This window comes from Mesorhizobium sp. M8A.F.Ca.ET.208.01.1.1 (assembly GCF_004791315.1).
Taxonomy (GTDB): domain Bacteria; phylum Pseudomonadota; class Alphaproteobacteria; order Rhizobiales; family Rhizobiaceae; genus Mesorhizobium.
Genome location: NZ_SRUT01000002.1, coordinates 1,087,187 through 1,202,529, shown reverse-complemented (window position 1 = coordinate 1,202,529; position 115,343 = coordinate 1,087,187). Strand labels below are relative to the sequence as shown.

The following is a 115,343-nucleotide window of genomic DNA, read 5'->3' as shown; positions in this document are numbered from 1 at the left end:
GACAAGCCCTGCCGTTCGCACCGATAGCGGCACCTCGTTGATCCGGCTTTGAAACGGCGTGCGCGGCGCTGCTGTATCATTGAGCCACGAGACAACCGTGTGGGACAGTTTCAGAACTGGTTCGAACATGGCGGGTGTGACCGCAGCGCCTATCAAAGACTGCACGGTCGTGTCATTCGGACGACCTCTTGCGACCGTCGGATCCGGTTGCGCGGCATTTAGGCAAGCGACCCCCTCGCATATTTCAGCAGTATCTCATCGTCGGCCTCGATCTCGGCTGCGGCCTCCGAATGAGTCTCGACGGCGCGCCGCACGTCGTCCTCGATTTGTTGCCATTTGTCCCTTGCCGCCGAACATATGACCCATAGCTCCCTCGTCCTGGACGCCGCCATCTCAGCCTCCTCTTGAGCGATTTGGGTATCATCAAGCATCTGCCGTCTGGAATTGATCTCAGCGGCAAGTTGTTCAGTGTGAAGGCGGTGACGGTCGAGCGCTGCGCTAGACAAGTTGTCGAGTGACATCAGATGCTGATAGAGCGCTGCTTCTTTTCTTGAACAATGTTGCTGTATCATTGCAAGCTCCCTAGAGGCATTTTGTACGGCTGAGGCGGCCACATCGCGCTGGGCTTCCTTCTTGGACAGCTCGCCAAGGGCACGACGCTCTTGCATTTCCTTCAGAAGCCGTAACCTCGAAGACTGAATCCAGTTTACGCGGTCAGACGCGACATCCATGCGACCGTCTCCTCGAAATCTGACGCGTCATCTTCGCTCTGGCGCAGAAACTCCCTCAGTTCGTCGATTGACGCGACAGCCCGGTCAGTCAGGGGATCTCCACCTGGCTTGTATTCGCCAACATTGATCAAGAACTCGGTCTCGGCATAGCGCGACAGGAGCTCGCGGAAAATGGATGCTGCCTTGCGATGTGTCCCCGAAACGACTGCATCCATGACGCGGCTGCGACTCTGCAGCACATCAATAGCGGGGAAATGCGATCGCGCCGCAATAGCGCGTGAGAGGATGACATGGCCATCGAGAATACCACGCGATTCCTCGGCGATTGGATCACCCGTGCCATCACCCTCTACAAGCACCGTATAGAAGGCCGTGATTGAGCCCCGCTCACCCATGCCGGCGCGCTCGAGCAGGCCTGGCAGCATGCCAAAAACGGAAGGAGGAAAGCCCCGTCGCGTCGGCGGCTCACCCGCAGCAAGGCCTATTTCGCGCATAGCGCGGCAGAAGCGCGTCAGCGAATCCAGCATGAGAGCAACGCGTAGGCCTTGATCGCGGAAATATTCCGCGAGCGCAGTCGCCATTGGAGCGCATTGCGCACGCTCTACCGCCGAGCGGTCGGATGTTTCAACCACGACGACCGTACGGAGAAGGCCCTCTTCACCAAGATTCCTTTCGATGAATTCACGAACTTCCCGTCCACGTTCGCCTATGAGCGCCACTATGACGACGTCAGCGGCGGCACCCTTTACGATCTGTGACAACAGCGTCGACTTGCCACCACCTGGCTCGCCATAAATCCCGATCCGCTGGCCCTCGCCGCACGTCAGCAGACCATCGAGGACACGGACCCCAAGCGGGAATGGCCGCTCAATCATGCGCCTCGTCATCGGATTGGGGGCTCTGCCATGCAGGGGCCGAGTTTCGACGGTCTTGATTTCGCCTTTGCCGTCCAATGGGCGGCAACGACTGTCGATCACGCGACCGAGCAAATCGCCGCCGACGGGCACCTCACGCATTCGGCCAGTGGCCACGACCTCTGCGCGGCTGGATAGGCCCACCAAGTCCCCGATCGGTGTCAGCAATACACCATCACCCGACAGGCCGATCACCTCGGCCTCGAGCGACAGCCCGGTTCGCGGGTCCTCTAGGAGGCAAAGTTCCCCAATACGAGTGTCTGGCAAGACGGCATGAACCAGTGTGCCGATAGCCCGCGTGATCCGACCGCGCACCGCACGCGTGTCAATTCGCTTGGCCGCAGCCCTCAAAGACGAGATTGCTGGAACGAGAGCTCGAGTGTCGGCGTCAGCGTTATGTTCTGGGACGGGCTTTCTCATAGCTCGCCTTTCTCACAGAGCGTCCCGAAACCAAGGCGCAGCGCGCGCATCTGGGCGTCAAGTCCAAGGTCAACATTGCCGTACTCGCTCCACAGCACGCAGCGTTGCGGCGACAATGTCGGGTCGGGCTCGATCCGCACCCTTGGTCGACCATCCTGGCCGTCGCATCGAGCAAACTCTCGTGCAAGCATGTCGACTTGCATGGGAGAAACATGAAGGCAAACGTCGGCGCCGCTGTATTGACACTCTATGGCGTGACGAACAGCCCTCACCAATAGCTCGCCCGGATCGAAAGCGCCGATAAGATCGCTCAATATTTCCATCACGAGCTGCGGCAATTCCTGCTCCAGAGCCGCCTTTCGTCGCGCGATTTCGGAGATTGTCTCCGCAATCAACCCTGCCATCTCCTCGGTGCCTGCATTCGAGCCCTCCATGTGGCCGCGCGCCCACGCCCGCTGGTAAACCGCGCGTGCCCAGTTTCGAACGCGCTGCCGATGCCGTTCTGCCGCGGCAAGGGCTTGCGCGGCGCTGTGCCAGGTTTCGAGCTCGCTCGCGGGTATCAGTGGTCCGACTGGACGCATCTGCGGCGCTATTGGCCCCTCGGAAAGTTCGACTGTCATTTCACCGGGGTCTCTGTCTCAAAATGAGCTACTACAAGTGAAAGCAATTGGCCGGCGGCGGTCCAATGCTCATGTGCTGGAGTCTCCGCGGCAGTCCCCTCGGGCAATCGAAGAAGCACGCGGTTACGCTCGGTCGCTGAACTGTCCTGGAGCCAAGCTCCAAGACATGCGTGTCCATCGTATTCGATTTGCTGAGCGAGTTTTTCTGGGTCCGAGATCAGTCTTTTGTCAACAGCATGCAGCAGGTGTCGGATTCCGAATGCGTGTGCATCCACGCCGATGCGTTTAACAAGGATGGCAAGCTCAGGCTGAGAGACAAACGCGACCAGCGAACGGGCATGCCAGATACTACCAGCAAGAAGGGCCGCTCGATATGGATCATGCCCGCGTAGAAGGTCCGGCCTGCAGCCGATGTGGTTCAGATCCACGTCATCGTTGCCCAGCAATTCTGCCAGCCTTGGATGCAGTCTGGAACACTTCTGCAACTTCACTAACGTTTCGGCCGATAACGCTGGATCAAGACGCGCCGCAAGACGGGTTGGATGGGCCGAAGCCGCAAGCTCGCTCGCGCCCGGAAAGTGCGGACCATCAGGTCGGGCGGTCTGTATAGGCATTGGCAATGAGATGTCACCCACGTCCAATTGCAGGCATTCTTTTGCGAATGGCCTCGACAGCAGAAGCATCCCGGCGCCCCTCGACCTTGGAAACGCCGGTTGATTGCTTGCGCCGACGCGTAACAACGCCGATCAAGAGATAACAGGCCACGGCGAATACGGCTGCGGCAAAACCTGTTACGGTCGCCAGAAGTGGCGCAGGAAGAGGTAGTGATGCTTGTGGCAAAACAGCAGTCGGATCGGGCCGTTGCTCGTGTGCGGACCGTTCTACCGGCACCAAAACCACTTCCACCTTATCGTAGGACAGGCCTTCGATGCTGTCGGCTACAAGCATCTTTATCTTTGGCAGCAGAGCCGCGACATTTGTTTTTGCGTCGTGCCTGATAAACACCGAGGCCGAGGATGGCGTGGCACCGGCTCGCACAAGGTCGTTATGCGGCAGCACGACGTGAACACGTACAGAAAAAACGCCATCGATATCGCTGATCGTCCGCGACAACTCTTCGCTCAGGGCATACACGTAACGGGCACGCTCTTCGGTCGGCGAGGCAATCAGGCCTGATCCTTGGAATATCTCACCGAGGTTCTTGAAGGATTGGCGCGGCAGCCCCTTGGCGTTCAGAAGGTTGATTGAGAAGGCGAGCAGCTTTTCGTCAACCTGGATCGTGCTGGTTCCATCCTTGGCGACCACCCGGATCGCGGCGACCCCGTTGTCTTCAAGAAGTGCGAGCATTTCATTTGCCTCACGCTCTTGCAATTGCGTGTAGAGGTCGGCTTTGCAAGCAGTGAGGGCGACGAGAACTGGCAGCATGACAAGTCTAACCGACCGCCACCCTGACAGGCCACGCATGATTTCGCCCTCGGCCAAGCCAATCATGCGCGCGGTTCAGCCTTCCTTCAAAAGTTTATTCACGGATGATGTGACGCCGCTGACGCCTTTGGAGATAAGCGCCACCTGGGTGACGCCGTTGTAAACATCCCGAAGACCAGCCATCATCGTTTCGAAGTCTTGCCCTTGTTGGGGAATGCCCGAGATTCCGGTTCCCGCCTCACCTGGAACGGGAAGCTTCTGCGCCGGTCCCGGTAGAGCGCCCTTCGAAAGGGCTATGTCATGGTCGAGCGCGGGGAAGGAAACAGTGTTGTGTGGATATAGGGAGGAAATCGTCTGCAACACGCGATCGCCCATGCCGCTCGTCGGCGCAGCCGCGCGCTGAACATCCATCGCCGCAGCAACTGGCGCCGCACTCGCTGGCCCCGCGGCGGCATCGTTTTTCAGCGAGTCGGCTGCATGCCCTAAGGCGCGCTCAAACTGGGCCTGCTCGACAATCGACGGTGATCCGACCCTGGGGAGGCCAGCCGTTAGAGTGGCAGAGATCGACGTGACAGGCATCATCATGTAAGGACTCGGTTGCTCTCTCTGACCGGGCGAGCCCCGCCCATTCATCACCCGGTGTCGGCGCAACACTCCTAGGGGGGCAAGCTGACAACAAGCTGACTAACGGCGGCGTCATTTCGACAATCTAAAATCTCTTCGGCAATTTAGTCACTTGTGATGATTTCAGCGTTTGGTTTATCAGTGCGACATGCCGAGAACGCTTATCCAACCCGTCACCCTGCATGTTTTGAGACTTCTTTGTGCCGGGTTTTTTCTGTCCACCGGGATTCACCCGGCGCATGCAGTCCCGCTGTCCCTTCCGGCGACACCCTATAGATACACGGTTCTGGATCAGGAGCTCGCTGCAGCGTTGCAGGAATTCGGCAACAACCTGAATATCAGGGTCAACATCAGTCCTGCGGTGAAGGGGCGAATTCGCGGACGTATGCCTGATTTGCCACCGCGCGCGTTCCTCGACCGCTTGACGAACCTTTACGGTCTACAATGGTACTATGACGGCCTTGTGCTCTATGTGTCTGCTGCACAAGAATCGCAAACTCGAATGCTTTTGATGACGTCGATTCGCTTCGATGCGTTCAAGGGGGCTCTCGACAAGCTTGATATCTCCGACGAGCGCTATGTGGTCAAACCCGTGCCAGGCAATGGCCTCGTCTTCGTTTCCGGTCCACCGCGCTTCGTCGCACTCGTGGAGCAGACCTTTAACGGCTTGGTGGCGCAGGCGCAGGCGCAGACTCACATAGCGGCAACGCCAAAGGAATCAGTGCTGATCTTGTTTCGCGGCTCCTCCACTACGGTCGTTCGCGACGGACGACCGGATGCTTCTTATTCTTCTGACATCCCACAACAGGATAGCGTTGGCGGGAAGCCTGAGCTGGGCAAGAAATGAACATTGAGGATTTCCCGCAGCTCTGAAGAACATGACTGCGGCTACCCCTTTGTGAACTCTTCGCAAACTCGTCAGTTTCTCGAAAGCTAATCCGCTCATGATGAGTCCCGGCAGCTCTCGCGGTGACTCCGGCCATTGTGTTGGACCGAACCTTGGAGCCGGCCCGGAACACAGCAATTGAAGGCAGGGCAGGCGCATTCGTGACCTGCCGACGCTTGGAATTGTCGAATTTTGTGAAACGCAAGGGATCTTCTGTCGGGGTCTCTTGTGGGGATTTCAACGTCACGTCTGAGGATGCATAATGTCGGCCAGTAATCTTTCAACTTTCTACCGCTCAAATTCGCTACAGTCCGCAAGGGGTTGGCCGGGCCTGAAAGTTTCCCATTTTGCGACCCAGCATCAGCAAAGTGCATCGTGCTTCGAAGCGATGCTGTCCACTTGTGTGCTGGCAGACAAGCCCGGCTCTTTCGCGCAAGGGGATCTGCCAGCGTCGAATCTTGATTCGACAATGGATAAATTGCGGCAGGACCCTTTGGGCCATCTGGCACCGGATGTCTTGACATTGAATGGCTTGGAGCAACACCCACTGGATCTGCTGCCGCCAAATATGAGGGCGGCTCTCAAGGAGGACCAATCGCAACGCTCCAAGGCGACTGAAGCCCAACATCTGCTCGGCGTCACTCCGAAGATCGAGCCGGCTCCCAGGCCGAGCCCCGGAATCACGTGGAACGGTGGGTCGCTGACCACGGCTGAGTTGCAGATTGTTGCGGTACTCAACCGTCACAAGGACCAATGCCCGCTTACTTGGAAGTCGTTGACCGACAAAGCCAATGATCCCTCTACGCCACCGGATCTGAAAGCGGCGATCCAGGGACTGCAGCAGGATTCGGGACTTTTTTATGCGATTGGCTCGCAGGGCGACGGCCGCTGTGGAGGCAAGATCAACGCCAAGGACTTGGCCGGATTTTCAAACCACCACCCACAAGTTGCTGCATTTCAGGAAGCCCAAGCGCGAAGCTACGAGCAGAACTACATACCATCCGACGGCAGCGGAGGTTTGCAGCCTTCGGTCATGACCTTGAGCGATGCCTTGCGGGAGTTTTACCGGTACTCCGAAAATCTGTCCAAGGACCTGAGTCTGGATGAGTTCAAGAAAATGGTCGGCGGCGAATCGAAAAACGGCAAATTTCCGCCCCAGGTCATTGCGGCGGCGCAATATTTCCTCGATCACCCCGATGCTTGGAACCAGTTGTGCGGTGGCTCGAAAGGGAAGATGCACAAAGAGGATTTCCTGCAAGTCGCCTCATCGTCGATGAGCCTCACGCAAACTGAGCTGAATACGGTCGAGATGATCAAGGACCATCAGGACACGTTCTTTGGAAGCGGTGTTCTGACTCGCGACAAACTGGCGAAAATGAAAGACGACAAGAGCCTTGATCCGAAAGTGCGGGAAGCAGCCTCTCAGCTCCTTTCAGATCCTCTTCTGTTTGGCCTCCTGAACAATTCGATCACGGGCTATAAGACCCATCATAAATTCTTCGACTTTGGCGGCGGGCATACGGTTGATTCCGGCAATATCAGCAAAAAAGACTTTGCCCATTTTTGCACAAACATGTCGTCTGCGAACCGCAACGTTCAGCAGCCAATCACCCACGGCGCCCAAACCGCAGAAGAGCAGAATGCCGTCGCGGACATGAAGATGGGCCTGATGGACCAGCCTGACATTAAGTCAGCCAAAAAGAACGGCGGGGCCGTCATGCACGTCGTCGACTCCGTGCTCAAAATCGAGACGAAAGTGCTCGACTTGGCGGCAACGGCGGTGGGACTGCTCAGCTTCATTCCGGGCCTCGGACAAGTAGCCGATCTTGCCTCGATGGTTCTCGAGGCTGAGTCGCAAGCAGCCAATCTCCTGCGTACGGCCATTAACGGAGGCGATATGAAGCGAGCGCTGGAGGAAGCTGGCCTCAATATGGCCGCGCAGGCGATCGGCCTTATCGCAGGCCCCGAGGTCAAGCTGGCCATTCGAAATGGGCTCGTAAAGCACCTGATGGAAGAGGCCTTGGCGGCAGGCATTGATCTTTCGGTCTCGACGGCGCAGGACTACGCAGAAGGCTATGTGAATAACCTCAAAGCGCGCCTTGCAGGCGGCCCTGAGCAAAGCCTAGGCCTTCCGAGCATGCCATCATTCCAGAGTGTGGCAAGCAATGTGCCCTTCGTCGGCATTGCCTTATCCTAGCCGTCGCCTTGCGCGGAAGCTTTGGCTCGCGCGCTGACATAAGGGTCATTGTGGCACAAGCAGGGGTTCATCCGCATCAACGCAGCGGTGTTCCTGACGCCATCTGGATCGGACTGTGAGGGGGATGTCCGAAGTCTGTGAAGGCTTCGGTATATGACGACTTCAGAGTTACGCTGAGCCCAGCCATCTCGAGCCGGTGCGCCGGGTCGAGGTTTTCACGGGCGCCGGCCGGCAGCGGGAATGGTCTCCGGAAGGCACGGCGCGGATGGTGGCGGAGCGGCGCAGCCGAAGGAACGGCTGTCGCGCGCCCAGGGCGGCCTCCCGAACAGCAGACGATGATCTCCTGCCTTGGGCCTATATCCTTGTGCCCACGCTCAAGGCAGTCGGCTGAAAACAGCGCTGATTTAAAACAGCATTATCCTGCACTGCACCCTCGATCCTTGCGCTCACCGATCGCTCGTCGACACGCACGCGGTCAAGTCGTTATCGGCGCTATGCCGATGGGCTTCGAGAGCAAGGTGGACGCTGAGCGGTGCGTCAGCCTCAGGGCGCGGCTGGCCAGCTTTGGGTCTCACGCTCTATGACGGCAACACCCGGCTGATCAACTTGGCCTGTTCGCGGGCTCCCGGCAGCGGCGCGGAAGCCACGGTCCGCCTTCCTCGGCTTCAGGCCAAAGATACCGCAGCATGCTCCAGAGCTATGTCTGCCGCCTCCGCCCCATCGTCGCTGGTCATGTGGAAAGGACAAGCAGGCTACGCACCCCATAATCCCGTCGGGCAGGATTCGACAGTCGACGGCGAGACATTCGCCAAACCTCACCCTTGATTCTCAGCAACGTTAAAAAAAATTCACATAATGTTCGTGAGTGTAGTCTCCTGTCAGGTGGTACATTAGCCCCAATATCTGGCGTCTTAGTCGTAGAAAGGACTGTGATCCATCTTCCATTAGCATCCATACCAGCGGATTTACAGCAAATGACGAGAGAGGTCTCATGCGGATTGATGGGGATAGAAGGGCTAGCGGCTTGCTGCATCCCGTCCGGGTTGATGCCAACCAATGTTGACACTGGTAAATCGCCTAAGGACGGCAGCGCATCTTGATCGCCTTCGAATCCTGGGCCTTTGCGCGCATGCGGATCTAACCGTCGGCGAGCTGGCCGATATTACCAGTCTGCCTCGCGAGCAGGTTCGACGCCACGTTCGGCGGCTGGGCAGAGCCAACTTTCTTTGCTGCAACGAACAACGTCCGCAGTCTTCGTACCATATGCAAGCAGGAGGCAAGGATGGCGGGCTGGCTCAATTGGTGGTCGATCTCCTGCCCCACGATGATGGCCATCATAAAAGAGACCTACAACGCCTGGAAGCAATACAAGACGCGCGGTTGAAGGGACCGCCTGCTTGATCGTGAAATAGATCAGTCCAAATGGAGCGCGACTACCATGGATAACTCCGCCGGCGGCGCCATCGCGCAGCCCGACACTTACGGGCGGCCTCACTTAGCCGCCGTCGACTCCCGCGTTCACGAACTGCTTCTAAGACAGGAGCGTCAGGAGCGGACAACTCTCAAACTGATCGCCTCCGAGAACTTTGCCTCCTCGGCGGTGTTGGAAGCGACCGGGTCGATTTTCACCAACAAGTATGCCGAGGGATACCCCGGTGCGCGCTACTACGCCGGAAACGAGATCGTCGATGAGCTTGAGACCCTCGCGATCGAGCGCCTGAAAGCGCTATTTGGCAGTGAACACGCCAACGTCCAGCCTTATTCAGGCTCGCCAGCCAACCAGGCTGTCTATCGCGCGCTTTTGAGCCCCCGTGACAAAGTCATGGGCTTGCCTTTACCCGAAGGCGGCCATCTGACTCACGGTTGGTCCGTCAATTTTTCCGGCAGCGATTATCAGCGCGTCCCGTACAGGCTGCACGAAAAGACACAGCAAATTGACTATGACCACTTGCGCGAGACCGCCAAGCGGGAACGCCCGAAGCTAATTTGGGTCGGCGGAACTGCTTATCCGCGTATTTTTGACTACGCGGCAATGGCCGAAATTGCTTCGGAGGTGAACTCGTATCTGGTGGCTGACATCGCCCACATCTGCGGCCTGGTTGTCGCAGGAGTGCATCCGAACCCCGTGTCCCATTGCGATGTGGTCACCAGCACCTCTCACAAGTCGATCCGCGGTCCCCGGGGTGGCTTCATTTTATCAAGGAATGAAGACCGTTATCAGCCCCTCCATCATCCGAAGAGCAAACACAATCTGCGCCGTGTTCCCTCTTCTGCAAGGCGGACCGCATATGAATACTATCGCCGCGCTTGCCGTCGCTTTGCAGGAAGCAGCGAACTCGTCCTTTCGTGTCTACGGTCAGCAGATCGTCCACAACGCCAAGGCTCTGGCCCAGGCGCTTCTGGAGCGAGGTTATGAACTCGTCACTGGGGGCACTGACAATCACATGCTGATCCTTGATCTTCGGGACCGGCCGCTGTCAGGCAAAGCCTATGCGGAGCGCTTATCGCGTGCAGGCATCATTGCGAATTTCAATATGGTCCCGGGCGACCGGCGGCATCCGGCGCTGACAAGCGGCATCCGCTTAGGGACACCAGCGGTGACGTCCATGGGCATGCGCGAAACGGAGATGGTGCAGATCGCCGCTTTCATCGACTCGGTCTGCCGCCAGCCCGATGACCAGGAAGTTCATGCGAGCGTACGAAGAGACGTTGCCGACTTCTGCACTGCGTTCGATGTTCCCGGCATCCGCGACCGATAAGCCACCCCAATCCAGAAACTCCTCACTAACTCCAGCACTTGAAGCGAGGGCATTTTTATGACCAGGCAGTTCGTGTTCTCTTCCGAATCCGTCGGCGCGGGACACCCCGACAAGATGGCAGACAACATCTCCGATGCCATTCTCGATGCGGTCCTGCGCACCGATCCGAAGGCGCGCGTCGCCTGTGAAGTGTTGGTGAAGACGGGGATGGTCGTTGTGGCTGGCGAGATCACCAGCCATGCCCACATCGATTACAGCCAAGTCGCCCGCGATACGATACTCGATATTGGCTACGACGATGATGCGATTGGCTTTGATGGTCGACGTTGCGCCGTCGTTCTGGCCCTCACCGAGCAGTCGCCCGACATAAGCCAGGGCGTTGATGAAGGACGAGGGCAGGATCTCGGGCAAGGGGCAGGGGATCAGGGCATCATGTTTGGATTCGCATGCAACGAGACGGATACATTGATGCCCCTGCCGATCCAACTCGCTCACCATTTGACGAAAAGACAGGCCGAGGTCCGGAAAGCGGGACAGCTTGGCTGGCTGCGTCCGGACGTGAAATCTCAAGTGTCGGTACGCTACGAAGGGCTCCGCCCGGTGGCGCTGGATACCATAGTCCTGTCAACGCAGCATGACGAAGCGGTCTCACAAGCCACGGTCCGCGAAGGCGTCATTGAGGAGATCATAAAACCGGTCCTGCCGGCCCACCTGGATACTTCGGGGATCAGATTTCTGGTCAACCCAACAGGGCGGTTCGTGGTCGGTGGGCCTGCCGGCGACTGCGGCCTCACAGGACGGAAGATCATCGTCGATTCCTACGGTGGGACCGGGCGTCACGGCGGCGGTGCCTTTTCGGGCAAGGACCCATCCAAGGTTGACCGCTCGGCGGCCTATGCCGCCCGGTATGTCGCGAAGAACATCGTTGCCAGCGGCCTTGCAGAGGTCTGCGAGGTTCAGCTTGCCTACGCGATCGGCGTGGCCAGTCCGGTTTCTGTCATGGTCAATACCTTCGGAACCGCAAGGATCGAGGAAAAAAGGATCGAGCGCCTTGTTCTCGAGGTTTTCAATCTCCGACCGAAAGGCATCATCAAGATGCTTGATCTCTTACGGCCGATATACCGCAAGACGGCGACATACGGACACTTCGGGCGTGAAGAGCCTGAGTTCACTTGGGAGAAGACGGACAAAGCTGACGATTTGCTGCGTGAAGCCGGACCGGCAGCTGCGTGAGGGCGGCTGGATCAAGCGCATGCGGCAACCCATTTCAACTCGCGAGACCACGCCCGGCCGGCGTGGCAAGAAGCCGGCTCGGGTTTTGGCGGAGATTTTGATGCCGGATTATGACGTGCTTTGCATCGGCAATGCCATTGTCGACATCATCGCCCAGTGCGACGAGGAATTCCTCGAGACCAACGGCATCATCAAGGGCGCGATGAACCTCATCGACACACAACGCGCCGAACTGCTCTACAGCCGCATGGGTCCGGCGATCGAAGCGTCCGGCGGCAGCGCCGGCAACACGGCGGCCGGCGTCGCCAGCTTTGGCGGCCGCGCGGCCTTCTTCGGCAAGGTCTCCAACGATGCGCTGGGCGAAATCTACGCCCACGACATCCATGCGCAGGGCGTCGCCTTCGGCACCACGCCGCTCAAGGGTGAGCCGCCGACGGCGCGCTCGATGATCTTCGTCACGCCCGACGGCGAGCGCTCGATGAACACCTATCTCGGCGCCTGCGTCGAGCTTGGCCCTGAGGATGTCGAAGCCGACAAGGCGTCCGGCGCCAAGGTCACCTATTTCGAAGGCTATCTGTGGGACCCGCCGCGCGCCAAGGAGGCAATCCGCCAGACGGCGAAGCTGGCGCACGCGGCAGGCCGAGAAGTGTCGATGACGCTATCGGATTCGTTCTGCGTCGACCGCTACCGCGACGAATTCCTCGACCTGATGCGCTCGGGCACGGTCGACATCGTCTTTGCCAACAGCCACGAGATCAAGTCGCTCTACCAGACATCGTCGTTCGACGAGGCGCTGGCCCAGATCCGCAAGGATTGCCGGATCGCCGCCGTCACCCGCTCGGAAAAAGGCTCGGTGATCGTGCGCGGCGACGAGACCGTGGTGATCAAGGCGACCGCCATCAAGGAACTGGTCGACACGACGGGCGCCGGCGATCTCTATGCCGCCGGCTTCCTGCATGGCTACACGCAAGGCCGCGACCTGCAGACTTGCGGCGACCTTGGCTCACTGGCAGCCGGATTGGTGATCCAGCAGATCGGCCCCAGGCCCCGTCAGAATTTGCGCCGCGAGGCCGAGCAGGCGGGGCTGACCATTCCGGACGTTCAAACGAGTTAGTGGCCTACCTTCCCGTTGTGCAGGCTATCTCGCCAGAAGCGCAATCACGGAATAGGGAAATCCTGATGTCGAACATGATGAAGGCGCTTGTGAAGGCCAAGGCCGAACCGGGCATCTGGATGGAAGAGGTGCCGGTGCCGGAAATCGGCCCCAACGACGTGCTGATCAAGATCAAGAAGACGGCGATCTGCGGCACCGACGTGCACATCTACAATTGGGACCAGTGGGCGCAGAAGACGGTGCCGGTGCCGATGGTGACGGGCCATGAGTTCGTCGGCACCGTTGCCGATTTCGGCGCAGCGGTCACCGAATACAAGGTCGGCCAGCGTGTATTGGGCGAAGGCCACATCGTCTGCGGCCATTGCCGCAACTGTCGCGCCGGGCGAGGGCATCTGTGCCGCAACACACTCGGCGTCGGCGTCAACCGTCCAGGCGCCTTCGGCGAGTATCTGGCGATCCCGCAGCACAATGTCGTGCCGATCCCCGACGATGTGCCCGATGAGATTGCCGCGATCTTCGATCCCTTGGGCAATGCCGTCCACACCGCATTGTCCTTCGATCTGGTCGGCGAGGACGTGCTGGTGACTGGCGCCGGGCCGATCGGCATCATGGGCGCGCTCGTCGCCCAATGCGTCGGCGCGCGCAAAGTGGTCATCACTGACATCAACCCGGTGCGGCTGGCGCTAGCCAAGAAACTCGGCGTCCAGCATGTCGTCGACGCCTCGAAGGAGAAGCTGCGCGACGTCATGCCGGTGCTCGGCATGACCGAGGGGTTCGACGTCGGGCTCGAAATGTCAGGCGCCGCCCCCGCTTTCCGCGACATGATCGACACCATGAACAATGGCGGCAAGATCGCCATTCTGGGCATCGCGCCGACCGGCTTCGAGATCGACTGGAACAAGGTCATCTTCAAGATGCTGCATCTCAAAGGCATCTACGGCCGCGAGATGTTCGAAACCTGGTACAAGATGATCGCGCTTGTGCAGGGTCCGCTGGATGTCTCCGGCCTGATCACCCACCGCATCGGCATCGACGATTTTCAGATCGGTTTCGATGCGATGAAGAGCGGCAGTTCCGGCAAGGTGGTGATGGACTGGTAGGGATTGCCTTGGCCGCTATTCAGGAAAAGCTGACGACAGCACCTCTGGTCCGCCGGACATTTTCCAACTAGGGGAACATGGCTGGGTGGAGAGCTATGGCTCCGCTACGTGCGCTCGCTAATCATACACGGCGACGTATCGCGGCCCACCCGGTGACGGTCGATGGGGCAATTCGCTTCAGTCGATGACGGAAACCCGGTGAACCGATGCTGAGGCCCCGACGCGATCGTCTATTTCCTATGATCTGCGATTGAGGTCGAGGTGTTGCCGCTTTCAGCGGGTAAAATGCGATAGACGACTTCCGGTACCCTTCCGGTCAGCGAAAAGGAAGGCAACGAGCCGCATTGCCTCAAGCAAAATGTTACCAATAGTGTCCTGTTCCAAAGGGGATGGACAGGTCGTGCCATTCCGGTTCGGGGGAAGGATGGCGCGGCTCAGCATGGCGACACGGTGAAGCGGCGATCGTGGAGCTTTATTGCGGCGTTGACAAGCGGCGCATTCTGGATGAGTTCGAGGCGGTAACCGGCTATTATTCGCAAGCGCGCGATCCGTCTTATGAACCGTCGTGAGCAGAGGCCGTCTGCGGGCAAGAGCCGCAGCCGCTGTTACGGCAGCGATGTCCGCGACGCGCTCATCGTGTTGTGGGAGGATTCGGAGCGGCTGGGTCCGCATCGACGCTCGCGGCGGCCAGCGCCGCCGGGCAGGAATGAGTTCGCAGTTCGCCGCTCGGTGCCAGCCCGCACCTTCGGCGATTGGAAAGATCCGCCGCCCGGCTTTGTTGAGCGCATTCGGGCACGTCTTCGTCAGGGAGCTTCGTGCAGACGATGGTGCTGACCGGATTGCCGCCGGCTGGACCGATTGCATTCCGCTCCGCACGCGCGACAGCGGCAATGTGATCATGGCGATCAAGCAGGCCCGCTCCCGGTTTCGCTGACCCTGTGCTGCTGTTTGCCGGCATCCGCCCGCACAGGAAGAGCTTGTAAAAGCGGTCGGTGCGGAAATCGAGGAGCCGTTGGTCGTCGATCTTCAGCCTGAACGCGGTCGTTTGCTGGTGCCGCAAATCGGCTGTTGCATGTACATCCCTGTCAGACGTCAGTTTTCCTCGCCTATTTTGGTGTCGAGCGCGAAGTGCTCCAACCAGATTGCAAGGCTTTTTGGAAATGAGAGCGGCTTTGCGCAGGGCGCTCCGTTGTTGAGCATTCAAGCTACCAAGCCAATGACGCGCAGGTTCCACCAGGCTCGCCAGCCTTGAAGGACAGCGAAAAAAGCAGAGCACGACAGACACAACAGTGCATCAGGACGCCGCAGTCGTTGAAGATGGTGCGCTGCATCCATACCGTGGATGCATTCGATCCAAATAATCGATTTGTTCAATCAGTTTCTCGAAAGCTAACCCTACCCTCTGTGGGAATCGGGCTCTGAGCCGCGACGCTGCCTTGCGAGCGCAGGGGCTGCACGTAGGAGAGATGATGCAACGAGAAATCGCACGCGGGTTGCTGGCCTCGTGGGTTCGCCGACCGGCGTATTTGAGCCCGTCAGTTGGTCCTCACCCGCGCCTATTGCCACCGAGCGACTTGCATGTCCCTCCGACTCGGACCAGTTCCGAGAGCTGCGACGAGTTGCGCGCCGTGTGCTCCGATCAGATGGCCGCCGGTGACGCGTTCGATGGGCCGTCCCTCTTCGAGAGGAGATGAAATGCGAACGCTGCTCGTGGATCATCATGCGGATCTTGCGCGCGCCATGCGACTTGCGCTCGGGGATGGCGGCTTCGTCGTTGATGTCGTTGGTACTCTGGAACTGGCTTCGAGTGCATTTTCTTGCGCCAGCTATGAAATTCTCCTGCTGGAATTGGCTCTGCCAGATGGCGATGGCTTGGGTTGGCTGAGGCAGTTGAGGACCCACGGGCATTCAGTTCCTGCCGTCATTATGAGCAGCCTTAACGATCTCGATAAGCGAATTGCGATCTTCAACGGTGGTGCGGACGACTTTCTGCTCAAACCCATCTCTACCGATGAGCTTATTGCCAGAATGAGAGCCATTCTGCGCCGGGCGACACAGATGACCGACCTGAGGCTCGTATTTGGCAATCTCGACTTTGATCCGGTCGCCCGCCAGGTTTTCGTTGATGGGCACCCAATGATGATCGCACGTCGCGAACTCTGTATTCTAGAGCACCTGCTTAACCGGGCAGGCCGCATCGTGCCCCGTGCGCAATTGGAAGATCACCTCTATTCATTCAACGACGACGTGTCTGCCAACGCGCTTGAAGTCGGAATTTATCGTTTACGGGGACATCTGACCAGATCAGGTGCAACGCCACGGATCAAGACCATCCGAGGCATTGGTTACATCCTAGAATTGACTGACGCCTCGTCCGCATAGTTTGTCGAATCGAAAGAAGATCTATTTTGCTGATCCTTCAACATCCTTGCCATGCGCTCAATTGGCGGGCGATCGCCAACAAGGTTACAAGACCTGCAGTTCCCCGTTACCTGGGCCATCTCCTCTGCGCGCTTATTGTGACTTTCCCACTTGGTGTCGCGGCGCAAAACAAGCAGGACAAAGGCCCGCCGCATGCGGCTTCGAATAGCATCAACGCCACGCTGACCCTTTCCTCTTCGCTCGGGGAGACCGTTCATCTGCCCGCGCCAGCCACGACCATCTTTGTTGCTGACCCCACGATCGCGGATTTTCAGGCGCCATCGAGCAAAACAATCTTCGTCTTTGGCAAGAAATCGGGGCGGACCAGCCTATTCGCCTTGGATGGCAATGGCGAGCCTCTCGCCGAATTGCGTATCGTTGTCACGCAACCGATCGGGGATTTACGCGCCATGTTGCGGGAGCAGGTCGGCGACTATCCCATCCGCGTCAACTATACGCCGCGCGGCGCAATCCTTAGCGGGACGGCGCCCGACGCAGAGGTCGCCGACACCGCAAAAAGAGTCACTGAGCAATATCTGGGCGACGGAGCGCAAGTCGTCAACAACATCAAGGTCGCTGGATCCCTGCAAGTTAACCTCAGCGTGCGCGTAGCCGAAGTCTCACGCAGCGCCATGAAGTCACTCGGCGTCAACTTGTCCGCCTTCGGTCAAATCGGCAATTTCAAAGTGGGCGTTCTAAGCGGAAGCGCTGCAAGCGCTGGGTCTGGTTCAACCCAGGGTGGCGGTACAGCAGAAATCGGATTCGACAACGGTGCCGTCAACGTCAGCGCGGTTCTCGACGCGCTCGCCAAGGAGCATATAGCTTCCGTCCTGGCTGAGCCGAACCTCACCGCTATGTCGGGTGAAAAGGCCAGCTTTCTCGCGGGCGGCGAATTTCCCATTCCTGTCCTGCAGGAAAACAGGCAGGTATCGGTTGAATTCCGTCACTTCGGCGTCAGTCTGGAATTTGTGCCGACAGTTCTCAGCAACAATCAAATCAACATTCACGTAACGCCCGAAGTCAGTGAACTGTCGACGCAAGGTGCCGTGCAAATCAACGGAATTTCCGTGCCGGCAGTTTCCACGCGCCGAGCCGATACGGTCGTCGAACTCGCCAGCGGCCAGAGCTTCGCAATCGGCGGTCTAATCAGGCGGAACGTCAACAATGATGTCAGGGCCTTTCCCTGGCTCGGAGAACTGCCGATCCTGGGACCGCTTTTTCGCTCGACCTCGTTTCAAAAAGAGGAGTCAGAACTGGTCATTCTAGTTACGCCTTACATTGTAAGACCAGGCTCCAACCCAAACCAGATGAGCGCACCGACCGAGCGGGCGGCACCGGCTTTGAACGGAGGGGGCGCTCCGACGAATTCCGTGACAAGTCCCCCGCGAGACCGCGCTGCTATCCGTGCGGGCGCGCCAAGCGCCCAGGGCGGTCTCGGCTTCATCATCGAATAGTGTCATCCAAAGATGTTGCGTTTTATAATCCTCTTTGTCGCTCTGGCACCAAGCGTAAGTGGCTGCACAAGCACTACGCCAGTTGATGTCGAACCATCGGCACCAATGCTTGTCCGAGAGGAGACCACCGTCCTGACGTTGCAAAGCCTGCGCGCTTCCGAACGGCAGCGTTTGCGTGTTTTCCTAGACAAGGCCAGTCGCGGCCGGTTCGATGCCATCCACCTCCTCATCAGCGGTTCGCCCCAGCTCAGCGCAGGGGTAGCCCATCAGGCCAGGCAGTTGGCAATCGAAGAAGACAACATTCAATTGCGCGATCAACACGACGCCGGCTCAGTGCGAATTGAGGCGATTGTCTATCACGCCCGTCCGCCGGTCTGTCCCTCATATGGTGCCTTACCCAATGAAGAATCCTTCAAACAGCCGCTTGGTTGTTCGACAGGACATAACCTGGCCGTGATGGTCAACGATCCGCGCGATCTGCTCGACAATCAGGCCGTCAAGGCCGGCGATGGCGATCGTGCTTCTGTACCAGTTGCAACTTACAGAACATTCGGGACGGATAAAGGTGGCTGATACCGCCCTTATCTCGGCAGCACTCCTACCGGAGATTGAAAGCTTCCAATCGCGTCCTGATCTAAAATAAAAGGAACCGCTGGATGCAATATAGGCGCTATATCGAGGGCCTTAGGGCCGTTGCTGTACTTCCGGTCGTACTCTTTCATTTCGGAATTTCGGCGATCCCGGGTGGCTTTAGCGGGGTCGATATCTTCTTCGTCATCTCCGGCTACCTAACCAGCGGAAGCCTCCTGGATGACCTTGAACGCGGCCAATTTTCCATCGTCAACTTCTACTGGCGCCGTGCCCGGCGCATTCTGCCGGCGCTCGTCTTTGTGATGCTTCTCACCTGCATTGCAGCATTGTTCATTCTTCTGCCACCGGATCTGCGCGGATTCAGTCTTAGCATCATAGCTACCTCGACCTTCTGGTCGAACGTTTTCTTCTGGAAAACGTCAAGTTACTTCTCTATCGATGCCGCGCTTCTACCACTGTTGCACACTTGGCCGCTTTCCGTAGCGGAGCAGTACTACATCTTCGCACCAATCCTGATGTTCCTAATCTATCGCTACATCGGGAAGCGCTGGCTGACGACACTTCTTCCGATAATTCTCTGCAGCTTCGTAGTGGCGGTGATGGCGACATCGCTGGCACCCACCGCCGGATTCTATCTGCTGCCGACCCGAATCTGGGAACTCATGTTGGGCGCCCTGCTCATGCTCAAATGCCCCTCGCCGCTGGGCAACCGATTCCTGATGGAGTCGGTGGGGGTGGCCGGATTTGGCCTTCTCGCCATCGGGTTCTTCGCGATTTCGGCGAGTGATCCGTTCCCAGGCTACAACGCCTTGTATCCATGCATCGGAACGGCCCTTCTGATCTATGTTGGCCAAAATACCCCCTCGACGGTCGCCACCCGCATGCTCGAAGTCCGGCCGCTGGTCTGGATTGGGCTCATCTCGTATTCGTTGTATCTTGTTCACTGGCCTCTCAATGCGTTCGCGCACTATCTTTCGTTCCAAAAACTCGATCCGTTGATGACCGGTGCGATGTTGGTGGCAAGCCTCGCATTGGCTGCATTCTCCTGGAAGTTTGTAGAGCAGCCGTTTCGACAGAAGAGGGCCTTCACCTCCCCGGGGCCTATCTTCGCCTTTTCAGCGCTCGCGATCGTTGTCCTTTGTGCCGGCGGAGCGGCGGGGGCGCTCGGCAATGGCTTTCCGCAACGGTTTCCGGACTATGTCCAGCGGCGCATTTCCGTCGGGGACTGGAGGAATGGCATCTGTTTCAACGAGGGCACCAGCCGGATCGAAAGCTGGAATATGGAGGATTGCACGCGCACCAGCGGTTTTCCAACAACGGTTTTTTTGTGGGGCGACTCCTTCGCCGCGCACTATGTTTCCGGCTTGGGTGCTAACATAAATCGATTGCAGGCGAACATCGTTGAATATACGTACGCCAGCTGCGCGCCGATACTCTATTACTACCCTTACGATCGTCTTGATTGTGTCCGGTTCAATCGCAAGGCCTTGGACGTCATCTTGGAAGCGGACATCAAGACGGTTATCCTCAGCGGTAGATGGAGTGACTATGAGGTCAGAGGTTTCGACGGTCTTCAGCAAACAATCGCTACGCTTCGTGCCCTGGGCGTGCGCGTGTTTGTCATCGGCCAGTCTCCGCAGTTCCCAACTGACGTCCGGAAAATTGCGTTCTTCGCCAAGCGCCAAAATCTGGACGATACGTCCTGGCCGATCGCGATGGACCCCGACATCAACGAACGTGTGCGCTCATTTACCAAAGGCGCCACATTCATCGATCCGCTGAAATTCCTGTGCAGCGCAGGACGCTGCGCCTATTCCGATAGAGGAGAGTTTTTATATTTCGACTATGGTCATTTCTCTTCAGCCGGCGCCACACTGGCAATCTCGAAATACTGGCCGGCTTTTGGCAAGGACAATGCTCTTCCTAAGACGAAGTAGCGGCTCAGCGGCTGACAAGCACCAGTACGGGTCCCAGTGATAGCTCCTGCTTCCGCAGCAGCCGCGACGATGGAGCTGTTCAGGTTTAAGGCCCCCCGATAGTGACCTAGGATGGGTGCTGCCACGCGGCTCGGACTCAGCGTGCATTATCACGTAAATGTTGAGAGAATGAATGGCGCCGCGAAGGGCAATTCCAGCCGTCCAAAGCGACAGGCGTGTCGCGGCCTCGACATTGCAGTGGCGCTTACCTAACACGGCCTCACACTGCCCTCTAAGCGGCCCCGAATTTGAACTGACGGCCCCTGGCCGGTTCATCGGGCAGGTCAAGGGCTAGGTGTAGTACACAGGGCTCATAACTTTCAGTTTCTAGTTGGTACGATGGGCCGTGGACGGTCGATGCAGACTTCAAGATGGCGAACGAAGCTCTCCATGCGTGCGTTGTCGAGGCAAGTGCCTTTGCCATGCTCGCGACTGGAGAGATTTCAAAATGAGCCTTGTAAGCGGAGAATGCCGCCGACGCTGTTCGGCTTGCTCGTGCCCTTGACGGCGGTAGGCTCGGCAGGGCCGAGGCCAGAGTTGCCGTAGTGGTCGTAATCGACCTCGGCTGTGACCGTGAAGCCGGGAACGACCATGTAGGCGACGTTTGCAGCCACACCAGCATCCTTGAGCTGATCACCCGAGACCTGAAGGTTGAACGAAGTTTTCTCGTCAAACTCGTAGGTGGCGCCCGCCCAGAAAGCCCACTGGCCGTTCCAGATTTTGTACGAGCCGCGCCCATGATTGGCAATTGCGCCGTTTGAGTCCTCGTTGAGACTGGCATTGGAACCGTAGCCGAAGAGTCCAAACAGCGACAGCTGGTTTGTGACAGCGACGTCGACGCGGATCTTGCCGGCAAAAGCTTCGTAATTGCTGTCATAAGCCGCGACGCCGGTGATCGAGCCCCAGCCTTGCGTGTATTTCAAGCCGGCGACAACGTGCGGAATATAGCTGTCGATAGTACCGGCTGAGCCCGATCCTTGTTCGAGCGAAATCACAGTCGAAATGCCGTTGCCGGCGTCGAAGTGGTACTGAGCCACGTTGGTGTCGAAGCCGGCCGACGGAACGAGCATACTATCGAGAACGTCGCCAGCGTAGCTTACAAACGTATCGAAGGCCGACCCCTCCTTGCCAACTCGCAGGCCTCCCAGCTCGACCCAGGCAGAAGCCAGTGCGAGGCCGCTGTTGAAATCATAGTTCTGAGGACTGTCATGCGAGTTAGCGCTGTTGCCAAAATTCACGTGGGTTTCGGTATAGGTCGTCAACGCGCCGAGCTCGGTCTGCTGGCCGGTCCAAGTTTTGAACGTGAAGCGTGTGCTGTTTCGCCAAGTGCCTTGGTCCTCGCCAGTTCTCACGTCCGAGGTTCTTGCGCTGTCATACGATCGGACGTCACCCAGGCCGATATCGTAACGGACATAGCCGCCGATGCGCAGGCAGGTCTCGGTGTTGGGAATATAGGAATATCCCGAGCCGAGGACGTCGCAGATCTTGATGTACTCGGCCGGTTCCCGCTCGGCGCCAGCTGCTCGACCGACGGAAACGGTCATCAGAGCAGTTAAGCCGAGAAGAGGACTCTTGATGTACATGTCTAGATCTCCATGAAGGAATAAAAAGGATAGAGGCGAAAGAGCAAGCTTTTCCTCTAAATTTTGTGCGTGTTGTCTCCAATATGTGGACGCCAAAGCGCTTGACACGAGAGGTGAGCCAGCGTAAAAGCCACATGTACTTATAATAGTGTTTTCTGTTAGGAGATTCATTATCGTTTACATGTGAAACACTCCGGTCGGACCGCTGCAGCTCTCCGAAATAGAGCAGCAAGCGACATGCCAACCTGAAGCGTAAATGCGGCCGACACCAAAATCGGGCCGACGCGCCTTCGTCTCGCTGGAATCACTTTTTTTGAGGGTCACTGCGAAAAGCAATGTGCGACACGGTTCGCCATGTTCGATATGTGACAGTCTCGTTTAACAGCGACGGCTTCCCGTCTGACCGCAACGGAGGCCGCGCCATGCGCTACCGAGAAGGATCACTGCGCGTACGCTCCGCAAGGGCTGCGCCAGGAACAGAGGGCGTGCGCGTCCGAGGCGTCGCATGGTGGCCGCAGCACCTTTTCGCCGCTGTAAGTTCGCCGTGCAGGTACATTGCGCGGCCGGAAGCGAGAGGGAGCGCACCCTGAAACGGCTGCCTACGGCTCGCCTCGAGTAATTGGCGATGAACAGCATTCTCGAGAACTTAGTCTCGACGGAAAGAGCAACGAAAGGAAGCCGCTTGGACGAGCACGATCCGAAGGAAGAACCGATCGAGACCATTTTCCGCAACGGCACAATCACTGCCGTGGGTATCCTGCTTGCCTTTTCGCTCGGCTTCCTCACTCATTGGGCCGCGAACCCCTTGCCATGGCAACTCTACGATCTGTTCGCCGTAGTGCCGATCCTGCTCGGCATCGCACTGCAGATGAGAGCGCTGTCCATGCTGCTCGACATGAGTTCCTTGCGGCGCCCCATCTACGAACGCGCCAATCGCATTTTCATGGTCGGCCTCATCCAGACCGCGTGTGGCGTCGGCATGGCCATCTTGGTCGATCTTTTCGGGATATCGGTAGGGGGCACGCTGCCCGGCGCTTGACGACAAGCCACACCGCCGCTCTTCGCTCGAAGCGACGTCAAGCCGGGGAACCTTGTGCACCCCCTAGCGGCGTCCTCCTTTCATCAAATGAGCCGACGTCAGCTTTAGAGCGTCTCGGTGGCTAAAGCCGGTATGGTTTTTCGGCCGGCAGGGAAGGCCGCTGGCTGGACCTGGATGGCGTCTGAACGAGGCTTGACAGGTCCGTTGCGTCGGACATGAATTTCGCATTGCAAAGTTCTTCCGCAGACGCCTCAAGCACACTGCACTGGCGTCACGTACTACTCAGACGTTGAATGCGGCACCGCACCATCACCTCAGGCGCAACCATGGCACGCGCGCTCCCCGGCGTGGTTGACCCCATCCTGTCCAAACGAGACTGCGACATAAGCGGGACGCACTGACTTAGGTCAGAGACCAGGACGAGCGCGCAACGAAAGAATGATGGATCAGCGACGTGGGATGACAGCTCCTTGCACACCTCAATCCTGACAAAGTACCGGGACCCCCGGCCGCCTTGGTATACCATCTATCCGACTGTGCCAGACTTCTCTGCGGCAGTTGGTGCTGACGATTATGAGGAATGGCTGGGGGGCCTCCCGGCCGACGAATCGGTGTCGCTCTATTTCCACATTCCGTTTTGCCGATCCATGTGCTGGTATTGCGGCTTCCCTACCGCGGTCATCCGTCGCAACGGCCCGATCCTTAATTATTTAGCGGTGCTGCGTCAGGAGATCAGTTTGGTGTCGGAGCAAGTGCGGCAAGGGCTGCCGGTGAGCGATGTGCATTTCGGCGCGGAACGCCTCACCTTATCGGGCCAGCCGAGCACTTGGCGCTGATGGAATTTCTACGCCGCCACTTCGCTTTCAGCAAAACTGCTGCGATCACCGTGGAGATCGATCCCCGAACGTTCACACCGGAAATGGCCGAAGCCTTGGCAGCTAACGGTGTCAACCGCGCGAGCATCGGCGTGCAGAGCTTTGATCCCGATGTGCAAAGGCGATCAATCGGATCCAGAGTAAGGTGCAGACGGCCGCTGCAGTCCAAAATCTCCGCCGGCATGGCGTTGGCCATATCAACTTCGACCTCATCTTCGGTCTACCGAAACAGACTGTGCAGTCCTGCATCCAGACCGCGATGGCTGCGGTCGCCATGCGCCCCAACCGGCTTGCGGTGTTCGGATACGCGCATATTCCTTCCGTGATAAAGAACCAGCGCCTATCGAGCAGGCAGGTCTACCGGACGGCGATCTTCGCGCCGAACAGGCTGCAGCTGTCGCCGAGACACTGGTTGGCGCTGGCTACCGGGAGATCGGGCTCGATCATTTCGCTCCGCCGGACGACGAACTCGCGCTAGCGCAGAAGACCGGGCGCGCCTACGGCGTAATTCGCTGGGATACTCGGCCGATACTTGCAAAACGTGATCGGCTTAGGCGCGTCGGCTATTGGCCGAGTCCGCGAGGGGTATGTTCAGAACGAAGTAACACGGGATTCTTACGCCCGGCACATCGCAAGTGGACGTCTGGCGACATCAAAGGGTCACCGTCTGACCGACGATGACCGGGTGCGCGCAGCGATCATCGAGCGACTGATGTGCGATTTGGAGGCCGACGTGCCGACCATCTGTGCCGCCCACGAAATCGAACCAGCTCGTTTTCTCGATTCAGTTGAGAGTTTGGTGACGCTGGCTGAGGAGGGGATCCTGGACGTCGAAAACGGCTTCATCCGCGTGCGGCCGGAGCACCGCTTTGTTGTTCGCGCCGTTGCTGCTGCATTCGATGCTTTTCTCGCGAATCGATGAGTTGAGGCCACGACGCCGAAAGGCATCAAACCTTGTTTGGCGCTCGTCGGCATGGGCTCTCGCAGAAGACTCCGCAAGCGTATGCAGGGGACTTCCACTTGACGCCGCGTTCACCATCATCTCGCCTGGGTGCGCGCGAAAGCGCACAACCCGGAGCACGCTGCTCTCGGTGTGAGGCTGTGCTCTGCAAAGCACCGGTGATCCACCCTGTCCCTGGACAGCAGCTTGATGGCGTCATCTTGGAGGACGAGAAAAGATTGTCGAGGTACGGGTACGAATTGCCTCGGTCGTCCGTTCAATCGAAAGCACTGTCTGCGGAGGCACCTCTCCTTCATGCAGTGACAGGAGATGCTGGGCGACTTCCTTATCTGCTGCGGTGAGTCGATGATTTAGGCGGAGAAAGTCCATCCAGGTGGGGGTGCGGAATGTCTCCGTCCAAAGTGACGGTGTTTGCAGATTTCGCTGGAGCGTCCAGTTTCGTGCACCGGCACGGCTCTGGACGTGTCGCCGCGTGCGCATGGAGCCCAGAAAGGCCTCGATATTTTCCTCCGATATCAAATACTCGACCTTGGCCACGATAGGGCCACTTCTGGGTTTCAGATCGAGAGCCACGTCCGGCGGATGAAAAACTGAACTTTCTTGATCGGTTTCTTCCCAGGGACGGACCGGCAACACGATCCCCGCTGCTGCAACCAGCAACAGAGCGCCTGCGGCGCCCTCCAATGCTAAGGTCAAGGAATAGTTTTGCGCGACAGAACCCCAGATCCAGCTGCCAGCAGCCATACCGCCTGCGCTCAAGGCGTAGTAAATGGAGAGCGTGCGGCCTACAACCCACCTTGGGCTTGCCAACTGCACCGACACGTCAATGCCCGTCCAGGTGATAAGCCAACCCGCTCCGCCGAGCGCCAGCGAAATGGCCGCCACAGGAATCGACGATGTAAGGGCAAGGGAGAGGCAACAGACTGCACAAGCCACAGAGGCGAAGGCCACCAGCCTGTTTTGAGACGTGACCTTCCTCAAGAAGCCGTTGCCCATGCCCGCGATGAAAGCACCCATGCCGAAGCCGGCCAATAAGATACCGTAGACAATTGGCCCACTCTTCAACTGATCCCGGACGACGAGGGGGAGCAACGCCAGAATGGAGATGCTTGCCAATCCGAAAAGAGCGGCTCGGGCGGTCGCTGCCCTGATCTCCAAAGACATCGCAGTAAAGCGCACTCCGTCATGAATTGCCGTCGTCATTCTCTCACGAGGGAGAGGCGAAGAGCGGACCTCCCATTTGGTGCGCCATATCGCGCTTATGGGCGCCAGATCACTCACCGCAGCCAAGGCGAAAGCGGCCAGCGGCCCAAAGACGGCCAGGATCACGCCCCCCAAGGCCGGACCAACGCTGCGCACAATGTTGTATCCGACGGACATAAGCGTCACTGCGGCCGGAATGTCGCGTTTGTGAAGGATATCGCCGACCGAAGCGTGCCAAGCCGGATCATTCAAGGCAAAGCCGCAGCCGGCCAGGAAACCTAACCCGAGAATCAGCCAAGGACTGACAAATCCCAGACCCACAGAAATCATCAGCGTCGTCGACGCCGATGCTATCAGGCAGTGTCCCGCAAACATCACCCACCGGCGGCTGAAGTTGTCGGCAATGGCTCCGGCGAAAACTGAGAGGAAGAACACCGGCAATGTGGATGCGGCCTGGACGAGTGCCACCATGAGGTCGGACGCTGAAATCGTTGCCATAAGCCAACTGATGGCGACCGTTTGCACTAGCCAACCGAGGCTGGAAATCTGGGTGGCCGCCCAAATTGAGCGAAACACCTTGTTTCGAAATGGGGCGAGCGTCTTTGAAACGGGCGGTTGAGGATTTTCGCTCTGCATGAGGTATTGCTGGCCTTCGATGAGCGCTGCGATTTGAGCAAGCGGGTCGATACTTAGACATCGCGGAGCACCGCACGGAACCCAGCTCTATGGAGCTTGCCGGCGACTATTTACGTATTGAGCCATTCTCATAGTCTCATTCATGAGCAGTCCTGTGCGCAAGCATTGCTTTGCTAAATTCCCACCACAAGCGCGCCGCCGCTGAGACCCGCACCCGCTGCCGCCAAGAGGACTTTCTCGCCAGGCCGAAACGGCTGCGCCCGATGGGCCAGCGACAATGAGAGCGGGATCGTCGCGGCGGAAGAGTTGCCATATTCGGCGATCGTCTTGACGATCGAGTGATCAGCGATGCCGAGGTTCCTGCCGACCGCGTCGAAAATGCGCGCATTGGCCTGATGCGGCACGAAACGATCGAGGTCTTGCGGCCTCAGTCGGGCAGCAGTGAGCGCATCTCTCGAGCAGGCGGTCATCATCTCCACGGCCTTGCTGAATACTTCACGGCCGTCAGTGATCGTCATCCGTGTCTGCGCGAGGTCGAGGTCGGCATGGAACGGAGTGTTGCTTCCCCCGGCGGGAATCTGGATTAGCCCGTAGCGCGAGCCGTCGGAATCCACCGAAGCGCCGAGAATGCCTCGATCCGGGTCATCGCAAGGACTGATCACCATGGCGCCGGCGGCATCGGCAAACAGCACGGCGCTGGCGCGCTCGGCCAAATTGATGCGGTGGCTGAGGATGTTGGCGGCGATGACAAGGCTCGCTTTGCCGTGCAGGCGGGTGAACCCGTCGGCGAACATCAGCGCATAGATGAAGCCGGCGCAGGCGCCGGTCAGGTCGATCGCTCCGGCGCGGCCTAGCCCCAGCCGATGTGCGACCAGCGGCGCGCTTGGCGGCAGAAGGTGATCGGGCGTCGACGTGGCGAGCAAGAGTAGACCGACGTCGCCGCGGTCGATACCGGCATTGGTCAGCGCCATGTCGCCGGCAGAGGCGGCAAGGCCCGACAGCGTGTCTTCGTCTGTTGCCCAGAAGCGCGAGCGAATTCCGGTGCGCCGCTCGATCCAGCCGGGCTCAAGCCCGAGCCGGTCTTCGATTTCCGGGTTCTCGACCTTGCGCGCCGGCGCATGATGGCCGAAGCCGAGAACGCGCGACGATAGGTTCATGGCCGCGAGCCGAAGCGTTCGCCGGCCTCCTCTATCGCGTCATAGAGCCCGCCCAATTCGTCGCTGGTGATGCAATAGGGCGGTAGAAGATAGAGGACATTGCCGAGCGGGCGCACAAGTAGCCCCCGCTCAAGGAAAAAAGCGCGCAGTTTTGGCCCGATCTCGGCCAGATAACCGGCTGAGCCGGTGCGTAGGTCGAGTGCCGCGATGGTGCCGGTTGTCCGGCAGTCGGTGAAATATGGATTGACCCGGAAGCGTTGCAGCCCGGCGGCCTGCCTCGCGCTCAAGACCGCGATCCGCTCGGCCACCGGCTCGTCACGCCAGATCTCGACATTGGCAAGTGCTGCCGCGCAGGCGATCGGATTGGCGGTGTAGGAGCTCGAATGGAAAAACGTCTTCTTGCGATCCTCCGAAAAGTGAGCGTGGAAGATGGCATCGGTGGCGATCGTGGCGGCCAGCGGGATGGTACCACCGGTCAGACCTTTCGAGGTGCACAAGATGTCGGGCGAGACGGACGCCTGTTCGCAGGCAAACATGGTTCCGGTGCGCCCCCAGCCGGTCATCACTTCATCGGCGATCAGCAGCGTGCCGGAGGCTTCGGCGATCCTCTTCAATTCGGCAAGAACCCAGGCCGGATACATCAGCATGCCGCCGGCGCCAAGCACCAGCGGCTCGACGATCAGCGCGGCTGCGCGCCGGTCGCGGCTAACGGCCTCGAACCGATCCAGCGTTTCCTGCTCGCGCCCGGCGGCCGGGAAGGGGATGGCGTCGACCTCGAACAGCAAAGGATCATAGGCGGCGTTGAAGACGCCGCGGGCGCCGACGCTCATCGCCCCGATCGTGTCGCCATGATAGCTGTGCTCCATGACGGCGATGCGCGAACGCGGCGCGCCGATGTTGCGGAAATAGCCGAGCGCCATCTTCAGCGCGACTTCGACTGAGGTGGAGCCACTGTCGGAATAGAACACCCGGTCGAGGCCGGCGGGTGCGATGCCGATAAGCGCCTCGGCCAGCCGTTCGGCCGGCTCGTGGGTGAAGCCCGCGAAGATGATCTGGTCGAGGCTCGACGCGGTCGTCTCGATGGCCTTCATGATGCGGGGGTGGCGATGGCCATGGGTGACGACCCACCAGGAAGAAATCGCATCGAGGATGCGGAAGCCGTCGGCCTTGTGGAGATAGGCGCCTTCAGTCAGCACGATTTCAGGGACCGAGGGCTCTAGCGCGTGCTGCGTGAACGGATGCCAGACTCGAGACTCCGCCATCAGTCGCCTCCGGCAATCATGGCCAGGTCGAAGCCGGAAATCATTGCATCTCTCAACGTTTCACCCGTCAGCGGACCGAGGTGCGGCAGCCTGCCCAGCTGCGGCACGCCGCCGAATTCCACGATTGTCCTTTGTGTATCGGCCACCTCTTCGCCAATGAAGGCAATGCCGATGAGCGGGATGGAGCGGGCTCTCAGGGCCTCGATCGACAACAGCGTATGATTGATGGTGCCAAGCGCGGTGCGGGCGCACAGTATGACCGGCAGCCGCCATTGTTCGAATATGTCAATGAACCTTGTCTGTCGATTGAGCGGCACCATCAGCCCGCCGGCGCCTTCGATGACGAGCGGTGTCGGCAGGACCGGAAATGAAAGATCGTCGGCCTCGATCGCGACGCCGTCGATTTCGGCTGATCGATGCGGCGACAGCGGCATCGTCAGTCGATAGACTTCGGGCAGCACGCGTCCGTCGGGCAAGCCGGAAAGCCGGGCGACGACCTCGCTGTCGGTCTCCTCGTTGAGGCCCGATTGCACCGGCTTCCAGTAGAAGCCGTCGAGCAGCCCGGCAAGTCCGGCCGAAAACACTGTCTTGCCAATTCCAGTGTCTGTTCCGGTGACGACGATGCGTTTGGTCATGCTGTGGCCAACACTCCGACGAGAGCCTCGACCATGGCGGAAATGTCGGCTTCGTCGACGTTGAGAGTCAGCGAAATGCGCAGGCGCGACGTACCCTCAGGCACTGTCGGCGGGCGAATGCCGCGTATGTCGAAGCCGCGTGCCTGCAGTCCTGCCGCCACCGCCATGGTGCGGCTGTTATCGCCGATCACAAGCGGCTGGATCTGCGAACCGCTGGGCATCACGCCGCAGCGTTCGGCCAATTGCCGGCTCGCGAAAGCGACACGCTCGTGCAACTGAGCACGACGCATAGGCTCGTCAGACAGAATAGTCAGCGCCTCACGTGCCGCGACTGCCATCAGCGGCGATGGTGCGGTCGCATAGATGAATGGCCGGCACCGGTTGATAAGATAGTCGCACAGTGTTCGCGGTCCGGTAACGAGCGCGCCGGATGCGCCAAGCGCCTTGCCGCATGTGTGGAGCGTGACGATGTTGTCGCGGCCTTCATACGCGGCGGCCAGTCCCCGGCCGTCCGGTCCCCAGACGCCGGTGGCATGCGCTTCATCGACGACGATGAATGCCTGGTACCGATCAGCCAGCGCGACCAGGCTCTCCATCGGCGCACGGTCGCCATCCATGCTGTAAAGGCTTTCGAAGGCGATCCACACCCGCCCCATGCCGCCTTCGGCGCGCCAGCGGGTGATTGCGTCCTCGACAGCGTCGACGTCGTTGTGCGCGGCCAGCTTGAACTCAGCGCGCCCGGCCTGGGCACCCTCATGCATGCTGGCATGAGCGAGCTCGTCGAGGACCAGCAGGTCGCCTTTCTGCGGCAGGGCCGTCAGCAGAGCGAAGTTGGCGATATAGCCGCTGCCGAAGAACAGTGCACGCTCGGCTCCGAAAAATGCCGCTGCGTCCGCCTCCAGTTGCTCATGTTCCGGTGCATTGCCGCGCAACAGCCGCGATCCGGTGGCGCCCACTGGCGTGCCCCGCGCAATCGCCGTCGAAACCGCATCGCCCAGTCTTTTGGAGGCGGCAAGTCCGATATAGTCGTTCGACGAGAAGTCGAGCCCGGCGCGCGGTGCGAGCGTCCGCAACCGGTCCTTGCGCCCCAGTCCCCGCAAGGTTGCGTCATAGCGGGCAAGAATTGCCTCCTTCATTGCGTGGCGAGTTCCATAGGCTCAATGCCGAGGCGCCGGAACAGAAGGGTATCCTTGTCCTCGCCGGGATTTCCCGCCGTCAGCAGCGTGTCGCCGACAAAGATCGAATTGGCCCCGGCAAAGAAGCACAGCGCCTGCGTTTCGTCGCTCATCGCCGTCCTGCCGGCGGACAGCCTTACATAGGATTTCGGCATCATCACCCGCGCGAGCGCAACGATGCGGACGAAATCGATCGGATCGATGGCGTCGGCCGCGGCAAGCGGCGTGCCTTCGATGGGAATAAGCATGTTGATCGGCACGCTTTCCGGCGGCTCGGGCAGGTTCGCGAGCGTGACCAGCATGTCGATGCGATCGGTCTTTTCTTCTCCCATCCCGACAATGCCGCCGCAGCAGACTTTCATCCCAACCGCGCGCACGTGCCCAAGCGTTTCCAGCCGGTCGGCAAAAGTCCTGGTTGAAATAACCTCGCCATAGTAGCGCTCAGAGGTATCGATGTTGTGGTTATAGTAGTCGAGACCGGCCTGCTTCAGGCGAGCAGCTTGCTCAAGATCGAGCATGCCGAGCGTCATGCAGGTCTCCATGCCGAGGGCCTTGACGCCCTCAATCATGGCGACCACAACCTCCATGTCGCGCTCCTTGGGACTTCGCCACGCCGCGCCCATGCAATAGCGCGTTGCGCCGCCATCACGCGCCATGGCCGCTTCGTCGATGACATGCTTGACGTCCACCAGCTTCGACGCCTTCACACCGGTTTCGTAATGCGCAGACTGGCTGCAATAGCCGCAATCTTCGGGGCACCCGCCGGTCTTGATGCTAAGGAGCCGCGACAGCTGCACTCGGTTTCGATCGAAGTTCTGGCGGTGGATCGTCTGAGCTAGGAACAGCAGATCGTTGAATGGCATGCCGTAGATGGCCTCGGCCTCTTTGCGGTTCCATCGCGGAGGCGTTCCATCGACCGATTGCATGGTCTGGTTCACGTCGAACTCCGAGTTCATTCCAATCGTCATCGTCAAACCTTTGTTTGCTAGTCCGGTACGCCTTCTTGGCTTTGGGGCGCACTCGCTAAAGGCGAGCTGCGGCACGTCTTTCCAGCACCTCCTACGCCTGCCGAGCTGATGTTGCTCCTCACGCCGTAATCCTCAGTTCAAGTGCTTGCAGATGTTCTGGTGGTCCGGCATGTCCAGGCCGATGTCGAGGATCGGGGCGCTGTGCGTCAGCCAACCCATGGAGATGAGATCGACACCGGTCGCCGCAATCGCCGCCGCCGTTTTCGGCATCACCCGACCGGACGCCTCGGTGATCGTACGGCCATCCACTATAGAAACCGCGCGGGCAAGATCCTCGACCGACATATTGTCGAGCAGCACCGCGTCAACACCAATCGCGAGCGCTGCATCGAGCTGCTTCAGCGTGTCGACCTCGACCTCGACCTTCACCATATGCCCTGCTGCGGCGCGCGCCCGCTCTATTGCTGTGCGGATATCGCCGGCGATCGCGATGTGGTTGTCCTTTATGAGCACGCCGTCATCGAGGCCGAACCGGTGATTGGCACCGCCGCCGACGCGCACGGCGTATTTCTCCAATGCCCGCAGCCCGGGCGTCGTCTTTCGCGTCGATACAATCCTCGCCTTGTGACCGCGCACGGCCTCAACCATGGCCGCTGTGGCAGTGGCAATGCCGCTCAGCCGGCATAAGAAATTGAGGGCCGTGCGTTCGGCCGTGAGCAGGCCTCGTGCGGGTCCGGACAATCTTGCAATGGTTTCCCCGGCCCCAACCTCGCTGCCATCAGGGCGCCAGATCTGGATGTTGATCGCCGGTTCCACGAGAAGGAAGGCATACGAGACCAGATCGAGCCCGGCAACGACGCCCGCCTGCCTCGCTTTGAGCACCAACGTGGCAGTGCAATCATACGGGATAACCGCATCGGTGGTCAGGTCGCCGGATCTGCCCAGGTCTTCGAGGAGCGCAACGCGCACAATCGGTTCGATCAGGGTCGCGGGGAGGGGGGAGAATGAAGTCATATCAAGTGCTCCGTATGGTAGCCCGGCAATCGAGTGCGGCCGCGGCCCGCATTGCGCTGTGCAGTGTCAGCCGTGATGGGCGCACGTTGGCATCGTGGAGCGGGAAATCGGACCGACAGTGCGCGCCTCGACTCTCTTCCCGCCTCAGGGCCGCCGCGGCGATCATCAGTGAGACCAAAGCCGGACCAGAGGCAGCGACACTATTGGCTGCGATCGGCAGCAGGGTCGCCACCGCTTCGCGCATTGCCTCGCCGTCGCGGATGATACCCAGGGCGGCGGAGACAATCGGGCGGACCACGGAAGCGTCTGGTCGTGGAGGGACGAATGTGGAGCATCTGCGCGGTCGCCGGGTATACGACGTGCCGGCAACGCTTTCGGCAACCCAGCTCGCGGTGACCGCCGCTTCGGTGAGCGAGTTGCTGGCCAGGCGGTTGGCGCCGTGCAGGCCGGTACAGGCCACCTCACCGCAGGCCCACAATCCCTCGATGGAGCTGCGGCCGGCGCTGTCTACGGCGACGCCGCCCATGTGATAATGTGCCGCCGGGCGCACCGGGATCAGGTCGGTCGCGGGGTCGATTCCTGCGCTCCGGCACAATTCGGCGATGCCTGGAAAACGCTTGCCAAATCTCGGGCCGAGACTTTGCCGTGCGTCCAGGAATACGCGGCGTCCAACGGCAAGCTGGTGCCAAATGGCGCGCGCTACGACGTCGCGAGGCGCAAGTTCACCGCCAGGTGTGTCGGCGAGGAAGCGCTCTCCTCGCTCATCGATGAGCACCGCGCCTTCGCCACGCACGGCTTCGCTCACCAGCGGCATCGGCCGGCGCGGACCGTCGAGCGCAGTTGGATGGAACTGTATGAATTCCAAGTCGGCGAGTTCCGCCCCCGCCCATGCGGCGAGCGCCAGCCCGTGACCCCATGAGCCAGCGGGGTTTGTCGTGTCGCAAAACAGCCCGCCGACGCCGCCGGTCGCCAGCACCGCGCGACGCGTGGGCAGAGCGAGCGCGCCGGCTCGTCCTGCTGCGACCACGGCGATGACCGACCCGTCCTGCACGACCAGCCGGCGGACCTCCACATTTTCGATAATGGTGATCGAGGCTGTACGCCGAACCGCGGCGACGAGCGCGCGCACCAACTCGCGACCGGTGGCGTCGCCGGCTGCATGCACAATTCGCCGTCGCGAGTGTGCCGCCTCGAGCCCAAGTCGCAACGCGCGGTCAGGGTGCTGGTCGAAGTCGACGCCGAACCTTTGGATCGTCCTAATCGCTTCGGGTGCAGCTCGTACCACTCGCCGCACCGTGGCCTCATCGCAGAGTCCGTCGCCGGCAGCTATCGTGTCGCAAAGGTGAAAATCTGGGCCGTCGTCGCCCCCGAGACTTGCCGCAAGACCGCCCTGGGCAAGTTCACTGCAGGCTCCGGTTCCAAGCGGCGCGTTGGTCAAAAGCACGACCGGTTCCGGCGCCAGATGAAGCGCCGTCATCAGGCCGGCAATGCCGCCGCCGATGACGACCGGCGCCCCGGCGATGTCGCGAACCTCCAGACTCATAGGGAAAGCATGCGCTCGACCGCGCGGCGGGCGGGGCCGGCAATTTCGGGATCAATCCGGACCTCATGCCGGTTCTGCTCGAGTGCGGCGCGAATGTTGGCCAGGTTGATGCGCTTCATGTGCGGGCACAGATTGCATGGGCGAACGAACTCGACGTCGGGATGCGCGACCGCGACGTTGTCGCTCATCGAACATTCGGTCAGAAGGACGACACGCGTCGGTTTCTCACGCTCGACATAATCCGACATCGCCGCGGTCGAGCCGGAGAACTCCGCCTCCGCGACAACGTCTGGTGGGCATTCTGGATGGGCCAGCACGATGACGCCTGGATGGGCATCGCGCAGTTCCCGGATGTCTGCTGCGGTGAAGCGCTCATGCACCTCGCAATGGCCTTTCCAGGCGATGATCTCGACGTCTGTATCGGCTGCCACGTTCCTCGCCAGATATTCGTCCGGGAGCATCAGCACACGCGCCACGCCAAGCGATTCCACCACCGCCTTGGCGTTGCCGGACGTGCAGCAGATGTCGGACTCCGCTTTTACGGCGGCGGAAGTGTTGACGTAAGTAACAACGGGGACCCCCGGATACCGCAGCCGCATTAGCCGCACGTCGTTTGCCGTGATCGATTCGGCCAGCGAGCAGCCGGCGCGGAGATCCGGGATGAGCACGGTCTTGTTCGGATTGAGCAGTTTTGCCGTCTCGGCCATGAAATGAACGCCGGCAACCACGATGATGTCGGCGTCGACCGTCACCGCCTTGTGGGCCAACGCCAGGCTGTCGCCGACGATGTCTGCCACGCAATGAAAAATTTCGGGCGTCTGGTAATTGTGCGCCAGCACCACCGCATTGCGCTCACGCTTCAGCGCTAAGATGGCTTCAATATCGCCGGCGAACGCGAGCCATTCAACGGGTGGGATCACCCGCCGGACACGCTCATACAGGGACGCAGCCATAGGTAACGCCCCAGTCATTGGCGCCTCGATTATATTCGGTTTGACAATAAGGGAATATATCTACCTTGACTATAAGTATGTCAAGCCCGCGCCAGCGGTAATTTTGTCCCGGCGATAGCCCTGTCGTCGAGGACGGCATGCCGGAAGCGATAAAGCTTCGCCGGTCGGCCGCCCGTGTCGAGGGAGGTCTCCCCGGTCTCCTCAACAAGTTCCTGCTGCTCGACCAATCTCCGGAAGTTCGGCTTGTTGATCAGCCTGCCAGCCAAAGCTTCCACGGTTCGCTGCAGTTGCAGCAGCGTGAAGGAAGGCCGCATAAGCTCGAACACGACCGGCCGGTATTTGATCTTCGAACGCAGCCGCGCGATCCCGGTTGCCAGAATACGACGGTGGTCAGCGACCATTGGTTTGCCAGCCGCGGCCGCAATCGCGTCCCTGCCGCCACCGGCCTCCTCAATCAGACCAGCTTCATAGAGCAACTCGTAGCGTTGGAGCGTGAGTTCCTCGTTCCAATGGCGGTCGTCGAAGCCGAAGGCTATCGCAGCGCGCTGCCGGCGCTCGCGTTGAGTGGTCGGCTCGCTGGCGCCGCCGGCCCACTCAATCAGGCGGGGCCGCAATCTATCGAGCAGCACAGGCGGCGTGCCGAAGCGGTGGTCCTCCCAGGGAAAATATTCGTACCAACTTTGCCAGCCGCACGCGGCCGAGTTCGTTGCCTGTTCCTTCCTGGTCAATGCGAGATAGCTGATTGAGATGACGCGCTGGTGGCGCTCAGTGCCGATGCGATCGCGATCGGCGAAGGTGTAGAGTTGCTCGATGTATCCAAGTGCATGGCCGGTCTGCTGCTCCACCCACCCCCTCAAACCCGACTGCAGTGATCGATGCTCAAGGGCAAAAGGTCCAGAAGGGAGGGTGTCCGCATGACCGACTGTGAGGACACAGGGCTCACTGTCGTTTACGGCGACCACGACGGCAGTCAGGTCCACTTTGGCTTCGTCAGCTTTGACGGCGGCTTTGCCTTTCTTGGTTCTTCTTGTCTGAGGATCCATGTTTGCGAAAGCGGGTTGGCCCAACGGAGCGCCTTAATCGATTGAATGTAACCTTGGAAGCCAGCACGTCAACACCAGAGTACTCAAGCGCTGTTTTTAGCTCTTCGCAGTCGCACAAAAATATGCCAAACGCGACACCCGCTGTTGGTAACGTAAGGGAAGGGGCCTCGGTTGAGCGCGGCTGGTGAGATAAAAGGGATGACTCCTCCAGATATTCGATCGCGAAAAGGCCAGACGCCACTTGTATGCTTGACGGCCTACACCACGCCGGTCGCGAGGCTGCTCGATCGCCACTGCGACATCGTTCTTGTCGGCGACAGCGTCGGCATGGTGCTGCACGGCCTGTCGTCGACGCTGGGGGTCACGCTCGACATGATGATCATGCACGGACAGGCCGTTCGCCGCGGCCTTGAACACGCGCTGATGGTCGTCGACCTGCCCTTCGGTTCCTACGAGGAAAGCCCAGAGCACGCTTTCGGCAACGCTGCGCGCGTGATGGGTGAGACCGGTTGTTCAGCGGTAAAGATCGAGGGCGGCGAGACCATCTCGGAAACCATCCGCTTCCTTACCGCGCGCGGCGTACCTGTCATGGCCCATGTGGGCCTGACGCCGCAGGCGGTAAACACGTTTGGAGGCTATCGTGTGCAGGGCCGGGGAGCCGATGCAGAGCGGATCAGGCGCGACGCCAGGGCGGTAACCGAAGCGGGCGCCTTCTCCTTGGTGCTGGAAAAGATACCGGAGCAGCTTGCACGGCAGATAACCGCCGATATCGACATACCCACAATCGGCATCGGTGCCTCGCCAGCTTGCGACGGCCAGATTCTGGTGAGCCACGATATGCTCGGGCTCTTCACCTCATTTCGGCCGAAGTTCGTCAAACGCTATGCCGAGCTCGGTGAGCAGGCTGAGGCGGCAATCGCCGCTTACGCCACCGATGTGCGGAACCGGCACTTTCCGGCGGTCGAACATCTCTATGTCAACGCCTTGAAGGCCGGTGACTTCACATGAGCGTGCCGATCGCTCGAACCGTGAGCGAGCTGCGCGGCGTCGTTGCGCAATGGCGTCGCTCGGGTGCCACGATCGGTATTGTGCCGACCATGGGAGCCTTGCACGACGGGCATCTGAGCCTCGTGCGGAAGGCGCTCGAAAGGGCCGAGCGGGTGATCGTGACGCTGTTCGTAAACCCCAAGCAGTTCAACAGCCCCGCCGACCTGATTGCCTACCCTCGGACGGAAAGCGACGATGCTGCCAAGCTCGCTCTGCTGGGCACGCATCTGCTCTATGTGCCGGACACAGAGGAAATGTACCAGGTGGGCTTCGCCACGGCCGTTTCAGTGTCCGGCATCAGCGAATGCCTTTGCGGCGCATTCCGGCCCGGCCATTTCAATGGCGTGGCGACGGTCGTGGCCAAGCTCTTCCTGCAGGCCGGCGCTGACTTCGCCTTTTTTGGCGAAAAGGATTTTCAGCAACTTCAGCTTGTCAGGCGCTTGGTCCGGGATCTCGACATTCCGATCACTATTGTGCCCTGTCCGACAGTCCGCGAAGCCGATGGTCTTGCGCTATCGTCGCGTAACGTGCGGCTCTCCCCAGCCCAACGCGCCATTGCCCCAAAACTAGCATCGGTCCTGCTCGATACGGCCGAGCGGCTTGCACGCGGCTCCCCCATCCTGCCTACGCTTGATGAAGCGCGTGCAGCAATTCTGGCTGCCGGCTATCGCGAGCTCGAATACCTGGAGCTGCGCGGAGAAACAGACCTGCAATCGTTAGCAAGCCTTGACCGACCGGCACGCTTGCTTGCTGCGGCTTGGCTTGGCGACACGCGGCTCATCGATAACGTCGCAATATCACCCATCGGTAGTTGGTCAGGTGGGCGGAGCTCTCTCCAATCGGAAGCAGCACAGCAATTGCGGTGATGACGGCGGCGCGTCGTATGCCCTGCAGGGACAGGCCATCATTTAGAACCACGTCTCCGTCGGCTTCCAGCAACCTCCGCGAGGTACGCTAAGCGCAGATGCATCGCGTATTTGAAACCTTGGTCGAGCAACTCTCTGCAAGCGTCGATGCCGTCGATCTCCATGAGGCAATGGCGTCCGCCGCAGCCGGGTTCGACTTTCCGCTCTTCGCTTATTTCACCTACCCATCCGCTTCCGGCGACAGGCCGCGATTGATCTCGAATTATCCATCATCATGGACATCACATTACCTGCAACAGCGCTACCACAGCGTGGATCCCGTGATCCTGCGGGGACTGCGGGGCTGGGATACCTTCGACTGGGGTGTGGACCGCGATCACCGTTATTTGCCGACCTCTCAGCAGGAAGTCCTGGAAAAAGCAGCTGAGTTCGGCATTCGCGGCGGACTGACCATGTCGATGCATGATCATCGCGGCCGGTTCGCCGCACTGACCTTCGCCTCCAACGAGGCGCATCCGCCATTTCTGAGGTCGCTGACGCGCTACGAAAAAGCAATGCAACTGGTTGCGATCAACGTTCATATCCATGCCCGGCGCAGGCTCGCCGAAGATTGCGTGGTAGATGGCATAACGCTCACCCGGCGGGAGTTCGAGTGCCTGAAATGGGCGGCGTGCGGCAAGTCGGCCTGGGATATCAGCCAGATTCTCGGTGTCTCGAAACGCACCGTGACCTTCCATCAGGAAAACGCCAAGGCGAAGCTTGGCGTGCGAACCATCAACCAGGCCGTAGTGCGGATGGCTGCTCGGGCGAGATCCTGATCCTCTCCAAGTCTAGCTGTAAAGGTCTACAGGCTGCATTCATGACGGCTTTGCCCTTCGATTGCGTGGACACATCCCGCACGGAGACGACAATGATGCAGCTGATAACACCCGACTGCTACGCCGAGTTTGCGAGCGAACTCAAGGAAATGCACGGACTTAGGTATCGGGTTTTCAAGAAGCGGCTCGATTGGGAAGTGCAGACCGAAGGCGAAATGGAAACGGACCCGTTTGACAGCCTGAACCCCGTCTACCTGCTTCTCAAGGGGTCCGATTGGCGAACTTGCGGCTGCGTCCGCCTTTTGCCGACCACCGGACCGACAATGTTGCGCGATACGTTTCCGACGCTGCTGGATGAGATGGTGGTCCCTGCGAGTGCCGATATCTGGGAGAGTAGTCGTTTCGCGCTCGATCTCCCTGCGACAGCGCCGAAGGCAGCTGGCGGCCTGGCCCAAGCAACCTACGAGCTCTTCGCGGGGATCATCGAATTCGGCTTGGCCAACAATCTCTCCGGGATCGTAACGGTGACAGATACGCGCATCGAAAGGATCCTTCGTCTCGCCACCTGGCCGTTGTCACGTATCGGACAGCCCAAGCAGGTCGGCAACACCGAGGCAGTCGCCGGCTTCCTCGATATTTCCTACGCCAGTCTCTTGCGCATCCGCTGGAGGGGACGCCTCAACGGGCCGGTGTTGTGGCAACCAGTTCTCATCCAATCGGCATAGCGCCTGCGGATGCTCAGCCGTGACTTGAGTTAAGTCTGCTCACGGCCGCCACCGCCGCCGTGAGGGTGAGCGGACCCGCCCCCACGAGCTTTCGACTGTTCCGGTCGATTGGCTCGCGCGGCCGGACTTTGGATTTCCGTAGGCGCAACCCGCAGTCCAGCGTGAGCACGCCAAAATGGCGCCCCTCCGCTTCGTCCAAAGAAGCCAACGTGGCTTCTGAGGTCGTCTTAGAATATTGGACCGGCCGCCGTGAGCGATCGCAACCTCAAACCTTTGCCGGTATGCCGGTTTGGCCGGACCGTCGGCCAGTCGGAGCAGTCCCCTGATAAGGACCCGAGCTGACGCGCGGTCCAACAGCGCCCGAGCCTATGCTTTGTGCATTACCGTTCGGTTGGCCATGTCGTCCAAGACCGCATGAAGAAGGCTTCCAACCTCCTGCGCAGCGAGCTCTGGCGCAATTCCTACATCGGACAATTGAATGAGCATTTTCTTGGCAGCACAGCGCCAGAACGCACTCGCCGCCTCGCCGTTCTTGGTCTCGAGGGCCTGGGCGATACTTTCGACCAATATACGTCGCCGATGCAGCGGAAATACGCAAATGTTTGATTCATGCATCAATCCACCTCACAGATTCAGTTCCACAAAGAAAAACACCGGCGTCTTCAAAAGAGCCCCGCTAGCGCGGTGACGGTTCGCGGCGACATGACGAGTTCCACTTCCCCATCGACAAGCTATTGGGAGATGAGCCGCCGGACCGCATATCCGGGACCGCACATAAGGTGAACCACCATTGCTCATCCGGCTGCATTTTCCTGGGCCGTTCGACGAGGCGTTCCAGCCGAATTGACGTCCAATGACTTGATCTCTGAAAGGGCAGGGCGGTACGAATCACCCGATTGTTCCGCTGCTTACATTCCTGCGAGCTTGTGTATGAACGATTAAAGCGTGCCCGAGCCGTTCTTGGTGGCCGCCGCAGAAGGGAATCATGTCATCCGCTGCCTATCGTAGGCGGCGCGACTTCTAGCATGACTGCACTGCCCCGACAGGGCTTTGCAATCGCGCGTTTCGAAGCCTATGCTTTGGCATCGGCCGGCATTTACTTCGGTGCAGCCGACAGTAAGACGTACGCGCTCTTGCCCCGTTGGAAGAGAGCCTTGCCCGATCCCTCTTTCGCGACCAGGTGCTGAAGCCCTCACCCCGCAGGACTTCGCGCTTTTGCGACCATCGCTGCATCACGTCGAACCGGGCATCAAGGACCAGTTGGAGGTCGCGCATCAGCCGATCAAGAACGTATATTTTCCCGAGAGGGGCATCGCGTCGGTGGTCGCCACCATGACCGGCGGGCGGCAAGGTGAAGTCGGCATTGTCGGCTATGACGGGATGAAAGGAATTGCCGTCATTCTCGGAAAGGAAAGCACTACCTGGCGCCTGCCGGTTGAAAACCTTCGCCCTGCGATTAGCCCGTCGCTTCGCACCTCAGTGCTGGATTATGCCCACGCGTTCCTCGTCCAATCATGCCGGACGGCACTGGTCAATGGCCACTCCAAGATCGAAGAACGGCTGGCCCGCTGGCAGCTGATGGTCCACGACCGTGCGGAAGGAGATAAGATCCTCCCGACGCATGAATTTCTGGCGACCATGCTCGCGCCCACCGCCCGGGGTCACCACGGCCCTGCAAATGCTTGAGTATCGAGGACTGGTGCACGCCAAGCGCGGCGAGATCACGATCATCGACCGTGCCGGATTGATAAAGCTCACACATGGCGCTTATGACAAGGAGGAGCAGCGTTATTTCGGCCTGGCCGCTGCCTGAAGCATGTCGGTTGAAACGGGTTCAGCCGACGTCTCCTTGCCCCTCACCAGGTCGCCCAAAAGCATCAGCGGTTTTGAACGAATCGCAGCTATTGTCCGCAATCGGACATAGGCTTGAAGGCGGTCGAATTCGTGCCATAAGTCGGGTTGGTCAGGGTTCAGGGAGGAATTCGTCATGACCAATTCGTTTCACACCGTCACCGTCGAAAAAGCCGCAGAAGCCTATGTCCTTTCCAGGGGAAGGGTCCGCTTTCTCTCCATGGCGCAGGCGATCCGCGCCATCCGAACACTAATGCCGGCATGCAAGGCCACCGACCGCGAGTTGGAGGAACTGTTGGCGGCCGCTTCCTTCGTTCATGGCGTGCCCGTCGCCTTCGACACAAAAACAGCCGATGGTGTAGAACCACGGCTGCATTCCTAAGAGGGCATGCCGCGCCATGCAGACTGTCAGAGGGCATTCGTCAGATGGTAGTCCGCTAACTTAACTGCAGAGTCTAAAGGACGTGTTCCAGCATTGCGAACTCACCGATCGCTTTGTTGCCAAAGCTGCCAGCAAGCGATCGCCTCATCCAGCCGTTTGCACCATCTCATCACAGACATCATCGCGATGCTACCTGTCCAGCATATGTCCAGCATTTCGCAAGGCGGCCAGAAGGAGCCTCGCATAGCCTGTGACATCGATCTGGGCCTGCATCGAAAGGGGCATGCTGGTCCAGTTCTCCAACGGTGCAATGAAAGGTGAGAAGGTGCCATTGACTAGGCAACAACAGCTAACAAGGCCCTCTCGGTCCAATGCCACCACACCGATCTTGTCGCCTGGATATCCAATGGCTGCGACTCGCTGGACCTCCAGGTCACCGTCCACCCGCACGTCAAAAAGAAGGCTACCACGGCTCCTCGTGGCTATCTCAGCCGCCTTCTCATCAAAGCTTGAAGAGAGCAAGCGGACGCTTTCCACCGCCATCTGGAAAATCACCAAATCCAGTTCATTCACGGCCATATGGGCATTTCCGCGCAACGGGTGGTGATTGCAATGACACATACTGCTTGTTCACAGATGTCGGTCACGAACGATCATTCGTCGGGTTCCGGTTCCGACCAACGGTGTCGCCACCTGATCGTGCTGCGGTTCGAACCTTCCGAACGCGAGCCGAGCGCGCTATGAGGTTGGAGTCTAGGTCTCGGACCCTGCCTCGCGGCCTTCTCATCTTTGGCAGACCCGTTGCAACGCCGCCGCGATGGCGCAAACGCCAGATGACGCTGATCCATCGCTTGATCGTGAACTGAGCTTCTGAACACCATTGGGACAGCAGGGTGGAAGGGCTTGACCAACGCTGCCCCCGTTTTCCAAGAGGACCCGTCCTCGATTGAATCTTTCGAGCCCCGTGCGGCGCGCAGCCAAATGATGACGATCTGGACTCAGCTCGCAGACCGCAAGGCAAAGAGGGAACCTTCCAGGCAGCCAAGCTGCTCGACGCAAAGAGCGGCCTTTGGAGTTCCCAAGAATCGACCCTTCCATAGTTGCGACAGGCAACCACTGCACGAGTGTGGGAGAGCGAATCGCAAGCATTGCGTGAGGTCCTGCGCGTTTTCCCCTCTTTGCTATTTGGCACATCGTTTGCGCCGAAGTGGGCGCAGCGTTCGACCGGAGCACTGCATGGGAGAGGGAGGAGCCCCACCCCGATCCGGTCAAGGAGAGAGACGGTGTTGGTTCCAAGAGTTCCCCGCGCGATCGCAGCGCCCCGCAAGCGCCATTTTGCCCGGACCTACGTGCAGGTACTTGCCGCCATAATCCTGGGTGCCGCAATCGGCTATTTCCATTTGGAGACCGGCCACAGCCTGAAGCCGCTCGGCGATGCCTTCGTCGATGTCGTCAAGATAATCACCGTACCTGTCATCTTCCTGACAATGGCGACCGGCATTGCCGGCATGAGCGATCTGCAGAAGGTCGGCCGAGTTGCCGCCAAGGCGATGGTCTATTTTCTCACCTTTTCGACGCTCGCTTTTGTTGTCGGGCTGATTGTCGCGAATATCGTTCAGCCTGGCGCCGGCCTCAACATCGATCCGGCCTCGCTCGATGTCCAAGCCGTTAAGGGCTATGTGGCCACGGCTCACGAGCAGTCCGTGACCAGCTTCCTGATGAACATCATCCCGTCAACGATTGCCAATGCCTTCGCGGAAGGCGACATCCTGCAAGTCTTGTTCCTCTCGGTCCTGTTCGGCGCGGTCTGCCGCTACAACGGCCGCTCGCTCTTCTCTCTCGTCCGATACATCAAGGACGAGCTGCTGCTCGCAATGTCCTCCTCAGAGGCCGCGCTGGCCTCGCTCATGGAGAAGATGGAAAGGGCCGGCGCCACGCATTCGGTCGTGGGTCTCATTCCATTCAATCTGGACGGCACGAATATGATGCTCGCCGCCCTTTTCATCGCCCAAGCGACGAAAACTGATCTCCCGATCGGCTGCCGGATCCTCATGCTGTTTGTCGCATTGTTCCCTTCGAACGGAACAACCCGCATTACCGGTGCAGGCCTCGTCACAATGGCTGCAACGCTCTTTCTTGTTCCGGCCGCACCGGTCACCTCCGTGGGGCTTATTCTTGGCGTCGATCAGCTTATGTCCGAATGCCACGCGCTGACGGTTTTTCTCCGCAGCGTAGCGGCAACGCTGGCTGTCACCCGGTCCGGGGCGAGCGGGATAAACGACGATTCGGGGAGCGCCTCACTAGCGGACCGTTCAGCGCTCCGGCGGTGGACGGTCAAGTCGCCCGGCGTGGTGAACACAATTCCCCGTGCGAACGACGCTCAGCTATTGGGGTGGACCCGATGGCGCAAAGCCGTATTTGAGAAACCGCCAGATCGCACCGGCACCTGTGCGCCTGTAGCAACTGCGGGGCACGATCAAAACTGACCCATTTTACACCAAAAAGGCGGCCGTTGCTGCCACGCCGTCCATGGATTGGAGACTCATGTCTAAGCCGACTGCCATCACTGTCGCAGCTCTTCTTTTACTCCTCGCCTTGCTGGCGAGCCAATATAGCGCGAACCTGCACCGGCAGGCGTGGTCGACCGACAGGCAAAAGTGGAGCGGCGCATTCGACAACGATCTCCTTCGCCAATCGCCGGCAACCCGCAAGGCGATGCCGTTCTGGTCATATTCAATGACTACCACAACTGTCCGCATTGCAGACTGGCTGATATCAACTACCAAAAAGCCTTCAAGCATGAACCCAATCTGAAGCTTGTGATCAAACAGTTCCCGGTCCTGGGACCGGATTCCCAATTCCCAGCCTTCGCCGCACTCGCCTCGAGAAAACAGGGAAAGTTCGACGAATTCCACCGCGCCCTTATGATTTCCCCCAGTTGAAGGGTCACTCTCAAGATCGCAGCGCGTGTAGGCCTTGACGTTGAGCAGCTCAAGCGGGAATGCAAGATCCGGCCATCGCAGATGAAATGCGCGGTCCGCGCACTCGCGAAAGGTCTGCACTTAGACGGTACGCCCGCGTTGGTGGTCGGCGATATAGTGGTCGCCGACCTTGTGGACATGGCCAGCTTGCAACGCTTGCATCGCCGATGCGCGCTCAAAGCGTGCTGGCTCTCGTGCGGGGCAGCATCTGTAGACCGGCCACGCTGTTGTTGCCGGAGCGTGCCGTTTGTGGCAGCTGGCTTTGCTGTCGCTCCTCGTAATCTTGTTGCGGTCATCCAGCTGCCGTGGGCGCCAACAACAATCCTGAGCGCCCGCGCCTGAAGTCGCTGGCCGGGTGCTCGTGAACCGAGCCCGCTTTTCTTCGGCAAGCTCAGGCGGTCTTGGCCCTGCGGCATCGCCCCCTGGCGCGGGGCAGCCTTCGGCTGCTGACGGTCGCCGGCCTGTCGGCCGGCGTCTTTCTATTGTGGCCTTCCCCCTGGCGCAGGGTGGGCAGCACTCCCTTCTAGGCCCGCCGCGGCGTCCCGCAACCCTTCGCTTGTCGCTTTCGGGTCCTCCACTCCGTTCCGGTCCTGCTGATGCAGTCCGCCTCCGACGGCGGGCCTTTCCGGTCGCTTTTGCCGCCCACCCCGCTTCCGGGGAGGGCGCGCGATTGTAGAGCGGAGGACATCACGATGCGTGCAAACAACAAACGTTGCGGCAGCCGACAGGCTGGCGCAGACAGTGGCGGGCGCACCGGCGCCAGCCTTTATCAGGAAATCACCGACCGCATCATTGCCGAACTGGAGCGCGGCACCGTGCCATGGGTCAAGCCGTGGGGCAGGGCAAGGACAGGCCTCGGCCTGCCGCGGAATGCGGCCACCCAGCGCCGATATTCCGGCATCAATATCCTGATCCTGTGGGGCGCGGTCATCGAGCGCGGTTTCCCCAGCCAGAACTGGCTCACCTTCCGGCAGGCGCTTTCGCTTGGCGGCAATGTCAGGAAGGGCGAGCACGGCACCACCATCGTTCACGCTGACCGCTTTGTTCCCAAGAACGAAAAGCAACGCGCCGACACCGATGGCGACGAACCGCAGGCGGTGCCCTTCCTGAAGCGCTTCACCGTCTTCGATGTCGCGCAGTGCGATAATCTGCCCGAACATCTTTACGCCGCCGGCGAGCCTCTGCCTGAGCGCGAGATGGTCCCGCAGGCCGAGGCGCTCATTCATGCAACCGGCGCTGATTTTCGCATCGGCGGCGAGCGCGCCTTCTACATGCCCGGCAGCGACACCATACAGGTGCCGCCGCAGCCGGCTTTCTTCCACCAGATCGACTATTACCGGACCTGCTTTCACGAGCTTGGACACTGGACCGGCCACCCGAGGCGACTCGCGCGCGACCTGTCCGGCTCCTTCGGGTCCAACACCTATGCGCGCGAGGAACTGGTCGCCGAAATCGCATCAGCCTTCATCTGCAGCAGTCTCGGCATCGAGCCGAGCGTGCGCCATGCCGACTACATCGGCTCATGGCTGACGGTTTTGCGCGAGGACAACCGCGCCATCTTCCGCGCCGCAAGCCATGCCTCGAAAGCCGCCGATTTCCTGCTTGGCCGCAATGTCGATGTCGAAGGCGAGGCACATGCCGAAACCGCCTATGGGAGCGCGCAATCCTCACACGCGACCGCCTTGCGCCTCTGATGACGCAAAGCCGCGCGCAACCAACTCGACAGTTCTTTTGAGGTTGCCCTAACGCCGATGGCCGGCGTTGGCGTCGATCGTTCATCGGACCGAGGTTCGCAAAAAAAGAGGGCGGCATTGATGCCGCCCTCTCGTTGCGAAAGCTGCCAGAGCTGGATTAGAAATCCATGCCGCCCATGCCGCCCATGCCGCCGCCGCCCATGCCGCCAGGCATGCCGCCGCCAGCCGACTCCTTCTTCGGAGCCTCCGCGATCATGGCTTCGGTGGTGACCAGCAGGCCGGCGACCGAGGCCGCGTCCTGAAGAGCCGTACGGACAACCTTGACCGGATCGACGATACCCATGGCGATCATGTCGCCATACTCGCCGGTCTGGGCGTTGTAGCCGAAGGTCGCGCCCTTGTTCTCAAGGATCTTGCCGGCAACGATCGATGCTTCCGCACCGGCGTTGGCCGCGATCTGGCGGGCCGGAGCCTGAAGCGCACGACGCACGATGTTGATGCCGGCGGCCTGGTCGGCATTGACGCCGGTGGCCTTGATGTTGGCCGAAGCGCGCAGCAGCGCGACGCCACCACCAGCAACGATGCCTTCTTCGACGGCCGCGCGGGTCGCGTTGAGGGCGTCATCGACGCGGTCCTTCTTTTCCTTGACTTCGACTTCCGTCGCACCGCCGACGCGGATCACCGCAACGCCGCCGGCGAGCTTCGCCAGACGTTCCTGCAGCTTCTCCTTGTCGTAGTCCGAAGTGGTCTCTTCGATCTGCTGCTTGATCTGGGCAACGCGGCCCTGGATCTCGGCCTTCTTGCCGGCGCCGTCGACGATGGTGGTGTTCTCCTTGGAGATCGACACCTTCTTGGCGCGGCCGAGCATGTTGAGGCCGACGTTCTCGAGCTTGATGCCGAGGTCTTCCGAGATGACCTGGCCACCGGTGAGGATGGCGATGTCTTCCAGCATGGCCTTGCGGCGATCACCGAAGCCCGGCGCCTTGACGGCGGCGATCTTCAGGCCGCCACGCAGCTTGTTGACGACCAGCGTGGCCAGAGCCTCGCCTTCGACGTCTTCCGAGATGATGAGCAGCGGCTTCGAGGTCTGCACGACGGCTTCGAGAACCGGCAGCATGGCCTGGAGGTTGGACAGCTTCTTCTCGTGCAGGAGGATGTAGACGTCCTCGAGCTCGGCAACCATCTTGTCGGCGTTGGTGACGAAGTAGGGCGAGAGGTAGCCGCGGTCGAACTGCATGCCTTCGACGACTTCGAGTTCGGTCTCGGCGGTCTTGGCTTCCTCAACCGTGATGACGCCTTCGTTGCCGACCTTCTGCATCGCTTCGGCGATCATCTTGCCGACCGAAGCATCGCCGTTGCCGGCGATGGTGCCGACCTGGGCAACCTCTTCGGAGGTCTTGATCTTCTTGGCGTTCTTGATCAGGGTCGCAACGACGTCGGTTACCGCGAGGTCGATGCCGCGCTTCAGGTCCATCGGGTTCATGCCGGCGGCAACGGCCTTGTGGCCTTCCTGGACGATCGACTGCGCCAGAACGGTCGCGGTCGTGGTGCCGTCGCCAGCGATGTCGTTGGTCTTCGAAGCAACTTCGCGGACCATCTGCGCGCCCATGTTTTCGAACTTGTCCTCAAGCTCGATTTCCTTGGCGACGGTGACGCCGTCCTTGGTGATGCGCGGGGCGCCGAACGACTTGTCGATGACCACGTTGCGGCCCTTGGGGCCGAGCGTGACCTTCACCGCGTCAGCGAGGATGTTGACACCGCGCAGCATGCGCTCGCGGGCATCGCGGGAGAATTTTACGTCTTTGGCAGCCATTTTTAGCTCCTGGCAGGGGCTTCAATCGAGCCCGGGAATTCAGTTGACGAAAGGGCCTGATATGAGCCGATGATGCCCATGATGTCGGATTCCTTCATGATCAGAAGGTCTTCGCCATTGAGCTTGACTTCCGTGCCCGACCACTTGCTGAACAGGATGCGGTCGCCGGCCTTGACGTCCAGCGGGACCAGCTTGCCAGCTTCGTCACGAGCGCCGAAGCCGACAGCGATGATCTCGCCTTCCTGCGGCTTTTCCTTTGCCGTGTCGGGGATGATGATCCCGCCAGCGGTCTTGGATTCGGATTCGACCCGGCGAACGACCACGCGGTCATGCAGCGGGCGGAACTTCGACTTTGCCATTTTCGGATTTTTCCCTGGTGCGCTGTTGAGGGGTTTTTGTTAGCACTCGCGATGGACGAGTGCTAACGCGATAGTGAGGTAGGCTGTAAGCGGGCACTCGTCAAGACGGACGAGGGCAGGCGAGGAGCTCTGGCCCCCTCCCCGGTGGAACCCAACGCATACGCGGCATCCGCGTTGATGGCTGCGAGCCCCACATTTCCATTGAATTCGGCGTCATGACGCCAACTTGCTCGCGCCGCTTCCAAGTCGTCAGTCGTGCTGCCGTCAGCACGAACATAGGGCTGCGCTTCACTTCCCGTCGAAGCCGCGGCAAGCAGCGTCGCCGTCAGCACGCTCCTTTGCAGATGCTTGCCAAAGGTGGACAGTGAGCGCACCTGCGCCGGGCTGTTGGTGCGAACGTAAGACGTCATTGACAACTCCTTTTTGCAAGTCGAGCCCCTTCTCCACCTTCGGCCGCCGTCGACGCGAAGAAGTCCGCATCGCGTTGAAGACGAGCTGCGAAAAAGAGAAAGATGTGTTTGATGGCTGCGGCCCCAACGGTGCCTTCAGATTTGAGATCACTTCCGCCGCGAGCGGCTGAAGCTCCTCGCAACGTCAAATCGAATCTGCTGCCAAGCCTCCAGGAAAGGAGAGCATTGCTCATCTCGCGCTTGTGCATGCAGTCAACCTTCGATCCGTGTTGCCACATCAAGAGCAAATGCCGTGCCAAAGCTCACTGGGAAGTGAACGCATGGCTCTCCCTGAAAACCTCACAAATCCAGCATGGTCAATTGTGCGGAACCCGACATGCGTCTTCTGCCACTGTCAGCTTTCGGACAGGCATGACGCGTTTCGCGCCGACCACCGGTCGATCGGTTTTGGGGCCGGTCTGTTCGCCTCATAAGAGCGCGTTACATTGCGTAGCGGTTTCCCGAGCGCCGCCACATGACACTGGACCTGCAGGTAGCACCGGCTTCTCATCCAGCCTTACTTTGGCCCCCTCGCGTATCAAATTCCCGCTGGCGAGCCCTGCTTTCATAGATCGCACCATGCCGGATGTCTGCTCTGGCGCCCGACCCGCTGGCACGATCTCGATCCGGCATAAGGGCGCAGCATCTTTGCAGGCCGTTTCATCCCGGCGTCCTGCTTGGCTGACAGACCGCACTTGGCGAGCGGTCTCCATGCTCTCTCCAAGGACCATCCCTGCGGCTGGCTTGTCGACCTATGGGCGGGTCCGGCCGCCCGAAACCCTCGCGCCATCAGCTTTTTTCCCCGCCGCCTGCGGCGGCTTCCTCGCGCCGCTTCGCTCACAAAAAAGCTGCCCGCTCGGGTCCTTCACTGTCGCTGCGGCCCTGTCGGATTCAGGCGGTCCTGACGCGCCCATTACGGTGCGCCATCGCAGGGGATGGTCCCCGGCGAAACCACAAAAGGAGACTTCGAAATGACCGCGATCGGTTACGTCAACAAGCAGGAAAACGGCGCCTACAAGGGCCAGTTCAAGACGCTCAGCGTCCGCGCCGACATCGATATCGTCCCCAACCAGGCCAAGAGCGCCGATAACCATCCCGACTTCCGGGTGCTTACGCAAGGGGTCGAAGTCGGCGCTGGCTGGATCCGCACCGGCGAGACTTCCGGCAAGGATTATGTGAGCCTGTCGATTGCAGCGCCGGAGTTCGGACCGCGCAAGCTCTACGCCAATCTCGGCCGAGCCGCCGGCCAGGACGATCACGACACCTACGCCATCATCTGGAACCCGGCCGACTGACCGGCCGAGATAAGAGCCTCGCGCCGCAGCCCCGGCGCGGGGCTCATTCCCAGGAGTTCCACCCAAACCCCGTCCGCCCTAAAGGGCGGCGAAAACTCTCCCCCGACTCTTCGCCCGTCCCCGAGACGATCTCCCTCGCCCATCCTCGCCCTCGCTTGTCCGAAGCGAAACGAGGATCATCATGGACGACGAAAACGAACGCGCGGCCCGCGCGAAAAAGGGCAGCCCGTTTCTCAGCACAGCCCAAGCCGCCTTCTATATCGGGCTCTCCCAGCGCACGCTCGAAAAGATGCGGCTCAAGGGCGGCGGCCCGAAATTCCGCAAGCACGGCCGCTATGTCCGCTATCACATCGACGAACTCGACCATTGGTCGAAAGGACACCCGCAGCACTCCATCGCCGGCGATGGCAAGGCCGGTTCCGGCCAGGGCGGCACGGGAGGCCGTTCATGAGGCGGCGCCCTTCCATCCATCTGATCGGCAGCCGCCTGAGGCGTGTTCGAGCCCGTAAGACGGTCGCCTTGGCCGCGGCCGGTCTCGGTCTTTTGGGCTTCACGGCGCTGGGAAAGCCCGCCCCTTGGCTGGTCTGGAACGCCTCGGCCAGCGCGCCGATCGGCCTTTACCGCATCGCTGCGGGAGCGCTGGCGCGTGGCGATCTCGTGCTCGTGCGCCCGCCTGAATACGCGGCGTATCTCGCCGCCGAGCGCAGCTATCTGCCTCGCAATGTGCCGCTGGCAAAACGTCTTGCAGCGCTGCCGGACGATAATGTCTGCGCCTTCAATGACGCCATCATCATCGGCGGCGACATCGTCGCGCGCCGGCTCAAAATCGACGCCGAAGGCCGACCTTTGCCATGGTGGAACGGCTGCCGAGCGCTCGGGGATAACGAGGTTTTCCTGCTCGGCAGCGACAAAAACCGCTCCTTCGACAGCCGCTATTTCGGGCCTGTTCCCACTCAAAATGTCATCGGGAGGCTCGTACCACTATGGACCGAGTGACCCTCCTCTTGTTGGGCATGATCGCCATTGCGCCATGCGCCTGTTCCGCCTCGACCGGCGCTGAGCCGGTCGCCATCTCCCAAAGTCCGCAGCTGCGAAAGTGGCAGACGTTGGTATCGGAAGCAAGCCGGCGCTTCCATATTCCCCAAGCCTGGATCTATGCCGTCATGGCTGCCGAAAGCGGCGGCAAGACAATGCGCGGCGGCCGCCCCATCACCTCCCCCGCTGGCGCCATGGGCCTCATGCAGGTGATGCCCGGCACCTATGAAGAGATGCGGGTCGAACACGGCCTTGGGCCTAACCCCCACGATCCGCGCGACAATATCCTGGCCGGCACGGCCTATCTCAGTGCCATGTATGACCGCTTCGGATTTCCTGGCCTGTTTGGCGCCTACAATGCCGGTCCCGAGCGCTACGACGAGCATTTGAAGCGTGGCAAACCGCTGCCAGAAGAGACCGTCGAGTACCTCGACCAACTCAAGGCGGCCGGAGTTTCGGCGGCCGACATCGAGGCGTTCGAAAGCCAATCTGTCGCTCCAAAGGCGCAAATCGCTCCTCTCGGACGGTCGCTGTTCTTCATTCATGACGGTGTTCACTCAGGCGTGCGAAACGGCGATCTCTTCGTGCCGCTCGGCAAGGACGGCGCGCAGCCGAAGGAGCCGGTGCGTTAGCCATGGCGGACGGGGGCGCGTCTGGCGGGGCTGGGCGCGGAAGGCAAGATAAAGGTACCGCCTCCAGGAGGCGGTTAAATCTTTGTCTGCACATCGTTTTTCCGGGAGGCTGCCGCCGGTGCCAAGAGGGTTTGACGTGTAAGTGTCTGATTTTGCTTGATATGTCTGGGAGGCTCGCATTAAGGATGACGAGTTCAGGCCGAAGCTCGGCAAAATCGGGTCGCGCGGCTCGAAGGCCGGCAAACGCTATGCCGGCCAGGTTCGTGCGGCGATCAACCGGGCTGGCGGCCGGCCGCAACGCGGTGGTCGCTTCACAGGAAGCCGGACAGGGCGCGGCGGGGCGGCCGCCGCACTGCTGAAATCGCGCGACCGGTATGCCGCCTTCCGCCAGCGCCGGGTGATCGTCAAGGCGCGGGTCGTCAAGCTCGCCGGCAAGGGCGCGGACGGGGCGCGTGCCCATCTACGCTATCTTCAGCGCGACGGGGTCACCCGCGAAGGTGAACCTGGCGAGCTCTACGGCGCCGACAGCGGCCGCGTCGACGGCAAGGCGTTCATCGATCGCGCGGACGGCGACCGCCATCAGTTCCGCTTCATCGTCGCTGCCGAAGACGGCATCGAGTACGACGACCTCAAGGCGCTGACGCGGCGGCTCATGGCGCAGATGCAGGAAGACCTCGGCACGAAGCTCGACTGGGTCGCGGTCGATCATTTCAACACCGGCCACCCGCACAGCCACATCATCGTCCGTGGCAGGGACGACCGTGGCGAGAACCTGGTCATCGCGCGCGAATATATCTCATCTGGCATCCGCGAGCGGGCGGCCGAGCTGGTCAGCCTCGATCTCGGTCCGCGAACCGACCGCGAGATTGAGCTTCGCCTGCGCCGGGAAATGGAGCAGGAACGCTTCACCAGCATCGACCGTCGGCTGCTCAGCATGCGTGATGATGACGGCCTGGTCTCGCCGGGCGGTCCCGACGCCATTCGCCAGACGCTGCACCAGGGACGGCTGCGCAAGCTCGAGCGGATGGGTCTGGCCGCGGAGGTCGGCGCTGGCTCCTGGCGCCTCGACGATGAGCTCGAAGCCACGCTGCGCCGCACCGGCGAACGCGGCGACATCATCAAGACCATGCACCGCGAACTGACCGGCAAGGGGCTTGCCCGCAGGGCCGCCGACTGGGTGATCCACGATCGATCCGGCGAGCCCGTCCAGTCTCTCGTCGGTCGCGTTGTCGCGCGTGGACTGGCCGACGAGATCAATGACCGCCATTACATGATCGTCGACGCCGTCGACGGTAAGAGCCATTGGATCAACATCGGTAGAGGCGAGGCGATGGAAACGATGCCTAATGGCTGCATCGTGCGTGTCGCGCCAAGGAACACCGAGCCGAGGCAGGTCGATCGTACCATCGCCGAAATCGCCGCCGCGCATGGCGGCCGTTACGACGTCGATATGCACCTGAAGCATGACCCATCCGCCACCGAGAGCTTTGCGCGAACGCATGTGCGGCGGCTGGAGGCGATCCGCCGCGCGACCGGCGGCGTCGAGCGAGAGCCGAACGGCACCTGGCTCATCGCGCCGGACCATCTCGATCGCGTCGCGAATTATGAGGGCCAGCGGGCCAGGGCCGAGCCTGTCGTTGCCGACAAGCTCTCCTCAATGGCGCTGGAGCGACAGGTCAGCTTCAACGGCGCCACCTGGCTCGACCGGGAGCTGGTTGCCGATAGACCCGAGCCTTTGCACGGATCCGGCTTCGGCCGCGACGTGAGAGAGGCGCAAGCTCGCCGGCGGCAGTGGCTGATCGCGCAAGGCCTCGCGCATAAAGAACAGGATGGGATCGTCTATCGAGCCAACATGCTTTCGATCCTGCGCCAGCGAGAACTGAACCGTGTTGCTGGCCAACTGTCGGAGGAACTTGGCCTGCCCTATGCCGAAGCGCGATCCGGAGGACGAGTAGAGGGTACGCTCCGCCGCTCCGTCGAGCTTGCCAGCGGAAAATATGCCGTCGTTGAAAAGTCGCGCGAGTTCACGCTGGTGCCATGGCGGCCGGTGCTTGAGCGCCATGTGGGCAAGGAGGTCTCCGGTGTCGTAAGTGGGGAGGGGATTTCATGGACCGTCGGCCGGCAAAGGAGCGGACCTGGTGTTTCGTGAGATGGTGTACAGCTTTTTAGCCAGCGGCGCGGGCAGCCATGCGAGCCCGCGTAGACCTTATGGCCGCACGCCCGCAATCGGTCGCATGGACCTGCCAGGCGGGGCGGCTTTGGAGCGTTCGGACCCGACACGCTGCGTGAGTGGCCAGACTTCGAGCGCTCGAAGATGCGGACTGTTGTCTGCTGGCCGGCGTTATTCCGGCTGGCCTATGACCGCGGCGCAACAGTTCACCGCTGAAGTTGCCACGGGCGAACATCGACAAGAGAAAAAACACCATTGCGCGATACAAATCGCCGTTGAAAGCGTTTAGGTTGCATGCGCTTCGCCAAGTAAACGGATACCCCAGAAGAGAGCCATGACCACGGCCCGCCATATCGTGACGCTGCTTAAAAGCCACATTGCCGGCGACGAGGATCGTTTCCTCTCTATCGCGATGCAGCTTGCTGCGCATGAGGCACGTCAAGGCCATGGTAAGCTTGCTCAGGAGCTCAAGGATCTGGTCGACGCAGCCAAGAGCAGGGACGCCCGGATTGTCAAGAGCAGTCGGCCGGTTCCCCTTTTTCAGCCAAAGGGCGAGCTCGCAGGGCTCCTGCATGTGCGCTATCCGGACCTGCGACTGACCGACATGATTTTGCCGGACAGTCTGCGCTCGCGCCTGCACCGCGTGCTGGGAGAGCAGCGCCAACAAGCAAGCTTGCGCGAGCACGGGCTTGTTCCCCGTCGCAAACTGCTTCTGGTCGGCCCGCCAGGATCAGGCAAGACGATGACCGCATCGGCATTGGCCGGGGAGCTTCATCTGCCCCTTTTCACGATCGTCCTCGATGGTTTGATCACCAAGTTCATGGGAGAGACTGCCGGAAAGCTGCGGCTTGTTTTTGATGCAATGCAGGCGACGCGGGGCGTCTACTTCTTTGACGAATTCGATGCCATCGGCGCGCGTCGAGGCGAACGCCAGGATGTTGGCGAGATTCGGCGCGTGCTGAATTCGTTTCTGCAGTTTCTCGAGCAAGACGACAGCCACAGCCTGATTATTGCGGCAACAAATCATCCCGAGCTGCTCGACAGAGCTTTGTTCCGCCGTTTCGACGATGTCATCGAATACGCCGTGCCCGATCGGCCGATTATAGAGGCGCTGCTTCGGGCTCGACTCGACCGCTTCGACACCAGAGGGCTTGCCTGGAACGAGGCGATCTCTCAGGCAGAGAGACTGTCGCAGGCCGAGATCACGCGCGCGGCCGACGACGCTGCAAAAACCATCATATTGCGGGGGGGGGAAGCGGATCACCTCGGAAGCGCTCATCGACGCTCTGAAGGAACGCCGGCAGGCGTCGCTGTTTGAGTAGCGACAGCACAGATCATAATGGCAGACGATTTTCCGCGCGACCGCGCCCATATCCACCTTCGCAACAACGGCATTCGGGAAGCCTATCGGCGGCCCAACCAACTTATACATGCACCGCCGCTGCCGGCGCGTGATCGGGCGTCGCATGCTGCGGCCTTGACGCAATCCATCGAACAAGCGGTCGAAAGTGCACGCCAGCAGATTGCGGCGCGTGACCCCCAGCTGTCGGTCGGCACGCCTGGCTTTTACCTCGCGATCGATCTGCCCATGTCCGGACGGGCGGCCCTCGACCAGTTGGCCGATCGTCGCCAGCACATGGAGCTGGTCGCCGTCCATGAGCCAACTCAACCCGGTGCTCCCATCACAGCGTCGGTGTTCCTGCCGCAAAGCGCGCAAGCCTATTATTTGCGGAAAGTCGAGGCGTATCGAGACGTTGATACTGACCGCGGCAGACCGCGCAACGAGCCGCTCGTCTCCCGCATGGAGACAGTCAGGCTGGCGACTGCACGATCGTTGTTTACCGACCACGACGACCTCTTCCCCCAGGCCGCTGACGAGCAGGTGTGGTGGGAAGTCTGGCTGCGCGACGGTCGCCGCGAGAACTTCGAGCACATTGCCGAAGCCCTGAACATCACTTTGCGCACGCATGCGGTTAGGTTTCCGGAGCGGGTGGTCATGCTGGCCCTCGCCAGCACGGCAATGCTCGACCGCATGATTGCGCACAGCGATGTCGTCGCCGAGCTGCGGCGCGCGAAGGATACGCCGTCCTTCTTCCTGGGCCTTGGCGGCGCGGAGCAAAGGGACTGGAGCGACGAGCTTCTCGGGCGCGTCAGACCGCCTCAATCCGATATTGCGGTCTGCATTCTCGACAGCGGCGTGCGTCGCACCCACCCGTTGATCGAACCCGCACTTGCCGTTTAAGACTGGCACACCGTCAAACCGGCATGGGGCAGCGACGACACACCTGCGTGGAGCGGCCACGGGACGCGAATGGCAGGTGTCGGCCTGTACGGTGATCTGGTCCCGCTCCTGGTCGGAGGCGATCCAGTTCCATTGCCCTTTCGGCTGGAGAGTGTTCGTATCCTTCCGCCAGAAGACGAGGCAAACGATCCAGAACTCTATGGCGCGATCACCGCGGAAGCGATCGCCCGCGCCGAGGTGCAGGCGCCGGAGCGCCGCCGCGCGATCGCAATGGCTGTGACAAGCGCCAGTCCGGCGCGTGGAAGGCCCACATCGTGGTCTGCCGCTATCGACCAACTCTGTTTCGAAGAGGAACAGCGACGCTTGATCGTTCTCTCTGCCGGCAACATCGGCGATGACCTCATGCCGGCCGAGCATTTGACGCGCAACGATCTGGAAGCAGTCGATGATCCTTCTCAGGCCTGGAATGCGCTGACGGTCGGCGCTTTCACAGAAAAGGTCGATATCATTGACACCGACTTTTCGGGCTACGCTCCGATCGCGCCGGTCGGCGAGCTCTCGCCGCGCAGTCGCACTTCGGTCGTTTGGGACAGGCAGTGGCCGGTGAAGCCCGAGGTCGTCTTCGAAGGCGGCAATCTCGCCCATGACGGTGTGTTGCCCGGCGAGCCGATCGACGATCTGCAGATATTGACCACTTTCTGTCGACCCGAACTGCGCCACTTCACCACCCTCGGAGATACGAGCGCGGCAACGGCCCATGCCGCACGGATGGCGGGACTAATTCTATCAGCGCGCCCCGAGCTGTGGCCTGAATCGGTTCGCGCCCTGATCGTCCACTCGGCCGAATGGACTCCGGCGATGCGCGCACGCATCGATGCGTGCAACGGAGCGAAGGGCGAGATCCAGGCGCTCGTGCGGCGCAATGGTTACGGCGTGCCAGATCTTGGGCGCGCGCTTCTGTCAACGGTGAACGACCTCACGCTTATCGTTGAAGATGAGCTTCAGCCTTTCCAGCGCGAGGGCGGCGCGGCTGCCAAAACGCGTGACATGAAGCTGCATCGCCTGCCTTGGCCGAAGGAGCAGCTCGCGGCGCTCGGCGCTGCCCAGGTCGAGCTCCGCGTCACGCTGTCCTATTTCATCGAACCCAACCCCGGTGAACGCGGATGGACCCGCCGGCATCGTTACGCGTCCCATGGTCTTCGGTTCAGAGTAAAGTCAGCGACCGAGACAGTCGACGAATTCCGAGCCCGCATCAATCAGGCCGCTCGGGACGAGGAGGAAGGGGCGCCTGCTGGAGGCGGAGAAGAGTGGCTGCTCGGCACCTTCCGCGATCGCGGCTCGTTGCACGCCGATTTCTGGTCGGGCAGCGCCGCCGATCTCGCCGAGCGTGACGCGATCGGCGTGTTCCCGGTCGGGGGCTGGTGGAAGGAGAAGCCTTACCTGGAACGCGTCGACGCTCTGGCTCGGTACGCCCTGATTGTGACGATTCGGGCGCCTGGGGTCGATGTTGACATCTTCACACCCGTCGAAGCAGCCCTGACTGTCGAGACGTCGGTCGAGACCTGATGCAGCACTGTCCAAACCGGCCAACAACGGAGGTTTGACCAGCCTCTGGTGCCATGGCGGCTGGTGCTGGATCATCACGTCGGCACGGGATCATGCGCGGAGGACGATAGGCCGGCAAAGGAGCGGGCCAAGCGTGTCATAATGGCGCCCATGGTCACGCCCACAAGCCGCGCCCCCTGCGTCTACGGAGAGGTGCGCGTCTGCTTAGGCGGCCGAGACATCGCTTACCTGATCAACGCGCTCCGTATTTGCGCCTGTAAGCGGCAATGAAATCGTCGTCGCTACAGATGCAGCGGCCGCTGGAGTCCTTGGCCTTCGGATCGTGCAAGTGAGAGCCAAGGGGGCGCAGAAGATTCACCCGAGTGCTCGTCGTCGGGCTCATGGGAAACCCCGCACTATGCTTGACCAAATCCGCGGCAAGCATAATCCCGGCAAGCACCGACTGAAAGGCCATCGGAACCACAGTTCGAACGCGGCGACTTCCTTCGCTAAGCTGGAACACCAGACCGCCGCAGATAGCCTGCTGATAAAAGGAGCGCAGGGGCTGGCCGACAAACGGGGCTAGCGGTTCAAACGGCACAGCCATCGCTGTAGCCACGCGAACTACAAAGTCGTTGGGAACTCCGGCATTTGTCTGCAGGAGCGTTTTCACCTGCTCGTGTGCTTCCGGTATTCCGAGTTCCTCGGCAATCAGCTGGTGCTCGTCCTTGGATTTTCCGGATGGCAGGTACATGCAACAAAGGCAAGCCTGGCCGTCATCGAAACCATGCCGGGAGATACCGAGATCGTGCTCCTGCATCCAAGCGTTTGCGATCCATCGCGGCAGTGCACCTTGGACAGCCAGACGGTCGGCGGCGGTGTCAAGCGCCACACCCACTTGGTCTAAGACCCAATTGCCCCGGCGCGCAACATATTCTGCCCACGTCAGAGGGTGCGCCTCGACCTCAAGGCCAGTCGATCTAAGGGCGGTGGCTGCAAGAACCGCCTTGGACATACCAATCTCCGCCTGGCCGGCCAATGCGTAGCGCTGCAGGTTTGAGAGTTCGATCGCTTCGTGATCGATTACATGCAGACGACCCTTGAGATCGGGTTGTCTCGCTAGCGCCCAAAGCGAGCCATGGCCTATCGCACCGAGCCCAACGAGGTGGGTTTCGCCAAGGTCGACTGGGAAGTCGATCGGGCCAGCCTCCCCGGCTTTGGTCTTGTCGTAGCTGCATAGCGAGAGGTCGATGGTTTCGTCCAACTCGGCGCCGGTCAACTGGGCGGCGAAGATAGTTCGAAAGACGTTGGCGGCGCCGAAGCAACTGGCGGCGCCAGCTCCAAAAGGCAGCAGACTTGGGCCAGAGCCCACCGGGTCCGTACGCGACAGCTTTGCCGCCCAACCGTCCGATCCCACGAAAAAGATCGGGCACCGGAGTGATGGGCGCGTTACCCCTGCAACGACGCAGACGGTGGCAGACTTGCCGGAACGCCGGATGCCGACTTTTGGATTGATCGACTTTGCCAAGCGCTCCAGCGCTTGGGCTTGAGAGCTCGCCGCGCTGTCCAGCGGGAGTATCGCCAGAACCGGGTAGAGCCTAGCGAGCAATCTCACCGCAAGATCTAGTGTCGCCTGGCCTTCGGCGCAGGAAGCGGCCTGATGGTCGAAGGCGACTGCCACGACCTGCTTTTCAAGAGCTGCTTTGAAGTCTCCCAGATGAAAATCGGCCAGGACCTGAGATGCCGCCGTGGCGGCACGATCGATGAAGTTAGCGAATGCCATTGTTCAACTCGATATCATGATCATTCGCGACAGTGCCGCGGGAGGGAGCGCATTCCATTTGGCCTTTTCGTCAAGCCGATAGGCGGCGACCCGAGCAAAATCGAAAGGCTCGCGGGCGAAATTCGGCACTACCAGCGACAGACACCCAACCGTGGTAGCAACCGCATAAGCGTCGTCCGTCGTCGAATGGTAGGCGCGGCCCGGATGGCTGTGAATCTGGGCCAAGAGTTTCAGGCCGCTTTTGTAGAGCCAGACATTGAGCCGGTGCAGTTCTTCGGCCGCAACGATCACGCAAACGCCATCGTTTGTCCGAATGTGACGCTGCGCCGGGATAACCGTCTCTGTTACGGCAAAGTGCCGGTCTTGCTGAACGCCGACCCAGAGCGCCATCCCCTCATTGCCTTCGCGACCAACTGAGCGCAGATGCCCATGCGTGGTCGAGATGCAGCCGCGCGGGAGAGTCACGATCGTTACATCTCTCAAACCAGTCATTCTTGTATCGCCTGAGGGGATACCACCATTCCTACGATTGCCGGTGGGAGTTGAATCTGCAACTGCTCTATAGGAATGATTCCGTACTTGATGATCTTGTCCAGGATGAAGGCCAAACAGCCTTCGCCAGAACCCCGATGAAGTAGCCATGGATCACCTGAATGGGCTGGATTGTCGTGGTATTCCCGGACGCCCGCCATGCACAGGAATGGTTCGTCCTCGGGACTGTTGGCCTGGATGAAGTCCGTCAGCGGCACGGCGTTCTGCTGGATGAGAGCTCCTATCATCTCCGGCGGCGTTCCGGGCAGCGGCGGACGTCTAAGCATTTTCAGGTATAGATCTTTCCGGGCAATCGGATGACGCGTAAACGGATCGACGAAGACCACGGACGGTGGTCTTAAGTCGTAGTCGGTGAAGTCGACCTCGCTCGCTGCGCTGATCACCCGTGGTTTTAACTTGAGGCTTGCGAAAATGAAGAAAGCGCGCGGAAAGGTCGCCTCGATCAAGAAGCAGCCCTGAGCCCGATAGACATCAGCATATGGCCGGAACCGGCCGATCTCCCGATCAAACTTCGCTCGGGAGACCTCCGGATCCACACTTTGGGGTTTAGGCACCTGCGACGCCCGCCTTCAGGCTGAGGAACAGGGTCACAGTATTCGGGAAACCGAAATCGCCAAGCTTCTTGTCGACGTCGAGCAAGTTGCCGGCCTCATCCTTCAATTCCCAATTCTCGGCTGGTTGGGCGACATTCTGCGTGTTCTCAAGGGCTTTGGTACGAATGACGTGAAGCGGCTGGTTGGGATTGGCTTCGACCTGCGTGGGCTGGCCGTTCACCACCATCGTGATCTCGATCTTGCCCGGCCCGCCGCCGTGATTATCGCCCTTACCCGAATCCTTCGACATTGTCCTACTCCTGTGGCTTGCCAACCGTCCCACGCCCTGGCGCCCACCTGCGAGTGAGACCGGCGGTCTTCAATCGTTCACCCGGCGCCACGGCCGCGAGTACGCGAAAGACAGGGGATAAGCTACCGAATCGGTGCTTGCCTTCTTTTATGGGTGACTTGAGCCGCAAGTAAATGGTCTCAAATTGCTCCTCACAACTATAATCGATTATAGCAATGCGAAAATATTGGCGACACGCCTATTCATCTGCTCTCTCACTCGCCTGCTCCGTGCTTGGCAAGGGGAGCTTTGACTGCGTCACGCGTCCCCCAATCCTGCAACGCATTCACCCGAGCCTGCGCGACACCAGCGCCCGCACCGGCCGTGATCCGCAGAACGAAACGCTGATCGTGGCGTTCTATCGCGAACTGGCGCTGCTGTTCTGGCTAGACGATTGCAACGACGTTGGCCTGATCGCGCCGGAGCAGCTCGCCGCCGTGGAGCAGGCGCTGGGGCACGGCGTACCGTGCGTTCTCTCCGGATTCGAGGGCTGCGCTCAGCTGCGCGCTTCGCTGGTGCTGGATCGGCGAACGGCGCCGGCCACGGTGGCCGCTGGCTGGGAGTACATCCATTTCGAACACTGCGCACTGCCCGAGTTGGACCTGACGCAGATCGACCTGCGCGCCTCGCTGCTGGGCAAGGCTATGCGCGCGCCGCTGCTGATCAGCTCTATGGCCGGCGGCATGCCACGGGCCGAGGCCATCAACCGGCATTTGAGCGAGGCAGCGCAAGCCTTGCGGATCGCCATGTGCGGTTCGCAGCGTGTGAGCCTGCAATCCCGTAACTCCCAGGGGCTAACGCGCGCGCTGCGCCGCCTGGCGCCAGACATTCCCTTGCTGGCCAATATCGGCGCCGCGCAACTGCGGGAGGCCGACGGCCTGGACCTGGCGCGTCGCGCGGTGGACGCGCTGGAGGCCGATGGGCTCATCGTCCATCTCAATCCGCTGCAGGAAGCGGTACAGCCGGGAGGGCGACCGCGACTGGCGCGGCGTCCTGGCGCTGATCGCTGGCGCCGCGCGCATCGTGGGCGTGCCGATCGTGGCCAAGGAAGTGGGGGCGGCCTGTCCGCCTCGGTGGCCTGTGCGCTCGTCGAGGCGGGCGTGGCGGTAATCGATGTCGCCGGCGCCGGCGGCACCAGTTGGGCCGCAGTGGAGGGCGAGCGCGCCCGCAATGCCGCCGACCGTGCAGTGGCGATGTCATTCGCCAATTGGGGGATTCCCACCCTGACCAGCGTGCAGGCGGTGCGTCGGGCGCTGCCAACGGTGAAGCTGATCGCGTCGGGCGGGATCCGCGATGGCGTCGACGTGGCCAAGGCCATCCGCCTGGGCGCGGACATCGCCGGGCAGGCGGCCAGCGTGCTGGGCGCGGCGACAGTGTCCACCGAGGCCGTTGTCGCGCATTTCGAGATCGTCATCCGCCAGTTGTTGGGTCACCATCAAACCAATTTGACGCCCCGGGACAATATCGTCCGGCATTGTCCGGTGTGCGACGATGTTGGGGATGCGACATAGGCGGATTGCCGTGTATTAAACCGCTTTTCCTTTGGCACGCATATTGCGCCCTATCGGTAAACCTCGTCATGGGCCGGCGGCAATCGCTCGGAGATTGTCGAAATAGCACAATCTGCCGGGGTGACATCCGGCCCGACTAGAGCAGGACCTTTCAGATGATGCAGAAAAGCAAGCGGCCATACTCGCGGGGAAATAGTCGCGTCAGGGCTGCATGGACGCTCTTTCCTGGTTGTTTCGGCGACGGACGCCAACTCTTCAATCGGCACCCGAACCAGTGCCTGGATGTCCAAGGAGCGCCCCTGTTGCGCGTGCCTGGCTGCACCCGCGTGCTGGCTCTCCTCCAAGGCGACGCTCGGCGCTGCTGCAGACCGGCGACGAGAACCCAACTTCAAAATTAGCATTCCGAAAACCGAAAGAAGTGAACAGGTATGTCCAGGATCGGCGCTTTGACGCGCGCGGCATGGCGATCGGCAACTCAGACGCTGGCCAAGGGTTCGAAAAGTTTACACCCGACGCTAGCGCCGGCCGATTTCAAGCGCGCACTTACGATCAACGATCGATATGGCGGGCTCACTGTCAATGTCCCCAAAATGCCTTTCTGGCTGACCGGGGGTGAAGCCTTCGTCTACCGCCGGACTAGCCACGGCGAGCAGCAGTTCATGCAGGTCGATGCTGCCACGGGTTTCAAGCGGCCCGCTTTCGATCAGGCGCGTCTGGCGGCAGCGCTAAACAAGGTGAGCCATGAGAGCTATCAAGCCGGCAATCTTCCGTTCGACCGTTTCGAACTGAGTGAGGATGGTCGCAGGCTCGACTTCCAGATTGAAGACACCCGGTGGAGCTGCGACCTTGCAAGCTATGACTGTACCAGCACCACATTCGATGCAAGGAAAGGGGACCGTAGGGAGCTCAGCCACCGCTACACGCCGCCAGCGGAGAACAACCCCGACAAGAGCAACGCGTCGCCCGACGGCAAATGGATCGCCTATATCAAGAACTGCAACGTTTTCCTGCGCAGCGAGGACGGATTGCAGGATGTTCCTCTGAGCCGGGACGGAGCCGAAGGCAATTGCTACGTCTTTTCGACGCTGAGCTGGTCGCCGGACTCGCGCCACCTCGCCGCTTACCTTGTTCGCCCCGGCTATAGGCGAGAGGTCCGCTACCTCAATTCATCGACGGACCAGTTGGAGCGGGAATATTCAACAATATTCTATCCCAGGCCGGGCGATGTCCTTCCGCTGCCCCAACCAGTCCTGTTCGACATTGCCGGCCGGCGCCAGATCGTGATTGACGGTGCCCTCTTCTCGAACGTCTTCGAACTTTCCCCTCTCCGGTGGTGGGCGGACAGCCGCGGCTTCACTTTCGAATATAACCAGCGCGGGCATCAGCTCTATCGCTTGGTCGAGGTAGACGCCGCCTCGGGCCGCGGGCGCTCCCTGATCGATGAGACCAGCGAGACATTCGTGGATTATTTGCCGCTGGGGCATGGCCAGGAGGATGCCGGAAAAATCTTCCGTTACGATGTCGATGACGGGAAGGAGATCATCTGGGCATCAGAGCGCGACGGGTATGAGCATTTGTATCTTTTCAACGGCCGGACAGGCGCGCTCGAAAACCAGATCACCCGAGGTGAGTGGGTCGTCCGGAGGGTCAACCATGTCGATCCGGTGAAGCGTCAGATCTGGTTCGAGGCGAGCGGGATGAACTCGCAGGAGGACCCCTATTGGGTCCATGCTTACCGCATCGGCTTTGACGGCAAGGGACTGACTGCACTGACGCCCGAACCGGCCAACCACCATATCGAGTTCTCGCCTGACAGGCGCTATTATGTCGATCTCTGGTCACGCATCGATCTGCCCCCGCGCATGGCACTCTACCGCGCCAGCGACAATGCCAAGCTCCAGCAGATCGAGACGGCCGACATTTCCGAGCTCGTCGCCGCAGGCTGGCAGCCGCCGCTCAGTTTCCATTCCAAGGGGCGCGACGGCAAAACTGACATCTGGGGTGTGCTCCACCTGCCAGCCAACTTCGACCCGACGAAGAAATACCCGGTTGTGGAGAATATCTATGCTGGACCCCACGGCTCCTTCGTCCCAAAATCCTTCTCGCGGTGGACAGAGCCGCTCACGCAGCTGGGCTTCGTCGTTGCTCAGATCGACGGCATGGGCACCAACAACCGCTCCCGCGCCTTCCATGATGTTGCTTGGAAGAATCTGAAGGACGCAGGATTTCCCGATCGCATTCTGTGGCACAAGGCGGCGGCCGCGCAATATCCATGGTACGACATATCCAACGTCGGCATTTTTGGCGCATCCGCCGGCGGCCAGAGTGCAGTCAGCGCGCTGCTCTTTCACCCCGATTTCTACAAGGTCGCCGTCGCCAAAAACGGCTGCTTCGACAACAGGATAGACAAGACCTGGTGGAATGAACTGTGGATGGGGTGGCCGGTCGGCATTGAATATTCGCAATCCTCCGCCGTTGACAATGCTCACAGGCTGCAGGGCAAGCTGATGATCGCGGTCGGCGAAATGGATGATAATGTCGATCCGTTTTGCTCGTTCCAGCTTGCCGATCGACTCATCAAGGCAGGAAAAGATTTTGACATTGTCTACGTTCCTGGTGCCAATCACCATACTCTAGGCACCTACACCGAGCGCAAACTCCTAGACTTCTTCGTTCGCAACATTCTCGGTCAGACCCCGCCCGACTGGAACAGCAAACCGATCGAGCTGGAGTAGCTTGTGGCTCTTGCAATTGTTAGCTCGCCTTATCGGCTGTAATCAGGGCGAGGCGCGAGCAAATCTGCACCGAAGGACGATCGTGGAGTCTAGGACTTGCGCTGCGTATTGAGGATAGGCTCGCCGCGACGTTGGTCTGAGCAAACTGCTTGATAGGCACGCCTGCAGACCGCGTGTGTGCGATTGCAAGATCCCCTATCAGCCTGGTGTGAAGCGTTCAGGGGAAAAGCCGCACCCAACGCCGCTTCCGCTCGCCGTAACGCTACGGCGGTGCGACCCACCCGATCCGCTCGACGAGCATAGGAACACATAGGTCCCCGAACGGACGATTACCTTGGCAATAGAAGACCCTCGTCGGTCATCGCCGCTGTGGGTGGCAGCCCGTCGGTCTGGAGCTGCCACGATTCTCATCCTCGCGTCACATATGAGCTGAAGCTTTCCGGATCGGGTATCCAATCGGCATCCAGTTGCTCGGCGATATGGTTGAATTCTACCTCAGGACAAGAGTGAGTAGAGCAGCCCCGCTACGAAAATCCTATCCTGGTTCGTTTGACGCATCGACTATTCAGATTGATTGGCGTGATACCCGGCGCGGCCGCAACACGCTAGGCCGTCAACCGCTGAGCAGAAAACCAGCCTTCGCCTTCCGCGGCGGCGGACCTCGTCAGCCTTTCGAAAGCTTGCCTGAGTAGGTTGCTCATGTGATCTGTGGAAGTGAGGCTAGCGTGCACCCGTACAAACTGGACATTCATCGTAGCAGCTTGGCTGCAGGTGCAGCACGCCGTACCGCACGAGCAAGCGGACAAGCCGGCCAAGCCGGTTTTGAGCAGCACTTGGGCGAATTGCAGGCGGCGGATGAGTTGATGAGTGCACCAGGCGAGGATGTCCTCGTCAATGGCTCGCATGGCAAAGGTGAGTTGAGACCAACGAAGAGGCAGAGGATCCAAAGCAATCTGCAGCATGCTGTCACTGAGCGGCAACCAGGTCAGGTTGGTGACTCAGGCGCTCGCGCGATGATGCAACTCCCTGCCCATCAGGTGGGTACATCGGAACGGGAGGCGCAGCTCGCGATGCAGGGGGATGAGCACGAATACACCCCAGCGCCGCATCTCGATGGGTCGATGCCCTCGACAGTGCAGCCGGATCGTCCAATTGTGGCCCCCGACGGTGCCGACAAGCGTCCTGTTTATTCCAACGATGCCACCGCCATCGAAGGGCTGAAGTCTGCACTCCTTGCGGGTAAAGCCAGGCCGGACACGGTCACTCGCAGCGCAAATTCTCTTTTCGGCTTTAGTCGTTGGCTCTTTCAAAACAAAAAGCCAGGGTTTGCTGCTCGGCTTTACCATCCGTCGCTGAGCCAGGATCTCGAGGAGTACGAGAGTAGGGGTGGTTCCTCCACAGTGGCTGGCGCACTGCGTCAACTGATGAAGCCGATAGGCGGAGCCGCCCCGATTGTGGGTCGCGCTGTCCTGAACCCCCATCCTGACGACGCCGCGCTCACTAGACATTTCAGATCCGCGAGCGGCTACGCAACTGCTCTTAACCATTTCAGTCATTACCTACGTCAAAATGACAAGCTCGGGATTGCGGGCCGGATTTACGATGAATCGCTGGATAAAGATGTTGAGAGCTACAAGGCCGCCTCCTCTACTCGTGGAGCTCCGATCGAATCTGCACTGGTTTATATCCGCAAGCACCCGCCGCGCGTTATACTCGGGAGTCATCTGGAAAACGCGGTCAGCATGGAGGCTCGTCCCCGTGGCGACGCTGCTCAGCATACCGCACCACAGCAGGGATTCGATTGGCCAGAGGAGCTCCTGCCGGTAGGTTATAAGGAGGGCACCGATCTACCATTGTCTCTCGCCCCAACCGCGCACCAACACCAAGCACCCGACTTTGGAGAGGCCGTCCCTCACTTGAACTGGCGCCACGGCGACCAGGGCGCCCCGGAGGGGCTGGTAGCTGCACGGGACAGGAGCAGCCCGCTGCCAAGCGAGGCGGTGCCACATAAATCTGGACGGGGACTCGCTACGCAGCCCAGATTGTGGGCGGAGAAATCCGCCTCGCCAGAGCTCTTTCGACGGCGGGCGGAGCAGGCTCTGCCGGCGTCCGCCAGAGGTGTGGAGACATCCTCCGCGGTTGATGAAGCCGCCGCTCGCCAAGCTTTGGCTTGGTTGCAGCAGGAGATGGAGGGGATCGAACCGATGCAGGATCCTCATAAGGTGGCTACACCGGAATCTGAGGCGCAGCTCGTCAGGCAGAGGGATGAACACGAATCCACCCCAGCACCGCATCCCGGAGGTGGTGGTTCGATGTCCTCGACAGTGCAGCCGGATCGTCCAATTGTAGTCCCCAACGGTTCCGACAAGCGTCCTGTCTATTCCAACGATGCGACCGCTATCGAAGGGCTGAGGGCAGCATTCCACGCGGGTAAGGCCAGCGCGAACACGGTCACTTTCAATGTAAATTCTCTTTTCGGCTTTAGTCGGTGGCTCCTTCAAAACAACAAGCCAGGGTTTGCTGCTCGGCTTTACCATTCGTCGCTGGATCAGGATCTCAAGGAGTACGAGAGTACGGGTGGTTCCTCCACCGTGGCTGGCGCACTGCGTTACCTCAAGAAGTCGACAAGCGGAGCCCCGATTATGGGTCGCCCTCTCGTGATCCCCTATCCTGACGATGCCGAGCTCATTAGAGATTACAGAGCCGCTTCGACCAAGGAGTACCTGGCAGCGCCTGCGACCGGACGGAATCCAGATACCGTGGGCGGCTATACAAATTTTCTTAGACATTTTAGCCAGTATCTGCGTCAAAATAACAAGCCTGGGATTGCCGCTCGGATTCACGACAAATCGCTGGATAAAGATGTTGAGAGCTTCAAGGCTGTCTCCTATGGTAATAGACTAAGTATCGGTTCTGCATTGGCTCACCTCCGGGATATCCTGCCGCGCATTGTGCTCGGGCGCGAAACTGTCCTTGCTGCTCATCCGGCAGACGCAGTCACCAGGCGCGTTGGGGCCGCTGCTGAAGCTGGGCCAGCGGCACCGGCAAGAGCTCCCCAACCCGCCTCGCCAGCAACCGCTAAGCTGCCAGGCACCTACCGCGGCCTTCCACTGGTTGATGTGACCACACTGACGACCAGTTCCTCTGGGGCTCAGATCGGGGCGCTCGATCCGACAGCCCCGTCCAACGTTGCAACGGGGCGGGTGCTCGGCGCCGCCGAATGGCTGAGCGACGCCCATGTCCAGAGAGATTACAATTTGCTGGAGCGGCAACTGCAGGGGATCAATCCGGCGCTCGCTGCCCGGACTCGGCTGGTGGATCCTTCCGTATCCCATCTACTGCGACACACGTCGCCGCAAGACGCTCGAGGCATATTGCAGTCCATCTATAATCAAAACAACGCCACAGCCGACTTCCTGTTCTTGCCAGTGAATAATGGCACGGCTACTAGCCCCGGCACCCATTGGTCGCTGCTGCTCGTTGATCGCCGCGACCCCGAAAGGCGGTTCGCCTATCACTACGACTCCCTCCAGCGAGAGGGATATAACGACGTGCCTGCAAAACAGCTCGCAGGACTGCTGAATGCTACCTTGGCGCCAGCCCCCATGGCCAGACAGACGAACCATTATGATTGCGGCGTATTTGTCCTGGAGGGCACGTGGGCGCTGGTTGAACGATTGGTGAAAGGGCAGCGGCCAGACCACGAGCCGCTGCCCCTCGACAACCTCGTTGCCGATCGGCAGGCGCTGCAAGACCGGCTAAGGAGGCGCTTGCCGCACGAGGAAGAGCCGCGGCAGCTGCTGGAGGATGAACCCGCCTCCCCACCGATGATGGCATTCGAGCCAGGGGAACTGCGGCAACTGTTGGAAGACGAGCCTGACTCCCCACCAATGATGGCGTTCGAGTCAGGGGAACTGCGGCAACTGTTGGAAGACGAGCCTGCCTCCCCACCAATGATGGCGTTCGAGTCAGGGGAACTGCGGCAACTGTTGGAGGACGAGCCTGCCTCCCCACCAATGATGGCGTTCGAGCCAGGGGAACTGCGGCAGCTGTTGGAGGATGAACCCGCTTCCCCACCGATGATGGCGTTCGAGCCAGGGGAACTGCGGCAGCTGTTGGAGGATGAACCCGCTTCCCCACCGATGATGGCGTTCGAGCCAGGGGAACTGCGGCAACTGTTGGAAGACGAGCCTGCCTCCCCACCAATGATGGCGTTCGAGCCAGGGGAACTGCGGCAACTGTTGAATGATGAGCCTGCCTCCACTTGGGCACAAATCAATTCGACCCCACATGCGCGAGCGGACGGTGTTCATCAGCCAGCCCAGGCGCCCTGGCTCCCTGAACGCAGAAGATAACTTTGCGGAGGAGCGGTCACGCAACTGTCGGCGGCGCCGGGCCTCAGGGTGAATGGAGAGGATGGTGTCGCGTGAAGGCGCAACACGCGTGCTGACCGACCTGCATAGTAGGAAGTCGTTCATTGCTCCCAAATCGTATGTGAGGAACATTCCTGTCCCGGCTGCACCGCGCGATGCTAGGTCGCGTTGTTCAGCGGGCCAAGCCGATGACACCTACGAAGCTACTGATCGGGCAGATCGCCGTTGTGTGCGCAATTGTCATTATCGGCGTATGGACGGCAACCCAATGGTGCGCTCAAATGCTGACCTACCAGACGCCTCTCGGCGCACCATGGTTTCTCTTCGCCGGCTGGCCAATCTACAAGCCGTGGAAGCTGTTTGAATGGTGGTTCCACTTCGATGCTTATGCGCCGGAGGTCTTCGACAAAGCCGGTACGCTTGCAGGCGCCAGCGGATTCCTGGGCTGTGCCGCCGCAATCGCAGGCTCGCTTTTGCGCGCGCGACAGCGCGGGTCGGTTACGACCTATGGGTCTTCACGGTGGGCCACGACTCATGAGGTCGAGACGGCAGGGTTGTTACGGCCGGCGGGCGTTTTCCTCGGTAGGCTGAACGATCGCTATCTGCGCCATGACGGCCCGGAGCACGTCATGGCATTTGCGCCGACGCGTTCGGGCAAGGGCGTGGGGCTGGTTGTTCCAACGCTACTTTCCTGGACCGGGTCTGCCATCATTCATGATATAAAAGGCGAAAATTGGCAGTTGACCTCCGGCTGGCGGTCGAAATTCTCGTACTGCCTTCTGTTCAATCCGACCGACCCGAGATCGGCACGCTACAACCCGCTGCTGGAGGTGCGCAAAGGCCCAGATGAGATCCGGGACGTTCAAAACATCGCCGACATCCTCGTCGATCCCGAGGGCGCGCTGGAGCGACGGAATCACTGGGAGAAGACCAGCCATTCACTCCTAGTTGGCGCCATTTTGCACGTGCTCTACGCTGAAGAGGACAAGACGCTAGCCCGCGTCGCCACCTTCCTGTCGGACCCGCAACGCTCGTTTGCCGCAACGCTACGGCGGATGATGACGACAAACCATCTCGGGACGGGGCATAACCCTCAGGTCCATCCCGTAGTGGCCTCGGCGGCTCGCGAACTCCTGAACAAGTCGGAAAACGAGCGCTCAGGCGTCCTCTCGACCGCCATGTCCTTTCTTGGGCTTTATCGTGATCCAACGGTCGCGGCGGCCACTTCGTCCTGCGACTGGCGCATCGCTGACCTAGTGGATGGAGAGCGACCGCTGTCGCTCTATCTGGTCGTGCCGCCTTCGGATATCTCGCGCACCAAGCCTTTGGTGCGACTGATCTTGAACCAGATCGGCAGGCGGTTGACGGAGCGTCTGGAGGGGGACCCGAAGAAGAGCCGTAAGCATCAGCTGCTCATGATGCTGGACGAGTTTCCGGCGCTCGGTCGCCTCGACTTCTTCGAAACGGCGCTCGCCTTCATGGCAGGTTATGGCATTCGCTCCTATCTGATCGCACAATCTTTGAACCAGGTTTCAAAGGCCTATGGCGAGAACAATGCTATTCTCGACAATTGCCACGTGCGAATTGCCTTTTCCTCCAATGACGAACGCACGGCCAAGCGCATCTCGGATGCCCTCGGCACCGCAACCGAACTTAGGTCGATGCGCAACTATGCGGGCCATCGGCTTGCGCCCTGGCTTTCACATGTCATGGTGAGCCGCCAGGAAACCGCGCGCCCGCTCCTGACGCCAGGCGAGGTGATGCAATTGCCGCCGTCAGACGAATTGGTCCTGGTTTCTGGGTTGCCGCCGATCCGCGCCAAGAAGCTGCGCTATTATCAGGATCAGAATTTCACAGATCGGGTGCTGCCTGCGCCGGTGCTGCACGACGGACCCTATGCGGACTGCCCTGCATCACGCCCGGACGGCTGGACTGGACAAGTGTGCAGCGTCGATAGCCGACTTGCTGCGGACGAGGAAAGCGCCGACGCGCCAGTTGAAGACGAGGGAGGCGTTCAGCAGCAACGCCATCCAAGCCTGCCCGAAGAAGACGTTGTTGTCTCTCAAGAGCCCGATCAGGCCGATCTGTACAAGCCCGCAGACGATGACAGCGAAGCGCTCGCGGACAAGCGTGTCATGGATCGGATTTCCACTGCGGCCCGCGCCTACGGTATCAACGAGGGCAGGGGCGACGATGTCATTCCCGGCTTCTGAAGTCCGCTGAGTTGCAGAGCGCACCTCAGCGTAGATAACGGCCATAAGCAATTTTGAGCGTCTGGCCGATGCTTCTCCCGTCGCCGGCGCAACGCCGGGCCGTCGGAACGAGCCGCATGAAGCCGCACCGCATTCGCCATCAGTTTCTGCTTGAGCCGGAGCTCAGCGAGAAACTGGACAACCTCAGTCGCGATCCGTCAACGACCAAATCAGCGATCGTGGCGAAGGCGATCGAGGCGTTCATCGAGCGGCGTGGCGAGAGCGAGTTCGATCGGCGCTACGGCGTAAGGCTTGACCGGCTCTCCCGCGATCTTGCCCACGTCAGGCGCGATTCCGAGGTGATCCTGGAGAGCCTGGCGCTCTTCATCCGCTTTTCGATCACCCTTCACGCCCACACGCCGGTCCCGGATCGGGCAACGCAGGCTATTGCCCAAGAGCGTTTCGAGAAATTCGTTGAGAAGGTCGGCCGCCAGATCGCTTCCGGCAAAAAGTCGCTTAGCAAAGACAATGGTGGGGGAGGGGAAGGATGAGCTCTCATCCCGAGGCCGACCACCGGCGGCGTGTCATGCTGCGCACCGCCATGGGTCCGGCAATCACCGAAGCCCTGGCCGATCCGTCCGTCATCGAGGTGATGGTCAATCCCGACGGCGCGCTGCGACTCGACCGGTTAGGCGAAGGTCGGGTCGATACCGACGTTCACATGCACCCGTCCGAGGCAGAACGTATCATCCGCCTGGTTGCTTCGCACGTGCGCGCCGAGGCGCACGCCGACAACCCGATCGTCAGTGCCGAATTGCCGTCTGGCGAACGCTTCGAAGGCCTGCTGCCACCTGTGGTGTTGGCGCCATGTTTTGCCATCCGCAAGCCCGCCGCGAAAGTCTACACCCTGGCCGACTATGTTGCCGAACGCATCATGCTGCCGCTGCAGGCCGATGCGCTGAAAAAGGCCGTCCGCGAGCGGCGCAACATGCTGATCGCCGGCGGCACTTCCTCGGGGAAGACAACACTCGCCAACGCTCTGCTGGCTGAAGTCGCCGAATGCGACGATCGGGTGATCCTGATCGAGGACACACGCGAACTGCAGTGCGCGGCCAGGGACTGCGTTGCCCTGAGAACAAGGCGGGGCTCGGTCACCCTTGCCGATCTCGTGCGCTCGACGCTGAGGCTCAGGCCGGACCGCATCATCGTGGGCGAGGTGAGGGGCGCGGAAGCGCTCGACATGCTGAAGGCATGGAACACCGGGCACCCAGGCGGCATCGCTACCGTACACGCCAATTCCGCGCGCTCGGCTCTCTATCGCATTGAGCAACTCGCCCAGGAAGCGGTGGTCACCGTTCCCCGCCGGCTCATCGCTGAGGCGATAGATCTGATCGTCTTCATAGCGGGACGCGGCTCGTCGCGCCACATCGACGCAATCGCCGAGGTCACCGGTCTCGACGGCAGCGGCGATTACGCCGTTGCCCCGCTCACGCTTTCGCAACTCCAGCAGCTTTGAAAGGCCTTCCTCATGCGCAAGAAGCTTCGCTTTCTTTCGTCCACAGCGCTCGCGTTTCTTAACACGGCCCCGGTTTATGCCGCCGGCTCCGGCATGCCGTGGGAGCAGCCGCTGCAGCAGATCCTGGAGTCCGTGCAGGGACCGGTCGCCAAGATCGTTGCGGTGATCATCATTATCACCACCGGCCTGACGCTTGCCTTCGGCGACACCGCCGGTGGTTTTCGGCGCCTGATTCAGATCGTCTTCGGTCTGTCAATCGCCTTCGCGGCATCGAGCTTCTTCCTCTCCTTCTTCTCCTTCGGTGGTGGGGCGCTCGTCTGATGGCCGCCGGGGAGCAGCATATCGAGGGCTTCGCAGTACCGGTCCACCGGGCGCTGACCGAGCCGATCCTGCTCGGCGGGGCTCCGCGCGCGGTGGCGATCCTCAACGGTACAGTGGCCGCGGCCATTGGCTTCGGCTTGCAGCAATGGATTGCTGGTCTGGTGCTTTGGATCGCAGGCCACTCGTTAGCGGTGTTTGCCGCAAGACGCGATCCGGACTTCGCCAGCGTGCTTGTGCGCCACCTACGTCTGAAGGGGTGGCTTGCATGCTGAACCTTTCGGAATATCGAAGCAAAGCCGACCGGCTTGCCGACCATCTACCCTGGGCTGCCTTGGTGGCGCCCGGCATCGTGCTCAACAAGGACGGCAGCTTTCAGCGGACGTTGCGGTTCCGCGGCCCGGATCTCGAAAGTGCGACGGAGGCTGAACTCGTCGGCATTTGCGCCCGGGCGAACAATGCTCTCAGACGCCTTGGCTCTGGCTGGGCATTGTTCTTTGAGGCCGAGCGCACAGAAGCGCTGGGCTATCCGAACTCGCATTTTCCTGACGCCGCGTCGTGGCTGGTCGACGAAGAACGCCGCGCTGCTTTCGAGGGGAAGGTAGCGCACTACGAGAGCCGCTATCATCTGACCTTGGTGTTTATGCCACCGCCGGACGCCCAGGCGCGCGCAGAAAGCGCGCTCGTCGACTCTCATTATTCCCGAGGAGAAAGAGACTGGCGCCAGGATCTGGCGAGGTTCCGTGACGAGACCAACCGCGTGCTCGATCTCTTCTCGGGTTTCATGTCCGAAGTACGCGTCCTCGATGATGCTCAGACGTTGACCTACCTCCACGGCACGATTTCGCCTCGTCGCCATCCTATCATGGCCCCGGAAACGCCGATATATCTGGATGCAATCCTGGTCGATGCGCCGCTTACCGGTGGCCTGGAGCCGATGCTGGGTGAGCAGCATCTTCGCACACTGACCATCCTCGGCTTTCCGAACCTCACCCGGCCCGGAATCCTCGATACCCTCAATCATCAGGATTTCGCCTATCGCTGGATGACGCGCTTCATTCCGCTCGAGAAAACGGAAGCCACGAAGACGCTGACGCGATTGCGCCGGCAGTGGTTTGCCAAGCGCAAATCGATCGTGGCAATCCTACGCGAGGTCATTACCAACGAGCCGGTCCCGCTTGTCGATAACGATGCCGACAACAAGGCGCTCGATGCCGACGAAGCCCTTCAGGCATTGGGCGGTGATCATGTGAGTTTCGGCTATCTCACCACCACCGTGACGGTGTGGGGCGAGGATCGCCAAGCCGCTGCAGAGAAGCTTCGCGCGGTCGAGCGCATCATCAATGGGCTCGGCTTCACCACGATCCGAGAAGGCGTCAATGCGGTCGAGGCTTGGCTCGGCTCATTGCCTGGCCATGTCTACGCTAACGTTCGCCAACCGCTCGTTCATACATTGAACCTTGCCCATCTCATGCCGCTGTCGTCGGTTTGGGCCGGTCCTGCGACAAACGAGCATCTCGCGAAAGTCACCCAAACCGAAGCGCCACCGCTTTTCGTTGCCGAGACCAGTGGGTCGACACCGTTTCGGCTTTCCACCCACGTCGAAGATGTCGGCCACATGCTGGTTGTTGGTCCGACCGGCGCCGGCAAGTCGGTTCTGCTTGCTCTGATTGCTCTGCAGTTCAGGCGCTATGCCGGCGCCCAGGTTTATGTCTTCGACAAAGGCAATTCGGCCCGTGCTGCAACACTTGCCATGGGTGGAGAACACCACGCGCTAGGAGCGGACGGTTCCCTTGCCTTTCAGCCACTGCGCAGCATCAACGACCAGGCTAGCCGAAGCTGGGCGGCCGAATGGATCGCCAGCCTTGTTGCCCACGAGAACGTCACCGTCACGCCGGAGGTGAAGGAGGCTATTTGGTCAGCGCTGGCCAGCCTTGCCACCGCGCCGGCGCAGGAACGCACACTGACCGGTCTTTCGGTCCTGCTTCAATCCAATGCGCTGAAGACCGCATTGATGCCCTACACGCTCGACGGTCCCTTCGGCCGCCTGCTCGATGCCGATCATGATGGGCTGGCCTTGTCGGATGTGCAGTGTTTCGAGACCGAGGAGTTAATGCACAGCCAAGGCGCTTTGCTGCCGGTGCTTACCTATCTGTTCCAGCGACTTGAGGAACGGTTCGACGGACGGCCCACGCTGATCATGCTCGACGAGGCGTGGGTCTATCTCGACAATCCGCTGTTCGCCGCCCGCATCCGCGAATGGCTGAAGGTGCTGCGAAAGAAGAACGTGTCGGTTGTCTTCGCTACGCAGTCGCTGGCTGATATCGCGGGCTCTGGCATAGCGCCGGCAATCATCGAAAGCTGCCCGCAGCGCATTTTCCTTCCCAATGATCGTGCCGTGGAACCCCAGGCGCGCACAGCCTACGAGCGCTTCGGTTTAAGCGAGCGGCAGATCGAATTGATCGCCCGCGCCACGCCGAAGCGTCAGTATTATCTGCAATCGCGCCGCGGCAACCGTCTGTTCGAGCTCGAGCTTGGCCCCATCGCTCTTGCGCTTTGCGGTGCTTCCGATCCGGCCACGCAGACTCTGATCGACAGGATCATGTCCGAAGACGGGCAAGGCAGCTTTGCCTCGCAGTTCCTGATCGCGCGCGGCCTCGATTGGGCCGGCGAACTTCTCAAGCAATTCCCTCAACCAGACAAGGAGCAATTCTCATGATGCGGCGACGCCTTCTCTCCGGCCTGATCACCGTTTCCCTGATCGCCAAGCCTATGGCCGACTATGTGCAGCCCGCGTACGCCCTTATCGTGTTCGATCCGTCCAATTATGCGCAGAACGTGCTGACGGCCGCGCGCGCATTGGAGCAGATCAACAACCAAATCCAGTCGCTGCAGAATCAGGCGACCATGCTGCAGAACATGGCGCGCAATCTTCAGCGTCTGGATTTCTCTTCCGTTGGCCAACTCACCGGTTCGCTCCATCGCATCGACGGCTTGATGGACCAGGCGAGTGGCCTCAGCTTTGATCTGGGCAAGCTTCAAGACCAGTGGCGCAGCCAATATCCGGAAAGCTACGACGCCACGATCAAAGTCAGCGATGTGGCGAGTGCTGCGCGGGAGCGTTGGCAAACCGCCATGCAGGCGTTCCGCCAGACCATGGGTGTCCAGTCGCAAATCGTCGAGAACGTCCGCGCCGACGGCGATCTGCTCGCCGATCTCGTCAACCGCAGCCAAGGGGCGGCCGGTGCGCTTCAGGCAAGCCAGGCCACCAACCAGCTGATGGCGCTTTCGACAAAACAGCAGATGCAGATCCAGACGCTGCTCGCAACGCAGTTTCGAGCTGAGGCCGAGGATGCCGCCCGCAAGGCCCAGTCAGACGAAGCCGCCCGCGAGATGACGAAGCGGTTCTTGGGTACCGGCTCGGCTTATCCCGGCAATTAATCACGAGTTCATCACGACGAGAAAGGCAGCGGCATGAACGACCTTGGCGTCATCGATCGCTTCATGGAGACCTTCATCCGCTACATCGACAGCGGGTTCGGTCTGCTATCGGGCGACCTCGCCTTCCTCACTACCATTCTGATCGGCATTGACATCACACTTGCCGGCCTGGCGTGGGCGCTCGGCGACGAAACCAGCGTTCTCGGCCGGCTTGTCCGCAAGGTGCTCTATGTTGGCGTCTTCGCCTTCATTCTGAACAATTTCAAGAACCTCGCCGATATCGTTTATCGTTCTTTTGCCGGTCTCGGGATTAAGGCGTCGGCCGGCAATCTGTCGGCAGACAATCTCTTGCGCCCGGGCCGCATTGCCGCGACCGGTTTCGAAGGTGCTTGGCCAATGCTTGACCAAGCCAGTCAGCTCCTGGGCTTCCCGGAAATCTTCGGCAACGCACTGACCATCTTCGTGCTGCTGATGGCCTGGTTCCTGGTTATCATCGCCTTCTTCATCCTTTCCATCCAGCTTTTCATCACCATCCTAGAGTTCAAGCTCACCACGCTGGCAGGTTTTGTTTTGGTTCCATTCGCACTTTGGAACCGTTCAGCGTTCCTGGCCGAACGCGTGCTCGGCCATGTTATCTCGTCAGGCATCAAGGTGATGGTGCTCGCCGTCATTGTCGGTATCGGCTCCACGCTCTTCGGGGAGTTCGCTTCCGCATTGCAAGGCAAGGAGCCGGATCTTGCCGGTGCCATGTCCCAGGTACTGGGCGCACTGGCACTGCTTGGCCTTGGCATTTTTGGGCCGGGGATCGCGTCGGGTCTTGTCTCAGGCGCACCGCAGCTTGGGGCGGGCGCCGCCCTCGGCACGACCGCGGCGGCAGCGGGTGTATCACTCGTTGCTGGAGGCACAGCATTTGCTGGCGCGCGTATGGCAACCAGCGGCGGTCTCGCCGCCATCCGAGCCGGCACAACAATGGGATCGGCTGCTTCCACGTCATGGCAGATCGGGCGCGCAACCTCGCCCGACGCTGGCCTCTCCGGTGTGGCTGCTGGAATGCATGGTGTAACCAGTGCAGCTGGCGGCGCCGCTATACGCATAGCGCGATCCGCCACTGCAAGTGTTGGGCGCAACGCCGATGCCGGGCGCGATGCCGCGTGGACCGCGACCGGCGGCGCGCCGACAGCGTCAATGACCGAACGCTCTGCCGGTTCGGCCACTGTTTCGGCGCCGACGTGGGCAAGGCGCCTACGTTCTGAACAGACCGCCCGGGCAAATCGCCACGCTGCCATGCAAGCTGTCCGAGACGGAGACCGGCCGGGAGGCAGCGCCAACCCCTCTCTCAACGACAAGGATGACTAGATGCTCTTCAAGCGACCCGTGCACCGTTACGGCAAAACACCCGAACCGGTCACGCCGTATCAAAAAGCCGCCCAACTGTGGGACGAGCGCATCGGCTCATCTCGACTGCAGGCCAGGAACTGGCGGATCATGGCCCTTGGCTGCCTGGCCTTGGCGACCGGGCTTTCCGGCGGACTCGTATGGCAGTCGATGCAAAGCCGTGTCGTGCCTTATGTCGTCGAGGTCGATGGCTTCGGCGAGACGCGCGCCGTCGCGCCGGCGGTCCGGAATTATGAGCCCTCGGATGCTCAGATCGCCTGGCATCTCGGCCGCTTCATCCAGAATGTCCGTTCCGTTTCCACCGATCCGGTTTTGGTTCGGCAGAACTGGTTGGCAGCGTACGACTTTGCTAGCGATCGCGCAGCGCTCTTCCTCAACGAATACGCCAAGGCGAACGACCCCTTCGGTCAGATCGGAACGCGCAGTGTTTCGGTACAGGTCACCAGCGTGGTCAGAGCCTCCGAAAGTTCATTCCAGGTCAAATGGACCGAGCAGGTGTTTGAGCGCGGAAGCCTTGCCAGCACGATGCGCTGGACTGCGATCCTCACGATCGTGATCCGCTCGCCAAGCAATACGGATCAGCTGCGCAAGAATCCGCTCGGCGTCTTCATCAATGCCATTGACTGGTCACGCGAGCTCGACAGCGCCGTCCCAGCCCCCCTTTCTCCGACGGAGTCCACCAATGAAAGGTAAAATGTCACCGATTCGTGCCGTGCTGATCCTATCGGTGTCGGCAGCGGTCGTTTCCGCTTGTGCATCGAAGAAGGTGCCGCCGCCTGAGATTTCCTATGACGCTGCCGACTTCAAACCGGCCGCGATCGAAAAAGCGCCGGAGAGGCCGATTAGAATTGTCGAGGTGCCAAAACCACTGCCGCTGCCTGGCCAAATGCAGCCCGAGCCCGGCAAGGCCGAGGACAAGCGCCCTCCTGAAGAACGCGTCGCTGATGCCAACAAAGCCGCGACCCAGCAACCCACCAAGTACGGGTATGTTAATGCAGTGCAAGTCTACCCCTTCACCGATGGCGCGCTTTATCAACTCTATGCCGCGCCGGAGCGCGTGACCGACATCGCTCTGCAGCCGGGCGAGAAACTAACCGCCGTGTCGGCTGGCGACACCGTGCGCTGGGTCATTGGCGATACCGCAAGCGGCACCGGTGACAATCAGCGCACCCATGTTCTGGTAAAACCCTTCGCGCCGGGTCTTGCCACCAATGTCGTCATTACGACGGACCGGCGGACCTATCATTTGCAGCTTCAAAGCACCGAGAAGACCGCAATGGCGGCAATCTCCTGGACCTACAGCCAAGACCAGATCATCGCGCTTCGCCAGCGCAATGCTCAAGCCGAGGCAGTTACACCGGTCGCGTCGAACATCGCGCTCGAAAACCTTCGCTTTCGCTACTCAATCAGTGGCGACACACCGCCCTGGAGACCGACGCGAGCCTTCGACGACGGCAGCAAGGTCTATATTGAGTTCCCTCGTCGCATAGATCAGGGCGAGGCGCCACCACTCTTCATCGTCGGCGCAGATGGGAGCAGCGAGCTCGTCAACTATCGCGTGCGCGGCAACTATTACATCGTCGATCGGCTCTTCGCCGCGGCCGAACTTCGCCTCGGCACCAAGCGGCAGCAGGTGATCCGCATCAGCAGGATTGACGGCAGGCAACCGCAACGGCGGATCTCGCTCTTTCGCGGCAGCCGGCGAGGTGAGGGCTCATGATCGAAAATTCCCGCTCTGGCATCCCGCCGAAACTGGATCCCGAGGAACTGCAGCTTCGGGCCTCTCCCCGCCGCGTGGTGCGGTTCAGGCGCGGTGTGATCATCGCTATCGCAGCGCTCGGATCCGGCGCTGTCTTCGGCGTTACCATGATCGCCCTCCAGGGGCCGGCCCTTCGCATCAGGGATCAGGCGGAAGATCTCTACAACACTGAGCGCAAACCAACCGCCGAGGGACTCGATACGCTTCCCCATGACTATTCCGGCATGAAGCCAAAGCCTCCCGTCCTTGGGCTACCTTTGCCGGGCGACCTCGGCCGCCCCATCCTCGAGCGGCAGCGCCAGCTCGGCATCGTGCCGGGCCAAGACATCTCGGCCGAGGAGCAGCGTCTAGCGCAGCAGGCGATCGAAGCGCGTGAATCGCGGGTGCTTTTCCGCGTCGAAAATCGAGCTCAACAGACAGATGTCGGAGAGAGCGTGCAAACTGCTCAGCATCCATTTGAGGCGCTTCCCCAATCCGAAGCAGGACGCGCGTCAGCCTCGGTGGCGGCGGCGGAAGGCGACCAGAACAATCAGCAGCGAAAGCTTGATTTTCTCAGCCAGCGGAGCACTGGCGGGATCTACAATCCGCATGCGCTTCAGACGCCGATCTCGCCATATCAACTGATGGCTGGCAGCGTGATTGCCGCCAGCCTGATCACCGGCATCAATTCCGATTTGCCGGGCCTTGTCGTCGCGCAAGTCACCGAAAATGTGCACGACACGGTCACGGGCAACATATTGCTGATTCCGCAGGGCTCACGTCTTATCGGCGTCTACGACAGCGTCGTCGCGTTCGGGCAAAAGCGAGCGCTGCTGGTCTGGCAGCGCATTCTGCTGCCCGACGGCTCGTCGGCCGAAATCGACAATCTGCCCGCGAGCGACACCGCCGGCTACGCAGGGCTGGAAGACAAAGTCGATTTCCACACTTGGCAGATGATCAAGGGAGTGGCGCTTGCCACATTGCTCGGTGTCGGCACAGAATTCAGCCTCGGCGAAAACGAGAGCGATCTGGTCAAGGCGATCCGGGAATCAGCCCAGCAGAACGCCAGTCGAGCCGGCCAGCGCATCACCGAAAAAAACCTCAATATCCAGCCCACCATCGTCGTCCGCCCAGGTTGGCCACTGCGCGTCATCGTGCACAAGGACATCGTGCTGCGGCCATACGCCAGTTGAGCAGGAGTTATCATGGCTGACCTGAAACTTGGAAAACTTCCGGACCGAACAGCTTCGAAGATCACCATTACCGTCAGCGCGGAGCTGAGCCAAACACTCAAGGAGTATGCTGCACTTTACCGTCAGACCTATGGTCAGTCTGAAACCGTGGCAGAACTCATCCCTTTCATGCTGGCGGCGTTTCTGGAAGGCGACCGAGCCTTTGCCAGGGCCAGAAAAGAACGTCTGCCGACGGAGCTTGCCGGAAAATCGTGACTCCTCCGCTAGGGCAGCTGGAACATTGCCTAGCTGTCGCGACCTACCTGCTCCTCGCGAAGCATAGGATCAAACCCCTTGGAATGTAGGTATGCGCAAGAGAGGATGTGGAAGGAGATACCGCGCAACAGCCTAAGTTTGCATTTTCGATTTGATGCGGTAGTCGCCTATGAGCGGTCAAAACGAACGCAGCTGGTTCGCCGATCGACCAAACGGCGAGCGCACTGTGCTTTGCTCAGACCGCCACCGAGTGCCTCGCCGTTCCCCCTTTGAAATATGTATCGAACTTGGCCGCGATGGTTCGAATGAAGGGGCGACTTTCAGTCCGTACGAGGAAACTGTCACCATCGAATTCAAGCGCTCGGGCAGGATCGTGGAGTGCGATGGACCTCGAGCGATGAAGGAGCTGCTCGCCGGCTTTGCCGAACCGCTCCACCAGATCGACTGCCGAGAAGGCAAAATCACACATCAGCCGCTCGATGATCCAGCCACGGACGCGATCGTCGTCGGAAAGGGCAACGCCGCGGACGGCAGCCAACCCGCCATCCGCAACCATGCGCCCGTACCCGGCAGTCGAAGCCATGTTTTGCACGTAGCCTTGGCGAAAACGACCGATGGACGAAGGGCCAAGTCCGATCAGTGTCGGGCAGCGATCCTCAGTGTAGCCCTGAAAATTGCGATGCAAAACCCCTGCGCGGGCCGCTATGGCCAGCGCATCGTCGGGCTTCGCGAAATGATCGAGTCCTATTGCCTCATATCCCTTGGCGACAATTGCCCGCGCCGCGAGTTGAGATTGGGCGAAACGCTCAGTGGGACTCGGCAGCCATGCCTCGTCGATCATCGTCTGATGCTTCTTGAACCAGGGCACATGTGCGTAGCCGAACAGGGCCATCCGGTCTGGCTCCAAGGTCAGTGCCTGCGCCACCGTGGAACAGATCGTCTCGCGTGTCTGATTCGGGAGCCCGTAGAGCAGGTCCAGATTGACCGATTCGACGCCCCGCGAACGAACCCCGTCGACGACTGCCTTGGTCTGCAAAAAACTCTGCTCACGATTAATTGCTTTTTGCACTTGCGGATCGAAATCCTGCACGCCGAGGCTCGCCCGGGTTACGCCGATTTGAGCAAGTGCATCAAGGCGCGCCTTGTCCATGTCGTTGGTTTCGATTTCGATGCTGACCGTAGCATCCGGGAGAAAGTCGAAGCTGTCCCGCAAGGCCGCTCCAAGAGCAACCATATCATCGGGCCTCAGAATAGTTGGCGAACCGCCACCGAAGTGGATTGCACGGACATGTGCCTTGCCGCTCAGCAGACCGGCAATCGTGACGATTTCGGCATTCAGCGAGCGCAGATAAGCGGCCACCGGCTCATATTGGTGCGTCTGCTTGGTGTGGCAGGCGCAGAACCAGCAGAGCTTGTCGCAGTAAGGAATGTGCAGGTACAGCGAGATTTCGTCGCCGCTTTCCAGCGTCTCCAACCAGCCACGGTAAATGGCAGCATCGATCCCCGAATGGAAATGCGGCGCCGTCGGATAGCTGGTGTAGCGTGGGACGTTCTCGCTGAGTTTGACAGCTATTTCCGATTGCATCTCGCGTTCACCGTGTTGCCCGCCGGAACACTGCACGCATCGCTGAAGCAGACCCTGATCTCGATCAGCCGCGCTCATGGACAAACCGCCGCAGGATTTCTCTACCCTGGATGGGTATCCTGCCGGCAGTTAGGATCGGGTAAGGCGAACGCATGACCTTTCGGCAAGACATTCATAGTTCCGGCATTCCTGTTCTTTGCTTCCCTTGCGAGGCACGGCGTCGCGGTGTCTGCGGTGCGCTCGATCCAGACAATTTGGTTGGGCTCGCCAAGACTTGCTCGCGTCGCCGGATCGAGTCAGGAATGGAGTTGACCGGCGAGGCACAGAACGTCGACAGCTACTCCAACGTGCTTTCAGGCGTTGTAAAGCTATCAAAGAGCCTGTCGGATGGGCGCCAGCAGATCGTCGGTCTCCAGTTTGCACCGGATTTTCTGGGACGTCCTTTCAAGGTGGAAAGCTCGATCAATGCGGAAGCGGCAACAGCAGTCACGCTGTGTTCGTTTCCGCGAGCGGCCGTCGAACGGATGATGAAGGCGTCACGGGAATTCGAGCATCGCCTGCTCAAACAGACGCTGAATGAACTCGATGAGGCGCGCGAGTGGATGGTGACGCTGGGGCGCAAGACAGCTCCGGAAAAGGTAGCGACTTTTCTCCTCATGATGGCCCGGAATATCGATTCCAGTCTCGATGCGGCTTCCGGGTCGGCGTCCTTCGATCTGCCGCTGACGCGTGTCGAAATGTCTGATTTCCTTGGAATCACCAACGAGACCGTGAGCCGCCAACTGACGCGATTGCGGGCTGACGGGGTGATTCGGATTGAGAACGCACGCCATGTGACGGTGGACAGCATAAGCCGTCTGGAGAAGCGCTGTGGCGGCGGACGCGAGCGGCCCTAAGCGGCGAGGCCATGTCGCATGACTCCGGGGCGGGCCGTGTTTGCCTTTTAATGCGATGTTGCCGCGCCTTCGACGAAGCGGCGTCACGGTCGAGACAAACAGCTTTCGGGCTTTGATAGGAACGTGACCAATCGCCAGGTGTGTTTCGGCACATACCGGCGAAGCATGGTCCTTAATCTGCCACGGCTCGGCGGAACGATCGCGTTCGTTTCCAATGGGATCCGAACAACGTTTGGCAGGGCATCGGCAATAGCATCCAACGCGCGCAGGGCCTCAGCTTTCGCCTCAGCGATCGCGTCTGCGCCCGCCCAACCCAGGGAACGCCTTCCATGAGGGGGGTGAGCCCGCGCTGCGTTCCTCGTTCATTCGCCACCTGCTGATTGCGCCGCCGACACAAAATCTTGCGGCCTGACATAGATCAGGGCGAGGGGGCGGCGGCTGCGCGATTAGTGCGCTGCGGATTTGGCATCCACCAGATTCGAGATCGGGATCTGCAATGAAATTCGGCACAGAGATCGTCCTTCTAAGCGTGTTCGCTTTTGCGGCCCTGGTGGCCGCCGGCTTCGGCGTGGATGAACCTTTCCGCCGACACATGTGGGTGTTGTTCTTCGCAGTGGCTGGTTTCACTGCGATCCTGTTGCGCAACACGGAGTTCAAGCCAGCAGCTCCGATTGACCCATCCGCTTACATGGATGGTCCGATCCGCTACGGCGCGATCGCCACCGTGTTCTGGGGTGTCGTCGGCATGCTGGTCGGCGTGGTGATCGCGCTGCAGCTCGCCTACCCCGATCTCAACATCCAGCCCTGGTTCAATTTCGGTCGTTTGCGGCCGTTGCACACATCCGGTGTCGTCTTCGCCTTCGGCGGCAACGCGCTGCTTTGCACGTCTCTGTATGTCGTGCAGCGCACCTGCCGCGCCCGCCTCTTCGGCCGTGATCTGGCCTGGTTCGTCTTCTGGGGCTACCAGCTGTTCATCGTCATGGCCGCGACCGGCTACCTGCTCGGCATCACCGAGGGCCGCGAGTACGCCGAACCCGAATGGTATGTGGATGTCTGGCTGACCATCGTCTGGGTCGCCTACCTCATTCTGTTCCTTGGCACGATCCTGAAGCGCAAGGAACCGCATATCTACGTGGCCAACTGGTTCTACCTGTCGTTCATCGTCACCATCGCGATGCTGCATGTGGTCAACAACCTGTCCATACCAGTCTCGTTCCTGGGCTCCAAGAGCTACTCCGCCTTTTCAGGGGTCCAGGACGCCTTGACGCAATGGTGGTACGGCCACAACGCGGTCGGCTTCTTTCTCACCGCCGGCTTCCTCGGCATGATGTATTATTTCGTGCCCAAGCAGGCGAACCGGCCAGTCTATTCGTACCGGCTGTCGATCGTCCATTTCTGGGCGATCATCTTTCTCTACATCTGGGCCGGGCCGCATCACCTGCACTACACCGCCTTGCCCGATTGGGCGCAGACGCTCGGCATGGTGTTCTCGATCATGCTGTGGATGCCGTCCTGGGGCGGCATGATCAACGGCCTGATGACGCTGTCCGGCGCCTGGGACAAGCTGCGCACCGATCCGATCATACGCATGATGGTGATGGCCGTCGCCTTCTATGGCATGTCGACCTTCGAAGGCCCCATCATGGCGATCCGGGCGGTCAATTCGCTGTCGCATTATACCGACTGGACGATCGGCCACGTCCATTCGGGCGCGCTCGGCTGGGTTGGCATGATCTCGTTCGGCGCAATCTACTACATGGTGCCGAAGCTCTGGAACCGGCAACGGCTCTACTCGTTGCGGCTGGTCACCTGGCATTTCTGGCTGGCGACACTTGGTATCGTTGTCTACGCCGCGGTGATGTGGGTATCCGGCGTCATGCAGGGCCTGATGTGGCGCGAATACGACGAGCAGGGCTTCCTGGTCTACTCCTTCGCCGAGACCGTCGCCGCCATGCACCCCTACTATGTCATGCGCGCCATCGGTGGGGCCATGTACCTCTCCGGCGCGCTGATCATGGCCTGGAACATCACCAGGACCATCCTCGGCCACCAGCGCGAGGAGGAGCCGATGCCGAGCCCCGTCGCCATCCGACCTGCGCGATCAGGAGCCAGGTAATGGGCTTGATGGACAAACACGCAATCATCGAGAAGAACGCCACGCTTCTTCTCGTTGGCTCGCTGCTCGTGGTGACGGTCGGCGGCATCGTCGAGATCGCGCCTCTCTTCTATCTCGACAATACGATCGAGAAGGTGGAAGGCATGCGCCCCTATTCGCCGCTCGAACTTGTCGGGCGCAACATCTATATGCGCGAGGGCTGCTACCTCTGTCATAGCCAGATGATCAGGCCGTTCCGCGACGAAGTTGAGCGCTATGGCCACTACAGCCTAGCTGCCGAGTCCATGTACGATCACCCCTTCCAGTGGGGATCGAAGCGCACCGGGCCGGATCTCGCCAGAGTTGGCGACCGCTACTCGAATGCATGGCATGTCGCGCATCTTACCGACCCGCGCTCGGTGGTGCCGGAATCGATCATGCCGAGCTATGGGTTCCTGAAAGACACGCCGATCGACGTGAAGGATTTCTCAACGCATCTGGTCGCCAACAGGCTTGTAGCCGTCCCTTACACCGATGACATGATCGTCCACGCCAATGCGGATCTGGCGGCGCAGGCCGATCCCAATGCCGACACATCAGGCCTTGAGGCGCGTTACCCAAAAGCCAAGATCGGCGACTTCGACGGCAACCCGCAACAGGTCACCGAAATGGATGCCCTGCTCGCCTACCTGCAGATGCTTGGCACACTGGTCGACTTCAAAAATTACGACGAAGCCGCCGGCTACCGCTGAGGAGAACGCTGATGACCTACAATTTGATGCGGGCGTTTGCCGACAGCTGGGGCCTGGTTGCGATGGCGCTGTTCTTCGTGGGGTGCATCGCCTTTGCCCTACGCCCCGGCAGCCGAAGGCTGGCCGACGAAGCGGCCCGCATTCCGCTCGAGGACGAGTGATCATGAGCGACGAGCATATCGATGAAATCTCTGGCGTCTCGACCACCGGCCACGAATGGGATGGCATCCGGGAGCTGAACAACCCGCTTCCCAGATGGTGGGTTATCACCTTTTACGTCACCATTGTCTGGGCGATAGGCTACACCATCGCCTATCCAGCATGGCCTCTGTTGCACTCGGCGACGAAGGGTGTGCTCGGCTATTCCAGCCGCAACGAGGTCAGGAACGAGCTGACTGCGGCTGAGGCCGCCAAGGGCAAATATATCTCGGCGGTGGAGTCCAAGAGCGTCTCGGAGATCTCCGCGGACGACGGCCTGCGCGAATTCGCAATCGCCGCCGGTGGCGCCGCTTTCAAGGTCAATTGCGTACAATGTCACGGCTCCGGCGCCCAAGGTTCCAAGGGCTTTCCCAATCTCAACGACGACGACTGGCTATGGGGCGGCAAGGCCGAGCAGATCCAGCAGACGATTACGCACGGCATCCGCTTCGCATCCGATCCGGACACGCGCCTGTCGGAAATGCCGGCCTTCGGCGACATCATTACCGCCGACCAGATCGCACAAGTCAGCGCCTACGTGGCCAGCCTTTCCGGCAAGGTCCGCGATGCAAGTCTGATCCAACCCGGCGCCAAGGTCTTTGCCGAGAACTGCGTCGCCTGTCACGGCGACAATGCAAAAGGCAACAGGGAATTCGGCGCCCCCGACCTGACCGATGCGATCTGGCTCTATGGATCCGGTGAGACAGCCATCGCCGCACAGGTCCGTGCGCCAAAACAGGGCGTCATGCCGGCCTGGGTTGGCCGTCTCGGCGAGATCAAGGTCAAGGAACTTGCAGTTTATGTCCATTCGCTTGGCGGCGGAGAATAGGAATGGAAGTCCTATTCTTCGGTCCCCCCTGCCAAGCGGACGAGGCCCGGCGTGAGCCGGGCCTCGACACCATCCCTAATGCGATCTGCACAACCCGGCAAGGCTATCCTACCGCGAGGCTTTACGACAGGTGCCCCTGACATTGGCTGGGAAAGTGGAGTTGCACATGCGTGATAAGACGCAGTTGACACGGCTCGAAACAGAAACTGTCAATTCCGCCAAAACCCGCAAGCCGCTTTATGCCGCGCGTCAAAAGATCTTTCCGAAGCGCGCCTCGGGCAACTTTCGTCGCTTCAAATGGCTGGTGATGACGATCACACTTGGCATCTACTACCTGGCTGCGTGGCTGCCTTGGGCTCGCGGTCCATTTGCCCCGGACCAGGCAGTCCTGCTCGATCTCGCGAACCGGCGCTTCTACTTCTTCTTCATCGAGATATGGCCCCAGGAATTCTTCTATGTGGCCGGCCTCCTGGTCATGGCGGGCGTCGGTCTTTTCCTGATCACCTCGACTGTCGGCCGTGCCTGGTGCGGCTATGCATGCCCTCAGACGGTGTGGGTCGATCTGTTCCTCGTCGTCGAACGTGCGATCGAGGGGGACCGCAACGCCCGCATGAAACTTGACGCAGGTCCCTGGACCGCGCGCAAGCTCATGCTGCGTGTGTCCAAGCACACCATCTGGCTGGTCATAGGGGCGGCGACTGGCGGCGCCTGGATCTTCTACTTTGCCGATGCACCGACGCTGCTCGGCGAGCTCTTCACCGGCACTGCGGCGCCCGTCGCCTACATCACTGTCGCCGTCCTGACGGCTACCACCTACACGTTCGGCGGTCTGATGCGCGAACAGGTCTGCACCTATATGTGCCCGTGGCCCCGCATCCAGGCGGCCATGCTCGATGAAAATTCCCTCACTGTCACCTACAATGACTGGCGCGGCGAACCGCGTTCGCGCCACGCCAAGAAGGTGCTGGCCGCAGGCCAGCCCGTGGGCGACTGCGTCGACTGCAATGCCTGTGTCGCGGTCTGCCCGATGGGGATAGACATTCGCGACGGCCAGCAGCTCGAATGCATCACTTGCGCGCTCTGCATCGACGCCTGTGACGGCGTCATGGACAAGCTCGGCAAGGAGCGTGGGCTGATCGCCTATGCGACGCTCTCCGACTACAACGCCAACATGATGCTGGCGACTGCAGGCGGGTCCAGCTCAGTCAATCCATCGCTGATCAGGACCGCTGATGGCCTGTTCTCCGACAAGGTGGCGCATTTTCACATCCGCAAGATCTTTCGGCCGCGCACCTACGTCTACATGGGCTTGTGGTCGCTGATCGGCCTCGGCCTGCTCTATTCGCTGCTGACGCGCGATCGGCTCGAACTGAACGTATTGCATGATCGCAATCCCCAGTTCGTCACGCTGACCGACGGATCCATCCGCAATGGCTATACCGTCAAGCTGCTCAACATGATCCCCGAGCCGAGGACGATCGTCGTAACCATGCAGGGCCTTGAAGGCGCTGACATGGTCGTCGTCGGCGACGACATCCCCGCAGGCCGTTCCTTCGCCATTCCGGTCGAACCCGACCGCCTGAAAATGCTGAGGGTCTTCGTTCGCCAGCCGGCGGACCAGATCCGCGCTCCGGCACAGACCTTCAAGTTCCGCGTCGAGGACAGAGCCAGCTTTGAGTCGAACGAGTACACCGCCACCTTCAACGCGCCGGAGCCCCTCAGATGACTGCCAATGTACAAAAGCCTCGTGAATTCACCGGCAGGCACATGCTGGTCATCATCCTGGCCTTTTTCGGCGTGGTCATCGCAGTCAATCTGACCATGGCAACGCTCGCCAGCACAAGCTGGACTGGCCTCGTCGTCGAAAACACCTATGTGGCGAGCCAGCAATTCAACAAGAAGGCCGAGGAAGGACGGGCGCAGGCAGCACTTGGCTGGACCGGCAAGCTGACCATCGCATGGGGCGAAGTTCGCTATGGCCTCGCCGACGTCGCCGGCAAGCCGGTTCCCTTGCACGGCGTCAAGGTGCTGTTTCGCCATCCCGCGTACGAGAAGGAGGACAAGTCGGTCACCCTCGCACCCGCCTCGGGCCAGGAATTCGCAGCCCAGCACATGCCGAAGGACGGCGTCTGGATTGTCGAAGTCGACGCCGACGCCGGTCTGGACAAACCGTATCGCGACGTCCGCCGGATCATGATTTCCAATGGAGCGCTGCAATGAGTTGTTGTGCACCGGGCGCCGAAATGGCGCTTGATCTGGTCAACACCGGATCGGTCCTGCCGTCCAGCCAGGAGATCAGGCTGGCGAGCCGATCGCTTGGCGATGATCTTCACCAGACCGATCTTTCAGTACCGACGGTTCATTGCGCAGGCTGCATCCAGACGATCGAGACGGCGCTGGGAAAGCTCGATCGCGTCGAGAGCGCCCGCGTCAACCTGTCGACGAAACGGGTCTCTGTCCGGTGGCGTGGTGACGAGGTCCCACCGTTCGTCGTCGCGCTTGGGCGGCTAGGCTACCAGGCGCATCTCTTCCCTTCCGAGGTCGGCGACAAGGACAGGACGTTATCGGATTTGATCCGCGCGGTCGCGGTTGCCGGCTTTGCGGCGGGCAACATCATGCTGCTTTCGGTCTCGGTCTGGTCCGGCGCCGAAGGTGCTACCCGCGACCTGTTTCACTGGGTCTCGGCGCTGATCGCCATTCCTGCCCTCGCCTTCGCCGGCGGCATCTTCTTCCGTTCGGCCTGGAATGCTTTGCGCCATGGCCGCATGAATATGGACGTGCCGATCGCGGTCGGTGTTTCGCTCGCCTACGCCATGAGCCTCTACGAGACGATCAACCATGGCGATCACGCCTATTTTGACGCGTCGGTATCGCTGCTGTTCTTCCTGTTGATCGGCCGCACGTTGGATCACGTGATGCGCGAACGTGCCCGGACCGCTGTGAAAGGCCTGTCCCAGTTGGCCGCACATGGCGCCATGGTGCTGCGCAGCGACGGCGCGCGCGACTATTTGCCGGTCGGCGAGATCGAACCAGGCATGCGGTTGTTGATCGCAGCCGGTGAGAGGATCCCCGTCGACGGCAAGATCATCCAGGGAACGTCGGATCTCGACTGCTCGCTGGCCTCAGGCGAAAGCACGCCGAAAAACGTGGCGCCGGGCGAAGCAGTTCAGGCCGGCGTGCTCAATCTTACCGGCCCGCTGACGATTGAGGCGACAGCCGCCGCGAAGGATTCGTTTCTGGCGGAAATGGTTCGTCTTATGGAAGCCGCAGAGGGCGGCCGCGCGCATTATCGCCGGATCGCCGATCGCGTTTCAGCGCTCTATGCCCCGGTGGTTCATCTCACAGCCTTCGCGACGTTCCTTGGCTGGATGGCGGTGACCGGCGACTGGCACCGGGCGATAACCATCGCCATTGCCGTTCTGATCATCACCTGCCCGTGCGCGCTCGGCCTCGCCGTACCGATCGTTCAGGTGGTCGCCGCGCGGCGCCTGTTTGAGAACGGCATCATGGTAAAGGACGGTTCTGCCATGGAGCGCCTGGCGACGATTGATACAGCGGTGTTCGACAAGACCGGAACGCTCACGCTCGGCCAGCCCCGGCTGGTCAATGCATCGTCGATCGATCCGGCCATGCTGGCAGTCGCGGGAGACATGGCTACGCATTCCCGCCATCCTTTTTCAAAGGCCATAGCCGGTTTTGCCCATCCCGGCGGGCAGTACAAATTTGATGCCGTCACCGAGCATCCAGGGTTTGGAATCGAAGCCACTGGAGCCGGAAGCACCTGGCGGCTAGGCCGACGCGGATGGGCTGGATGGAGAGCCCGGACCGGTGGTGAAGGCAAACATGGCGGAACCGTGCTGACAAAAGACGGGTTCATTGTCGCGACCTTCGATTTTGAGGACGCGCTGCGCGCAGACGCCAAGGCGGCGATCGGGCAATTGAGCCATGCCGGGGTGTCAGTGGAAATGCTGTCGGGCGATACTGCGGGTGCCTGCGGTGAAGTCGCAGAAATGCTGGGTGTCAAGGACTTCGTTCCGTGCCTGCTGCCATCCGGCAAGGTCGAGCGCATCGAGACCCTGGCGAAAGACGGACACAAGGTTCTGATGGTTGGCGACGGCCTCAACGACACGCCGGCGCTCAGCGCGGCGCATGTCTCGATCGCTCCAGCTACCGCCGCCGACATTGGCCGCAATGCCGCCGACTTCGTATTCCTGCGCGAAAGCCTTCTGGCAGTGCCTCTCGCGCTGGACGTCTCGCGCAAGGCGGGACACCTGATCCGCCAGAACATCGCGATTGCGATCGTCTACAATGCGGTGGCAGTACCAATCGCCATCCTCGGGCACGCCACGCCTTTGTTAGCGGCGATTGCCATGTCTGCCTCATCGGTGCTTGTTATTGGAAACGCATTGCGCTTGCACGGCTTCGGGGCGAATGCGACGCTGCAAGTTATTCAAAAAGTCGGACGCTCCGCAGTCAGCTATTCGGCATAATCCTCGTGACGACGTTGCTCTATCTCATACCAGTGGCCCTTTTTCTGGGTGCACTGGGTGTGTCCGGCTTCGTCTGGGCATTGCGAAGCGGTCAATACGAAGATCTCGACGGAGCCGCCGAGCGGATACTAATTGATCGGGACGACAAACCGGAACGCTGATTTCAATCCGCTGTGCATAAGATGCGCGGATCGCGCTCGTCAGTCGAGCCGGCTCGGTCGGGAACAAGCTGTCCATGCTCCATGCTCCATGCTCCATGACCATCTTGACCTAAGCTGCACACTACATTTGTGAAAAGCCTCTGTCGTGCGAAGGACTGCCTCCCATTGCACCCAGTATGAGGCGGCTGATGCCACGAGAGTACCTCGCGTGGCCGGACGAGAGCTTGGCCATGTGCGCACGGGTTCCAAAGTGGAACGTCACGGTCGATCACCTGACCGTGAACCGCCAGTGCCGATTGGTCATGTCTGGCTGATCCAGATCAGGGTCATACTCATCGGTGTGTTCTATTGACCAGTCTTCGACGGAGAAATGCATGACTTACGGAAAGATTGGTCGTCATTATCAGCACCTTCACGGTTCTGGGTTTTCTGTCGTGTGGTCGGCCATGCCTTGTGCTTACGGCGCAGCCATTAGCTGACCGGCGTCGTGTGTATCTCGCTTGCTGGCTGACCATCCGCGTGGCTGCGCGGACACGGGGGCCGATCAACAGCTTTCGCCTTTGATGGGTTGTGTGCGTCGAAAGTGGCCTTCTTTGGGCTGACTTCGTAGAAATGTTCCAGGGCTCGCATCCAGCGCCGAAGATCCTCGTGATGTCAACGTGCTGCGGAGCATCATCGGGGTTGGGACGTGCGTTTTCGAGATCGATCAACCGTCCGAAGTTGATCATTGGTTCGAGTGACGCGCGCTATTTCGACGACTATGTCGCCGCGTGGGCTTTGCTCTATCGGCGACTGAATTGCAAGGACATCGACATCGAAGCCATGCAGCAGGTTCTTGATGAGATATGCGCGGTCGTGGATAAAAGTTTCCGCTACCTTGGCTGGGATGACGAGAGAGAGCGCTACGTTCGATACCCTCGCAAGAGAGCCCGCTTCGACGTCGTGGAGCGTGAGTAGTATGCGCAAGGGTTCCAGGTGGAATGTGGCGATCGATGCGGCGCGGCCGTGGCTGACCAGCGTCGCGAGTGTCTCGCTTGCTGGCGGCGATCTGCGCGGCTGCGCGGCCAAAGGGCGGGATCGGTTAGCCGCATCCACCTCTGAGCGCTTTGAGTGCTTCGTTGCCGATCGATGCGAATCTCCCGGCCCAGCGCCTTTAGGCAATGCGGCGGCCACGGAGCTCATGTCACTCGGCTCAGTTCCACCGTTACACGAGGATAGGCGACCGGATGGCGGCACGCTGATGGGCTCTGACGATAATTTTGACATCGTTGTCGTTGGAGCCGGCCCGGTCGGCCTTTCGTTCGCTGCGTCGCTTGCCCAAAGCGAACTCAAGGTGGCAGTTGTTGAACAGAACACATTCGATAGTCTGGCGAATCCGGCTTTCGATGGTCGCGAAATCGCGCTGACCAACGCTTCGATCAGAACCCTTCGCGAGCTCGGCGCCTGGGATGTCATCCCGGCTTCGGACAAATCAGCACTTCAAGGCGCGCGCGTGCTCAACGGCTCGAGCGCATTCGCTCTTCGTTTCGATCCTCCCAGCAACTCTGGAGAACCGCTGGGGGTTTTGGTTCCAAATTGCCGGATCCGCGAGGCGCTGTTCAAAATCGTCCGCTTGCAGGATCGCGCCCGGCTGTTGTGCGGCCACTCGGTCGTCGATGCAACAAACAGCCAAGAAGGAGCAGTCGTAACGCTCTCTAATGGCGCGCGTTTAACTGCTCGGCTGGTTGTTGCCGCGGATTCGCGTTTGTCCGCCACGCGTGATCTGCTAGGCATCGGCGCCGATATCAACCGGCTTGGCCACTCGATGCTGATTTGCCGAGTGAGGCACGAGCGCGCCCACCACCAGATCGCCATCGAATGGTTCGATCACCATCAGACGATAGCGATGTTGCCCCTCGCGGAGGGCATGTCGTCGCTGCTGCTCACATTGCGCTCAAACGAGGCCTATAGACTGCTTGCCTTCGATGATGATTTGTTCCTGTCGGAGTTGACGAAACGGTGTCGAGGGCGCCTTGGAAAAATGACCTTGGCAAGCAAGCGCCACACCTATCCGCTGGTCACGACCTGGGCGCACAAATTCCGGGCGCCGAGCGCCGCACTCATCGGCGACGCTGCCATCGGCATGCACCCGGTGACCGCTCACGGATTCAACATCGGTCTCAGCAGCCAGAAGCAACTCGCCCGTGGAATCATGACTGCGTGCCGCGACGGCCGCAATGTTGGCGACCCCGACATGCTGCATATATACGAAAGGCGGCTGCGCCTGTCGGCGGCGCCGCTCTACCATGCAACGAACATATTGATTGGACTCTACTCCAGAGACCACCTGGCGGCACGGCTTGCAAGGCATCTGGGGCTTCGCTTTGCCCAACATGTTCCCCTTGTCCGGCATGGGATATCGGCGGAGCTCCAGCGGTGATACTGCACCAGCAGTCGCATTTTTGCGCGTGCTGGGCGAGCGATGGGAGAGAGTGCATGATGCACCGGAGTAATCCTGCTCCCCGACGCTGATCTCCGATTGAAGAATTAACCCGTCCTTCAGGGGGGCTGCATAGGCTGCGGACAAGCAGGAGTAAGCAAGCTGACCCGTCCAGCCTTGGAAAAGAAGATCCGCTGGAGGCGAGAATCCTTCAGGACCAGCTCGCTGATCTGAGGGCAGGCCTTTTCGTCTCAATGCCGATAAGCATTGTGCTGTCCGGGCTGATTTTGACCGTGCAGGCCCTTTCCGGGAACGGTCTTGCTGGCGCGGCCTGGTTTTCGGTCGTTAATGCGATAAATGCCGCCCGCCTTGCACTCGCCCGTCATCAGCTGAAGGAACCCGGAGTCCAGGATGATCTGACACGGGTTTGGCTGCGGCTTCGCTGGTTTGGCAGGCTTGCTCTTCTGGCGGGATTCACCTGGTCATTCCTTGCCATCCTAACGGCTGGATACACGACGTCTCAAGCATCGCTGCATCTAATAATTCTGGCGGGCATTTCAGCTGGCGCGGTCACGTACGGCAGCTCATATGCTGCGGCAGCGATATGCTTCATCACACCGCCACTCCTCATTGCCGCCGCATGTTTGCTGACGAAGGGAGCCCCGGAAAACTACATTCTGGCTTTTGCCGTCCTGCTTTTCGAGGGCGGCCTGGTTCGATCCTCGTTCGTTGGACAAGCGCGCTTCCGTGACGCGAGCCGCCTGAGACATCAAGCCGAGCGGCTTGCCGCGGAAATGGAGCGCAATTCCAGGGAGGACCATCTTACCGCGCTCCTCAACAGGCGGGGCCTCGAACATGCAATCGATCAGTTTGAGAACACCGATGGACCCTTTGTGGCCATGCTGATTGATCTGGACGGGTTCAAATCTGTCAACGGTACCTACGGTCACAGAACGGGTGACGAGCTGCTTGCCAGGATCGCCCGCCGAATAGAGGAAGAAGCACCGGAGGGCTCAACGCTCGCCCGCATCGGTGGGGATGAATTCGTGCTGGTTTTTTCTTCGCGAAAGAATTCTCCTTCTCCCACCAATCTCGCGTCCAATCTCATAGCCAAGCTTGCTCGCCCCTATCCTGGGATCGCATCCGTCCGCATTGGAGCGTCTATAGGAATCTACTTGGCTGAAAACCCCGGACTGACGGAAATGTTGTTGCGGGCCGACATCGCCCTTTACACAGCTAAGCGCCGCGGCAGGAATGAATTTTGTCTGTTCGGTGCCGAGCTAGCCCGGGAACTGCAACGCCGCCAGTCAATCGAACGCGATCTTCATTCGGCGATAACGATGAGAAGCTTGGTCGCTTGGTTTCAGCCAATCGTAAGACTCGAAACTGAAGCGTCGTCGGTTTTGAAGCCTTGCTAAGATGGTCTCACCCGCTTCACGGTCCCATTTCTCCGCCCGAGATCATGACAGCGGCACGCGAAACTGGAATGCTTCAGCTGCTAACTCAAACGGTATTCGCCGACTGTTGCGCTCTTATCGAGGGCTTGGTCAAAGCTGACCGTCGTGATGTTCGTGTGGCGATGAATGTTTCACCGCGCGAGTTGGAAGCTGGCGATATTGACGAGATGATTCTTAATGGTCTGGCGGCAAAAGACCTCCCTGCAACGATGTTCGACATCGAGATTACCGAAGAAGCCCCAGTGGATCCGGACAGAGTGGATGAAAAGCTCGGCCAGCTTTCACATGCTGGCATTTCTATCGCGCTCGAGGACTTCGGCACCGGTTTTTCGACGTTGGCATCGCTCAAGGACAGTCGGATCAGGAAAGTGAAAATAGATCAGGGCTTCATTCGCGGCTTAGCCAAGTCCCGGGAGAATCGGCTGCTTGTCAAAGCGGTGATTGACCTTGGTAGGACGCTCGGGATCGAGGTCATGGCCGAGGGCGTTGAAACAGAGGCAGATCGGCAAACTCTGTACAAGCTTGGCTGCAGAACCGCGCAGGGCTTCCTGTTCTCTAAGGCAGTGCCTCTCCATTTGGCACTTGATTCGGTAGTAAAAGAGCACGCGAAGGAGTTGTGACCGGCCTCTCCGTCCGTGCTGCTCGCGGAACTTTCATGTGGGGTGGACCTGACGCGCGAAAGCCGTTTCGGACGGTAGAGTTATTACGGGGGCGAAACTGAGCACGTGGTTTGGATAGCAGCAATCCGGTCCACCGGCGCACATGCAGCGGCTTCATACAAGCGTTCAAGTTGCGAGATGAGCTTGAGTGAACGACGTCGGAGAATTGCGTCCCTTGGACGCTGGTTTCGCGGTTCCCGTAGGATTCGATTACGGGAAGCGTTCTTGGCTGCTTCTCGGCTCAGCGCTCATCTGGATGAACAACGTACCCGCGGTCAAGGTTTTCGCGACCTCAACCCAGTCACCATCCCGCAACAGCAGCGGTCGGGTCCTGATCAAGCGCTCAGCCTCAGCACAGGTGCTGGAGCAACGGTAGAGCGCGGAAAACGTGTATCGGAATGCGCTGGCTCACCATAGGAAGCTGCCACGGCATGTCGAATGTCCCCAGGGGGCGGGACCGTTCCCTTGCATTTGTCTCGATGACGGGCTCTCAAAGCTAAAGCCAAGAGAGCTTTATAAAAATCGCACCCGATCGGCTGCGCAACGACGACCAGCTGAGGCCCGATCGGGTGCTAAGGTCGTGCCAAAAAAGGCGCGTCACTGTCGCATTTCTAGCCGGCTTGCGATCGGACGTCATCTCTTGGCGATCGTTGCCCCTTCTCTCAAATGCGCTTAGCGGCGCCGACGGCGAATAGCGCAAGCTTTTCCACCCGTTTCTACTCCACTACCGAGACTCGTCACCAACCTCCTTTTATTCGCTTCCATATGGCCCATCCTGTCTCCAATCGAGGAGGAGCGCGAACATGGGCCAAGCCGTAGAACGTCTCAGTCTCGGGAATTCTTCTGCTCGCCAAACTGCCGTTGTCACCGGCACCATATTTGGCAGGGTGACAGTGAACGACAAGATATCAGGCGTTCTTGTCTGGGCTGAACTATGCTTGCAAGCCATAACCCAAAAATCGCCGATCCCTTTGAATTCGAGCCGGATGAATGGGTGTTTCAAAATTTTTGGCGGTTTTAGGCAGAACCCTCCGATGGCCCGCGTACCGGTCAAGCTTCGTGAGCACTTTAGGTTCGTCGATCAGGCATAGGTTTGTATCCCATGCCACATGCTGGCCGTTTGCCTAGTTCGGAAGCCCTCGAGAGGCGTTGCTCGTCTTGGTATGGCGTCGCCCCTTTTTCCGATCCATCGGCCACGGAGCTAGAATGCTGTCTAGCTGTTGCCGCCTACTTGGTCATCCGGCATGGAGATGCCTATATACCGACCTTCGAAAGGCTGGAATACGAGGTCGAACAAATGCGGCGGAAGCTCGGAAATCGCGAGCGAGCGCAGCGCGTGCTGGCCACGCTCAACCTAAATGGCTCGGACAGCTGGAGCCGTGAGGTTGGTTCTCAAGGCCTGGATGGCGCCGCAATCACATTCGCCCGGGCGGGGTAAAAGCGATTTTTTGAAGCCACTCGCGCTTTTGCGCTAACGAAGGTCCCGCGCCGTATTTGGGCCGGATCCATTTGTGGCCCATCAGAGAAGCAATTACCTTCTCCGGCGCCTCAACTGCCGTCAGCCGGTCCTCGAAAGTGTGTCGCAGGCTATAAAGACTATGCTCGGAAGTCGGCAGAAGTTCCTTGCTGGCGAGCACCTTGTTGACGAGCGCTGAAAGTGACGCGGCCTTGTCGCGATAACGAGGAAAGCCGTCCGGATGGAGCTTGATGGCTGCAAGTGCGCCGCCAACCAAGGGAATGTCACGGGCTGAATGACCGGTCTTCAAGCGACGGCCATTGGGGCGCACCCGCACATGCGGGATTTCTTGATCGAGGTGGATTGTTTCGGTGGTGAGGTTTGCCGCTTCAGAAAGCCTGAGTCCGGTATCGGCAATCACATAGATTAGATGGCGGGCTTCGTCATTGAGTCCGTCGAGCGCGCCTTCAGCGAGTATCTTCTCCTGAATGAACTCCGCTGTGAACGCAGCGCGTTGCCCGGGGACGGCGCCGGAAAGACGCAGGTTTCGAAAAACCGGCTCCAGCTTGAGCTGGTGAGTCAGATCGACGACGCGCAGCATTTTCGAAACATGGCCGATGTCCTTGTTGGCCGTACCGATATCAAGTCCATCCTCAACGATCCGCTTTTGCCACCACTCGCGGAACGCGATTGCGTCGTCCCGAGTGAGGCTTGCGATCTCCTTGTCGCCAATGACTCCAACCAGATTGGCAACTGCGCGCTTTTTGGGGTTACGCCATTTCTTGATTTGGTTAGGCGACATGGTCAGCAAGTTCTGTTGCTCGATCGTCTCGAATTCCTTGATAAGACCGCTCAGGCGGACCGCTGGCCGCTTCTCCCCACCCATGACGGCCGAGACGTCCTGCGCGTCCTCGATCGATTTTTTGTCGAGGAGCAGCTTGATACGGGCCATGAGTTCGTCGAGCGGCCCCGCTGCTAGTTCCTCGTTAGAGCGATAGGCCAATCCAAATGACCGCGCGCGCTTCCTCGCGGCTTCGAAACGCAGCCCCGCCTCGGCGGATTGGCCTTCCCGCAGTCTACGCCAATACGCCTCCAGCCCCGCGCCGAGGCTTTGCACTGCATCTCGCGCCCGTACACCGCGGGGATCGTCAGCCACGGCGACGCCCGTGGAAATGCGTACTAGGCAGCGGCGATCAAACGCCGCGAATTCCTTCGGCACCCTGCGGACGAGATACCAGATGCCTTCACGTTTATGCGGCTTTGGCGCTGCGGAACGTCGCATTATCTTTCTCTAATGTTACACAGTTTGTTACACAGTCTAAGATAAGTTTCGCTTCGCGCTGGTCAAGCGCAACAAGGAAGCTTTTGAAAGGAAACGATTATTATGGAAGCTAAATGGCGGAGAGGGAGGGATTCGAACCCCCGATGGGCTTGCACCCATGCCGCATTTCGAGTGCGGTGCATTCGACCACTCTGCCACCTCTCCGCGGTCATGGTCCGCCGTTGCCGGCGCGGCGCACTAGATAACGGCTGATCGGGCAGGTTACAAGGCCAAATCCGCCGGAAATTCAGCTTGCCGTCCCGGACCTTGCCTGGACCGATGCCGCCCGTCCCCGGCAGGCAATGTCGGCTGGTCCGCCGAGGCAAGGAATCGGGCTGTTTGCCTTGACTCCCACGTAACCTTCGGTTAGGGACAGCGCGCAATCGGCGTGGAGGGTTCTTCCGCGCCGCTTGTTTTTTGAACCCGCAGACTGACAAAAAGACGGCCGAACCGCCAGAGGCGGTTCATCAAGGCCGACCGAACAGCGAAAGGCAAAAAATGTTCGCAGTCATTAAAACGGGCGGTAAGCAGTATCGCGTTGCCGCCAACGATCTCCTGAAGATCGAAAAAGTCGAAGCCAATGTCGGCGACATCGTCGAGATCGGCCACGTGCTCGCGCATGGCGAGGGCGAGAATGTCACGTTCGGCGCGCCGTTCGTCGATGGCGCTCTGGTCACCGCCGAAGTCGTCGAGCAGGGCAAGAACCGCACGGTCATCGCTTTCAAGAAGCGCCGCCGCCAGAATTCGCGCCGCAAGATCGGCCATCGCCAGCTTTTGACCACCGTGCGGATCTCCGAGATCCTGCTGGGTGGCGCCAAGCCCGCCAAGAAGGCCGCCGTCAAGGCGGAAGCCAAGGCTGAGGTTGCTGCCGAGGCCGCGCCGAAGGAAGCCAAGGCCAAGAAGGACGCCCCCAAGGAAGAAGCGAAGGCCGAGGCCGTCGCCGCGCCGCTGTTCAAGGCGCCGAAGGGCGAGCCGGACGACCTGACCGTGATCAAGGGCATCGGCCCGGTCGCCGCCAAGGATCTCGCCGAGCAGGGCATCATCACCTTCGCGCAGCTCGCCAAGCTCAGCGACAAGGATGTCGCCAAGATCGACGAGCACATGCCGTTCAGCGCCGACCAGATCAAGGACTGGCGCGAACAGGCCAAGGAACTGGCGAAGAAGTAATTTTTCCGGCGAAACATCAGCCGGATCGGACTTGAAACGGAACGCGAACGCGTTCATAAGGCCTTTTAGGCGCCTTGCGGCGCAACGGAGTTAGTTAGATGGCACACAAGAAAGCTGGCGGCTCGTCGCGCAACGGTCGCGACTCGCATTCCAAGCGTCTGGGCGTGAAGAAGTTCGGCGGCGAAGCCGTCATCCCGGGCAACATCATCATTCGTCAACGCGGCACGACCTGGCACCCCGGCGTCAATGTCGGCATGGGCACGGACCATACGCTTTTCGCGCTCGAAACCGGCGCCGTGACGTTCAACAAAAAAGCCAACGGCCGAACCTACGTATCGGTCAACCCGATTGCCAAAGCCGCGGAGTAGCCGGTTCCGCACTAGAACACCGGCGCCCATCTCGGGAACCGGTGTCTGGCAAAGCCAGGAAAAGGATCAGGGGAGATGGGTTTCCATCTCCCCTTTTTCTTTTGCCTGGAGGACGTTGAAATGGTTGCCGAAGCGGAAGACTCAGAAGACGAAAGTTACGCGATAGATTGTCCGGTGCTGGTTACGGAGCGGCTGGTCATGCGCGCTCCCGAGGAGCGGGATATCGCCCAACTGGTCGAGCTTGCCGACAACCGTCACGTCGCCGAAATGCTGGCCCGCATGCCGCACCCCTATGGCGAAGCCGAGGGGCGTGCCTTCCTCGCCATGACCAAGGCGCGCCGCGCCGGCATCGCCTATGCGCTGACGCTGGCCGGCACCGACACTTTCGTCGGCTGCGCGGGCTTGAACACCACCGATCGCGGGCTGGAGCTCGGCTACTGGATCGGCGAGCCCCACTGGAAGCGCGGCTATGCGACCGAAGCAGCGCACGCGCTGGTCGATCTCGCCTTTCAGAAGACGTCGATTCAGGTGCTGCATGCCTCGACGCGGGTCATCAACCCGGCCTCGCGCCGGGTGATCCACAAGTGCGGCTTCCAGTATGCCGGCCAGGGCATGCTGAACTCGATCGTCGCCGGCCAGGTGCCAGTGGAGCGATACAGGCTGGACCGGAAGACGTGGACCAGCCTCAGGAACTGGGTCCACTTTTGATGCATCGGGTTGGTGAGACCAATGGTTGAGGGCAGCACCGATATCGGAACGGTCGCGATCGTGCCGTTGGCTCCGGGGCATATTGAAAGCTTTCATCACGCGCTCGATCTCGTCTCGCGGGAGCGGAAGTACCTGTCCTTTCTCGAGGCGCCGCCCCTGGATCACGTCAGGGAATTCCAACTGGGGCGTATCGGGAGAGGCGATCCAGGATGTGTGGCTGTCGTTGGTGGCGAGGTTGTCGGCTGGTGCGACATCACTCGCCATGATCGGCTCATACACGCCCATCGCGGCTCGCTTGGAATGGGTCTTCTCCCCGCCTATCGGGGCGGTGGCCTCGGGCGGAAGCTCATCGAAGCGACGCTGGCGCAAGCGCGTGAGGCTGGCTTCGTCCGTATCGAACTTTCGGTGCACTCCGACAATGCGCGCGCCATTTCGCTTTACGACAAGGTCGGGTTTGTCAGGGAGGGCCTGCAGCGCGATGCTGTCTATATCGACGGGGAACACCGGGACGCGATCATGATGGCGATCGTCGAACGTCAGAATGCAGCCGGATAAGAAGCCATCAGCCCAGTTCGACCCAGACCGGGTGGTGGTCGGAACCGGCGGCTTGCCGGTCTACCCAGAGGCGCTTCAGGGATTTGGCAAGCGACGCGCTGGTAAAGACATAGTCGATGCGCTTGTGGCGGCTGGCGTTGGTGGGGTCCTTGGGATCGACCCAGGAGACGAGATCCTCGCCGGCGACATCGAGGCGCACGGCGGCATCGACGGCGAAGTCGGCGGTCAACGGCATGCCGAATTCATGGTCCGGCCGGCCGGCAAGTTCGACATATTCCGGCGAGCCGGCCAGCATGTTGAAATCGCCCATGCCGACAAAGGCTTCCGGATGGGGCAGTTCCGGCAGGCCGATCTCGGCGACGCCGGACAATGCGCCGCCTTCGAGCGCATAATTCAACAGGCGCTGGCGCAGGAACTGAATCTGGCTGGCGCGCTCGACCGGGCTGCGGTGATCGAGATGGATGGAATAGAAGCGGATGAAACCAAGCGGCGTCTCGATCAGCGCTTCGAGTGCGCCGCGCTGGAAGTTCATCATCTCGAAGCTGCGGCTGCGCGGCAAGAGCAGGTTGCGCGACAGATGAATGGGCGTCCTCGACAAGACCATGTTGCCGAGCTGGAAGGTGGTGGTGATGGCGCGGCCGTTCTCGATGCGCGAGCCGATATTGGCCTCGAAATTGCTGCCATAGACGGCGAAATAATCGGGCAGCGCCTCGCCGATCTCGGCGACCATGTCGCGGCCGCCGTTCCTGGGATTGTTGCGGGTGACCTCCTGCAGCGCGATCACGTCGGCGCCGCGCACGGCATCGGCGATGCGCCCGACATCGTAGCGCCCATCGAGACCGATGCCGTACTGGATGTTGTAGGATACAAGCTTCATTCCGACATCTCCGGCCGAGCCCACACGGCCATTGTCACAAAACGGCCTCGCCCTTGGCCGCGCCTTGGTTTAGAGCAAGGCCCAAGGTTTAGAGCAATGCCGCAAGGCCAATAAAAGAAACTGCGATCCCATGAAATTTCTCGATCAAGCCAAGGTCTATGTCCGCTCCGGCGACGGCGGCGCCGGTTCGGTGTCGTTCCGGCGCGAAAAATTCATCGAATTCGGCGGGCCGGATGGCGGCGACGGCGGCCGCGGCGGCGATGTCTGGCTGGAAGCGGTCGATGGGCTGAACACGCTGATCGACTATCGCTACCAGCAGCACTTCAAGGCCAAGACCGGCGTCCACGGCATGGGCCGCAACATGACCGGCGCCAAGGGTGCCGACGTCACACTGAAAGTGCCGGCCGGAACGCAGGTCTTCGAGGAAGACAACGAGACGCTGATCTGCGACCTGACCGTGGTCGGCCAGCGCTTCCTGCTCGCCAAGGGTGGCAATGGCGGCTTCGGCAACCAGCATTTCAAGACCTCGACCAACCAGGCGCCGCGCCGCGCCAATCCAGGCCTGCCGGGCGAGGAGCTCAACATCTGGCTCAGGCTGAAGCTGATCGCCGATGCCGGCCTGGTCGGGCTGCCCAATGCCGGCAAGTCGACGTTCCTGGCCGCCGTCACCGCGGCCAAGCCGAAGATCGCCGACTATCCGTTCACGACGCTGCATCCAGGCCTCGGCGTCGCGCGCATCGATGCACGCGAATTCGTCATCGCCGATATCCCGGGTCTGATTGAAGGCGCCCATGAAGGCGTCGGCATCGGCGACCGCTTCCTCGGCCATGTCGAGCGCACGCGTGTGTTGCTGCACCTTGTGTCGGCGCAGGAAGAGAATCCGGGCAAGGCCTACAAGACCGTGCGCGCCGAACTCGAAGCATACGGCCACGGCCTGACCGACAAGGTCGAGATCCTGGCGCTTTCCCAGGTCGACACGCTCGACGCCGACGCACGCAAGAAGAAGGTCGCTTCGCTCAAGCGCGCCGCCGGGCGTGCGCCGATGCTCCTGTCCGCCGTCACCGGCGAGGGCGTCGAGGCGGTGCAGCGCGCGCTGATGGCGGTGATCGCCGAAGCCCGCGCGCAAATTGCCGCCCCGGTCGAGACGCGCTGGGAAAAGTAGGGCCATGCAGTCGCTCAGGAAATACCGGCGCATCACCGTCAAGATCGGCTCGGCGCTGCTCGTCGACCGCACCAGCGGCCTGAAGCGCGACTGGCTTGCCTCGCTCGCCGACGATATTGCCGTGCTTGCCAATGGCGGCGCCGAGATCCTCGTCGTGTCGTCGGGCGCCATCGCGCTTGGCCGTACCATTCTCGACCTCGGCAAGAGGGCGCTGAAGCTCGAGGAAAGCCAGGCAGCGGCGGCCGTCGGCCAGATCGCGCTCGCCGGCGCCTGGTCGGATGCGCTCGGCAAAGGCGCCCTGAAATCGGGCCAGATCCTTTTGACACTCGGCGACACCGAGGAACGCCGCCGCTACCTCAATGCACGCGCGACGATATCGACGCTCTTGAAGATGAAGGCGGTGCCGGTCATCAACGAGAACGACACGGTGGCGACCTCCGAAATCCGCTATGGCGACAATGACCGGCTGGCCGCGCGGGTGGCGACGATGATGGGAGCGGACCTTCTGGTGCTGCTGTCCGACATTGACGGGCTCTACACCGCGCCGCCGGCGCGCGACCCGCAAGCCAAATTCATTCCGTTGGTCGACCGCATCACGCCCGACATCGAGGCGATGGCGGGTGCGGCGGCGTCCGAGCTGTCGCGCGGCGGCATGCGCACAAAGCTCGATGCCGGCAAGATCGCCACGGCCGCCGGCACGGCAATGATCATCACCTCCGGCACCCGGCTGTCGCCGCTGATGGCGATCGAGCGCGGCGAGCGCGCCACCTTCTTCAAGCCGAGCGCAAATCCGGTCAAGGGCTACAAGACCTGGATCGCCGGCCAGCTCGAACCGGCCGGGCGGCTGACCGTCGATGCCGGCGCCATCGGCGCGCTCATTTCGGGCAAGTCGCTGCTGCCGGCCGGCGTGAAACTGGTCAGCGGCAATTTCTCGCGCGGCGATACGGTGGCGATCCTGTCGCCCGAGGGCCGCGAGATCGCGCGCGGGCTGGTTGCCTACGATGCCGCCGATGCCGTAAGGATCGCAGGCCTGAAGACGGCCGAGATCGAAACCGTGCTCGGCTACGAGGCGCGTTCGGCGATGATCCACCGCGATGATCTCGTGGTGAGTCACGCTGGAGGCGACATAAGCGGAGGATGAGCCATGCTGAAGCTGCATGAAAAATCCGGGGACGATACCGTGGCGCTGATGGCCAATATCGGCCGCCGTGCCCGCGCTGCCGCGCGACCGCTGGCCATCGCCACCACCGCCGCCAAGAATGCCGCGCTTGTCGCCATGGCCGAGGCAATCCTCGCCCGGGAACGGGACATTCTCGACGCCAACGCCGTCGACGTCTCGAATGGTGAGGAATCCGGGCTGTCGGCCTCGTTCATGGACCGGCTGAAACTCAATCCGGCGCGCATCCGCGCCATGGCGGATGGCATCCGCGAAATTGCCGAGCTCAAGGATCCGGTTGGCGACGTCATTGCCGCATGGGATCGCCCCAACGGCCTGCACATAGAGCGCGTGCGTACGCCGCTCGGTGTCGTCGGCGTCATCTATGAAAGCCGGCCGAACGTGACGGCGGATGCCGGCGCGCTTTGCCTCAAGGCCGGCAATCCGGTGATCTTGCGCGGCGGCTCGGATTCGCTCAATTCCTCCTCGGCGATCCACGCCTGCCTGGTCGAGGGGCTGAAGGCGGCCGGTCTGCCCGAGGATGCCATCCAGTTGGTGCCGACCACCGACCGCGCCGCGGTCGGCGAAATGCTCAAAGGGCTTGGCGGCAATCTCGACGTCATCATTCCGCGCGGCGGCAAAAGCCTGGTCGGGCGGGTGCAGAGCGAGGCGCGCGTGCCGGTCTTCGCCCACCTCGAAGGCATCTGCCATCTCTACATCGACCGTTCCGCCGAGCTCGACATGGCGGTGAAGATCGCGGTCAACGCCAAGATGCGGCGCACCGGTGTCTGCGGTGCCGCCGAGACGCTGCTGGTCGACCGCGCGGTCGCCACCACCCATCTGGTGCCGATCCTCGATGCCTTGCGCGCCGCCGGCTGTGAAATCCATGCCGATGCCGAAGTGATGAAAGTCTTCTTCGACGCCAAGCCGGCGACCGATGCCGACTGGGTGACGGAATATCTCGACGCCATCATCGCGGTGAAGCTGGTCGACGGCATCAGTGGCGCGATCGACCACATTGAGACCTTTTCGTCGCATCACACCGAGGCGATCGTCGCCGAGGATGGCCAGGCGGTGGAACGGTTCTTCAACGAGATCGATTCGGCGATCCTGCTGCACAACGCCTCGACGCAGTTCGCCGATGGCGGCGAATTCGGCATGGGCGCTGAGATCGGCATCGCCACCGGCAAGATGCATGCGCGCGGGCCGGTCGGCGTCGAACAGCTGACCTCGTTCAAATACCGTGTACGCGGGTCCGGACAGGTGAGACCTTGACGCTGTTCGTCGCCAGAGCCTGAAGCGATGCTGGCTTCTTCCGAACCGGCGGTACCCTCCCACTATCTTCGCATGCCGCACGCCGAAAAGGGCCTCGCGGTGGGTCTGTTCGGCGGCTCGTTCAACCCGCCGCATGCCGGCCACGCCCTGGTTGCCGAAATCGCTTTGCGGCGCCTGGCGCTCGACCAGCTATGGTGGATGGTGACGCCGGGCAATCCGTTGAAAAGCACGCGCGAGCTAGCGCCGCTGAGCGAGCGCATCGCGTTTTCCGAGAAGATCGCCAAGAACCCGAAGATCAAGGTCACGGCCTTCGAGGCGGCACACAATGTGCGCTACACCGCGGACACGCTGGCTCTGGTCAAGGCGCGCAATCCCGGCGTCGACTTCGTCTGGATCATGGGCGCCGACTCGCTGCGCGATTTCCACCGCTGGCAGCGCTGGCGCGAGATTGTGCTCACCTTTCCGATCGCGGTCATCGACCGTCCGGGCGCCACGCTGTCGTTCCTGTCGTCGGTGGTTGCCAAGACCTTCGACTACGCCCGCATCGACGAGGGCGACGCACCGCTGCTCGCCCGCATGAAGGCGCCGGCCTGGACCTTTATCCACGGTCCGCGTTCATCGCTGTCGTCGAGCGCGATCCGCGAGATGGCGAAGGGCTGAGCGGCCGGTTCGGGTGGCGGAATCATCGGGCCCGCGATGTCGTTTTTGCAGCGGCATCCGCCCAATCAATAGGCGATGCTGATCGGGCATGCTGGAAAAGACCCACCCCACACTCGATCCCGAGCAAGGCGACACGCCCGCGCCGCTGATCGCGATTGCCAGCGTCATCGTATCGATGGCGCTGATTGCCATCGGCAATGGGCTGATGTTCGCCTACATCCCCGTGCGGCTCGGCGTGGAGGGGTTCGATCCGGTCTGGGCCGGGCTGATCGTCACCGGCCTGTCGGCGGGCGGCCTTGCCGGCTGCATCCTGACCGGGCCGCTGGTGCGCAGGGTCGGCCATGCACGCGCCTTCATGGTGCTGTCGGCGCTGATCGCGCTGTCCAATGCCGCTATCGGCGCCGGACCGCACCCGCTGCTGTGGATCGTGGCGCGCGCGCTTTACGGCTTTGCCATATGCGGCCTGTTCATCGTCGCGCAGAGCTGGCTCAACGATGCGCTGCCGAACGCCATACGCGGCCGGGTGATGGCTGTGTTTTACGTCGCCTATATTGCCGGCCTTGGCGTCGGCTACGCGACGCTTGCCGTCATCGACATCCACACGGCCGCGGCCTCGTTGATCGGCATCACCTTTACCGCCCTGTCGATCCTGCCTGTCGGCATGACGCGGCTTGCCCAGCCGCCAGCGCCGCAGGCGGCTTCGGTGGCGTTGCGCCAGGCCTGGCGGATCTCGCCGGTCGGCGTCGCCGGCATGCTGGCGGTCGGCGGCCTGTCGATGATCATTTCCGGCTTCGCGCCCATCCACGCCACCTCCAAGGGCTACAGCCAGGCCGATGTCGCGTTGCTGTTGTCGGTGATGCCAGTCGGCACGCTGATCCTGCAGATACCGCTCGGCTGGCTTTCGGATCGCACCGACCGGCGTTACGTGCTTGCCGGCGCCGCGGCGCTGGCGGTCGTCGCCAGCGTGCTTGCCATCGCCTTCGACGGCGGTGCGCTGATGGTCCTGTTGGTGATCTACCTGATCTGGGACGGGGCGGCGGAATCGATCTACGCTCTCTCCAGCGCGCATGCCGCCGACCGCGCCAGGAAGGATGAACTGCTCGCGCTGTCGAGTTCGATGCTGTTTGCCTGGTCGCTCGCCGGCTTCATCGTGCCGGGCATCGTCACTGCGCTTTCCGCCGTCTTCGGCACGGCAACCTTCATCTATGTCGGCATCGTCATCGCCTCGGTATTCTGCCTGTTCGTGCTGTGGCGGGTGATCGCGGCGCGGCCCGTTCCGGCGGCCGCCACGGGCAGTTTCGCGCCGATGTCGGCGCAAACACCGTTGCCGGTGGAACTCGCCTTCGCGCCGGACGAAGAGGTCCGCCACAGGGGCGGCTGATTATTGTTTGCGGACCTCGGGTGGCGGCGCTTCCGGGGGTGGCAGCGGGATGGAGATGCCTTCGCTGTCGAAGGCCTGCTTGGCGCGTTTCGTCATGTCGATCTGGGTGGCGAAATAGTCCGCCGCCGCGGTCCAGTAGCGCAAGGTGAGCGAAACGGTCGTGTCGCCGAGTGCGGCCACGAAGGCGATCGGCGCCGGTTCGCGGCGAATGCGCTTCTCGGCGCCGGCAATGGCAAGCAATGTCTTCTGCGCCCCATCTATGTCGTTCCAGGAGCCGATGCTGAGCGTGATGTCGGTGCGGCGCACGCCGTTGCGGGTGAAATTGCGTACCGGCTGATTCCACAGCGTCGAATTGGGGGCCAGTATGTAGACGCCGTCGGCGGTTCTGAGCTTCGTGGCGAAGAGGCCGATTTCCTCGACCGAACCGGCAATGGCGCCGACCTCGACGGATTCGCCGATGCGGAACGGCCGCAGCGCGAGCAGCATGATGCCGGCCGCGATGTTCTGCAGCGTGCCTTGCAGGGCGAGACCGATGGCCAGGCCGATGGCGCCGATCGCGGCGATGATCGATGCGGTCTGCACGCCGAACTGGCCGAGCACCATGATGACGACAAGGATCAGGATGGCGTAGCGCACGATCTTGGAAAAGAAATGCCGCAGCGTCGCGTCGAACCCGTGGATGTGGCCGAGGCCAGCCGAGATCGAGCGCTCGGCAAGGTTGGCAACGATGTAGCCGACCACCAGGAGGATGACGGCGCCGATGGCGGAGAAGGAATAGGAGACGATCAGCGTACTGAGCTGAGCGAGGCCGGCCTGGACGGTGAGAAGGGTGTTTTGCGGGTCGATCGGCATGGCGGGATTCCGGTTGGTCGGTCAGCCGATAACCGCTGCCGGACGCCTGGGTTCCGATGTTTTTTCGTGTCGCGCGGAACAATATGCCAGTCGGCAAGTTCGCGTCAGTTGGGGCTCCGTCTTGAAACTGCAACGGAACTCTGCCTATCTAAGTGGTGTCACCTGCTTTCAGGGGTGATTTGGTTGTTCTTGCTGCGAAAGGAAATACACTGAGAACAGCACTGCGGAAGAAGGCCGATATCATGCCTTCGCCGGCCAGGATCAGCGTAGACGACGCCGTGTCCCGTGCCATCAAGACAGTCCTTGCCAGTCTGGAAGACTCCAAGGCCGAAAATATTGTCTCAATCGACATTCAGGGGAAATCGAGCCTCGGCGACTATATGGTCGTCGCGTCGGGCCGATCGCACCGTCATGTCTCGGCTGTCGCCGACCATCTCCTCAAGGCGCTCAAGGATGCCGGCCTCGGCACGGCGCGCGTCGAGGGGCTGTCCGGCGCCGACTGGGTCCTGATCGATTCTGGCGATATCATCGTCCATGTCTTCCGTCCCGAAGTCCGCGAATTCTACAATCTCGAAAAGATGTGGCAGGCGCCGGATCTCGAGGAAGAGACCCTCCACTAAGCCGATTTTGTCTGGTGCATGTCGTTGCCTAAACCGGTTCCCACTTGGGTGACATGCATTAGCGGCTCATAGAGGCGAGGATGAAGATTTCAGTTCATGCCGTGGGCCGAATGAAAGCCGGCCCCGAGCGGGAGTTGGCCGACCGCTATTTCGAGCGTTTCGCCAAGAGCGGGCCCGCCGTGGGGCTCGAATTCGCCGGGATCACCGAGATCGCCGAGGGCCGCGCGCAGAGCGCCAGCGAGCGCCAGCGCGACGAAGGCTCGCGCCTGCAGGCGCAGCTGCAGCCAGGCACTGCCCTCATCCTGCTCGACGAGCGAGGCAAGAGCCTGTCCTCCCAGGATTTCGCCAGCCATATCGGACAGTTGCGCGATGGTGGGCGCAAGGCGCTGGTGCTCGCCATTGGCGGCGCCGACGGCCACGATCCGCCGCTGCGTGACCAGGCCGAGCTGGTGATGTCGTTCGGGGCGCTCACCTGGCCGCATCAGCTGGTGCGCGTGATGCTGGGCGAACAACTCTACAGGGTGGCGACCATCCTGTCGGGCCATCCCTATCACAGGTCCTGAAAGCGCCGGGTCGCACCGAATTTAGCCCCAATGCCGCGTAAATTCATCTGGGGGCTGCTTTTGCTTTGCAGGGCGTTTTTGCGAACCCTTTGGGCGACGGGCGCTAACATGGTTGATGATTCGTTAACGAAGCCGCGGATAGAATCGATCGCGAATGTCTGAAGGCTATAAATCGACGACGGGCTCATCGACCGGGGGCTCCTGGAGCGCGCGCTGCTGCATCGCGGCGGCGGTGATGCTGCTGTCGCTCCATGCGGCGCGGGCGGAAAACACGCTCGACATGGCGCCCGATCCGGACCAGAGCCGCGCCGAATACGAGCAGGTTTCCAAGGAAATAACGCTGTCGTCGGAACGGCTGGCCAAGCTCGCCGCCGATATCGCCGCGGTCAAGAAGGACCACGCCTCGATCACCGCCGCGCTGATCCAGTCGGCGATGACCGAACAGAAGCTCGGCCAGGACATCGAGGACATCGGCGCCAAGCTGGAGGGGCTGAAGGGCCAGCAACAGAAGATACGCGCTTCACTGTCGGCGCGGCGCGACGTGCTGGCCGAAGTGCTGGGCGCGCTGCAGCGCATGGGGCTCAATCCGCCGCCGGCGATCCTGGTCAAGCCGGAGGACGCGCTGTCGTCGGTGCGCAGCGCGATCCTGCTCGGCGCCGTCGTGCCGGAACTGCGCCAGCAGACCGATGCGCTGCTGGCCGATCTCAAGGAACAGACCCGGGTGACGGCCTCGATCGAGGCCGAACGGGCGCGGCTGACGGCCGCGGTCGGCGACCAGGCGGCGGAGAAGAGACGTCTTGGCATGCTGCTCGAAGCCAAGCAGAAGCTCGAGGCCGACACGAAGGCGCAGATGGCGGCCGAACAGCAGCGTTCCGAGCAATTGGCGGCCAAGGCCAGCAGTCTGAAGGATCTGATCGCCTCGCTCGAAGCGCAGGCGGACAAGAACCGCAAGGCCGCGGATGCCGCGAAGGCAGCCGCCGCGAGCCAGGCCGGCGGTACCGAGCCCGGAGGCGACCAGACGGCATCGCTGCCGGTTCCCGAGGGCAACCGGTTGACGGCGGCAGCGCCCTTCTCGGCGCTGCAGGGACAGATCGCCCTGCCGGTCACAGGCCGCATCAAACGCCGGTTCGGCGCCGACGACGGTAACGGCGCCTTGATGCTTGGGGACATGGTTGCGACACAATCGGGAGCCATCGTTACCGCGCCGGCGGATGGGAATGTGCTTTATGCGGGGCCGTTTCGCTCCTATGGTCAACTCTTGATCCTCAATGCCGGCGACGGTTATCATGTCGTCTTGGCTGGGATGAGCAGAATCAGCGTCGCGACTGGCCAGTCAGTGCTCGCAGGAGAGCCGGTCGGCGCGATGGGAGAAGCCCGGGTGGCAAGCACCTCGGTTTCGAAGAATGGAAATGCCACGCCGGAACTCTATGTCGAGTTCCGCAAGGATGGAAAACCCGTCGATCCGGCCCCATGGTGGGCGGACCGTTTTTCTGGAAGGACGTGAAATGATGCGGAAACTGTCGCTTCTGTTTGCCGGTGCGCTGATGGGCGCGTCCGCCATGAGCCTTGTCTATGGCGCACCCGGCTCGGCGGCGAACGCTGCGGGGTCGGAGACCTACAAGCAACTGGCGATCTTCGGCGACATCTTCGAGCGGGTGCGGGCGCAGTATGTGACCCCGCCCGACGACAAGTCGCTGGTCGAGAACGCCATCAACGGCATGCTTTCCTCGCTCGATCCGCACTCCTCCTACATGAACGCCGAACAGGCGCAGGACATGCGCGTGCAGACCAAGGGCGAATTTGGCGGCCTCGGCATCGAGGTCACCATGGAGAACGACCTGGTCAAGGTGATCACGCCGATCGACGACACGCCGGCCGCCAAGGCGGGCGTGCTGGCCGGCGACTATATCGCCAAGATCGACGGCGAGGAGGTTCGCGGCCTGACGCTCAACGACGCGGTCGACAAGATGCGCGGCCTGGTCAATACGCCGATCAAGCTGACCATCCTGCGCCAGGGCGCCGACAAGCCGATCGAGCTGACGGTCGTGCGCGACATCATCAAGGTCAAGGCGGTCAAGTTCCGGGTCGAGAACGACATCGGCTACATGAAGATCACCTCCTTCACCGAAAAGACCTATGACGACCTCGAGAACGCCATCGACACCATCAAGAAGCAGGTGCCGGACGACAAGTTGAAGGGCTATGTGCTCGACCTGCGCCTCAACCCGGGTGGCCTGCTCGACCAGGCGGTGAGCGTGTCGGATGCCTTCCTCAAGCGCGGCGAGATCGTCTCGACGCGCGGCCGCGATCCCAAGGACGTTACCCGCTTCGACGCCAAGCCCAAGCAGACCGACGACATCAACGGCAAGCCGATGATCGTGCTCGTCAATGGTGGCTCGGCCAGCGCTTCGGAGATCGTCGCGGGCGCGCTGCAGGATCTGCGCCGCGTCACGGTGGTCGGTACGCAGTCCTTCGGCAAGGGCTCGGTGCAGACCATCATCCCGCTCGGCGAGAATGGCGCGCTCAGGCTGACGACGGCGCTCTATTACACGCCGTCGGGCAAGTCGATCCAGGGCAAGGGCATCACGCCCGACATCAAGGTCGACCAGCCGTTGCCGCCGGAACTGCAGGGCAGGGACCTGACGCGTGGCGAGTCCGATCTCAAGGGCCATATCAAGGGCGCCGACGAGAGCAAGACCGGCTCCGGCTCCGCAGCCTATGTGCCGCCGGATCCGAAGGACGACCTGCAGCTCATCTATGCCGAGCAGCTGCTGCGCGGCCAGAAGACCGATCCGGCCTTCCCGCCCAATCCGGAAAAGGCCGTGCTCAACCAGTAAGGCCAGCAACCGGTCTGGCCGGTTGAACGAAGCAATGCGATGCTGCCGGGACCGTGAGGTTCCGGCAGTTTGATTCGGGGCAGGACCAGGCCTCCAGGGACGGCGCCAAGGGTGGCCAGGATTGATGAATTCGTGCATGTCTTCCCGAAGGAGGTCGCCTTCGGACCGTGCACCGGGGACAGGGCTTGGCTGATATCGGCAAGGACATCGAACGCCCGCTTGGACAGACGGTCCGGGCGCCGCGTGCCGCCGGCAAGATCAGCGTAGGCGTGATCGCGGCGAGCGCGGTCGTGCTGGCCGTGGTCGGAGTCTCGGCCGCGATCGCGCTCAGGGAAAAGCCGTTTCGAAAACCGCAGGAAGTCGCCGTTTCGACGCCGAAAGTGACCGCGGCGGCGGAGCCCGCCGTGTCGTCTCCCGCATTGGCCCCGGCAGCGACGCCAAAGGTGGAGACGCCGGCGAAGGACTTGTCGACCAAGAGCGGCGGTCCGCAGATCATCCATGTGCAGACGGAAGAAGGCGATGGCCCTCCCAAGGCGGCAATCGT

At 60.8% G+C, this 115,343-nt stretch carries 97 protein-coding genes, 1 tRNA gene and 8 pseudogenes (2 of these 106 running past the window's edge); 72 read left to right on the top strand and 34 right to left on the bottom strand.

All coding sequences use genetic code 11. The features are described 5' to 3' along the window. The 7 genes from sctQ to EN851_RS16370 form a co-directional block, all read right to left on the bottom strand. On the bottom strand, positions 1-129 hold the 5' end (the start) of the coding sequence (sctQ, locus tag EN851_RS16400) for a type III secretion system cytoplasmic ring protein SctQ (RefSeq protein ID WP_095769044.1). Its footprint begins 900 nt before the window's first position; 129 of the gene's 1,029 nt are visible here — the first part of the coding sequence; its start codon is at positions 127-129; the stop codon falls past the left edge of the window. Positions 130-218: 89 nt separating this feature from the next. After that, complete coding sequence (locus EN851_RS16395; RefSeq protein ID WP_032899688.1) at positions 219-731, bottom strand: hypothetical protein; 513 nt, start codon at positions 729-731, stop codon at positions 219-221. Beyond that, positions 707-2,065 (bottom strand): type III secretion system ATPase SctN, encoded by a 1,359-nt coding sequence (sctN, locus tag EN851_RS16390; protein ID WP_024505372.1) that lies wholly within the window; start codon positions 2,063-2,065, stop codon positions 707-709. Before sctN ends, EN851_RS16395 begins: the two co-directional genes overlap by 25 nt. Further along, complete coding sequence (sctL, locus tag EN851_RS16385) at positions 2,062-2,685, bottom strand: type III secretion system stator protein SctL (protein ID WP_024505371.1); 624 nt, start codon at positions 2,683-2,685, stop codon at positions 2,062-2,064. The genes sctN and sctL overlap by 4 nt, the downstream gene beginning before the upstream one ends. Next, on the bottom strand, positions 2,682-3,320 hold the full coding sequence (locus tag EN851_RS16380; RefSeq protein ID WP_306462680.1) for a nodulation protein NolU: 639 nt from the start codon (positions 3,318-3,320) through the stop codon (positions 2,682-2,684). Before EN851_RS16380 ends, sctL begins: the two co-directional genes overlap by 4 nt. Next, positions 3,313-4,149: a type III secretion inner membrane ring lipoprotein SctJ gene (gene sctJ, locus EN851_RS16375; protein ID WP_272483026.1), complete on the bottom strand. Its 837-nt coding sequence runs from the start codon at positions 4,147-4,149 to the stop codon at positions 3,313-3,315. The genes EN851_RS16380 and sctJ overlap by 8 nt, the downstream gene beginning before the upstream one ends. Before the next feature lie 36 nt (positions 4,150-4,185). Then, positions 4,186-4,695: a nodulation protein NolB gene (locus tag EN851_RS16370; RefSeq protein WP_024505368.1), complete on the bottom strand. Its 510-nt coding sequence runs from the start codon at positions 4,693-4,695 to the stop codon at positions 4,186-4,188. 187 nt (positions 4,696-4,882) lie between these two features. On the opposite strand from EN851_RS16370, the gene EN851_RS16365 reads away from it, so the two are divergent. Both EN851_RS16365 and EN851_RS16360 read left to right on the top strand, forming a co-directional pair. Continuing rightward, a complete protein-coding gene (locus EN851_RS16365; protein ID WP_024505367.1) occupies positions 4,883-5,581 on the top strand; it encodes a secretin N-terminal domain-containing protein in 699 nt (232 codons plus the stop codon). 301 nt (positions 5,582-5,882) lie between these two features. Further along, the gene (locus EN851_RS16360; RefSeq protein WP_024505366.1) at positions 5,883-7,817 is read left to right on the top strand and encodes an HrpF/NolX family T3SS translocon protein; all 1,935 of its coding nucleotides are present in this window, start codon (positions 5,883-5,885) and stop codon (positions 7,815-7,817) included. 1,137 nt (positions 7,818-8,954) lie between these two features. Here EN851_RS16360 and EN851_RS36325 read toward each other — a convergent pair. After that, positions 8,955-9,155 (bottom strand): hypothetical protein, encoded by a 201-nt coding sequence (locus tag EN851_RS36325; RefSeq protein WP_024505365.1) that lies wholly within the window; start codon positions 9,153-9,155, stop codon positions 8,955-8,957. Between the two features lie 100 nt (positions 9,156-9,255). On the opposite strand from EN851_RS36325, the pseudogene glyA reads away from it, so the two are divergent. The 9 genes and pseudogenes from glyA (at position 9,256) to EN851_RS16305 (ending at position 20,426) form a co-directional block, all read left to right on the top strand. Beyond that, positions 9,256-10,576: pseudogene (gene glyA, locus EN851_RS16345) on the top strand (serine hydroxymethyltransferase). 57 nt (positions 10,577-10,633) lie between these two features. Further along, positions 10,634-11,809, top strand: coding sequence for a methionine adenosyltransferase (gene metK, locus EN851_RS16340; RefSeq protein WP_063169265.1), 1,176 nt, complete (start codon positions 10,634-10,636; stop codon positions 11,807-11,809). A 100-nt stretch (positions 11,810-11,909) separates the two neighbouring features. After that, positions 11,910-12,923 carry an adenosine kinase gene (locus EN851_RS16335; protein ID WP_126063919.1) on the top strand — a complete coding sequence of 338 codons (1,014 nt, stop codon included), beginning with the start codon at positions 11,910-11,912 and terminating at the stop codon, positions 12,921-12,923. A gap of 65 nt (positions 12,924-12,988) precedes the next feature. Continuing rightward, the gene (gene tdh / locus EN851_RS16330; RefSeq protein WP_126063920.1) at positions 12,989-14,023 is read left to right on the top strand and encodes an L-threonine 3-dehydrogenase; all 1,035 of its coding nucleotides are present in this window, start codon (positions 12,989-12,991) and stop codon (positions 14,021-14,023) included. 714 nt (positions 14,024-14,737) lie between these two features. After that, positions 14,738-14,906, top strand: a pseudogene (locus tag EN851_RS37110) (transposase); the annotation flags it as partial. An 812-nt stretch (positions 14,907-15,718) separates the two neighbouring features. Then, positions 15,719-16,405: a response regulator transcription factor gene (locus tag EN851_RS16320; RefSeq protein WP_024505585.1), complete on the top strand. Its 687-nt coding sequence runs from the start codon at positions 15,719-15,721 to the stop codon at positions 16,403-16,405. A 71-nt stretch (positions 16,406-16,476) separates the two neighbouring features. Beyond that, positions 16,477-17,898, top strand: a complete 1,422-nt coding sequence (locus EN851_RS16315; protein WP_050580548.1) for a type II and III secretion system protein family protein — start codon at positions 16,477-16,479, stop codon at positions 17,896-17,898. A gap of 12 nt (positions 17,899-17,910) precedes the next feature. Continuing rightward, positions 17,911-18,471 (top strand): CpaD family pilus assembly lipoprotein, encoded by a 561-nt coding sequence (locus EN851_RS16310; RefSeq protein ID WP_063169261.1) that lies wholly within the window; start codon positions 17,911-17,913, stop codon positions 18,469-18,471. Positions 18,472-18,554: 83 nt separating this feature from the next. Continuing rightward, on the top strand, positions 18,555-20,426 hold the full coding sequence (locus EN851_RS16305) for an acyltransferase family protein (protein ID WP_126080682.1): 1,872 nt from the start codon (positions 18,555-18,557) through the stop codon (positions 20,424-20,426). A 482-nt stretch (positions 20,427-20,908) separates the two neighbouring features. On the opposite strand, the gene EN851_RS16300 is transcribed toward EN851_RS16305, so the two are convergent. After that, positions 20,909-22,048 (bottom strand): porin, encoded by a 1,140-nt coding sequence (locus EN851_RS16300; protein WP_126063922.1) that lies wholly within the window; start codon positions 22,046-22,048, stop codon positions 20,909-20,911. A 682-nt stretch (positions 22,049-22,730) separates the two neighbouring features. Between EN851_RS16300 and EN851_RS16295 the strand changes: the two genes are divergently transcribed. Beyond that, positions 22,731-23,087, top strand: coding sequence for a hypothetical protein (locus tag EN851_RS16295; RefSeq protein ID WP_024505577.1), 357 nt, complete (start codon positions 22,731-22,733; stop codon positions 23,085-23,087). A 470-nt stretch (positions 23,088-23,557) separates the two neighbouring features. Next, positions 23,558-24,884, top strand: a pseudogene (gene hemN / locus EN851_RS16290) (oxygen-independent coproporphyrinogen III oxidase). A 234-nt stretch (positions 24,885-25,118) separates the two neighbouring features. Here hemN (EN851_RS16290) and EN851_RS16285 read toward each other — a convergent pair. From EN851_RS16285 to EN851_RS16240, 10 genes are all read right to left on the bottom strand, one after another. After that, the gene (locus EN851_RS16285; protein ID WP_126063923.1) at positions 25,119-26,762 is read right to left on the bottom strand and encodes an MFS transporter; all 1,644 of its coding nucleotides are present in this window, start codon (positions 26,760-26,762) and stop codon (positions 25,119-25,121) included. Positions 26,763-26,935: 173 nt separating this feature from the next. Continuing rightward, positions 26,936-27,919 (bottom strand): beta-ketoacyl-ACP synthase III, encoded by a 984-nt coding sequence (locus EN851_RS16280; RefSeq protein WP_126063924.1) that lies wholly within the window; start codon positions 27,917-27,919, stop codon positions 26,936-26,938. After that, positions 27,916-29,181 carry an adenosylmethionine--8-amino-7-oxononanoate transaminase gene (locus EN851_RS16275; protein WP_126080683.1) on the bottom strand — a complete coding sequence of 422 codons (1,266 nt, stop codon included), beginning with the start codon at positions 29,179-29,181 and terminating at the stop codon, positions 27,916-27,918. The genes EN851_RS16280 and EN851_RS16275 overlap by 4 nt, the downstream gene beginning before the upstream one ends. Further along, positions 29,181-29,816 (bottom strand): dethiobiotin synthase, encoded by a 636-nt coding sequence (bioD, locus tag EN851_RS16270; RefSeq protein WP_063169254.1) that lies wholly within the window; start codon positions 29,814-29,816, stop codon positions 29,181-29,183. The genes EN851_RS16275 and bioD overlap by 1 nt, the downstream gene beginning before the upstream one ends. After that, positions 29,813-30,952, bottom strand: coding sequence for an 8-amino-7-oxononanoate synthase (locus EN851_RS16265; RefSeq protein WP_024505572.1), 1,140 nt, complete (start codon positions 30,950-30,952; stop codon positions 29,813-29,815). The genes bioD and EN851_RS16265 overlap by 4 nt, the downstream gene beginning before the upstream one ends. Then, positions 30,949-31,917 carry a biotin synthase BioB gene (gene bioB / locus EN851_RS16260; RefSeq protein ID WP_245454882.1) on the bottom strand — a complete coding sequence of 323 codons (969 nt, stop codon included), beginning with the start codon at positions 31,915-31,917 and terminating at the stop codon, positions 30,949-30,951. Before bioB ends, EN851_RS16265 begins: the two co-directional genes overlap by 4 nt. A gap of 174 nt (positions 31,918-32,091) precedes the next feature. Then, positions 32,092-32,973, bottom strand: coding sequence for a carboxylating nicotinate-nucleotide diphosphorylase (nadC, locus tag EN851_RS16255; protein WP_024505570.1), 882 nt, complete (start codon positions 32,971-32,973; stop codon positions 32,092-32,094). A gap of 1 nt (position 32,974) precedes the next feature. Next, complete coding sequence (locus EN851_RS16250; protein ID WP_024505569.1) at positions 32,975-34,516, bottom strand: L-aspartate oxidase; 1,542 nt, start codon at positions 34,514-34,516, stop codon at positions 32,975-32,977. Continuing rightward, positions 34,513-35,487 carry a quinolinate synthase NadA gene (gene nadA, locus EN851_RS16245; RefSeq protein ID WP_126063925.1) on the bottom strand — a complete coding sequence of 325 codons (975 nt, stop codon included), beginning with the start codon at positions 35,485-35,487 and terminating at the stop codon, positions 34,513-34,515. The genes EN851_RS16250 and nadA overlap by 4 nt, the downstream gene beginning before the upstream one ends. Positions 35,488-35,549: 62 nt before the next feature. Continuing rightward, complete coding sequence (locus EN851_RS16240; RefSeq protein ID WP_126063926.1) at positions 35,550-36,512, bottom strand: hypothetical protein; 963 nt, start codon at positions 36,510-36,512, stop codon at positions 35,550-35,552. 171 nt (positions 36,513-36,683) lie between these two features. On the opposite strand from EN851_RS16240, the gene panB reads away from it, so the two are divergent. The 4 genes from panB to EN851_RS16220 all read left to right on the top strand — a co-directional run bounded on the left by panB (position 36,684) and on the right by EN851_RS16220 (position 39,968). Then, the gene (gene panB / locus EN851_RS16235; protein WP_126063927.1) at positions 36,684-37,520 is read left to right on the top strand and encodes a 3-methyl-2-oxobutanoate hydroxymethyltransferase; all 837 of its coding nucleotides are present in this window, start codon (positions 36,684-36,686) and stop codon (positions 37,518-37,520) included. Next, complete coding sequence (gene panC, locus EN851_RS16230; protein WP_024505565.1) at positions 37,517-38,425, top strand: pantoate--beta-alanine ligase; 909 nt, start codon at positions 37,517-37,519, stop codon at positions 38,423-38,425. Before panB ends, panC begins: the two co-directional genes overlap by 4 nt. Before the next feature lie 98 nt (positions 38,426-38,523). Beyond that, positions 38,524-39,243 carry a LuxR family transcriptional regulator gene (locus EN851_RS16225; RefSeq protein ID WP_126057768.1) on the top strand — a complete coding sequence of 240 codons (720 nt, stop codon included), beginning with the start codon at positions 38,524-38,526 and terminating at the stop codon, positions 39,241-39,243. Positions 39,244-39,335: 92 nt separating this feature from the next. Beyond that, positions 39,336-39,968 carry an acyl-homoserine-lactone synthase gene (locus EN851_RS16220; RefSeq protein WP_126057769.1) on the top strand — a complete coding sequence of 211 codons (633 nt, stop codon included), beginning with the start codon at positions 39,336-39,338 and terminating at the stop codon, positions 39,966-39,968. A gap of 366 nt (positions 39,969-40,334) precedes the next feature. Here EN851_RS16220 and EN851_RS37105 read toward each other — a convergent pair whose 3' ends face one another. Then, complete coding sequence (locus tag EN851_RS37105) at positions 40,335-40,583, bottom strand: DUF6074 family protein (RefSeq protein WP_063169245.1); 249 nt, start codon at positions 40,581-40,583, stop codon at positions 40,335-40,337. A 600-nt stretch (positions 40,584-41,183) separates the two neighbouring features. Between EN851_RS37105 and EN851_RS16210 the strand changes: the two genes are divergently transcribed. The 3 genes from EN851_RS16210 (at position 41,184) to EN851_RS16205 (ending at position 42,201) form a co-directional block, all read left to right on the top strand. Further along, complete coding sequence (locus tag EN851_RS16210; RefSeq protein WP_245454734.1) at positions 41,184-41,654, top strand: hypothetical protein; 471 nt, start codon at positions 41,184-41,186, stop codon at positions 41,652-41,654. Beyond that, complete coding sequence (locus EN851_RS37680; RefSeq protein ID WP_256754986.1) at positions 41,647-41,781, top strand: hypothetical protein; 135 nt, start codon at positions 41,647-41,649, stop codon at positions 41,779-41,781. The genes EN851_RS16210 and EN851_RS37680 overlap by 8 nt, the downstream gene beginning before the upstream one ends. 174 nt (positions 41,782-41,955) lie before the next feature. Then, positions 41,956-42,201 carry a hypothetical protein gene (locus EN851_RS16205; protein WP_063169243.1) on the top strand — a complete coding sequence of 82 codons (246 nt, stop codon included), beginning with the start codon at positions 41,956-41,958 and terminating at the stop codon, positions 42,199-42,201. A 189-nt stretch (positions 42,202-42,390) separates the two neighbouring features. On the opposite strand, the gene EN851_RS16200 is transcribed toward EN851_RS16205, so the two are convergent. Further along, positions 42,391-42,780: a hypothetical protein gene (locus tag EN851_RS16200; protein ID WP_024505560.1), complete on the bottom strand. Its 390-nt coding sequence runs from the start codon at positions 42,778-42,780 to the stop codon at positions 42,391-42,393. 707 nt (positions 42,781-43,487) lie between these two features. On the opposite strand from EN851_RS16200, the gene EN851_RS16195 reads away from it, so the two are divergent. Beyond that, on the top strand, positions 43,488-44,687 hold the full coding sequence (locus tag EN851_RS16195; protein ID WP_306462679.1) for a cation:dicarboxylase symporter family transporter: 1,200 nt from the start codon (positions 43,488-43,490) through the stop codon (positions 44,685-44,687). 6 nt (positions 44,688-44,693) lie between these two features. On the opposite strand, the gene EN851_RS37100 is transcribed toward EN851_RS16195, so the two are convergent. Then, positions 44,694-45,263, bottom strand: a complete 570-nt coding sequence (locus EN851_RS37100; RefSeq protein WP_245454735.1) for a hypothetical protein — start codon at positions 45,261-45,263, stop codon at positions 44,694-44,696. 611 nt (positions 45,264-45,874) lie between these two features. On the opposite strand from EN851_RS37100, the gene EN851_RS16185 reads away from it, so the two are divergent. Then, positions 45,875-46,876, top strand: a complete 1,002-nt coding sequence (locus tag EN851_RS16185) for a zincin-like metallopeptidase domain-containing protein (protein ID WP_126059319.1) — start codon at positions 45,875-45,877, stop codon at positions 46,874-46,876. A 157-nt stretch (positions 46,877-47,033) separates the two neighbouring features. Here the strand turns inward: EN851_RS16185 and groL are convergent, their stop codons facing one another. The 3 genes and pseudogenes from groL to EN851_RS16170 form a co-directional block, all read right to left on the bottom strand. Next, positions 47,034-48,689 (bottom strand): chaperonin GroEL, encoded by a 1,656-nt coding sequence (gene groL, locus EN851_RS16180; RefSeq protein WP_126057772.1) that lies wholly within the window; start codon positions 48,687-48,689, stop codon positions 47,034-47,036. Positions 48,690-48,754: 65 nt separating this feature from the next. Continuing rightward, positions 48,755-49,048, bottom strand: a pseudogene (gene groES, locus EN851_RS16175) (co-chaperone GroES); the annotation flags it as partial. Between the two features lie 62 nt (positions 49,049-49,110). Further along, positions 49,111-49,458 (bottom strand): hypothetical protein, encoded by a 348-nt coding sequence (locus EN851_RS16170; RefSeq protein WP_063169239.1) that lies wholly within the window; start codon positions 49,456-49,458, stop codon positions 49,111-49,113. Between the two features lie 1,010 nt (positions 49,459-50,468). Between EN851_RS16170 and EN851_RS16165 the strand changes: the two genes are divergently transcribed. The 7 genes and pseudogenes from EN851_RS16165 to EN851_RS16135 all read left to right on the top strand — a co-directional run bounded on the left by EN851_RS16165 (position 50,469) and on the right by EN851_RS16135 (position 58,437). Beyond that, entirely contained in the window at positions 50,469-50,792 is a 324-nt protein-coding gene (locus EN851_RS16165; RefSeq protein ID WP_024505644.1) for a DUF736 domain-containing protein, read from the top strand. Between the two features lie 181 nt (positions 50,793-50,973). Then, positions 50,974-51,243 carry a helix-turn-helix domain-containing protein gene (locus EN851_RS16160; RefSeq protein ID WP_024505645.1) on the top strand — a complete coding sequence of 90 codons (270 nt, stop codon included), beginning with the start codon at positions 50,974-50,976 and terminating at the stop codon, positions 51,241-51,243. Beyond that, on the top strand, positions 51,240-51,788 hold the full coding sequence (locus EN851_RS16155; protein ID WP_024505646.1) for a S26 family signal peptidase: 549 nt from the start codon (positions 51,240-51,242) through the stop codon (positions 51,786-51,788). Before EN851_RS16160 ends, EN851_RS16155 begins: the two co-directional genes overlap by 4 nt. Then, positions 51,776-52,459 (top strand): lytic transglycosylase domain-containing protein, encoded by a 684-nt coding sequence (locus EN851_RS16150; RefSeq protein ID WP_024505647.1) that lies wholly within the window; start codon positions 51,776-51,778, stop codon positions 52,457-52,459. The genes EN851_RS16155 and EN851_RS16150 overlap by 13 nt, the downstream gene beginning before the upstream one ends. Before the next feature lie 178 nt (positions 52,460-52,637). Then, on the top strand, positions 52,638-54,608 hold the full coding sequence (gene rlxS, locus EN851_RS16145) for a relaxase/mobilization nuclease RlxS (RefSeq protein WP_024505648.1): 1,971 nt from the start codon (positions 52,638-52,640) through the stop codon (positions 54,606-54,608). A 355-nt stretch (positions 54,609-54,963) separates the two neighbouring features. Further along, positions 54,964-55,951, top strand: a pseudogene (locus EN851_RS16140) (ATP-binding protein). Between the two features lie 17 nt (positions 55,952-55,968). Further along, positions 55,969-58,437: pseudogene (locus EN851_RS16135) on the top strand (S8 family peptidase). Positions 58,438-58,669: 232 nt separating this feature from the next. On the opposite strand, the gene EN851_RS16130 reads toward EN851_RS16135, so the two are convergent. The 4 genes from EN851_RS16130 to EN851_RS16115 are packed head-to-tail and all read right to left on the bottom strand — an operon-like array spanning position 58,670 to position 61,594. Further along, a complete protein-coding gene (locus EN851_RS16130) occupies positions 58,670-60,199 on the bottom strand; it encodes an E2 ligase fold family C protein (RefSeq protein ID WP_126057776.1) in 1,530 nt (509 codons plus the stop codon). Positions 60,200-60,202: 3 nt separating this feature from the next. After that, complete coding sequence (locus EN851_RS16125) at positions 60,203-60,691, bottom strand: Mov34/MPN/PAD-1 family protein (RefSeq protein WP_126057777.1); 489 nt, start codon at positions 60,689-60,691, stop codon at positions 60,203-60,205. Then, on the bottom strand, positions 60,688-61,305 hold the full coding sequence (locus tag EN851_RS16120; protein ID WP_126057778.1) for a putative metal-binding protein: 618 nt from the start codon (positions 61,303-61,305) through the stop codon (positions 60,688-60,690). Before EN851_RS16120 ends, EN851_RS16125 begins: the two co-directional genes overlap by 4 nt. Continuing rightward, positions 61,298-61,594: a DUF2604 domain-containing protein gene (locus EN851_RS16115; RefSeq protein ID WP_126057779.1), complete on the bottom strand. Its 297-nt coding sequence runs from the start codon at positions 61,592-61,594 to the stop codon at positions 61,298-61,300. The genes EN851_RS16120 and EN851_RS16115 overlap by 8 nt, the downstream gene beginning before the upstream one ends. Positions 61,595-61,905: 311 nt before the next feature. Here EN851_RS16115 and EN851_RS36780 point away from each other — a divergent pair. The 16 genes and pseudogenes from EN851_RS36780 to EN851_RS16040 form a co-directional block, all read left to right on the top strand. After that, positions 61,906-62,145, top strand: a pseudogene (locus tag EN851_RS36780) (hypothetical protein); the annotation flags it as partial. Next, positions 62,134-63,057, top strand: a pseudogene (gene fni / locus EN851_RS16110) (type 2 isopentenyl-diphosphate Delta-isomerase); the annotation flags it as partial. The pseudogenes EN851_RS36780 and fni, both read left to right, overlap by 12 nt. Positions 63,058-63,572: 515 nt before the next feature. Continuing rightward, entirely contained in the window at positions 63,573-65,879 is a 2,307-nt protein-coding gene (locus EN851_RS16105) for a S9 family peptidase (protein ID WP_126080685.1), read from the top strand. A 725-nt stretch (positions 65,880-66,604) separates the two neighbouring features. Next, the gene (locus EN851_RS16100; protein ID WP_245520749.1) at positions 66,605-70,234 is read left to right on the top strand and encodes a Ulp1 family isopeptidase; all 3,630 of its coding nucleotides are present in this window, start codon (positions 66,605-66,607) and stop codon (positions 70,232-70,234) included. 206 nt (positions 70,235-70,440) lie between these two features. Then, entirely contained in the window at positions 70,441-72,465 is a 2,025-nt protein-coding gene (locus tag EN851_RS16095; RefSeq protein WP_024502848.1) for a conjugal transfer protein TraG, read from the top strand. Between the two features lie 116 nt (positions 72,466-72,581). Next, positions 72,582-72,995, top strand: a complete 414-nt coding sequence (locus EN851_RS16090) for a CopG family transcriptional regulator (RefSeq protein ID WP_095488561.1) — start codon at positions 72,582-72,584, stop codon at positions 72,993-72,995. After that, a complete protein-coding gene (gene trbB, locus EN851_RS16085; RefSeq protein WP_024502850.1) occupies positions 72,992-73,960 on the top strand; it encodes a P-type conjugative transfer ATPase TrbB in 969 nt (322 codons plus the stop codon). The genes EN851_RS16090 and trbB overlap by 4 nt, the downstream gene beginning before the upstream one ends. Before the next feature lie 12 nt (positions 73,961-73,972). Continuing rightward, on the top strand, positions 73,973-74,281 hold the full coding sequence (locus tag EN851_RS16080; RefSeq protein WP_126057781.1) for a TrbC/VirB2 family protein: 309 nt from the start codon (positions 73,973-73,975) through the stop codon (positions 74,279-74,281). Then, complete coding sequence (locus tag EN851_RS16075) at positions 74,281-74,553, top strand: VirB3 family type IV secretion system protein (protein ID WP_024502852.1); 273 nt, start codon at positions 74,281-74,283, stop codon at positions 74,551-74,553. Before EN851_RS16080 ends, EN851_RS16075 begins: the two co-directional genes overlap by 1 nt. Next, positions 74,547-76,997: a conjugal transfer protein TrbE gene (gene trbE / locus EN851_RS16070; protein WP_126057782.1), complete on the top strand. Its 2,451-nt coding sequence runs from the start codon at positions 74,547-74,549 to the stop codon at positions 76,995-76,997. Before EN851_RS16075 ends, trbE begins: the two co-directional genes overlap by 7 nt. Beyond that, positions 76,994-77,719 (top strand): P-type conjugative transfer protein TrbJ, encoded by a 726-nt coding sequence (gene trbJ / locus EN851_RS16065; protein ID WP_024502854.1) that lies wholly within the window; start codon positions 76,994-76,996, stop codon positions 77,717-77,719. Before trbE ends, trbJ begins: the two co-directional genes overlap by 4 nt. A 33-nt stretch (positions 77,720-77,752) precedes the next feature. Further along, the gene (trbL, locus tag EN851_RS16060; RefSeq protein WP_126057783.1) at positions 77,753-79,075 is read left to right on the top strand and encodes a P-type conjugative transfer protein TrbL; all 1,323 of its coding nucleotides are present in this window, start codon (positions 77,753-77,755) and stop codon (positions 79,073-79,075) included. After that, positions 79,076-79,807: a conjugal transfer protein TrbF gene (gene trbF / locus EN851_RS16055; RefSeq protein ID WP_126063930.1), complete on the top strand. Its 732-nt coding sequence runs from the start codon at positions 79,076-79,078 to the stop codon at positions 79,805-79,807. Position 79,808: 1 nt separating this feature from the next. Then, positions 79,809-80,834, top strand: coding sequence for a P-type conjugative transfer protein TrbG (gene trbG, locus EN851_RS16050; RefSeq protein WP_127232321.1), 1,026 nt, complete (start codon positions 79,809-79,811; stop codon positions 80,832-80,834). After that, entirely contained in the window at positions 80,831-82,045 is a 1,215-nt protein-coding gene (locus tag EN851_RS16045) for a TrbI/VirB10 family protein (RefSeq protein ID WP_126057785.1), read from the top strand. Before trbG ends, EN851_RS16045 begins: the two co-directional genes overlap by 4 nt. A 12-nt stretch (positions 82,046-82,057) precedes the next feature. Then, positions 82,058-82,300, top strand: coding sequence for a DUF2274 domain-containing protein (locus EN851_RS16040; RefSeq protein ID WP_126057786.1), 243 nt, complete (start codon positions 82,058-82,060; stop codon positions 82,298-82,300). 235 nt (positions 82,301-82,535) lie between these two features. Here EN851_RS16040 and hemN (EN851_RS16035) read toward each other — a convergent pair whose 3' ends face one another. After that, positions 82,536-83,885 (bottom strand): oxygen-independent coproporphyrinogen III oxidase, encoded by a 1,350-nt coding sequence (gene hemN / locus EN851_RS16035; protein WP_126059321.1) that lies wholly within the window; start codon positions 83,883-83,885, stop codon positions 82,536-82,538. 152 nt (positions 83,886-84,037) lie between these two features. Between hemN (EN851_RS16035) and EN851_RS16030 the strand changes: the two genes are divergently transcribed. The 13 genes from EN851_RS16030 (at position 84,038) to EN851_RS37090 (ending at position 97,802) form a co-directional block, all read left to right on the top strand. Next, the gene (locus tag EN851_RS16030; RefSeq protein WP_126057787.1) at positions 84,038-84,781 is read left to right on the top strand and encodes a Crp/Fnr family transcriptional regulator; all 744 of its coding nucleotides are present in this window, start codon (positions 84,038-84,040) and stop codon (positions 84,779-84,781) included. A gap of 496 nt (positions 84,782-85,277) precedes the next feature. Then, entirely contained in the window at positions 85,278-86,897 is a 1,620-nt protein-coding gene (gene ccoN, locus EN851_RS16025) for a cytochrome-c oxidase, cbb3-type subunit I (RefSeq protein WP_126057788.1), read from the top strand. Further along, positions 86,897-87,628, top strand: a complete 732-nt coding sequence (gene ccoO / locus EN851_RS16020; RefSeq protein ID WP_126057789.1) for a cytochrome-c oxidase, cbb3-type subunit II — start codon at positions 86,897-86,899, stop codon at positions 87,626-87,628. Before ccoN ends, ccoO begins: the two co-directional genes overlap by 1 nt. 11 nt (positions 87,629-87,639) lie before the next feature. Next, complete coding sequence (locus EN851_RS16015) at positions 87,640-87,789, top strand: cbb3-type cytochrome c oxidase subunit 3 (protein ID WP_024502864.1); 150 nt, start codon at positions 87,640-87,642, stop codon at positions 87,787-87,789. A 2-nt stretch (positions 87,790-87,791) separates the two neighbouring features. After that, positions 87,792-88,655, top strand: a complete 864-nt coding sequence (gene ccoP / locus EN851_RS16010; RefSeq protein ID WP_126057790.1) for a cytochrome-c oxidase, cbb3-type subunit III — start codon at positions 87,792-87,794, stop codon at positions 88,653-88,655. Positions 88,656-88,821: 166 nt separating this feature from the next. Beyond that, positions 88,822-90,381 (top strand): cytochrome c oxidase accessory protein CcoG, encoded by a 1,560-nt coding sequence (gene ccoG / locus EN851_RS16005; protein ID WP_126057791.1) that lies wholly within the window; start codon positions 88,822-88,824, stop codon positions 90,379-90,381. Continuing rightward, the gene (locus EN851_RS16000; protein ID WP_126057792.1) at positions 90,378-90,875 is read left to right on the top strand and encodes a FixH family protein; all 498 of its coding nucleotides are present in this window, start codon (positions 90,378-90,380) and stop codon (positions 90,873-90,875) included. The genes ccoG and EN851_RS16000 overlap by 4 nt, the downstream gene beginning before the upstream one ends. Further along, positions 90,872-93,145, top strand: a complete 2,274-nt coding sequence (locus EN851_RS15995) for a cation-translocating P-type ATPase (RefSeq protein ID WP_126059322.1) — start codon at positions 90,872-90,874, stop codon at positions 93,143-93,145. The genes EN851_RS16000 and EN851_RS15995 overlap by 4 nt, the downstream gene beginning before the upstream one ends. A gap of 5 nt (positions 93,146-93,150) precedes the next feature. Then, a complete protein-coding gene (gene ccoS, locus EN851_RS15990) occupies positions 93,151-93,306 on the top strand; it encodes a cbb3-type cytochrome oxidase assembly protein CcoS (protein WP_081714250.1) in 156 nt (51 codons plus the stop codon). A 681-nt stretch (positions 93,307-93,987) separates the two neighbouring features. After that, positions 93,988-94,263 (top strand): hypothetical protein, encoded by a 276-nt coding sequence (locus tag EN851_RS15985; RefSeq protein ID WP_126063931.1) that lies wholly within the window; start codon positions 93,988-93,990, stop codon positions 94,261-94,263. Positions 94,264-94,543: 280 nt separating this feature from the next. Beyond that, positions 94,544-95,725 (top strand): 5-demethoxyubiquinol-8 5-hydroxylase UbiM, encoded by a 1,182-nt coding sequence (ubiM, locus tag EN851_RS15980; RefSeq protein WP_185928959.1) that lies wholly within the window; start codon positions 94,544-94,546, stop codon positions 95,723-95,725. A gap of 254 nt (positions 95,726-95,979) precedes the next feature. Beyond that, positions 95,980-97,143: a GGDEF domain-containing protein gene (locus EN851_RS37095; RefSeq protein WP_245455339.1), complete on the top strand. Its 1,164-nt coding sequence runs from the start codon at positions 95,980-95,982 to the stop codon at positions 97,141-97,143. Next, entirely contained in the window at positions 97,137-97,802 is a 666-nt protein-coding gene (locus EN851_RS37090; RefSeq protein WP_245454739.1) for an EAL domain-containing protein, read from the top strand. The genes EN851_RS37095 and EN851_RS37090 overlap by 7 nt, the downstream gene beginning before the upstream one ends. 1,454 nt (positions 97,803-99,256) lie before the next feature. Here EN851_RS37090 and EN851_RS15970 read toward each other — a convergent pair. Both EN851_RS15970 and EN851_RS15965 read right to left on the bottom strand, forming a co-directional pair. Continuing rightward, positions 99,257-100,579, bottom strand: a complete 1,323-nt coding sequence (locus EN851_RS15970) for an integrase (protein ID WP_126057794.1) — start codon at positions 100,577-100,579, stop codon at positions 99,257-99,259. Positions 100,580-100,693: 114 nt separating this feature from the next. Further along, a tRNA-Ser gene (locus EN851_RS15965) sits at positions 100,694-100,783 on the bottom strand. Between the two features lie 333 nt (positions 100,784-101,116). On the opposite strand from EN851_RS15965, the gene EN851_RS15960 reads away from it, so the two are divergent. From EN851_RS15960 to EN851_RS15945, 4 genes are all read left to right on the top strand, one after another. After that, a complete protein-coding gene (locus EN851_RS15960; protein ID WP_127275341.1) occupies positions 101,117-101,785 on the top strand; it encodes a 50S ribosomal protein L21 in 669 nt (222 codons plus the stop codon). Positions 101,786-101,883: 98 nt separating this feature from the next. After that, a complete protein-coding gene (gene rpmA, locus EN851_RS15955; RefSeq protein ID WP_013529063.1) occupies positions 101,884-102,153 on the top strand; it encodes a 50S ribosomal protein L27 in 270 nt (89 codons plus the stop codon). Positions 102,154-102,273: 120 nt separating this feature from the next. After that, a complete protein-coding gene (locus EN851_RS15950; RefSeq protein ID WP_189521853.1) occupies positions 102,274-102,861 on the top strand; it encodes a GNAT family protein in 588 nt (195 codons plus the stop codon). A 21-nt stretch (positions 102,862-102,882) separates the two neighbouring features. Further along, positions 102,883-103,416, top strand: a complete 534-nt coding sequence (locus EN851_RS15945) for a GNAT family protein (RefSeq protein WP_135929572.1) — start codon at positions 102,883-102,885, stop codon at positions 103,414-103,416. Between the two features lie 7 nt (positions 103,417-103,423). Here EN851_RS15945 and EN851_RS15940 read toward each other — a convergent pair whose 3' ends face one another. Beyond that, positions 103,424-104,293: an endonuclease/exonuclease/phosphatase family protein gene (locus tag EN851_RS15940; RefSeq protein ID WP_135929571.1), complete on the bottom strand. Its 870-nt coding sequence runs from the start codon at positions 104,291-104,293 to the stop codon at positions 103,424-103,426. A 130-nt stretch (positions 104,294-104,423) separates the two neighbouring features. On the opposite strand from EN851_RS15940, the gene obgE reads away from it, so the two are divergent. The 5 genes from obgE to EN851_RS15915 all read left to right on the top strand — a co-directional run bounded on the left by obgE (position 104,424) and on the right by EN851_RS15915 (position 109,927). Beyond that, entirely contained in the window at positions 104,424-105,455 is a 1,032-nt protein-coding gene (gene obgE / locus EN851_RS15935; protein ID WP_127872161.1) for a GTPase ObgE, read from the top strand. 4 nt (positions 105,456-105,459) lie between these two features. Beyond that, complete coding sequence (gene proB / locus EN851_RS15930) at positions 105,460-106,596, top strand: glutamate 5-kinase (RefSeq protein ID WP_127872160.1); 1,137 nt, start codon at positions 105,460-105,462, stop codon at positions 106,594-106,596. Between the two features lie 3 nt (positions 106,597-106,599). Further along, positions 106,600-107,886 (top strand): glutamate-5-semialdehyde dehydrogenase, encoded by a 1,287-nt coding sequence (locus EN851_RS15925; RefSeq protein ID WP_135929570.1) that lies wholly within the window; start codon positions 106,600-106,602, stop codon positions 107,884-107,886. Positions 107,887-107,913: 27 nt separating this feature from the next. Further along, the gene (locus EN851_RS15920; RefSeq protein ID WP_245520748.1) at positions 107,914-108,546 is read left to right on the top strand and encodes a nicotinate-nucleotide adenylyltransferase; all 633 of its coding nucleotides are present in this window, start codon (positions 107,914-107,916) and stop codon (positions 108,544-108,546) included. Between the two features lie 88 nt (positions 108,547-108,634). Further along, entirely contained in the window at positions 108,635-109,927 is a 1,293-nt protein-coding gene (locus EN851_RS15915; protein WP_135929569.1) for an MFS transporter, read from the top strand. Here the strand turns inward: EN851_RS15915 and EN851_RS15910 are convergent, their stop codons facing one another. Then, positions 109,928-110,779: a mechanosensitive ion channel domain-containing protein gene (locus EN851_RS15910; protein WP_135917109.1), complete on the bottom strand. Its 852-nt coding sequence runs from the start codon at positions 110,777-110,779 to the stop codon at positions 109,928-109,930. A gap of 242 nt (positions 110,780-111,021) precedes the next feature. Between EN851_RS15910 and rsfS the strand changes: the two genes are divergently transcribed. From rsfS to EN851_RS15885, 5 genes are all read left to right on the top strand, one after another. After that, on the top strand, positions 111,022-111,399 hold the full coding sequence (rsfS, locus tag EN851_RS15905; RefSeq protein ID WP_023777607.1) for a ribosome silencing factor: 378 nt from the start codon (positions 111,022-111,024) through the stop codon (positions 111,397-111,399). Between the two features lie 80 nt (positions 111,400-111,479). Further along, a complete protein-coding gene (gene rlmH / locus EN851_RS15900; protein WP_127872159.1) occupies positions 111,480-111,962 on the top strand; it encodes a 23S rRNA (pseudouridine(1915)-N(3))-methyltransferase RlmH in 483 nt (160 codons plus the stop codon). 154 nt (positions 111,963-112,116) lie between these two features. Beyond that, positions 112,117-113,466, top strand: a complete 1,350-nt coding sequence (locus EN851_RS15895; RefSeq protein WP_135929568.1) for a murein hydrolase activator EnvC — start codon at positions 112,117-112,119, stop codon at positions 113,464-113,466. Between the two features lies 1 nt (position 113,467). Beyond that, positions 113,468-114,799, top strand: coding sequence for a S41 family peptidase (locus EN851_RS15890; RefSeq protein WP_167531416.1), 1,332 nt, complete (start codon positions 113,468-113,470; stop codon positions 114,797-114,799). Positions 114,800-114,984: 185 nt separating this feature from the next. Continuing rightward, on the top strand, positions 114,985-115,343 hold the start of the coding sequence (locus EN851_RS15885) for a divergent polysaccharide deacetylase family protein (RefSeq protein ID WP_135929567.1). It continues 838 nt past the right edge of the window; only the first 359 of its 1,197 coding nucleotides appear in the window; it begins with the start codon at positions 114,985-114,987; the stop codon falls past the right edge of the window.

Excerpts from the sequence above, each read along its gene's own strand:
- EN851_RS16395 (WP_032899688.1), bottom strand. The coding sequence starts at position 731 with ATGGATGTCGCGTCTGACCGCGTAAACTGGATTCAGTCTTCGAGGTTA.
- sctN (WP_024505372.1), bottom strand. The coding sequence starts at position 2,065 with ATGAGAAAGCCCGTCCCAGAACATAACGCTGACGCCGACACTCGAGCT.
- sctL (WP_024505371.1), bottom strand. The coding sequence starts at position 2,685 with ATGACAGTCGAACTTTCCGAGGGGCCAATAGCGCCGCAGATGCGTCCA.
- sctJ (WP_272483026.1), bottom strand. The coding sequence starts at position 4,149 with ATGCGTGGCCTGTCAGGGTGGCGGTCGGTTAGACTTGTCATGCTGCCA.
- EN851_RS16370 (WP_024505368.1), bottom strand. The coding sequence starts at position 4,695 with ATGATGATGCCTGTCACGTCGATCTCTGCCACTCTAACGGCTGGCCTC.
- EN851_RS16365 (WP_024505367.1), top strand. The coding sequence starts at position 4,883 with ATGCCGAGAACGCTTATCCAACCCGTCACCCTGCATGTTTTGAGACTT.
- EN851_RS16360 (WP_024505366.1), top strand. The coding sequence starts at position 5,883 with ATGTCGGCCAGTAATCTTTCAACTTTCTACCGCTCAAATTCGCTACAG.
- EN851_RS36325 (WP_024505365.1), bottom strand. The coding sequence starts at position 9,155 with ATGATGGCCATCATCGTGGGGCAGGAGATCGACCACCAATTGAGCCAG.
- metK (WP_063169265.1), top strand. The coding sequence starts at position 10,634 with ATGACCAGGCAGTTCGTGTTCTCTTCCGAATCCGTCGGCGCGGGACAC.
- EN851_RS16335 (WP_126063919.1), top strand. The coding sequence starts at position 11,910 with ATGCCGGATTATGACGTGCTTTGCATCGGCAATGCCATTGTCGACATC.
- tdh (WP_126063920.1), top strand. The coding sequence starts at position 12,989 with ATGTCGAACATGATGAAGGCGCTTGTGAAGGCCAAGGCCGAACCGGGC.
- EN851_RS16320 (WP_024505585.1), top strand. The coding sequence starts at position 15,719 with ATGCGAACGCTGCTCGTGGATCATCATGCGGATCTTGCGCGCGCCATG.
- EN851_RS16310 (WP_063169261.1), top strand. The coding sequence starts at position 17,911 with ATGTTGCGTTTTATAATCCTCTTTGTCGCTCTGGCACCAAGCGTAAGT.
- EN851_RS16305 (WP_126080682.1), top strand. The coding sequence starts at position 18,555 with ATGCAATATAGGCGCTATATCGAGGGCCTTAGGGCCGTTGCTGTACTT.
- EN851_RS16300 (WP_126063922.1), bottom strand. The coding sequence starts at position 22,048 with ATGTACATCAAGAGTCCTCTTCTCGGCTTAACTGCTCTGATGACCGTT.
- EN851_RS16285 (WP_126063923.1), bottom strand. The coding sequence starts at position 26,762 with ATGCAGAGCGAAAATCCTCAACCGCCCGTTTCAAAGACGCTCGCCCCA.
- EN851_RS16280 (WP_126063924.1), bottom strand. The coding sequence starts at position 27,919 with ATGAACCTATCGTCGCGCGTTCTCGGCTTCGGCCATCATGCGCCGGCG.
- EN851_RS16275 (WP_126080683.1), bottom strand. The coding sequence starts at position 29,181 with ATGGCGGAGTCTCGAGTCTGGCATCCGTTCACGCAGCACGCGCTAGAG.
- bioD (WP_063169254.1), bottom strand. The coding sequence starts at position 29,816 with ATGACCAAACGCATCGTCGTCACCGGAACAGACACTGGAATTGGCAAG.
- EN851_RS16265 (WP_024505572.1), bottom strand. The coding sequence starts at position 30,952 with ATGAAGGAGGCAATTCTTGCCCGCTATGACGCAACCTTGCGGGGACTG.
- bioB (WP_245454882.1), bottom strand. The coding sequence starts at position 31,917 with ATGCAATCGGTCGATGGAACGCCTCCGCGATGGAACCGCAAAGAGGCC.
- nadC (WP_024505570.1), bottom strand. The coding sequence starts at position 32,973 with ATGACTTCATTCTCCCCCCTCCCCGCGACCCTGATCGAACCGATTGTG.
- EN851_RS16250 (WP_024505569.1), bottom strand. The coding sequence starts at position 34,516 with ATGAGTCTGGAGGTTCGCGACATCGCCGGGGCGCCGGTCGTCATCGGC.
- nadA (WP_126063925.1), bottom strand. The coding sequence starts at position 35,487 with ATGACTGGGGCGTTACCTATGGCTGCGTCCCTGTATGAGCGTGTCCGG.
- EN851_RS16240 (WP_126063926.1), bottom strand. The coding sequence starts at position 36,512 with ATGGATCCTCAGACAAGAAGAACCAAGAAAGGCAAAGCCGCCGTCAAA.
- panC (WP_024505565.1), top strand. The coding sequence starts at position 37,517 with ATGAGCGTGCCGATCGCTCGAACCGTGAGCGAGCTGCGCGGCGTCGTT.
- EN851_RS16225 (WP_126057768.1), top strand. The coding sequence starts at position 38,524 with ATGCATCGCGTATTTGAAACCTTGGTCGAGCAACTCTCTGCAAGCGTC.
- EN851_RS16220 (WP_126057769.1), top strand. The coding sequence starts at position 39,336 with ATGATGCAGCTGATAACACCCGACTGCTACGCCGAGTTTGCGAGCGAA.
- EN851_RS37105 (WP_063169245.1), bottom strand. The coding sequence starts at position 40,583 with ATGCATGAATCAAACATTTGCGTATTTCCGCTGCATCGGCGACGTATA.
- EN851_RS37680 (WP_256754986.1), top strand. The coding sequence starts at position 41,647 with ATGCTTGAGTATCGAGGACTGGTGCACGCCAAGCGCGGCGAGATCACG.
- EN851_RS16205 (WP_063169243.1), top strand. The coding sequence starts at position 41,956 with ATGACCAATTCGTTTCACACCGTCACCGTCGAAAAAGCCGCAGAAGCC.
- EN851_RS16200 (WP_024505560.1), bottom strand. The coding sequence starts at position 42,780 with ATGGCCGTGAATGAACTGGATTTGGTGATTTTCCAGATGGCGGTGGAA.
- EN851_RS16185 (WP_126059319.1), top strand. The coding sequence starts at position 45,875 with ATGCGTGCAAACAACAAACGTTGCGGCAGCCGACAGGCTGGCGCAGAC.
- groL (WP_126057772.1), bottom strand. The coding sequence starts at position 48,689 with ATGGCTGCCAAAGACGTAAAATTCTCCCGCGATGCCCGCGAGCGCATG.
- EN851_RS16170 (WP_063169239.1), bottom strand. The coding sequence starts at position 49,458 with ATGACGTCTTACGTTCGCACCAACAGCCCGGCGCAGGTGCGCTCACTG.
- EN851_RS16165 (WP_024505644.1), top strand. The coding sequence starts at position 50,469 with ATGACCGCGATCGGTTACGTCAACAAGCAGGAAAACGGCGCCTACAAG.
- EN851_RS16160 (WP_024505645.1), top strand. The coding sequence starts at position 50,974 with ATGGACGACGAAAACGAACGCGCGGCCCGCGCGAAAAAGGGCAGCCCG.
- EN851_RS16155 (WP_024505646.1), top strand. The coding sequence starts at position 51,240 with ATGAGGCGGCGCCCTTCCATCCATCTGATCGGCAGCCGCCTGAGGCGT.
- EN851_RS16150 (WP_024505647.1), top strand. The coding sequence starts at position 51,776 with ATGGACCGAGTGACCCTCCTCTTGTTGGGCATGATCGCCATTGCGCCA.
- EN851_RS16130 (WP_126057776.1), bottom strand. The coding sequence starts at position 60,199 with ATGGCATTCGCTAACTTCATCGATCGTGCCGCCACGGCGGCATCTCAG.
- EN851_RS16125 (WP_126057777.1), bottom strand. The coding sequence starts at position 60,691 with ATGACTGGTTTGAGAGATGTAACGATCGTGACTCTCCCGCGCGGCTGC.
- EN851_RS16115 (WP_126057779.1), bottom strand. The coding sequence starts at position 61,594 with ATGTCGAAGGATTCGGGTAAGGGCGATAATCACGGCGGCGGGCCGGGC.
- EN851_RS16105 (WP_126080685.1), top strand. The coding sequence starts at position 63,573 with ATGTCCAGGATCGGCGCTTTGACGCGCGCGGCATGGCGATCGGCAACT.
- EN851_RS16095 (WP_024502848.1), top strand. The coding sequence starts at position 70,441 with ATGACACCTACGAAGCTACTGATCGGGCAGATCGCCGTTGTGTGCGCA.
- EN851_RS16090 (WP_095488561.1), top strand. The coding sequence starts at position 72,582 with ATGAAGCCGCACCGCATTCGCCATCAGTTTCTGCTTGAGCCGGAGCTC.
- trbB (WP_024502850.1), top strand. The coding sequence starts at position 72,992 with ATGAGCTCTCATCCCGAGGCCGACCACCGGCGGCGTGTCATGCTGCGC.
- EN851_RS16080 (WP_126057781.1), top strand. The coding sequence starts at position 73,973 with ATGCGCAAGAAGCTTCGCTTTCTTTCGTCCACAGCGCTCGCGTTTCTT.
- EN851_RS16075 (WP_024502852.1), top strand. The coding sequence starts at position 74,281 with ATGGCCGCCGGGGAGCAGCATATCGAGGGCTTCGCAGTACCGGTCCAC.
- trbE (WP_126057782.1), top strand. The coding sequence starts at position 74,547 with ATGCTGAACCTTTCGGAATATCGAAGCAAAGCCGACCGGCTTGCCGAC.
- trbJ (WP_024502854.1), top strand. The coding sequence starts at position 76,994 with ATGATGCGGCGACGCCTTCTCTCCGGCCTGATCACCGTTTCCCTGATC.
- trbL (WP_126057783.1), top strand. The coding sequence starts at position 77,753 with ATGAACGACCTTGGCGTCATCGATCGCTTCATGGAGACCTTCATCCGC.
- trbF (WP_126063930.1), top strand. The coding sequence starts at position 79,076 with ATGCTCTTCAAGCGACCCGTGCACCGTTACGGCAAAACACCCGAACCG.
- trbG (WP_127232321.1), top strand. The coding sequence starts at position 79,809 with ATGTCACCGATTCGTGCCGTGCTGATCCTATCGGTGTCGGCAGCGGTC.
- EN851_RS16045 (WP_126057785.1), top strand. The coding sequence starts at position 80,831 with ATGATCGAAAATTCCCGCTCTGGCATCCCGCCGAAACTGGATCCCGAG.
- EN851_RS16040 (WP_126057786.1), top strand. The coding sequence starts at position 82,058 with ATGGCTGACCTGAAACTTGGAAAACTTCCGGACCGAACAGCTTCGAAG.
- hemN (WP_126059321.1), bottom strand. The coding sequence starts at position 83,885 with ATGCAATCGGAAATAGCTGTCAAACTCAGCGAGAACGTCCCACGCTAC.
- EN851_RS16030 (WP_126057787.1), top strand. The coding sequence starts at position 84,038 with ATGACCTTTCGGCAAGACATTCATAGTTCCGGCATTCCTGTTCTTTGC.
- ccoN (WP_126057788.1), top strand. The coding sequence starts at position 85,278 with ATGAAATTCGGCACAGAGATCGTCCTTCTAAGCGTGTTCGCTTTTGCG.
- ccoO (WP_126057789.1), top strand. The coding sequence starts at position 86,897 with ATGGGCTTGATGGACAAACACGCAATCATCGAGAAGAACGCCACGCTT.
- EN851_RS16015 (WP_024502864.1), top strand. The coding sequence starts at position 87,640 with ATGACCTACAATTTGATGCGGGCGTTTGCCGACAGCTGGGGCCTGGTT.
- ccoP (WP_126057790.1), top strand. The coding sequence starts at position 87,792 with ATGAGCGACGAGCATATCGATGAAATCTCTGGCGTCTCGACCACCGGC.
- ccoG (WP_126057791.1), top strand. The coding sequence starts at position 88,822 with ATGCGTGATAAGACGCAGTTGACACGGCTCGAAACAGAAACTGTCAAT.
- EN851_RS16000 (WP_126057792.1), top strand. The coding sequence starts at position 90,378 with ATGACTGCCAATGTACAAAAGCCTCGTGAATTCACCGGCAGGCACATG.
- EN851_RS15995 (WP_126059322.1), top strand. The coding sequence starts at position 90,872 with ATGAGTTGTTGTGCACCGGGCGCCGAAATGGCGCTTGATCTGGTCAAC.
- EN851_RS37095 (WP_245455339.1), top strand. The coding sequence starts at position 95,980 with ATGCCGATAAGCATTGTGCTGTCCGGGCTGATTTTGACCGTGCAGGCC.
- EN851_RS15970 (WP_126057794.1), bottom strand. The coding sequence starts at position 100,579 with ATGCGACGTTCCGCAGCGCCAAAGCCGCATAAACGTGAAGGCATCTGG.
- EN851_RS15960 (WP_127275341.1), top strand. The coding sequence starts at position 101,117 with ATGTTCGCAGTCATTAAAACGGGCGGTAAGCAGTATCGCGTTGCCGCC.
- rpmA (WP_013529063.1), top strand. The coding sequence starts at position 101,884 with ATGGCACACAAGAAAGCTGGCGGCTCGTCGCGCAACGGTCGCGACTCG.
- EN851_RS15950 (WP_189521853.1), top strand. The coding sequence starts at position 102,274 with ATGGTTGCCGAAGCGGAAGACTCAGAAGACGAAAGTTACGCGATAGAT.
- EN851_RS15945 (WP_135929572.1), top strand. The coding sequence starts at position 102,883 with ATGGTTGAGGGCAGCACCGATATCGGAACGGTCGCGATCGTGCCGTTG.
- EN851_RS15940 (WP_135929571.1), bottom strand. The coding sequence starts at position 104,293 with ATGAAGCTTGTATCCTACAACATCCAGTACGGCATCGGTCTCGATGGG.
- obgE (WP_127872161.1), top strand. The coding sequence starts at position 104,424 with ATGAAATTTCTCGATCAAGCCAAGGTCTATGTCCGCTCCGGCGACGGC.
- proB (WP_127872160.1), top strand. The coding sequence starts at position 105,460 with ATGCAGTCGCTCAGGAAATACCGGCGCATCACCGTCAAGATCGGCTCG.
- EN851_RS15925 (WP_135929570.1), top strand. The coding sequence starts at position 106,600 with ATGCTGAAGCTGCATGAAAAATCCGGGGACGATACCGTGGCGCTGATG.
- EN851_RS15920 (WP_245520748.1), top strand. The coding sequence starts at position 107,914 with ATGCTGGCTTCTTCCGAACCGGCGGTACCCTCCCACTATCTTCGCATG.
- EN851_RS15915 (WP_135929569.1), top strand. The coding sequence starts at position 108,635 with ATGCTGGAAAAGACCCACCCCACACTCGATCCCGAGCAAGGCGACACG.
- EN851_RS15910 (WP_135917109.1), bottom strand. The coding sequence starts at position 110,779 with ATGCCGATCGACCCGCAAAACACCCTTCTCACCGTCCAGGCCGGCCTC.
- rsfS (WP_023777607.1), top strand. The coding sequence starts at position 111,022 with ATGCCTTCGCCGGCCAGGATCAGCGTAGACGACGCCGTGTCCCGTGCC.
- rlmH (WP_127872159.1), top strand. The coding sequence starts at position 111,480 with ATGAAGATTTCAGTTCATGCCGTGGGCCGAATGAAAGCCGGCCCCGAG.
- EN851_RS15895 (WP_135929568.1), top strand. The coding sequence starts at position 112,117 with ATGTCTGAAGGCTATAAATCGACGACGGGCTCATCGACCGGGGGCTCC.
- EN851_RS15890 (WP_167531416.1), top strand. The coding sequence starts at position 113,468 with ATGATGCGGAAACTGTCGCTTCTGTTTGCCGGTGCGCTGATGGGCGCG.